The 92,998-nt window shown below is 40.9% G+C and carries 71 protein-coding genes, 2 tRNA genes, 2 pseudogenes and 1 CRISPR repeat array (1 of these 76 running past the window's edge); of the genes and pseudogenes, 42 read left to right on the forward strand and 33 right to left on the reverse strand.

All coding sequences use genetic code 11. The features are described from left to right. Window positions 1-326 carry the 5' portion of an ATP-binding protein gene (locus H6G69_RS10510; RefSeq protein WP_190685612.1) on the reverse strand. 2,425 nt of this gene lie to the left of the window's left edge, so the window shows 326 of its 2,751 coding nt (coding positions 1-326); it begins with the start codon at window positions 324-326; the stop codon falls past the left edge of the window. 978 nt (window positions 327-1,304) lie between these two features. Beyond that, complete coding sequence (locus tag H6G69_RS10515) at window positions 1,305-1,949, reverse strand: response regulator (RefSeq protein WP_190685614.1); 645 nt, start codon at window positions 1,947-1,949, stop codon at window positions 1,305-1,307. A gap of 409 nt (window positions 1,950-2,358) precedes the next feature. Here H6G69_RS10515 and lipA point away from each other — a divergent pair, with 409 nt between their 5' ends. Together lipA and H6G69_RS10525 are read left to right on the forward strand one after the other, a co-directional pair. Next, entirely contained in the window at window positions 2,359-3,282 is a 924-nt protein-coding gene (lipA, locus tag H6G69_RS10520) for a lipoyl synthase (protein ID WP_190685617.1), read from the forward strand. A 111-nt stretch (window positions 3,283-3,393) separates the two neighbouring features. Beyond that, window positions 3,394-3,531, forward strand: coding sequence for a photosystem I protein PsaX (locus tag H6G69_RS10525; protein ID WP_190685620.1), 138 nt, complete (start codon window positions 3,394-3,396; stop codon window positions 3,529-3,531). 20 nt (window positions 3,532-3,551) lie between these two features. On the opposite strand, the gene H6G69_RS10530 is transcribed toward H6G69_RS10525, so the two are convergent. Then, complete coding sequence (locus H6G69_RS10530; protein WP_190685622.1) at window positions 3,552-4,418, reverse strand: branched-chain amino acid ABC transporter permease; 867 nt, start codon at window positions 4,416-4,418, stop codon at window positions 3,552-3,554. A 190-nt stretch (window positions 4,419-4,608) separates the two neighbouring features. On the opposite strand from H6G69_RS10530, the gene hrmK reads away from it, so the two are divergent. After that, the gene (hrmK, locus tag H6G69_RS10535) at window positions 4,609-6,423 is read left to right on the forward strand and encodes a hybrid histidine kinase/response regulator HrmK (protein ID WP_190685625.1); all 1,815 of its coding nucleotides are present in this window, start codon (window positions 4,609-4,611) and stop codon (window positions 6,421-6,423) included. A gap of 89 nt (window positions 6,424-6,512) precedes the next feature. Next, complete coding sequence (larE, locus tag H6G69_RS10540; RefSeq protein ID WP_190685629.1) at window positions 6,513-7,340, forward strand: ATP-dependent sacrificial sulfur transferase LarE; 828 nt, start codon at window positions 6,513-6,515, stop codon at window positions 7,338-7,340. 124 nt (window positions 7,341-7,464) lie between these two features. Here larE and H6G69_RS10545 read toward each other — a convergent pair whose 3' ends face one another. After that, the gene (locus H6G69_RS10545) at window positions 7,465-7,827 is read right to left on the reverse strand and encodes a DUF4864 domain-containing protein (protein ID WP_190685631.1); all 363 of its coding nucleotides are present in this window, start codon (window positions 7,825-7,827) and stop codon (window positions 7,465-7,467) included. Window positions 7,828-7,832: 5 nt separating this feature from the next. Then, window positions 7,833-8,996 carry an SGNH/GDSL hydrolase family protein gene (locus H6G69_RS10550; RefSeq protein ID WP_190685804.1) on the reverse strand — a complete coding sequence of 388 codons (1,164 nt, stop codon included), beginning with the start codon at window positions 8,994-8,996 and terminating at the stop codon, window positions 7,833-7,835. 767 nt (window positions 8,997-9,763) lie between these two features. Between H6G69_RS10550 and H6G69_RS10555 the strand changes: the two genes are divergently transcribed. Further along, entirely contained in the window at window positions 9,764-9,958 is a 195-nt protein-coding gene (locus tag H6G69_RS10555; RefSeq protein WP_190685634.1) for a hypothetical protein, read from the forward strand. A gap of 44 nt (window positions 9,959-10,002) precedes the next feature. Here H6G69_RS10555 and H6G69_RS10560 read toward each other — a convergent pair whose 3' ends face one another. The 3 genes from H6G69_RS10560 to H6G69_RS10570 form a co-directional block, all read right to left on the reverse strand. Further along, entirely contained in the window at window positions 10,003-10,908 is a 906-nt protein-coding gene (locus H6G69_RS10560) for a site-specific DNA-methyltransferase (RefSeq protein WP_190685637.1), read from the reverse strand. A 156-nt stretch (window positions 10,909-11,064) separates the two neighbouring features. Beyond that, on the reverse strand, window positions 11,065-12,132 hold the full coding sequence (locus H6G69_RS10565) for a DUF6745 domain-containing protein (RefSeq protein ID WP_190685811.1): 1,068 nt from the start codon (window positions 12,130-12,132) through the stop codon (window positions 11,065-11,067). Continuing rightward, window positions 12,119-12,412, reverse strand: coding sequence for a hypothetical protein (locus H6G69_RS10570; protein WP_190685807.1), 294 nt, complete (start codon window positions 12,410-12,412; stop codon window positions 12,119-12,121). The genes H6G69_RS10565 and H6G69_RS10570 overlap by 14 nt, the downstream gene beginning before the upstream one ends. Window positions 12,413-12,912: 500 nt before the next feature. On the opposite strand from H6G69_RS10570, the gene topA reads away from it, so the two are divergent. The 5 genes from topA to H6G69_RS10595 all read left to right on the forward strand — a co-directional run bounded on the left by topA (window position 12,913) and on the right by H6G69_RS10595 (window position 20,367). Beyond that, window positions 12,913-15,567 (forward strand): type I DNA topoisomerase, encoded by a 2,655-nt coding sequence (topA, locus tag H6G69_RS10575; protein ID WP_190685640.1) that lies wholly within the window; start codon window positions 12,913-12,915, stop codon window positions 15,565-15,567. A 284-nt stretch (window positions 15,568-15,851) separates the two neighbouring features. Continuing rightward, the gene (locus H6G69_RS10580) at window positions 15,852-15,989 is read left to right on the forward strand and encodes a hypothetical protein (RefSeq protein ID WP_015113375.1); all 138 of its coding nucleotides are present in this window, start codon (window positions 15,852-15,854) and stop codon (window positions 15,987-15,989) included. A 23-nt stretch (window positions 15,990-16,012) separates the two neighbouring features. Continuing rightward, entirely contained in the window at window positions 16,013-16,465 is a 453-nt protein-coding gene (gene aroQ, locus H6G69_RS10585; protein ID WP_190685814.1) for a type II 3-dehydroquinate dehydratase, read from the forward strand. Window positions 16,466-16,584: 119 nt separating this feature from the next. After that, complete coding sequence (locus H6G69_RS10590; RefSeq protein ID WP_190685642.1) at window positions 16,585-17,511, forward strand: ADP-ribosylglycohydrolase family protein; 927 nt, start codon at window positions 16,585-16,587, stop codon at window positions 17,509-17,511. Between the two features lie 141 nt (window positions 17,512-17,652). Continuing rightward, a complete protein-coding gene (locus tag H6G69_RS10595) occupies window positions 17,653-20,367 on the forward strand; it encodes an HD family phosphohydrolase (protein WP_190685817.1) in 2,715 nt (904 codons plus the stop codon). Here the strand turns inward: H6G69_RS10595 and H6G69_RS10600 are convergent. Together H6G69_RS10600 and H6G69_RS10605 are read right to left on the reverse strand one after the other, a co-directional pair. Further along, window positions 20,360-21,229 carry a CPBP family intramembrane glutamic endopeptidase gene (locus H6G69_RS10600; RefSeq protein WP_313950557.1) on the reverse strand — a complete coding sequence of 290 codons (870 nt, stop codon included), beginning with the start codon at window positions 21,227-21,229 and terminating at the stop codon, window positions 20,360-20,362. The two genes, H6G69_RS10595 and H6G69_RS10600, sit on opposite strands and share 8 nt — an antisense overlap. A gap of 184 nt (window positions 21,230-21,413) precedes the next feature. After that, window positions 21,414-21,854: an AbrB family transcriptional regulator gene (locus H6G69_RS10605; protein WP_190685649.1), complete on the reverse strand. Its 441-nt coding sequence runs from the start codon at window positions 21,852-21,854 to the stop codon at window positions 21,414-21,416. Window positions 21,855-23,280: 1,426 nt separating this feature from the next. Here H6G69_RS10605 and H6G69_RS10610 point away from each other — a divergent pair. Beyond that, the gene (locus H6G69_RS10610) at window positions 23,281-24,282 is read left to right on the forward strand and encodes a succinate dehydrogenase/fumarate reductase iron-sulfur subunit (RefSeq protein WP_190685652.1); all 1,002 of its coding nucleotides are present in this window, start codon (window positions 23,281-23,283) and stop codon (window positions 24,280-24,282) included. Between the two features lie 44 nt (window positions 24,283-24,326). Here H6G69_RS10610 and H6G69_RS10615 read toward each other — a convergent pair whose 3' ends face one another. From H6G69_RS10615 to psbX, 4 genes are all read right to left on the reverse strand, one after another. Then, window positions 24,327-24,854: a PD40 domain-containing protein gene (locus tag H6G69_RS10615; RefSeq protein WP_190685655.1), complete on the reverse strand. Its 528-nt coding sequence runs from the start codon at window positions 24,852-24,854 to the stop codon at window positions 24,327-24,329. A 33-nt stretch (window positions 24,855-24,887) separates the two neighbouring features. Further along, window positions 24,888-25,451: a PD40 domain-containing protein gene (locus H6G69_RS10620; RefSeq protein WP_190685658.1), complete on the reverse strand. Its 564-nt coding sequence runs from the start codon at window positions 25,449-25,451 to the stop codon at window positions 24,888-24,890. Between the two features lie 51 nt (window positions 25,452-25,502). After that, complete coding sequence (locus tag H6G69_RS10625) at window positions 25,503-26,411, reverse strand: Ycf66 family protein (RefSeq protein ID WP_190685661.1); 909 nt, start codon at window positions 26,409-26,411, stop codon at window positions 25,503-25,505. A 255-nt stretch (window positions 26,412-26,666) separates the two neighbouring features. After that, window positions 26,667-26,786, reverse strand: a complete 120-nt coding sequence (psbX, locus tag H6G69_RS10630) for a photosystem II reaction center X protein (protein WP_190685664.1) — start codon at window positions 26,784-26,786, stop codon at window positions 26,667-26,669. Between the two features lie 325 nt (window positions 26,787-27,111). Between psbX and H6G69_RS10635 the strand changes: the two genes are divergently transcribed. Next, window positions 27,112-27,405 (forward strand): YggT family protein, encoded by a 294-nt coding sequence (locus H6G69_RS10635; protein WP_190685820.1) that lies wholly within the window; start codon window positions 27,112-27,114, stop codon window positions 27,403-27,405. Between the two features lie 486 nt (window positions 27,406-27,891). Here the strand turns inward: H6G69_RS10635 and H6G69_RS10640 are convergent, their stop codons facing one another. Next, the gene (locus tag H6G69_RS10640; RefSeq protein ID WP_190685667.1) at window positions 27,892-28,248 is read right to left on the reverse strand and encodes a hypothetical protein; all 357 of its coding nucleotides are present in this window, start codon (window positions 28,246-28,248) and stop codon (window positions 27,892-27,894) included. 176 nt (window positions 28,249-28,424) lie between these two features. Between H6G69_RS10640 and H6G69_RS10645 the strand changes: the two are divergent. Further along, window positions 28,425-28,652 (forward strand): annotated as a pseudogene (locus tag H6G69_RS10645) (tyrosine-type recombinase/integrase); the annotation flags it as partial. A 143-nt stretch (window positions 28,653-28,795) separates the two neighbouring features. Here the strand turns inward: H6G69_RS10645 and accC are convergent. Then, entirely contained in the window at window positions 28,796-30,139 is a 1,344-nt protein-coding gene (gene accC, locus H6G69_RS10650) for an acetyl-CoA carboxylase biotin carboxylase subunit (RefSeq protein WP_190685670.1), read from the reverse strand. 412 nt (window positions 30,140-30,551) lie between these two features. Between accC and H6G69_RS10655 the strand changes: the two genes are divergently transcribed. The 5 genes from H6G69_RS10655 (at window position 30,552) to tilS (ending at window position 36,012) form a co-directional block, all read left to right on the forward strand. Then, window positions 30,552-30,632, forward strand: a tRNA-Leu gene (locus H6G69_RS10655). Window positions 30,633-30,756: 124 nt separating this feature from the next. Next, window positions 30,757-31,386 (forward strand): chorismate lyase, encoded by a 630-nt coding sequence (locus H6G69_RS10660; RefSeq protein ID WP_190685673.1) that lies wholly within the window; start codon window positions 30,757-30,759, stop codon window positions 31,384-31,386. A gap of 397 nt (window positions 31,387-31,783) precedes the next feature. Beyond that, entirely contained in the window at window positions 31,784-33,511 is a 1,728-nt protein-coding gene (locus H6G69_RS10665) for a DUF3352 domain-containing protein (protein WP_190685676.1), read from the forward strand. Between the two features lie 179 nt (window positions 33,512-33,690). Beyond that, on the forward strand, window positions 33,691-34,752 hold the full coding sequence (gene ccsB / locus H6G69_RS10670; protein WP_190685679.1) for a c-type cytochrome biogenesis protein CcsB: 1,062 nt from the start codon (window positions 33,691-33,693) through the stop codon (window positions 34,750-34,752). 279 nt (window positions 34,753-35,031) lie between these two features. Continuing rightward, complete coding sequence (tilS, locus tag H6G69_RS10675; RefSeq protein WP_190685682.1) at window positions 35,032-36,012, forward strand: tRNA lysidine(34) synthetase TilS; 981 nt, start codon at window positions 35,032-35,034, stop codon at window positions 36,010-36,012. A 79-nt stretch (window positions 36,013-36,091) separates the two neighbouring features. Here the strand turns inward: tilS and hmpF are convergent, their stop codons facing one another. Beyond that, window positions 36,092-37,849 carry a pilus motility taxis protein HmpF gene (hmpF, locus tag H6G69_RS10680; protein ID WP_190685685.1) on the reverse strand — a complete coding sequence of 586 codons (1,758 nt, stop codon included), beginning with the start codon at window positions 37,847-37,849 and terminating at the stop codon, window positions 36,092-36,094. 392 nt (window positions 37,850-38,241) lie between these two features. Here hmpF and H6G69_RS10685 point away from each other — a divergent pair, with 392 nt between their 5' ends. The 5 genes from H6G69_RS10685 to H6G69_RS10705 all read left to right on the forward strand — a co-directional run bounded on the left by H6G69_RS10685 (window position 38,242) and on the right by H6G69_RS10705 (window position 48,794). Then, on the forward strand, window positions 38,242-39,462 hold the full coding sequence (locus H6G69_RS10685) for a response regulator (RefSeq protein WP_190685687.1): 1,221 nt from the start codon (window positions 38,242-38,244) through the stop codon (window positions 39,460-39,462). Between the two features lie 172 nt (window positions 39,463-39,634). Further along, complete coding sequence (locus tag H6G69_RS10690) at window positions 39,635-40,000, forward strand: response regulator transcription factor (protein WP_062297988.1); 366 nt, start codon at window positions 39,635-39,637, stop codon at window positions 39,998-40,000. A gap of 13 nt (window positions 40,001-40,013) precedes the next feature. Next, a complete protein-coding gene (locus H6G69_RS10695) occupies window positions 40,014-40,544 on the forward strand; it encodes a chemotaxis protein CheW (RefSeq protein WP_190685691.1) in 531 nt (176 codons plus the stop codon). Between the two features lie 16 nt (window positions 40,545-40,560). Further along, on the forward strand, window positions 40,561-43,455 hold the full coding sequence (locus tag H6G69_RS10700) for a methyl-accepting chemotaxis protein (RefSeq protein WP_190685694.1): 2,895 nt from the start codon (window positions 40,561-40,563) through the stop codon (window positions 43,453-43,455). 98 nt (window positions 43,456-43,553) lie between these two features. Then, window positions 43,554-48,794 (forward strand): response regulator, encoded by a 5,241-nt coding sequence (locus H6G69_RS10705; RefSeq protein WP_190685697.1) that lies wholly within the window; start codon window positions 43,554-43,556, stop codon window positions 48,792-48,794. A gap of 188 nt (window positions 48,795-48,982) precedes the next feature. On the opposite strand, the gene H6G69_RS10710 is transcribed toward H6G69_RS10705, so the two are convergent. The 3 genes from H6G69_RS10710 to H6G69_RS10720 all read right to left on the reverse strand — a co-directional run bounded on the left by H6G69_RS10710 (window position 48,983) and on the right by H6G69_RS10720 (window position 52,061). Continuing rightward, the gene (locus H6G69_RS10710) at window positions 48,983-50,218 is read right to left on the reverse strand and encodes a DUF445 family protein (protein WP_190685701.1); all 1,236 of its coding nucleotides are present in this window, start codon (window positions 50,216-50,218) and stop codon (window positions 48,983-48,985) included. Window positions 50,219-50,335: 117 nt separating this feature from the next. Beyond that, window positions 50,336-51,028 (reverse strand): bifunctional demethylmenaquinone methyltransferase/2-methoxy-6-polyprenyl-1,4-benzoquinol methylase UbiE, encoded by a 693-nt coding sequence (gene ubiE / locus H6G69_RS10715; RefSeq protein ID WP_190685703.1) that lies wholly within the window; start codon window positions 51,026-51,028, stop codon window positions 50,336-50,338. Between the two features lie 91 nt (window positions 51,029-51,119). Continuing rightward, complete coding sequence (locus H6G69_RS10720) at window positions 51,120-52,061, reverse strand: response regulator (protein WP_190685706.1); 942 nt, start codon at window positions 52,059-52,061, stop codon at window positions 51,120-51,122. Window positions 52,062-52,307: 246 nt separating this feature from the next. Between H6G69_RS10720 and H6G69_RS10725 the strand changes: the two genes are divergently transcribed. Then, complete coding sequence (locus tag H6G69_RS10725) at window positions 52,308-53,393, forward strand: RuBisCO accumulation factor 1 (RefSeq protein WP_190685709.1); 1,086 nt, start codon at window positions 52,308-52,310, stop codon at window positions 53,391-53,393. A gap of 58 nt (window positions 53,394-53,451) precedes the next feature. On the opposite strand, the gene H6G69_RS10730 is transcribed toward H6G69_RS10725, so the two are convergent. After that, window positions 53,452-55,164, reverse strand: a complete 1,713-nt coding sequence (locus tag H6G69_RS10730) for a glycosyltransferase family 39 protein (RefSeq protein ID WP_190685712.1) — start codon at window positions 55,162-55,164, stop codon at window positions 53,452-53,454. 209 nt (window positions 55,165-55,373) lie between these two features. Here H6G69_RS10730 and H6G69_RS10735 point away from each other — a divergent pair, with 209 nt between their 5' ends. From H6G69_RS10735 to H6G69_RS10770, 8 genes are all read left to right on the forward strand, one after another. Then, window positions 55,374-57,803: an ATP-dependent helicase gene (locus tag H6G69_RS10735; protein WP_190685715.1), complete on the forward strand. Its 2,430-nt coding sequence runs from the start codon at window positions 55,374-55,376 to the stop codon at window positions 57,801-57,803. Window positions 57,804-57,833: 30 nt separating this feature from the next. Beyond that, the gene (locus tag H6G69_RS10740; RefSeq protein ID WP_190685718.1) at window positions 57,834-58,412 is read left to right on the forward strand and encodes a Uma2 family endonuclease; all 579 of its coding nucleotides are present in this window, start codon (window positions 57,834-57,836) and stop codon (window positions 58,410-58,412) included. Between the two features lie 112 nt (window positions 58,413-58,524). Then, on the forward strand, window positions 58,525-59,550 hold the full coding sequence (locus tag H6G69_RS10745; protein WP_190685721.1) for a hypothetical protein: 1,026 nt from the start codon (window positions 58,525-58,527) through the stop codon (window positions 59,548-59,550). Window positions 59,551-59,689: 139 nt separating this feature from the next. Further along, entirely contained in the window at window positions 59,690-59,887 is a 198-nt protein-coding gene (gene rpmI / locus H6G69_RS10750) for a 50S ribosomal protein L35 (RefSeq protein WP_062289269.1), read from the forward strand. Between the two features lie 32 nt (window positions 59,888-59,919). Beyond that, the gene (gene rplT, locus H6G69_RS10755; protein WP_190685724.1) at window positions 59,920-60,276 is read left to right on the forward strand and encodes a 50S ribosomal protein L20; all 357 of its coding nucleotides are present in this window, start codon (window positions 59,920-59,922) and stop codon (window positions 60,274-60,276) included. A 119-nt stretch (window positions 60,277-60,395) separates the two neighbouring features. Continuing rightward, window positions 60,396-61,223 carry a transporter substrate-binding domain-containing protein gene (locus H6G69_RS10760; protein ID WP_190685823.1) on the forward strand — a complete coding sequence of 276 codons (828 nt, stop codon included), beginning with the start codon at window positions 60,396-60,398 and terminating at the stop codon, window positions 61,221-61,223. A gap of 125 nt (window positions 61,224-61,348) precedes the next feature. Further along, entirely contained in the window at window positions 61,349-61,873 is a 525-nt protein-coding gene (locus H6G69_RS10765) for a tetratricopeptide repeat protein (protein ID WP_190685727.1), read from the forward strand. 399 nt (window positions 61,874-62,272) lie between these two features. Continuing rightward, a CRISPR array of direct repeats spans window positions 62,273-65,632; the repeat unit is 37 nt; unit sequence GTTTCTAACCACTAATTCCCCTCACGGGGACTGAAAC. 137 nt (window positions 65,633-65,769) lie between these two features. Then, on the forward strand, window positions 65,770-67,749 hold the full coding sequence (locus tag H6G69_RS10770) for a primary-amine oxidase (RefSeq protein WP_190685729.1): 1,980 nt from the start codon (window positions 65,770-65,772) through the stop codon (window positions 67,747-67,749). A gap of 167 nt (window positions 67,750-67,916) precedes the next feature. Here the strand turns inward: H6G69_RS10770 and H6G69_RS10775 are convergent, their stop codons facing one another. Further along, entirely contained in the window at window positions 67,917-68,096 is a 180-nt protein-coding gene (locus H6G69_RS10775; RefSeq protein WP_190685732.1) for a hypothetical protein, read from the reverse strand. Between the two features lie 61 nt (window positions 68,097-68,157). On the opposite strand from H6G69_RS10775, the gene H6G69_RS10780 reads away from it, so the two are divergent. After that, a complete protein-coding gene (locus H6G69_RS10780) occupies window positions 68,158-69,372 on the forward strand; it encodes an RNA-guided endonuclease TnpB family protein (RefSeq protein WP_190685735.1) in 1,215 nt (404 codons plus the stop codon). A gap of 415 nt (window positions 69,373-69,787) precedes the next feature. On the opposite strand, the gene H6G69_RS10785 is transcribed toward H6G69_RS10780, so the two are convergent. The 5 genes from H6G69_RS10785 to H6G69_RS10805 all read right to left on the reverse strand — a co-directional run bounded on the left by H6G69_RS10785 (window position 69,788) and on the right by H6G69_RS10805 (window position 76,179). Beyond that, window positions 69,788-69,861: transfer RNA gene (locus H6G69_RS10785), tRNA-Met, on the reverse strand. 169 nt (window positions 69,862-70,030) lie between these two features. After that, on the reverse strand, window positions 70,031-72,304 hold the full coding sequence (locus tag H6G69_RS10790; protein WP_190685738.1) for a peptidoglycan DD-metalloendopeptidase family protein: 2,274 nt from the start codon (window positions 72,302-72,304) through the stop codon (window positions 70,031-70,033). 742 nt (window positions 72,305-73,046) lie between these two features. Continuing rightward, the gene (locus H6G69_RS10795) at window positions 73,047-73,508 is read right to left on the reverse strand and encodes a tRNA (cytidine(34)-2'-O)-methyltransferase (protein WP_190685740.1); all 462 of its coding nucleotides are present in this window, start codon (window positions 73,506-73,508) and stop codon (window positions 73,047-73,049) included. Between the two features lie 375 nt (window positions 73,509-73,883). Further along, window positions 73,884-75,023 carry a glutamate--cysteine ligase gene (gene gshA / locus H6G69_RS10800; RefSeq protein WP_190685743.1) on the reverse strand — a complete coding sequence of 380 codons (1,140 nt, stop codon included), beginning with the start codon at window positions 75,021-75,023 and terminating at the stop codon, window positions 73,884-73,886. A 238-nt stretch (window positions 75,024-75,261) separates the two neighbouring features. Then, on the reverse strand, window positions 75,262-76,179 hold the full coding sequence (locus H6G69_RS10805; protein WP_190685746.1) for a histone deacetylase: 918 nt from the start codon (window positions 76,177-76,179) through the stop codon (window positions 75,262-75,264). A 199-nt stretch (window positions 76,180-76,378) separates the two neighbouring features. Here H6G69_RS10805 and H6G69_RS10810 point away from each other — a divergent pair, with 199 nt between their 5' ends. The 4 genes from H6G69_RS10810 (at window position 76,379) to H6G69_RS10825 (ending at window position 78,937) form a co-directional block, all read left to right on the forward strand. Then, window positions 76,379-76,528 (forward strand): hypothetical protein, encoded by a 150-nt coding sequence (locus H6G69_RS10810; RefSeq protein ID WP_190685749.1) that lies wholly within the window; start codon window positions 76,379-76,381, stop codon window positions 76,526-76,528. A 104-nt stretch (window positions 76,529-76,632) separates the two neighbouring features. Then, window positions 76,633-76,824, forward strand: a complete 192-nt coding sequence (locus H6G69_RS10815; protein ID WP_190685752.1) for a hypothetical protein — start codon at window positions 76,633-76,635, stop codon at window positions 76,822-76,824. 47 nt (window positions 76,825-76,871) lie between these two features. Then, window positions 76,872-77,762, forward strand: coding sequence for an alpha/beta fold hydrolase (locus H6G69_RS10820; protein ID WP_190685755.1), 891 nt, complete (start codon window positions 76,872-76,874; stop codon window positions 77,760-77,762). Window positions 77,763-77,917: 155 nt separating this feature from the next. Continuing rightward, window positions 77,918-78,937, forward strand: coding sequence for a serine/threonine-protein kinase (locus H6G69_RS10825; protein WP_190685757.1), 1,020 nt, complete (start codon window positions 77,918-77,920; stop codon window positions 78,935-78,937). Here the strand turns inward: H6G69_RS10825 and rimM are convergent. After that, entirely contained in the window at window positions 78,920-79,564 is a 645-nt protein-coding gene (gene rimM / locus H6G69_RS10830; RefSeq protein WP_190685760.1) for a ribosome maturation factor RimM, read from the reverse strand. The genes H6G69_RS10825 and rimM overlap by 18 nt on opposite strands. An 88-nt stretch (window positions 79,565-79,652) precedes the next feature. Next, window positions 79,653-80,936 carry a valine--pyruvate transaminase gene (locus H6G69_RS10835; protein WP_190685763.1) on the reverse strand — a complete coding sequence of 428 codons (1,284 nt, stop codon included), beginning with the start codon at window positions 80,934-80,936 and terminating at the stop codon, window positions 79,653-79,655. Window positions 80,937-81,637: 701 nt separating this feature from the next. On the opposite strand from H6G69_RS10835, the gene H6G69_RS10840 reads away from it, so the two are divergent. The 3 genes from H6G69_RS10840 (at window position 81,638) to clpB (ending at window position 86,193) form a co-directional block, all read left to right on the forward strand. Then, on the forward strand, window positions 81,638-82,747 hold the full coding sequence (locus tag H6G69_RS10840; protein ID WP_190685766.1) for an S-(hydroxymethyl)glutathione dehydrogenase/class III alcohol dehydrogenase: 1,110 nt from the start codon (window positions 81,638-81,640) through the stop codon (window positions 82,745-82,747). A gap of 413 nt (window positions 82,748-83,160) precedes the next feature. After that, window positions 83,161-83,319, forward strand: coding sequence for a YqaE/Pmp3 family membrane protein (locus tag H6G69_RS10845; protein WP_190685769.1), 159 nt, complete (start codon window positions 83,161-83,163; stop codon window positions 83,317-83,319). Between the two features lie 255 nt (window positions 83,320-83,574). Beyond that, complete coding sequence (clpB, locus tag H6G69_RS10850; RefSeq protein WP_190685772.1) at window positions 83,575-86,193, forward strand: ATP-dependent chaperone ClpB; 2,619 nt, start codon at window positions 83,575-83,577, stop codon at window positions 86,191-86,193. A 236-nt stretch (window positions 86,194-86,429) separates the two neighbouring features. On the opposite strand, the gene H6G69_RS10855 is transcribed toward clpB, so the two are convergent. Then, window positions 86,430-86,669, reverse strand: a complete 240-nt coding sequence (locus H6G69_RS10855; RefSeq protein ID WP_190685774.1) for a DUF4351 domain-containing protein — start codon at window positions 86,667-86,669, stop codon at window positions 86,430-86,432. A gap of 225 nt (window positions 86,670-86,894) precedes the next feature. Here H6G69_RS10855 and menB point away from each other — a divergent pair, with 225 nt between their 5' ends. Further along, a complete protein-coding gene (gene menB, locus H6G69_RS10860; RefSeq protein WP_190685777.1) occupies window positions 86,895-87,728 on the forward strand; it encodes a 1,4-dihydroxy-2-naphthoyl-CoA synthase in 834 nt (277 codons plus the stop codon). 209 nt (window positions 87,729-87,937) lie between these two features. Here the strand turns inward: menB and H6G69_RS10865 are convergent, their stop codons facing one another. The 3 genes from H6G69_RS10865 to cofG form a co-directional block, all read right to left on the reverse strand. Further along, window positions 87,938-88,252, reverse strand: coding sequence for a hypothetical protein (locus tag H6G69_RS10865; protein WP_190685780.1), 315 nt, complete (start codon window positions 88,250-88,252; stop codon window positions 87,938-87,940). Between the two features lie 1,303 nt (window positions 88,253-89,555). Beyond that, a complete protein-coding gene (gene hflX, locus H6G69_RS10870; RefSeq protein WP_190685825.1) occupies window positions 89,556-91,292 on the reverse strand; it encodes a GTPase HflX in 1,737 nt (578 codons plus the stop codon). A 122-nt stretch (window positions 91,293-91,414) separates the two neighbouring features. Further along, window positions 91,415-92,368, reverse strand: a complete 954-nt coding sequence (gene cofG, locus H6G69_RS10875) for a 7,8-didemethyl-8-hydroxy-5-deazariboflavin synthase subunit CofG (RefSeq protein ID WP_190685784.1) — start codon at window positions 92,366-92,368, stop codon at window positions 91,415-91,417. 220 nt (window positions 92,369-92,588) lie between these two features. Here cofG and H6G69_RS10880 point away from each other — a divergent pair. Then, window positions 92,589-92,998 (forward strand): annotated as a pseudogene (locus H6G69_RS10880) (photosystem II q(b) protein); the annotation flags it as partial.

Consider the following 92,998-nt stretch of genomic DNA (forward strand, 5'->3'; position numbering starts at 1 on the left):
CCAATGTTAAATACCTGCATTTGTTTCCAAAAATAATTGCCAGTGACTTGAAAGTCCTGCAAATTCAGTATCTTCAGTTTAGTTGCATCTAAATTAATCCGATTAACTTGATGAGGTGTTGCTAGGTATGTATCAAGGTGCTGTTCTACCAGTGCATTTACTTTGCTAGTCAATTGATCAGCGAGATCGTTAACTGCTTTTTGACTATTTTTAAAAGATAAGTATCCTACTAAACTGACTGCGGCGAAGATTTGGATAACAAAGGGAACAATGAGAATTAGGCGCAAAGGCAACTTTGAAGAACGTAAAATACCAAGATGCTTCATATTCTCCAACCCTAAAGTGCTGAAAATGCTAATCTACATACCTGGCATTAGTTTTCCCATTCTCTGTGCTGTAATACCACCAATTGCAACTATCTCCAGATAGGTAAAAGTGTAAAGAGCAAGCGATCGCTATAATTATAATTAGTGTGTTTCTGAGCAATACTGCTCTCAAACTTGCTCAATTAACAATGGTATTTAACTTAGTTTACTGAATAAATATTAAATCTGGGCTGAGAGGAAATCAAAAATTATTAGGGGCAATAAAATAGGCTAAAAAAATCAAGCTTATACATTCTAAATAACTGCTTATATTGCACTTATCAAGTTAATACATATAAAAATCAGGTTTAATTATTGACATTAATTGCCTATAAAGGTAACAGATAATAGGCAAAAGTAAAAACAAAAGAAAGAATAAAGTTATATTGACTTTTTCCAAATCAGATATGAGTTCTATATTTGTAAGTCTTCAGGAGCCAGAATTCAGGATTCAGGAGGGTTAAAGCATGAAGAGGAATATTTGATAAATTAATTTACTTATTCTATTTATATACTTCTCAATTCTGACTGCTGACTCCTGGATGCTGAATTCTTACCTATATTTAAATAATAAAACTTTTGATTATTTGTCAATAACTAGCAAACGAAAACGGTCTTAATATCAATATTAAAGACCGTTTTTGTTTAACTTGGTCAACAAAATTCGTTCCAATCAATAGCGATAGTATTCGCTGAATACTTTTAAAACATCTTCTTATACCAATTGAAAGATGATGAAGATAGACAAATTAAACTGAAGGCACACACAAAGCCATTGCCAATTTAATAATCCCTAATCTAAAATTCAAAATGGTATGAGATAGTAAATGAAATTCTGGTCGTTTTGACTATTTCAATTTACTATTTAGAAGCAATATTGCATGAGTAATATCTGAAACAGAACTATTAAATACTACAGAAAAAAAGTATCTATTAAAACTACTTAATTTTCTGCTTAATAAAAGTTACTACTTGAGTTAATTGTTTTTTCAAGCCTTCTATTTCAGCTTGCATTTTAGCAATTTTCTCATTCAAAGCTTGAATCTCGGCAGCAGCAGAAGTGGTATCAGTATCAGTAGGTTTGGCAAATGCATGACTTTCTGTAGTGATTTTGACTACTTCAGTTGCGGTTGCTGTTGCTGTGGGACTTGTACTACTACTATTTTTAGCGGCTACAGCCCCTACCAAAGCTGGCTCTGGACGTGGCAGCTTGGCTTTAGACATTGCTAGCTTTATCGAGTCAATTAATTGCTTTTTATCAAATGGTTTGCCCAGAAACTCAAAATATTCAAAAGGTTCAGAAATTTTTTCGGTCACTTCTTCTTTGCGACCAGACATAATTACCAAGGGGATTTTTCTTAACTCAGGATGAGCTTGAATTTGTTGAAAAACTTCCCAGCCACTCATTTTCGGTAGCAGGAAATCCAACATAATCAAACTGAGCTTTTCTTGACGGATAAAATTCAGACCTTCTACCCCGTCTTTAGCTTCTAAAACATCGAAATTACCCGGAGGTAACATGTCCCGTACTTTTACCCTGACAACGGTAGTGTCATCGATAACTAAAATTTTGTTGCTGGCCACGACTGATTACTCTAACAGAAACTTTAAGTTTGAATCGCGGCTGATGCCGCTTGACCATACCAATTTTAGATTTTGGATTTTGGATTTTGGATTATTTTTACAACCGCTCCAGAAGAACGGAACAAGTCTCAAAGACGTGCCTAGGCTCGTACTTCACTGTATGCTCTTCAATCTAAAATCGCTAATCTATCATCCAGAATGGTTTGACCTTGAGAGTCATCCCACTATATCCAAATTTATTGTGAATTGGGGGATAGTATATTTCGGTATAAATAGACTGATGGGCTGTGTTACGTAAAACTTGTCTCCGTAGGCTGGCAATTTGTGTCATGGTGATAATTAAGGCTCAAATCTTGCTTGATGTAGCAAAACCTACTTCATACTGTTTTTGGATTTACCTGAGATACTTATGACTTCGCTACCACCAGCCCAACTCAAGTCAGAAATTATGGCTATGCCTAGCTGGTTACGCCGTCCAATTGGCAAAGCCAGCGAAATTTCTACGGTACAGCACATCATTAAACAACGACAAATTCACACTATTTGCGAAGAAGGGCGTTGTCCTAACCGGGGAGAGTGTTATTCCCAAAAAACAGCAACTTTTTTACTGATGGGGCCAACTTGCACCCGTGCTTGCGCTTTTTGTCAAGTTGATAAAGGTCATGCACCGATGCCTTTGGATTTAGAAGAACCGCAAAAGGTGGCAGAGGCTGTACAGCTTTTAGAATTGCGTTATGTAGTTTTAACTTCTGTGGCGCGAGATGACTTACCCGACCAAGGTGCAGGTCATTTTGTCAAAACAATGGCAGCTATCAGGCAATTAAACCCACAAACTCAAATTGAAGTTTTGACTCCAGATTTTTGGGGGGGTACTGGTGCAGGTGAAGCAGGACAACGCCAACGAATTGAGTTAATTGTTAATGCCCAGCCAGCTTGTTTTAATCACAATATTGAAACAGTGCAAAGGTTAACAGGGGTAGTACGTCGTGGAGCGAAATACGATCGCTCGCTGCGAGTCTTGGCTATAGTTAAAGAAATTGATCCGACTATTCCTACTAAATCTGGTTTAATGTTGGGACATGGAGAAACAGTAGCAGAAGTTCTCCAAACAATGGCCGATTTAAGGTCTGTAGGATGCGATCGCTTAACTATTGGTCAGTATATGCGTCCTTCCTTAGAGCATCTACCAGTACAAAAATACTGGACTCCAGCCGAATTTGAGGAGCTTGGCAGCCTAGCATGGGAAATGGGATTTAGTCATGTCCGTTCTGGGCCACTGGTTCGCAGTTCTTATCATGCAGGAGAAGAAGCAGGTGTGAAGGCTGAATCTTAACTCAGAACTCAGCACTTATCCCTCGCTAGACAAATATTTTTAACGAATGTGGGTAATTGGTGCAGCTATTTGGTATTTCTGAAAAAGTCATGACATTTAGGAGACCCCTCTATGGCTAATCAAAGCAAGAGTTCCGCAGTTGCAGATAGTGGAGCAAAACCCCCCTATCCATTTCGTACAGGTTGGGCTTTGTTTCTGTTAGCTATCAACTTTTTGGTAGCCGCTTACTATTTCCACATCATTGAATAGTTGAAGTGGAATGGTGCTGCTCAAATCGTACCTTTGAATAAACCTTTGGGACGAATGAGCAGCACCAAAATCATAATTAGCAAGGCAATACCTTGCTTGTATTGCGAACCCAACCAAATAGTGCTGAGTTCTTGCGCAATACCAATGATAAAAGCAGCCGCGATCGCTCCGTAAGGATTACCAATTCCGCCTAAAATTACAGAAGCAAACAAAGGCAAAATCAAAAACCATCCCATATTGGGGCGTACTCCAATTGTTAAACCGTACATACTCCCACCCAATGAGGTGAGCGTTCCCGCAATCAGCCAAGTCCAGAGGATAACTTGCTCAACATTGATACCAGAGACTCTCGCTAAATCTAAATCATCGGCTACTGCTCGCATCGCTTTACCGATTTTTGTGTTTTGCAGGAGATAGTGTAGCCCTACAATTGCTAAAACTGCTAAACCCAGCACTAAAATTTGATTTTGTGGGACTTTCACACCAAAAAATTCCCAAGCAGAAGTTACAGGCACATCGTACTTTTGGTTTTGTCCACCCCAGATCAAAATAATGCCATTACGAATAAATAATGCTAAACCAATTGAAATAATCATCAACGTTGTGGAGTTAGCACGAATTAAGCGCATTTTTGACCACAGAAGTTTTTCGGATAGTATCATCGCACCGACTGTGCCGACTGGTGCCAAAATCATTGCTAACCAGATGTTTACACCAACTGCATTGATCAATAAAGTCAAATAAGCACCTAATGTGAGGAAATCTCCATGAGCAAAATTAGATAACCGTAATATCCCGTAGGTCAAAGTTAGGCCAGCAGCTGGCAAAGCAATAATGCTACCTACCGCAATCCCAAAAACGATGAGTTGTATAACTTGTGTATCCATTGGTTTTACCTAAGTAAGAGCATCTCCAGAAATTTTGATTGAGTGTTTTTGTCTAAACCGATTGTTACGCCCTTTACCATTAATCATAAAAATTATGGTTTGTGAACAAAAAAGATTTGTGAGCTAATATACATAGAATCTTGTTCGCATTTTTGCGCCAGACTAACTTTGTTCAGCGGTCGAGTTGACCATGCAGCAGTATTCAAGCTTACCAGAACAAAACTCACAGGTAGATGCAACGCCAACAATGTTGGCAACAATTCAACAACTCCATGCGGAGTTGTGGTTGGAGCGCAGCTTGAACAAGTTGCAAAATCGCCTGAATGATTATTTACTTTCTGCTGGCGCCAATACTTTACAGGTAGAAGCAACAGAAGCAGAAATTTTTCAAACAGTGGTCAATGAACTCGATATTGCTTTGAACAATAGTAGAGTAGCGATCGCTTTGACTCAACCAGCCAACAAATTTGCTAAAGTTTGTTACATTTCTGCCGCAAAATCTCTAGCGATCGAAATCATGCCTAAACCAGGCAAAAAACGACGCTGGAAACTCGCAGAAGTAATTGCTATCGAAGATTTACAATATCTCGCCAATCAACAACCACCCAGTGTCTGCCCTATAGCTAGTAATTCGGAAATTATTGGCTGGCTAATTATTGCCAATACACCACAGGAGATACTGACAGTAGCCCAAGTACAACTTAAATCGCAATTATTAAGTAGATTTGCTCAACAGTGTGCGAGCGCTTTAACACAGCTTCAACAAATAAAATATTGGCAGCAGCAGTCTCAAAATCTAGGTAGCTGTAACCAAGAATTAGAAAGAACAAATCAACTCAAAAACCAATTTCTGGCTAACACTAGCCACGAAATTCGCACACCTTTAAGTTCTATTATTGGATTTACTCATCTGTTGTTAGCCCAAGGTTACGATCCAACCAGAGAACGCCATCAAGAATATTTAAATATTATTCAGTCTAGTAGTAAACATTTATTAGCACTAATCAATGACATTTTAGACCTCTCTAAAATTGAGGCTAATCAATTAGAAGTACAGCAAGAAGAAGTCGATGTTCCTGAACTGTGTCGGAATGTTTTGGCATTAGTGAAAGAAAAAGCTGCTAATAAAGGTTTGAAATTATCTATAGAATTAGACCCCACAGTTAAAACCTTAGTTGCTGACCCTTTACGGCTCAAGCAGATGTTATTAAATTTGCTATTTAATGCGGTTAAGTTTACCCAAAGTGGTTCGGTTGGTTTACAAGTTTTACCTCAAGATTCATTTGTATATTTCACAGTTTGGGATACGGGTATTGGTATTTCTCCCACAGACCAAACTCAGCTATTTCAACCTTATTTTCAGATTGCCAACTCTGTAACATCTCGGGAAGAAGGCACAGGTTTAGGTTTAGTTGTCACTCGCAAACTAGCAGAAATTCATGGCGGCTCTGTAACGGTAGAATCTGAAGCTAACAGTGGTTCGCGGTTTACAATTATTCTGCCGATGAAACCTGTCGAAGCCATCAAGGAAAATCAGGATAATGATGACGAAGATAGTACTTCTTTGACTTACACACCCATTACCCCGACTTCCAATTTGAGCATTTTGTTAGTGGAAGATGATTTACCTAATGGCCAGTTCATGCAAACTTATCTTGAGCGGTTGGGTTATCAAGTAACTTGGATCAAAAACGCTACGGAAATTTGGACAATTCTCTCACAGCAAAAGCCAGGACTAATTTTAATAGATGTACGATTGCCAGATGAAAATGGATTGAATGTTGTGCAGCAATTACGTCAAGAACCTGAATATCAAACGATTCCCGTCATTGCTCAAACGGCAATGGCAATGAAAGGAGATCGCGAAACTTGTTTAACCTCAGGCGTAAATGAATATATGTCTAAACCGATTGATTTACCATTGTTAGGCAATCTGGTAGCTAAGTATATTAAATTGCCAAAGCCAGAATCTGAGGCGAAAAATAGCCATAGCAGGGAACAGTAAACAAAAAATAAGTACCATCAACACGGGTTTGTATCAGACATCTAAAATGGGAGTTATGGGAACGGTAAAGTTTTAGCCAGGATGGGGAAATGACTCTAACAGAAAAACTTGAGCAACTAAAAGCCTTATTTGGCGAAATGGAACGTGCTTTGATTGCTTATTCAGGTGGTGTAGATAGCACTTTAGTTGCCAAGATTGCCTATGATATACTGGGCGATCGCGCTTTGGCGGTGACAGCTGTTTCGCCTTCGTTGTTACCAGAAGAGTTAGAAGACGCAAAAATTCAAGCTGCTACTATCGGGATTCCCCATCAAATTGTTCAAACCCATGAGATGGAAAATCCCAATTACACATCTAACCCTGTCAATCGTTGTTATTTTTGTAAAAGCGAATTACACGATACTCTCAAACCACTAGCTGTAGAGTTGGGCTACCCCTATGTAGTTGATGGGGTCAACGCTGATGATTTACATGATTACCGCCCAGGAATTCAAGCAGCCAAAGAACGAGGTGCGCTGTCGCCTCTAGCAGAAGTTGGCGTATCAAAATTAGAAGTCCGTCAACTTTCGCAACACCTTGGTTTACCTTGGTGGGATAAACCTGCTCAACCTTGTTTGAGTTCTCGCTTTCCTTATGGTGAGGAAATTACTGTCGCTAAATTACAAAGAGTCGGGAGAGCCGAAATTTATCTGCGAAAACTCGGTTGGGAGAATTTGCGTGTCCGCTCTGAAGGTGATACAGCACGCATTGAATTAGCACCAGATAAAATTAAAGATTTTGTTTTATCCGTGGATTTACCATCTGTAGTTGCCACATTCCAAGAATTTGGCTTTATTTACGTCACCCTTGATTTAGAAGGTTATCGTAGTGGCAAATTAAATCAAGTGTTACACCAAAATTTAAAAGTTACAAATTAGATTTCAGGACTTACGCAAAATTATGAAGAAACGAACCACAAAGGACGCAAAGAACACGAAGTTATAAGAGTTTGAGAGAGTTCTTGCGTAAGTCCTAGATTTAACTGATTAGTGTTGACTGACATTAAATAATTTCTGCTTCTACTGATACCAAAATACAACCGTTGATTTTCCAGCTATCATCGGGTTGTTTTTCCATAAAATATAATGCCCGCAAGGGAACTCCATGAGGACTCAGTAATAAAACAGGCTGAGTTACATTGCCTTGAATATTAGTAATTTTTTCAAACACAACTGAGCGAGGACGATAAACTGCTGGGTAATTCAGCATGACCATCCGCATAAAGTTTTCTGCATTTTGAAATTGCTCTTGAATTCCTGGACTAGCTACAGCAAAAGCAGCTTCAGCATCATCTTTTTGAAATGCTGCCAGTTGTCCTTCAATTACAGCACGAATAGTAACACAATCACTATCATTAACTTGCATACATTTTAAAATTGCGATCGCAATTTCTCTGGTTCACGCTGAGAAAGCTTGAACTCTATTTGTTCAAGTGCCGAACGCCAAACATCATAACCTTCACGAGATAGATGCAATCCATCTGTGGTTAATTCTGGGCGCAAATTACCTTCAAAATCTGTAAACCAACCATGAATATTTAAATAATTAGCTCCTTCTTGTTGAGCAATTAAAGCAAGTTGTAAATTAATTTTCCGAATTCGCTGATTAGAAATCGTTGGCAAGTTGGTCGGTAAAATTGACTGTACTATTATTTGAGTTTTGGGGTGAGCTTTTCTTAAGTTACGGATAATCTGGCGATGATTATTTAAAATTGTTTCATCACTAAGACCTTTACGTAAATCATTAATACCTGCCATTACATAAATCATTTCTGGCCTTGTGGCGGAAAATGCACTTAACCTTTTTAAAATTCCCCCAGAAGTATCACCAGAGATACCTTGATTTAACCAGAGTTTACCACTGGGCAATTTTTCTGGCGGGAACCACATACTTAAAGAGTCCCCAACCATAATACTTAGATAGTTTTTACCTTGTCCTTTAGTAACTGCTTTTGCTTCTAAAGCTAATAAACTTTTCCAATCTTCGTAAGTTAGCTGGTGCTTTTTATTTGCTTCAGCCGAAGATTTTCCATCCTCATAGGTACGCGTATATATCTGACCAGTTTTTAAAGCGGCTAATCTTTGATAATAAAGTTGATATCCTGAAACTAACGGCACATTCGGCGATTGATGGCTATGCTCCAAGAAAGATTCTATAGGTGCTAAAAAACCTTGTTCGCTAATTCCTGGAGAAGACGCTTCTGGGCGCGCAACTTTACTTTCCTCGACTATAGGCTGTGTATCTTCTACAGGCTGCAAAACTTGAGTGCCAAATTCTGATGAAGAAATCTCAACACTGGGAGTATATCTTGAGTTCAAATCTTTCCAAGATTGTAAAGATTGGTAGTCAAACTCAGGTAAAGGTTGATGGACATCCGCAGCGTTTTTGAGTTCTCCAGTAGATAAAGAATTATGTCTTGAATACAACAGGGAACTAGAATTTACTGCCAGAATACTCGACAGATGTGGAATAGTCGATGCTGGTATAACAAATCCTGTTAACAAGCTAAAAGTCAACAGATAATTGTGCCTCATCGCGTTATATTTCCTCATACTTAGTACTTTTCCTTATGACAGCATCAGTTACCTGCGTTCAGGATAAATTTTGGTAGTTAAGTTATTATTTTTATCTACTCTACGTAGTACTGTAAAGTAGTTTATCAAGTTTATATTGCTTTTTCATAATCTCTTTAAAACCTTGGTTCTGGCAATCAATTAGTCCAAATAATTATCATAGTTTTTCGTAACTACTGTTCAGGGTTGATAAATTAGTTAATTCAGCAGATTTAGCCAAATCTCAAACTGCAAAAAACTTAATTACTCAGGGTAATATAATTTAATTTCTCCCGATTTTTCTCTTTGCAGATACTTTATATTTTGACTTAACGTGTCAAAATATTTACGGAAGTCAGTGGTAATATTTTAGCAAGTTACTTAAAATACACAAGGGTTAGTATTGTACGTATGTGCAGGCTGAATATTTATCGGCAATATTTCCCCTAAGTCGATTGATACTCAGTAGTTGAGAATTAAGAGGATGGTAAAGTCAAGCAAGCGATCGCTGTTTTTGTACTGAGTTAAAAATTTATCTCAGAACAAGCTATGTCATCAAAAATTTATCAATCAAATCCTAAGCGACAAAACAGCTGAAAATCAGGGTAAAATTATCTAAAAAAACAAAAATTACGCTTACATAAGTAAATATTCTTTTTGATAAAGTTAAATTGAATGTAAGTTATTTACAACTATTTATAGGGAAGTGCTAAGATTTAGGCGGTGTCTTGAATGTTTATATTTGTTCTGTGGCTAGAGCTAGTACAGCAATCGGTGTTAGTCCGATTATTAAGGAGATTGTGCAGAAACAGGCACATTCAACTCGTTTAACTCTCAAAGAAGTCATCCTCATGGGGATGTTAGCGATCGATAAACTTGACGATCAGCACCGTCAAGACTTAGCAGATCAGGTTCATCAAATGCAAGTCAATGGAGAAATTTAAGTAAAAATTTCTCACCTTTACCTTTAAGTCTCAATTAGATTTGGCTACTCAACAAACCGACAACGACTCCCCACAACATAATTCTGATTAATTTCAAAAGAAATCCATTGGCGTTGTAACGTCTCAGCAACAAAACCAGTTGTGTTTGAACCAGCAAATGGATCTAATACCAAATCATCTCTATCAGTCAGAAACTTGATAAAAAATTCAGCAAACCCCTGAGGGAACCGTGCCGGATGGGGCTGAATTCCTAAGGTTTTGCAGCGGCGTAAATAAGCACTATTTGATTCGGTATTAGGGATTTCTAATAAATTTGGTGGAATTGCACCTTGATTATCTTTTTGGAATTTAGCTGAAATTTCATGCCCACTCGGACGCATTTTAGCTTCATAACCATTTTTGAGTAATCGCTGCATACTTTGGCTATAAGGCTTTAATACTTTTCTGTTGTCTGCTTTAGGGTTGGGCGTTTTAGACAACCACCAAACAACATTAACTGCATCTTTTACCCGCACTCGTCTAATAGTTACCCACTCAGCTGGGGTAGGTAAGCGTGCTGGGTTGTAATGATAAAATTCTTGCGCTAAAAAAAAGCCGACTTCCTTACATAATCTCAGCAATAATTCGTATTGATAAATACTCCGTACAGGATTACCAGGAAGATAAGCCCCACCTAAGTCTAAAATAAATGAGCCATTCTCCGTCAGCACTCTTTTAAACTCATAAGCAAAGGGCAGAAACCACTCAATATATTTTTCCGCGCTTTCATTGCCATATTCTTTTTTGCGCCTTAAAGCAAACGGAGGCGAGGTCAAAATCAAGTTAACGCTGCTTTCTTTAAGAAATTTAATTAATTGCAGACTATCGCCTAAATAAATTGAGCCGTAATTTTGAGTGTAGTAAGGCGTAAAATCAATAGGTTGTGGTTTATTCTCTGGTTCAGTTGCCAAAATTTATAAATATTAAAAACAAAATTACCCATCTTTAGATCCCCCTAAATTCCCCTTAAAAAAGGTGACTTTGAGATAAATTTCCTCCTTTTTAAGGGTGGCTAGGGGGTATCAACAAGTGCTTATAATCATAACAAAGCACTTTTAAAAAAACCTTCAAGTTTCTATTATAAAATCATCTGGCTCAAGCCCCCAATTGACCCAGCGAATTGCGTCACGGGCTGACACCATATTTGAAGGAACACGCAAAACATGAATAAAACCTGTACTGGGACAAGTCATTTTTAATAATAGAATCGGTTCAATATCAATAAAATCATTATCAATTCTTAACAGGGTATATCCAGCCCAATTATCTAATTCAATAGCTTGTAACTCTTGGCAAATGCGACTGTAACCTACGCCTTGAATTAACACGCGCCGTAGTTCAGCATTGGTTTCTGTTAATAGCCATTGAGCTTCCCATTGCTGTGGATGAAGTTTACCGTATCTTTCAGGTAAAGTGACACCATGATAAGAGTAAAGGCTATAGCCATCAGTATATTCTATTGCTGGTTCACCTTCTGCGTGCAGGCGGCTTTGGTTATCGAAGCGGATATGAATCGGGCGATCATATACAATTGCTATATGCTCATCAGGAAATATCCAACCACAATTTTTAATTAGATTTTGGTAAACAAACCATTCTTGCAGATGGGAATTACAATTCAACTCAGATATACAAAAATCAATATAACTAGCTTCAGCAACCCGTGATTCTGAGGCTATACAGTTTAAGTCAAAAACTTTAAATTCTTTATGATGAAGATTATAAATATCTTTATTCAATTTATCCAATATGAATACACTAAATATTGGACTTGTATTTATCTTTAAATAATTAATAATTTCTAGATAAAGTGAAAAAACTATTTTTTTATTTTCTATTTGAAAGTGTATCTGATTTCTGATTGAACGAAGTATTATGTTGTCTATTTTATAAGCTTTTTGGTTAAATGAAGATTTATATAATTGTAAAGAAAATTCTTTCAAAGCTGCATAAGGACTATCGAAAAACAAAATTTCAGGCTCATCGAAATCCATAAATTGATAGACAGCTTTCACAGCTTCAGCCGCTTTTCCTCTATCAATTCGCTCAGTGGAAAGCGCAATCTTTCGCCACTTCTCTCGATAAACCGGAATCAAAGCATTTTGCTCAGGCGTGAGTTTTTCAATCAGCGACATATCGCCAACCTTCCGGCTCATACTCACGCTGAATTTTAACTATCCAGTTACCTTGAGGGATAGGAATTGCCTGATGTTCTTCGTGGGTTAGCAATGCTATATCTGATAAAACGCGAAGATATAGCGTACTATCCTTTTCATATAACTCTGCTTGTCCCTCACTAATTTGATGCTTGTGTCCTGTAACTTCGCCCTCCGCCAAAATTAAATCACGTTTTTTTTGCCCATCAATTTGCTGCACAGGTAGTAAAATAACATCACCTTGACGAATTGCTTTCATCGTTTTATCTAGTTGTTGACTCGATTTTGATTCAATTTTGGCACAACCGAAAAAGTAGCCCAAGCAATTAGCGATCGCGGCTGCATAAATTAAGTTAGACTGCACAGACTAATCAAAAATCAAGCTATATCAATCGCACAGGCGAATTTTACCTATATGGCTGTAACTTCAGTCGCAGGCGTGCAAAATCTTTTGATTCCCTCACACCGCACACCCTTGCCCCCCAACATCCATATAAAAACCAGCATTTTGCTAACTGTAGTCGCCAATTTGCCCTAGATAAGTTAAAGATTGAAATAGTTGGCAATTCACAGCCAACGTTCTACTATCCTATGCTTTAGGAAAGGCTGTGCCTGAAGTTTGGCAATTTTCGCACTCCCAGGCAGTTTGTGTAAGGATGAAATCACAGCTTACTAGCTCGAAATTTTCTCTTGACATTTCACAGAACTTGCCTCAATTTGACTGTTTAGCTTAACAGCTATCTTTTTTTAAAAATTTCCATGTCAACTCTCGTCATCGTCGAATCTCCCACAAAAGCTCGTACCATTCGTAACTACCTGCCAAAAGACTATCGGGTAGAAGCATCTATGGGTCATGTCCGTGACCTACCCCAGTCAGCAAGTGAAATTCCCACGACTATTAAAGGGGAAAAATGGGCGCAGCTAGGGGTAAATGTAGATGCAGACTTTGAACCGGTATATGTTGTCCCCAAAGACAAAAAGAAAATTGTTACCCAACTCAAAGATGCTCTAAAAGAGGCAACTGAACTCATTCTGGCAACTGACGAAGACCGCGAAGGAGAAAGCATCAGTTGGCATTTATACCAGTTGCTCAAGCCTAAAGTCCCTACCAAGCGGATGGTGTTTCACGAAATCACCCAAGAAGCTATAAAAAAAGCGTTGAAAAATTGCCGCACTATTGATGAGCAGTTAGTACGCGCCCAAGAAACACGGCGAATTTTAGACCGCTTGGTAGGCTACACGCTCTCGCCTCTACTGTGGGAAAAAATCGCCTGGGGATTATCTGCTGGGCGAGTACAGTCGGTAGCAGTGCGGTTATTAGTCAGCAAAGAACGCCAACGCCGAGCTTTCCGTGAAGGGACATATTGGGATTTAAAAGCTTACCTAGAGCAAGGAAAAGCACCTTTTACATCGCAGCTAGTGACCTTGGGGGGCACAAAAGTAGCCAATGGTAGCGATTTTGACCCTAACACGGGACAAATTGCCTCTGGGCGGAATGTAGTGCTGCTGCAAGAAGCCGATGCTGTCGCCCTCAAAGAACGGCTAACAGGTAAGACCTGGAATGTCACCGAGATGGAGGAACGGCCAGTTACCCGTAAACCTGCGCCACCGTTCACTACCTCCACCTTGCAACAAGAATCAAACCGAAAACTGAGGCTTTCGGCACGGGATACGATGCGGATTGCTCAAAACTTGTACGAGCAAGGGTATATTACCTATATGCGTACAGACTCGGTGCATCTGTCAGAACAGGCGATCGCAGCTGCCCGTGATTGTGTAGAAAAGCTGTACGGTAAGCCATATCTCAGCCCCCAACCCCGGCAATACACCACCAAATCCAAAGGCGCGCAAGAAGCCCACGAAGCCATCCGCCCCGCCGGCAACACCTTCCGCACACCTCAAGAAACAGGTTTAAGCGGTCGAGAACTTTCTGTTTACGACTTAATTTGGAAGCGGACCGTCGCCTGTCAAATGGCCGACTCTCGCCAAACTCAAATTACCGTGCAGTTGCAAGTGGAAGATGCTGGTTTTCGTTCCTCTGGTAAGCGCATTGACTTTCCTGGTTACTTACGCGCCTACGTTGAAGGTTCCGACGACCCCGAAGCCGCGCTAGAAGACCAAGAAATTATCTTACCTAACCTGAAAGTTGGGGATCATCCAAATTGTCAAGAACTAGAAGCAGTTGGTCACGAAACTCAACCCCCCGCACGTTACACCGAAGCTACCTTAGTCAAAACCCTAGAAAGTGAAGGGATTGGTCGTCCCAGTACCTACGCCAGCATCATCGGCACAATCATCGATAAAGGTTATACCCAATTGGTGAATAATGCCTTAATTCCTACCTTCACCGCCTTTGCCGTCACCAGCTTATTAGAAAAACACTTCCCCGATATTGTTGACCCTAGCTTTACCTCCAAAATGGAGCAAACCTTAGATGATATTGCCGAAGGTGAAGTGAATTGGCTACCTTACCTCAAGGAATTTTATCTTGGTGACAAAGGCTTAGAAACCTTGGTCAAAGAGCAAAAAAGTCAAATTGATGCAACTAAAGCCAGAACCGTAGAACTCGAAAATTTAGAGGCGAAAGTCCGCATTGGCAAATACGGCCCTTATATCGAAGTCGAGAATGGTGATGGTGTGGTTACAGCTTCTATCCCCAAAGATTTAACCCCATCTGACCTCGACCCCAAACAAGTGGAAGTTTTGTTAAAGCAAAAAACCACAGGCCCAGACGAAGTTGGTCGTCATCCCGAAACCGGGGAACCAATTTATATCAAAATAGGCACTTACGGCCCTTACGTCCAATTGGGTGACAAAACAGAAGAAAATCCCAAACCAAAACAAGCCTCAATTCCGAAAAACTTGCCCAAAGAAAATGTCACGTTAGATATAGCGGTTGGGCTTTTAGCACTTCCCCGCAGCTTGGGAACCCACCCAGCAACAGGTGGCAGAATTCAAGCAAGTATTGGCCCTTACGGCCCTTATATTGTTCACGACCAAGGCAAGGAAGGTAAAGATTATCGCTCGCTTAAAGCTGCTGATAATGTCTTAACAATTTCTTTAGAACGGGCTTTAGAAATATTATCAGAACCTAAAAAAGGTCGCAGTTCTGGCAATAGCAAGTCTAAGGCGGCTCTGCGCGAATTAGGTTCTCATCCCGAAGACGATTCACCCATTAATATTTACGACGGCCCTTATGGCCCTTATATCAAGCATGGTAAGACCAACGTAAGTATTCCTGAAGGGCAATCGGTAGAAGATATGACTCTAGCTAAAGCCTTGGAGTTGTTAGCTAGTAAAGCATCAGCTTCTAAAGCTACGCGCAAGACAGCGAAGACCAGCAAAACAACTAGCTCACGCACTAAATCAACTGCAAAGTCTTCTAAGACGACAGCAAAAAAAAATGATGAGTAAAATGGGTTAAATTTGTTGTTCATTTGTCATTAGACTATTGACTAGTAACCATTGACTATTGACTATTGATACAACATACCCATCCATCGCTGGATGCAGTTCAATCGGTTGCTGATGTGATACTCTAAAAAGTAAGGGAAATCACAACATTAAACTTTCCGAAGGGCTAGCACCAAAATTTCCCAATTTTGGAATAGTCTGGTTAGCAGCCAAACGTGTAAGCTTAAGCCAATTTCCGTGTAGCTGTTAATTAAAAGAGGTAGTATCTCAGGAGCGGTCAGTTCATGGACTATATAGAAAAGGTACTGGAAAAGCTGAAGGAAATGGCGCGCAAGCTGATTGAGGCTCTGTTAGGGCCAGAAGCCGAGCCGGAACCGGAACTTATTCCGATTCCAGTCAATGAACGCTCCCGTCGTCGCTAAACCTAAAGGGACTAAATTTGACGGTGCAACCTTTAAGCATTTTGGTACTGCATGGGCCAAACTTGAATTTGCTGGGACAGCGAGAGCCTGGAATATATGGTGCTGTCACTTTGGCAGAAATTAATCGCTTGTTACAAGAAGCAGCGTCGAAGTTGCAAGCGAGTGTTTTGGGCATGCAGTCCAATCATGAAGGGGCTTTGGTAGATGCAATTCATGAAGCTTTGGGGAAGCACCAAGGCATTTTGATTAACGCTGGAGCCTATACCCATACTAGTGTGGCGTTACGAGATGCGATCGCTGGAGTTAATTTACCCACGGTCGAAGTACACTTAAGCAATATTTATCGTCGAGAAGATTTTCGTCATCACTCTTATATCGCTCCTGTAGTGATTGGGCAAATCAGTGGTTTTGGCGTGGAAAGTTATTTATTAGGTTTGCAAGCTTTAGTACATCATTTGAGAAAAGCTCAAGGATAAAAAGTGATAGGTGGCTGAAGTTGCGTTTAAACCAACTTACTTCAATAATATTAATTTTGCCTCAGTTGACGTAGCTGAACTAAATTGTGTAGTAACTAATTACTTTTTAGACTTCAGATATGCACTACTCACTTGTCAGCCGATTTCGAGGCACTTTATTAGGAGCTTTGCTAGGTGCAAATTTAGCTGCTACCAGAGAACAACCTGAAAATTTCTCTGACATGGGTGAATTAATGCTTTTGGGTGCTACCAGCCTGCTAGAGTTAGGCAAGTTAGATTTAAACGATTGGCAGCAGCGACAAGAACAAGCATTGCCTCATTTTAAAACCAGCAATAAAATTTATCCAAAAATAATTATTGCCACTTTACCAGTGGCACTTTTTTTTCAGGAAAATTTGCTGAAATTACGCCAACAACTACTGCATACTGGGGAAATTTGGAGTGACGATGCAGTTATACAAGATGGAATTTTAGCAATAGGATATGCTATTGCTCAGTCTTTAACAGAAAAACTAGATTCTCAAACTCTGATACCCCAAATAATTGCTTTCATTGGGGAAACACCCTCATCATTACCCAAAAAATTATTACAAGTTCATGATTTGTTAGCTAATTATGCTGGTTCAGATCAAGTAATAACCGCATTAGGCACTCAAGAACAAACTAGTACTGCGATCGCACTGGCGTTTTACTATTTTTTAAGTACCTTAGAAGACTTTCGCTTGACACTTTTGCGGGCAACTCAGCGTCAAAAATTATCACACTCTCTCATGATAAGTGCGATCGCAGGTGCTTTATCAGGAGCATACAATTCTACATCTGGAATTCCGCCGCAGTGGAAAGTATTACATTCATTAACCGATTCTCCACCGGAGAAACCAGTCTATTTTTCTCAAGTGCTAGAATTAGCTGATGCACTAGCAGCTATGTGGTCAGGAGTGTACAATCCAACGCTACATCCTAGGGAATTGCAGCCAAAAGGATGTATTATCCACAACCAAAAAATTTCTGTATTCGCAGCACCACGCGTTATTGGTTTCCGTTAATGCTGAGTACATATCAATATTTTTTGAGAACTTATTTCTGTAGGCAGATATTATAGTTAGCCGTTGTCAACTACTTATAACTAAAGCTTGACTTTTGAGGATTGTCTTGTTTTGAGCTATCAAAGTAAGCAACCAGAGGTGATGAAAAAGCAGCGATTTTGTCGGTCTTTAACTCAAAAATTTACTTACTGGCGACACTACATATTAGGCCGCTCAGAACATTTCTTGGCTAAAAAAATTCTCAGCAATTCACTGCTGTTTTTGTTCAAAAATCCTCACGACAGCAAACACCCCAAACGAGCAACGGTATCCAGATCAATGGCAAAATCGGTTAATACTCATGGTGGAGTTCATGCAGTCGTTTTAGGCTGGATATATAAGAAACGTTCCTCAGTGTTATTTGCGATCGCAATCGTATCTTTAACTGGGGTACTAGGGCATAAATTATATAATCAACCCCAACTGCAAACAGGAACTCGCGCCCCGCAAACTTTTAAAGCACCTTACGCTAGCAGTATTGAAGATAAAAAACAAACTGAAGCCCAACGTAAAGCTGTGAGCAAAAGTTCGGTCACAGTCTTAATGATCGATACTCAAACAACAGAGAAGATTAAACAAAGTTTGCAAAAAATTCTCGCCCAGGGTAATGAACTTCGTAATACTGCAGGGTCTTTTCCTTTTTTTGACATCTCAGTTTTATCGTTAAATACCCAGCAATATTTACGGGCTTGCTCTGATTTAGAATGGCAAGCCATATTATTAGCGTTAGAAAATAGTAGCAAACAAAAATTAGGACTTTTACCTAAAAGCAAAACAAATCTTCCTCAACAACAGGCTGTACAAGAAGAATTTAGAAAAAATCATACTTCTCAATACCTGCCGTTATTTCCCTTATCAAAGCATTCAACTATTCCCGAAAAAAATTCACCTTCACCGAACATCGATTCGGTAAATGTGATGTCACCTTGGTCATCAGGAGCAGTTCAATCTGTAGAAGTGCCGCAAACCAATAGTTTCAAACAAGCAGTAGCAGAACTCAATACTTACCGGATGAGTACCTCAGTAGAGAATTTAAGTTCTTTATTAGAGCAAATATCTCAAGTCCGCCAAGCTTATTCCCAAGCCAAAGCGCAACTTTTAGATTTAGAAAGTAATAATCCAGAAACAGTTTACAAAGAACCTGTAATTTTAGATTTATCAGATGATGATTGGGCAAAAACGCACACAGAAATTAGCCAAATTGCCGATCGCATCCTGACCCAAGGTATCCCAGAAGGATTACCGCCGGAGATTTTACAAAATGCTGTCAATCGCCATGTTCAAACAGTTGTGCCAAATGATGCAGAAGCGTTGGCAAATAAGCTGTTATTGGCAGTTCTACAACCGAATTTAAAAAAAGATCAAGCAAAAACTCAACAACAAGCAGAACAAGCAGAAAAAGGTGTTTCACCTGTGATGGTGTCAGTCAAACGAGGAGAGGTAATTGTTCAAAAAGGTCAAAAGATTACTGCTTGGCAGTTTGATGTACTAGAACATTATCAACTCATTCGGCGAGAAAATAACTGGCAAGCTTTAGGAAGGTTAGCAGTCTTAGTGACTGGCGCAATTGGGATTTTTATTTGGGTAGAAAAACGCATTAAGTACCCGTTGCGACAACGAGATCGCCTGTTAGTCTTACTGCTAGCACTGAGTACCCCCGGGGCGATCGCAATGGGGATAATTCACACTAGTTGGAGTGCTGTTGGTTTATTGTTAGGTAGCTTTTACGGGCCTACATTAGGTACAACAGTTGTAGGCTTGTTGTTACTCACCATACCCACAAGTTTAGAAATTAGTAAGATTGTCTTGATCGCTGGGACAGCCGGGGGGATATTAGCTAGCTGTACTGCCCAAAGACTGCGATCGCGTGAAGAATTAGCACTATTAGGTGTCGCTGTTGCCGCTACCCAAGGCAGTGTTTACTTGATTTTGAGTCTTTTAATGGGGGCAGCATTTGGCGGTAGTTGGTACATCGTCTTTCAAGAAGCAGGTGTATTTGCTCTATCAGGTTTGGCTTGGAGTATTGTTGCTTTGGGTATCAGTCCCTATCTCGAAAAATTATTTGATTTGGTTACGCCCATTCGATTAGCTGAACTAGCAAATCCCAATCGCCCTTTATTAAAAAAACTCGCCACACAAACCCCAGGAACATTCCAACACACTTTATTTGTGGCTACCCTGGCAGAGGCGGCGGCTAAAAAAATAGGGTGCAATGTGGAACTCGTCAGGGCTGGTACTCTTTACCACGATATTGGGAAAATGCACGATCCTTTGGGATTTATTGAAAATCAAATGGGTGGGCCAAATAAACACGAAACAGAAATTCAAGACCCTTGGAAGAGTGCAAAAATTATCAAAAGGCACGTCAGCGAAGGGTTAGTCATGGCTCGCAAACATTTATTACCGACAGCCATTCAAGCTTTTATTCCCGAACATCAAGGGACAATGCTGATTGCTTATTTTTATCATCAAGCGCAGCAGCAAGCCCAAGCCGACCCCAGTGTGAAAGTCGATGAAGCAGATTTTCGCTATGATGGCCCGATTCCCCAGTCAAGAGAAACGGGGATTGTGATGTTAGCAGATGCTTGCGAAGCTGCATTGCGCTCGCTTAAAGATGTTACACCCGAACAAGCTTTAACTACGTTGAATAATATTCTCCGCGCCAGATGGCAAGACAATCAACTCGTAGACTCCGGTTTAACACGAGATGAAATGTCGCAAATTGCAGAGATTTTTGTCGAAGTTTGGCAGCAATCTAATCACAAGCGCATCGCTTATCCCAAGTTAAAGACTAGTAACGAAAAAATCATTAAATAAATTGTGATAAGCCCCAAAGCATTAAGATTGTTCCTAAAACACAAATGATTCCGGCTACACCAGCCAGGGGTTTTTTATACTTACCAGTCACCCACTCGGAGACTTTACCTGTGTAAGTAATTAGTTGGGCTGTATCTATACTAGCGATCGTCCAAACTAAAGCTGCGTGTAAACCCCAAGCAATACCCAAATTGCCGTTGTCTGCGATTCTCGCCATCACTAGCATCATACCCATCAGCCATAGCCCTGGTAGCTGTGGTAAAGTTTCCTGCTGTTCCCACACCAAGTGCAACACAGCAAAAATCAAACTAGAAATTGTTGCAGCTACCCAAACTGGATAATCTCGCTCTAATTCAGATAAGAGAAAACCTCGAAAAATTAACTCTTCTACCCCACCGACTAATAACGCTACTAATAAAATCGGCAGTGAGATAGATGGCAGTAATTTGAGATTAGACCAAACAAAATCATACCAACCCAACCAAAATTGCACTGCCAACAACAAAGTTAGGCTCAACAACCCCAAACCAAAACCCCATCCTAAACCACTGAGTAGAGAAAGATTAGCTATTAAGCCATATTCACTCCAAGACCGTTGGCATAACAAAACAACCCCCCAAAGAACCAGGGGAGCTAATAAGTAAAGTGAAACAATTAAAGGTAACTTTTGTTCTGGTTGCAGAGATTTAGTTGGTTGCCAATGCAGTACAAAAGCCAATATTGCGGCTATAGGTATCCAACATCCTACCCAACTTATAAAAAATGCCATCAAGACAACTGAAACTGAAGCATTTTCTAGAAATGACAGCGATGTGTTGACTGATGGCTGAAAAAAATTTGTCCAAATAGATAAAAAAAACACGTTAGACTGCTTGCACAATAGATTTTTAAGTTTTTTGTCAAGACGTTGCTAAAACTTGTAACTTTAGCAACTTGATCTAATCGTATCTTTTTATTAATCAAGCATTTGGCTAAGAGTTCTTTGTTTTGTGAGTAGGGATAAGTAGTACAGGCTTTAACTGCAACTTTTCCCTACCAATTTTCAATTACTCTTCTTCTTCCTCGTCTAAATCTTCATCTATCTCATCTAGGTCATCTGGGGAAATGCCTTTTTTATCACTTTCACCTAGTTGAATTAGATGAATATGCTTGTATCCCAGTCTAATTTCAAACTCATCCCCAGGTTTTAAACCCATTGCCTTGGTGTAAGTTGCACCAATGACAATTTGACCATTTTGATGAACGCTAACCCTATATGTCGGTTCGCGGCCACGGCCATCTTTCGGTGCTTCTGGACTTAAAGGAATTCCTCTAGCCGATAGCAACGCGTCATAAAAATCGGTAAGATTGACGCGTACTTGATTATTTTTAGTAACGGTGTAATAGCCACACTGCTTTGCTCTTTCTCTTCTTGGTAAATTAGAAAGTTCTTTTACTTTAGCAAGCAGCGCTTTTCCAGTTAATGGTGCGGTTGCAGTTTCAGTCATTACGCTCAATTTTTCCTTACTCTCTCCAAACTGATAAACAATGTTGTCTGATGCCAGTATTTCAATTTTGAGTATCTACACCAAGGTACTCAAAATACTGGGTTCAAGGATGAATTCCTGCTAGTCGAGGAGCCACAAGCGCCTATATTAGGATTACCTGCAACAGATTAGAGTCAGGCTTGTCACAGGTATTTATTTTGGTGATTTTACGGCACTTTTAAGCGTGATTCGCCATTGAAAACGAAATTATTTTTTCTTTTGGCACTACTGTAGCGGTGTAACTTTAAGCCACCTTTACAAATGAGGTTGTTTCTACTCTCAATAATGTAGTAGACCCAAGAAATTGCAGGTTTTCCACTTTCAGTGCTAGCCTTTATTGCCCTTGAGTTGTAGGCTTTACCTACTCTTCCTCGTAAGCTGAAGACAGCATAGTATTTGAATATGGACTGAGAACTACATCCTTTTGTCCCAGTAGTAGAGACGTGAAATTTCTTGTCTCTACATTACGAAAATACAAAGCAATAGTAACCGCGCTTATACGGCGATCAAGATTGGTTTTGTTACTTCGTAATTGTATATTAAATACTAGCATGGACTAATAATAGCAAAATAGTTGTTTAATTTTGAATTTAACTTGCAAGCAAATTTTTATTTAAATCATCTAGCTCAATGACGCAAAAAGCAGTAAGGAAAATCCTTGCTGCTTTATTAGCTAGCTTGAGCATTGCTGGCTTGCTTTTATAAAAATTTATCTAAATTTAGAACGGCAGTTTTGAAGAATCAGAGATATTCTTTAATATTAGAGTTTGACCCCAGACAAAAATAGTGCGATGTTAAACCTAGCTGGTGATTGTCGCGTGCCATCACTAGACAACTAGTTTTTGAGTATATGTCTTTAGGAAGAATAAATATGTGACACTTCTGTAAGCTGGTTTATCCTCAGCGTTAGAAGTTTATTATCAGCTTAAACACATCCATATCAGCAAATGACTAACGTTTTATCAAGATTTCTGATATTTCTCCAATCAGGCAGTCTTGACTCTGGTGTATGTTGTTATAAAGATGTATTAAGCGTCTAAAGTATATTTACTGGGGATATTCTATCGAGACTAGAAATTAAGTTGAGTCTTTACCAGGAAAAATATTTTTATTTTCAGTCCTAAACAAGAAAATCGCCGACTCAGATGCGATCGCTTGTTATATAGTAAAGCTCAGAGCTTAACATAAATCTTGACCAAGTTGCTAATCCAACTAAAATTTTAATAGTTATCCTTGAACAAGAATCCGTAGCTCTTGGTTCATCAGCTTATTAACACCTAGCAGTGAATTAAGAGCCACAAAAGTATAGCTCAATTTTTAGACTTACCAGCCTTTACTCAAGATTTATCAGGCTGGTAAAGCAATTTTAAGACTTTGGTTAGTGGTCATGGAAATTATTTTTAAGGTGATTCGGCAGCAACAAAATTCTACTCCTGTAATCAAAACTTACAGTTTAGAGGTAGAACCAGGCAATACCATCCTCGACTGTCTCAACCGAATTAAATGGGAGCAAGATGGCACATTAGCATTTCGGAAAAATTGCCGCAATACTATTTGTGGCAGTTGTGCAGTCAGAATCAATGGGCGTTCGGCTTTAGCTTGTAAAGAAAATATTGGCAGCGAAATTGCCAGATTACAAGCAATACAATCTTCAACAAACACAGCAAATTCTCCTCCAGAAATCACAGTTGCACCTTTGGGTAATATGCCTGTGATTAAAGATTTAGTGGTAGATATGAGCAGTTTTTGGAATAATCTAGAGGCAGTTGCACCTTATGTCAGCACAGCAGCCAGGCAAGTTCCCGAACGAGAATTTTTACAAACACCACAAGAGCGATCGCTCCTCGATCAAACTGGTAATTGTATTATGTGCGGTGCTTGCTATTCAGAATGTAATGCCCGCGAAGTTAATCCAGATTTTGTCGGCCCCCATGCTTTAGCCAAAGCTTATCGAATGGTGGCAGATTCTCGTGATAGTAAGAAAGAAAATCGCTTAGAAAATTACAACGAAGGTACTAAGGGCGTGTGGGGTTGTACTCGTTGTTTATATTGCGATGCAGTTTGTCCAATGGAAGTCGCCCCTTTAGAACAGATTACTAAAATTAAACAAGAAATTCTGACTCACAAAGAAAAAACAGATTCTCGTTCAATTCGTCACCGCAAAGTTTTAGTCGAACTAGTCAAAGAAGGTGGTTGGATTGATGAACGCCAATTTGGTTTACAAGTTGTCGGTAATTATTTTCGTGATCTCAAAGGATTACTCAGCATCACACCTTTAGGCTTAAGAATGCTCGCCAGAGGTAAATTCCCCTTGTCTTTTGAACCTTCCGAAGGGACAGAACAAGTGCGATCTCTCATCGAATCTGTACAACAAACTAAAGAAGTATGAAGGCTAAAATTTCAGACTTCACACTTGAGACTTCATACTTTATTTCATCTGGGGTCTTGGGGTATATCTAAAGGTCGCCCAAAACGGTCGTAAACTAAAATATCCCACTGCCCGTTATTACTCGATTCAAACGCAATCCTACTACCATCAGCACTAATAGTAGGATTACGCACTTCTGCTGCTAAATTATTGGTTAAATTGCGTGATTGGCGGGTTTCTCGGTCATATAAAAAAATCGCCGAGCGCCCCTGACGACTCGCTGCAAACACAACATAACGGCCATCTTGGGAAACACTAGGGTGAGAGGCGATCGTATCTAGTGAATTTAAACCCGGTAAATCAATTAAATTACGTGTCAGGGTATCAAACATATAAACATCTTGACTACCTCGGCGATCGCTAGTAAACACAATATATCTCCCAGAAATTTGGGGATTTAATTCTGAAGCCAAACTATTAATACTTCGTCCTCCCGGATCGAAAGGATAACTCACCAATCGGGGATAACCAAAACAACCACTCAGCAAACTACAGCAAGCAAATATAGGAATAAAAATAGTGCGTTTGGTCATTTGTCAAAAGATTTCACACTTCATACTTCACACTTAATTAGGTGGCGCATCTACCGTTGCACCATTAGGAATATCTAATTCAACATTGGGGCCACGGTCTAAAACCTCAATATCCCATTGACCACGACTAGCAGTTTCAAACACAACATAACGTCCGTCAGGGCTAATACCAGGATTTCGCACCCAGCCGCGATAGACAGGCGTGAGAACTTGGGATGTTTGGGTAGCGCGATCGTAAAATGCGACTACTGGTCTGCCTTGGTCACTAGTTAAATAAACAATATAACGCCCGGTGTAGCTTAAACTTGGACTTTCGGCGATCGTCTCTGGTCTATTTAAACCTGGTATCCTCACAAATATTTGCTGTTGTAAGTCATACACCAATAATTGGTGACTACCGTTACGATTTGATACAAATGCTAAAAAGCGCCCATTTCCACTCAAAGCCGGTTGTTCTTCGGTGTAGCGGCTATTGAGAGAAGTAGGCCCAAAAGGAATATCACTCGAACCACAAGAAACAAGCAAGCCTGTTAAGCTAAAAACCAGGCTCCAATGAATTGGTCTTTGGAGCCAAAAAGTAGGGGTAAATTTTTTCACCTCAACTGCTGTTTTTTACATCGCCTCTAGCTTACATCTATCCCAACAATTTTATACATCATCAAAATTTGTCGAATTATTCGATTCATCATCAGAAGAATCAATTGGCTTATATGGGACATAATCAGCCGGAATTACATCATCATCCGCACTGTCTCTGCGAGAAGTTGTTTCTGCGGGAGGACGGCGTTTTCTCGGTCTGGGATTAACATCATCTTCACGGCTTTCAGGGCGCGGAGTACCATTACTACGACGAGAAGGTTTTCTTGTCTCATCACTAGAACTTTCCCAATCATCAACCTGCCTAGGAGATGAAGAACCCCAACTTCCTTCATCTTCATATTTTTCCACAGGACGGCTGGTTGAACGCCCAGAAGTGCGGCGACGATTTTTATCAGTAGTTTCTGTGCGTTCATTGCTAGTGCGGCGAGTTGAACGACGGGGTGGTTGATCCTCGTAGTAGTCATCACGAGTGGAGCGTTCATCTCTGCTACCCCGAATTCTGGGGCGTACAGGAGGTTCTTCTTCGTCATAAGGTAATGGCTCGTACTCGTCTTCTACTTCAGCCTCATAGTCTCTGCGTCTCTTATAGGAATAGTTATCGCTGACCTCTCGCTCCCGATCTACAATTGGCGTGTTACGTTTAGCTTGCTGAGTAGCAATACTCCGCAGACGAATACTCTCAACTGCAAAAAACACAGTTGTCCCCACCAAAAGTAACTGCCCAAATTGCAGAATGGGGTCTAAACGCCAGCCTTGGAAAATCAAAATAAAACCACAGAGTAGACCAACAGCAGCAAAAAAGATATCTTGATCTCGTGACAGTTCTGGGCGTACAGTCCGCAAAAAATACAGTGCTGCCCCAGCCACAGCCAGGAAAATTCCGAGAATACTGGCTGAGTTTGTCCCTACGTTGACCTGAGCCAGAACACTGGCTGAGTTCAGCCCTAAATTTAGCATTGTTCTTTATCCCAATATCACAATCTATGTTAGCGAGTCACAATTAAAATCACTACTTTAATTAATCACAATATATTGAAGCTTCCAAGCTTTTGGCAATGAAAACCTAAAGCTGTTTATTAATCACCAGCCAAAAAATTTATATCTGTCAGCTAAGTATACCTTATCCCCACTAGGAGGGTTGTTTGCTGTTATGCAATTAGGTAAATAGCTGACAGACAATCATTGTATGAGCCGTAATGACCCACCAAAGGATTATGAACGTTGAATTTTATCTTTTTGGCTAATGAAAATTAGGCCAACAGTAGCAGGGATAACGACAATCAATGTACCCCAAAGTAGGCTCCAAAGAAAATTTGCTAAAGATGGTGTCATTGTTCTCAACCTTTTTTTACATACTTCATCATAATTCTAATGGTGTAGCAGTTTCTTGAGAAGTATCTGAATATCAGATGTAAAGCCAGGGGATAGAGGCTAGAGACTGGAGGCTAGTATGTTAGTCGCCGTATTTCTTGAAACTAGGCGGATGTTTTTTCGCTAAAACCTTTAAATATCCTAATATTTACAAGCAATATTGCTTCTGTGTTATTCAGAACTGGCATTTGAAATAAAATATATATAGAGAAAGCTTTACAAAGCTTAAAATTTTCTCACTTTCGTCTGAAGAATTTTCTTTGTTTAAAGATAGTAGCTAAAAATGATGACTGGCGTTAACTTGGCCATTTGGATTCTCGGCCCTTTGTTGGGGCTAATGACATTTCTGTTTATTTTCCGCATTATTCTTACTTGGTATCCGCAAGTAGATTTAAATAAGTTGCCCTTTAATCTCATCGCTTGGCCGACTGAGCCATTTTTAATCCCTTTGCGTAAGCTAGTACCGCCAATTGGTGGCGTAGATATTACACCGATTATTTGGGTAGGTATTTTCAGTCTGTTGCGGGAAATCCTGCTAGGTCAGCAAGGGTTAATTACCATGATGTCTCATGTCAGCTAGAGAATAGCGTATGATGCGATCGCACTTCCGTCACCAACTTTATCATGCTTGGGGCGATCGCTCTCTGCACACAGAAGAACGGAACGGATTACGGTTGGAATATCGATAAAATCGATGCCGTGTTTACGAAGATTAGCAAGACGTTTTGCTTCATCCCATTCATATTCCATAACTGAACGACAGTTACAATAATCAATTGTAGTTACAAATTGTCGTTACAGCTACCATACCAAGTAATTTTGATTGTGATTACCCCGCAAGTAACTTCCAACTACTGTCCCAACTGCTGACACGAGTTAGCTAGGGAATAGGGCATGATGCGATCGCATAATTATCAATCGTATAGGAAGGGCGATCGCTACAAAGCCGAGTGTAGCCTATACACATCCGTGATTACGGAATTAGCGATAACACTAAAAAATTTTGCTGCAACCGAAGTTTTGTACCGCTGTCAACGTTACCAATCTTCAAGTTTTACGTATAGCTTCACTCCTCCCAGAGATTGGGATCAGGAATACTATCTAAATCGTGATTACCTAATGAAGGTCTGCGATGTACCTGCTGACCTTGCGATTTTAGATAGTCGCCATATTCCTGAGTTACTTGCTTTCTCAGGGCAATGCAAAACTCAATCTCATTTTTAATCTCAATATATTTTGACAATTTCTTCTTAACAATATCTTTTCTTGAGGAAAAACTCTCAAGATCAAATAGTTCTTCTGATGTTGCCTCTATGACATTCTCTTGTAAGTAATCTTGCTCAAGACTCTCAATTCTGCCTTTGAGCCAATCTAACAGGGATTCAAACCTTTCATCGATACTTTGCTTACTTTTTTGCGACATTTGTAAACCTCACTCCAAAAATCAACATTGATTTATGCTTCCTGCCAGTCAGTATTCCCTAACTTTTGGAGAGGCTACCAGCTTAATCCTGAACTATTCTCCTAATGATGCCTCTAGATTGTTTACCTAATACCAATAGACCGTGAAATTGAAAAAACTCTGAAATTAACAGATAACAAAGTAGTTTGCAAAAAGCTTTAGAACAGGCGGTTTGTCAAGCTGGTGTTCAAAAAAAGGTGAGTTGTCATACGTTTCGCCACAGTTTTGCTACCCATTTATTACAAAATGGCTATGACATCCGCACAGTACAGGAATTACTTGGACACAAGGATGTGAAAACTACAATGATTTATATCCATGTACTTCACCGTGGTGGTAAGGCTGTTCGTAGTCCCCTTGATTAACCAGGATTCTTTATTTAATGGGATTTACGATTAATTTAAATTAACCTAAGTACAGGCTCAGGAAAGGGACAGGTATTTAGCTGAAAATTCAAATATTTCTCAGCCTTTTACGCTTTCCCTTTACCGTTCTACTTCCTGATTCCTTAAAGTTTCATCTCTTGAATGAAATTGGTGTAAACATTCCCTTGTAAGAACTGTGGGTTTTCCATAATTCTTTGATGAAAACCAATAGTTGTAGGTAGCCCTGTAATAGCACACTCCCTGAGAGCGCGCTTCATCCGGTTAATAGCAGTGGCACGGTCTGGCCCCCAAACAATTAATTTGCCGATTAAAGAATCGTAGTAGGGTGGAATTTGGTAATCGGTGTAAACGTGGGAATCAATTCGCACACCAGGGCCGCCAGGGGGAAGATAACCACTAATCCGTCCTGGGGCTGGACGAAAATCATGATCAGGGTCTTCGGCGTTGATGCGGCACTCTATAGCATGACCACGCAAAACTACTTGGTCTTGAGTCAGCTTTAACCTTTCGCCTTGAGCCACCCGAATTTGTTCAGCTACTAAATCCACGCCAGTAATCATCTCGGTTACAGGATGTTCTACTTGAATGCGGGTATTCATTTCCATAAAGTAGAACTTACCAGACCGATCTAAGAGAAACTCAATTGTCCCTGCCCCTGTAAAGTTAATAAATTGGGCAGCTTTGACAGCAGCTTGTCCCATTTTCTCGCGTAGGTCAGGGTCAAGTGCCGGGCTAGGAGCTTCTTCTAATAATTTTTGGTTACGGCGTTGAATTGAACAATCCCGTTCGCCTAAGTGGATAACATTACCGTAGTTATCTGCCAAAATTTGAAATTCGATATGGCGGGGACGTTCAATAAATTTTTCGATATAAACACCAGAATTCCCAAAGGCTGCGCCTGCTTCCCCTTGGGCGGCCAAGAAAAGTTTAGTAAATTCATCTTCTGAACGAACCAAACGCATCCCACGCCCACCACCCCCAGCAGTAGCTTTAATCATTACTGGGTAGCCAATTTCTTTAGCTAGTGCTAGTCCTTCCTGGTCTGACTCTACCAAACCATCGCTACCAGGTACTGTGGGTACTCCAGCTTTTTGCATTGTTTCTTTGGCTGTGGATTTATCTCCCATCAAGCGAATTGCTTCTGGAGTTGGGCCAATAAAAGCAATATGATGGTCGGCACAGATTTCGGCGAACTTAGCATTTTCTGATAAAAAGCCATAACCAGGATGAATGGCTGTAGCATTACGCGTTAAAGCGGCAGCAATAATATTGGGAATATTTAAATAGCTTTTACTGCTGGCGGATTCACCAATGCAAACTGCTTCATCAGCGAGTTGAACATGGAGAGCGTTCCGGTCAACGGTGGAGTGAACTGCAACTGTCGCAATTCCCATTTCTTCACAGGCGCGGAGAATACGCAGAGCAATTTCTCCCCGATTAGCAATTAATATTTTGTCAAACTTCATGTTCTAGCGTCGATATTTTAGTACCAGTAGATTGACATTTTCTCTTATCTAACTTGCACCAGAGCTTTTACTTGTGACAAATTAAGATGAGACTTTCCCCAAAACCAATAGTGAGCCGTGCATATACGCTCTTTGCTGGAGCCTCTACGGGTCTTTACTGGACTAACAACATCACATTTGCCTGTCTTTTGTCAGTTTCCCGTCCTAGGCTTGATTGAGTGCAGAGCATCCTTAATAGTAGCTATACCCTTTTAATATCACTTGTGGCGCTATTACATTTCTGTTAGTCTGATATCCACCTTCGGGAAATTTGTGAATATGTTCATCTAAATTTTTGGTAAATTTTGCAAAATTAAATATTACCTTACTATAATCACTTTTTTGTGCTATATTAGTCATTCAGTGAACTCTCGCGGATGTGGCGGAATTGGTATACGCGCACGCTTGAGGTGCGTGTGGCTTTGCCTTGCGAGTTCGAGTCTCGCCATCCGCATTTTTTTGTGAATAGTCAATTGTCAATAGTCAACAGTTGAAGGTACAAAGCCCAAAACGGTTGACTATTAACTTTTGACTTTTTTTTTGCTTTTATAGAGATAGATGAACTTTTGTAAAGAACATTGACTGTAACTTTTACTCTGACAAACAACTCAAAAACGCCATCAGCTTGGCATCGCCTCAATCCGATTTGGCAAGGGGGAGAGGAAATTGTGCAACAAAGTTTGCCACACACGCAGTTAGCACCAGCTTGGCAATTGCTAATGTTAGGTGACGGTTCTCCAACTAGGCATTTAGAATTGCTGACGGGTGAGCGAACTGAAGTGGATGTGATAGATATGTCATTGATTGGGATGGATTCAGATGATGCACCCGATTTAATTCAAGCAGTACCTGGCCCCAGATTGCGGCGGCAAGTGTGGTTGCGGACTGCTTCGGGTCAGAGATTGGCTTATGCTACATCGTGGTGGGAAGCTAGCCATGTAGATGAGTATTTACAAAATCGTTCATTGCCAATTTGGGCAAGTTTGGCGCGTTTACGTACTGAATTGTATCGGGATGTGCGCGGAATTTACTATGGCAATTCAGTAGCCTTAGAATCGGGCTTTGATGTGTCTGGGCCATTTTGGGGTCGTCACTACTTGTTTTGGCATCATGGTCAGCCTCTAACTTTGATTTATGAGGTTTTTTCACCTTATTTAACTAAATATTTGGGGCCGATGCAGCTAAGTTCTGCTAATGGCAAAGTATAAAATTAAGCTGCGATCGCTAATCCTAATTCTATGAATTATTGATTTTGCTATTTAAAGCTAAATTTTCGAGAATTTAATTCAACAAATCTAACATTATATCAGTAATTAAAGTTACAGATTACTGATGACTTGCAGCTTTTTGCAGTTAGTTATATCCTCAGAATGCTTGGAAAGATTTATCTCTGATGCCAAAACTTTCCTGCCAAATAAAACAAAGCGTGCTAAAAAGGTTAACTAACAAAAGCACTACTTTTATATAGCTAAACTCGATCGTCGTAGGATTATCAAAAGTTTAGAGTAGAGAAATATATTGCCGCACTGCCCACAAGAATGGGACAAGCTTGAGTTGACTTAACCAAGCAAGTAATGAATTAGCAAGTATGAGGTATTGGTTTCAATGGCGCTGCCTATTGTGTCTGTTCCAATGAAAAGAAGAAAACAGAAACCGTCTCTGGCATTGACGCTCTCAGCTACTGGGTTATTAATTGTTGGTGGGGGTGTTGCCTATCGGTTGTTAAACCAAGGACACTTATTTTCGCAAAATTTGTTAGTAGGGGCAAATATTATTCCCGATGATGCTTTATTTGCAGTTTCTTTAACCACAGATACCCAACAATGGCAAAAATTACAGCAGTTTGGTACTAAAGCATCCCAAGCAGAATTACAGAAAAATTTATTACAGTTACGCGATCGCTTTCTTACTAGTAATGGTTATAACTTTGAGCAAGATATTAAACCTTGGGTAGATGAAAAAATCACCTTTGCTATTTTAGCTCCAGAACCTAATCAAACTACCAAGCCAGTTGCCACTGATAACACTCAACAATCAGTGGTGATGGTTTTACCAGTCAAAAACCAGGAAATGGCGCAGAAAGTCTTAGCTCAACCCAAAAGTTTAAAAACAGGCCAGTGGATTGACCGCACCTATCAGGGAATTACGATCAAACAAACCCAAGGACAAGTCGGAACAAAGCTTTCAGCCACCTTACTAGATGGTCGTTTTTTAGTAATTACTGATAATCCTCAAGCCACAGAACGAGCGATCAATGCTTATAAAAATAAAACATCTCTAGCAACAGTTGGGGGTTTTGCGGATAATTTTCCGAAAATATCGGAAAATCAACCTTTTGCTCAGTTTTATGTGAATGTACCCACAGCTGCCAAAATTGCTACTACTGCTCCTAATCGCCGCTTACCAGCGCAAGTATTAACACAACTGCAAAACAATCAAGGTTTAGCAGGAACCATTACTTTAGAGGCAGAAGGCATACGTTTAAAAGGTATTTCTTGGCTCAAGCCGCAAAGCCAACGCCTACTATCACTAGATAGCACAAGCGAAGATATGCAAGAACGGATGCCAGCAGAAACCTTGATGATGTTATCTGGTAGTAATTTGCAAAGGCTTTGGGGAGACTATGTTTTAACATCCCAAGGAAATCCACTTTCACCTGTATCACCAGATCAACTGCGGAGTAGCGTCAAGTCCCTGACAAATCTGGACATGGAAAGAGATTTGCTCAGTTGGATGAAAGGAGAATTTGCTGTTTCTTTGATTCCCAACACACCAAAAAACAACACCTCAGGAGATTTTAGAGCCGGGTTAGTGTTTATGGTGAAGGTAAGCGATCGCAAATTAGCTGAATCCTCCCTTCAAAGGCTGGATGATGTCATCAAAACTCAATATCAATTCCAAATTCAACCAGGAACCGTTGCCGGACAACCTGTGGTGAATTGGATTGGGCCTTTTGGGACTTTAACAGCCAGTCACGGCTGGTTAGATAATGATGTCGCTTTTTTAGTCTTAGGCGCGCCTGTCACCGACAAAATTGTTCCCAAACCTAGTAAAACTCTGGCAAGTAATCTTTCATATCAACAAACAGTTGCAACTCAAACCAATTCCACCAATGGTCAATTTTTCATAGATGTGGAACGGATGGTTAATAACTTTACACTAAATACTCTGTTTCCAAAACAAAAAACTTTTCTCGAAGCAACTCGTTCAATTGGTGTAACAACAGCTGTGAGTGATAGTCACAGTACGCGCTATGATATTTTTCTCTCCCTTAAAAAAGCAAGCGAATCAAATGCTTTAAATAATTCAACTACCAATCCCAACATTAAGTAGTTCAAACCGCTAACTTTACACAAATTTAATTGCAATGGAGAAAAATGTTTATTTTTCTCCGTGTTATTGTGTCTATTTTTATATACCTTTGATTTATCTATTTATCCTTAACCTATAAACAGATAGGATCAAAACAGTCAAAATCAAAATTTTCAAGAATCAACTTGGGAGAACGTTTTATGAATCTGGTTTTACTCCAGAATTGGCTCGACAATGCCTCCTTTGCTGTCCTATTTGTCACCCTATTGGTTTATTGGGTAGGAGCAGCTTTTCCAAGTCTCCCAGCGATGGCTGCTTTAGGAACAGCAGGAATGGCGATCGCCAATCTTTGCATTGCCACTCTTCTCGGTGCAAGATGGATAGAAGCAGGTTATTTTCCCCTCAGTAACTTGTATGAATCTTTATTCTTCTTAGCTTGGGGAATTACAGCCGTGCATTTAATTGCTGAAAATGGTAGCCGTAGCCGTTTGGTGGGAGTGTTTACGACTCCGGTGGCAATGGGGATTACGGCTTTTGCTGCTTTGACTTTACCATCAGATATGCAAGCAGCAGAACCACTAGTACCTGCCTTAAAATCTAACTGGCTGATGATGCACGTCAGCGTGATGATGTTGAGCTATTCAGCTTTAATGGTAGGTTCAGTATTAGCGATCGCTTTTTTGGTTGTAACTCGCGGTCAAAATATTCAACTTCAAGGTAGTTCTGTCGGAACTGGTGGCTATCGCAGTAATGGCTACCGCTTACACAAAGCAGGCGAACTAGTTACACAACCAGCAACACCACCTGTAGAAAATAATGGTTTTGCTCACCGTTTTGAAACCAACCCTAGCAATGGTAATGGTAGTACTGCGGTTTTAAATTTAGTAACCAACCCACAACCAGAAACCTCCACCCAAGCCGAACCCCTATCTCCTCAACGCTTGGGTCTTGCCGAAACTTTAGATAACATCAGCTACCGCATCATTGGCTTAGGTTTTCCCTTGCTGACAATTGGCATTATTGCCGGTGCAGTTTGGGCAAATGAAGCTTGGGGTTCTTATTGGAGTTGGGACCCAAAAGAAACCTGGGCATTAATTACATGGTTAGTTTTTGCCGCTTACCTCCACGCTAGAATTACTCGCGGTTGGCAAGGTCGCCGCCCCGCAATTTTAGCCGCCAGTGGTTTTGTAGTAGTTTGGATTTGTTATCTGGGTGTAAATCTTTTAGGTAAAGGTTTACATTCTTACGGTTGGTTTTTTTAATAGCGTGATCCCCTCTTCAGTCAACAATAGGGTGTGGGGGGTTGGGTGTGGGGTGTAGGGGAAAATCAATGGGGGCTTGAACCTAGTTGGCTACGAGGCAGGGTGTACAAACCATAGCTTTCTCTTCCCCCCACACCCTACACCAAGCACCAATAACACAGTTTTGCTCAAGGAGAGGGGTATCTTGAAATTGATTTTGAATTATGAAACTGACTGAACAGTCTGGATTTAGGTACTGTTCTTTGCGTTTTAGCATAAGAAAAAAAATATTTATGCAAAATGGTATGGACTCCTCTACACGCAAAAATCCATCGCACTATTAGAGCGCGCCAATTATTTAAACATAACCAACGCCTATTAGTTGCTGTTTCTGGTGGACAAGACTCTCTATGTTTAATTAAATTACTATTAGATTTACAAGCCAAATGGTCATGGCATTTAAGTATTGCTCACTGCGATCATTGCTGGCGAGATGACTCCCAAGCTAACGCTTATCATGTAGAAAAGTTAGCAAAAAATTGGGGTGTAGATTTTTATTTAGAAACTGCCAAAGAACCTGTAAATAGTGAAGAGAAAGCGAGAAATTGGCGATATCAGGCTTTAAATGCGATCGCACAACAGTATAACTATCAATATATAGTTACTGGACACACAGCCAGCGATCGCGCCGAAACTCTACTTTATAACTTAATGCGTGGGACTGGTGCTGACGGTTTACAAGCTTTAACTTGGCAACGTCCTCTATCTGAAAAAACTACGTTAGTGCGTCCACTTTTAGAAATTACTCGTCAAGAAACTGGGCAATTTTGCCAAGATTTTCAATTACCTATTTGGGAAGATGCTACCAATCAAGATATCAAATATGCCCGCAACCGCATCCGTCAAGAAGTAATTCCCTATTTGCAAACCAACTTTAACCCCAAAGTAGAATCAACTTTAGCCCAAACAGCAGAACTTTTGCAAGCTGATGTGGAATATTTGGAACAAGCAGCCCAGCAATTGCGAGCAGAAGCAATGATGGGAAATCAAGATTTTGTTAAATTAAATCGTCAGATATTAAAAAAAGCACCGTTAGCTTTACAACGGCGGGTAATGCGACAGGTGCTGCTAGAAATTTTGCCAGATGCACCTAATTTTGATCACATTGAAAAATTAACGGCTCTAATTATAGCTCCAAATCGTTCGCAAACCGATCCCTTTCCTGGTGGTGCGATCGCTCAAGTCCAAGAGGATTGGATTTTAATCATAGATAAAGTATGAAGCCTAAAATATTTTCCCACTTCAGACTTCAGACTTCATACTTCAGACTTCAGACTTCATACTTCAGACTTCATACTTCCTAAGATGCTACTAATTCAGGTTGAGCTATCAAATGTTGCAGAGCTTGGCGCATCTCACTAATAGTTTGCAATTGATAATCACTAACTTCTTGCACTTGAGCTAAAGATTCACCTACTCCTTGCAACTTGTGTCGCAAACCATCCAAACAATCTTGAATCGGTTGTAGAGCTTCTTGATATAAATTCACGCGGCTCCAACATTCAGCAGTGGCTATTCGCAAAGACTGTAAATTAGCTTCCAAATCTTTAATTTCTTGCTGCTTTTGTTCTAAATCATGTTTTTGGTTATCAATCATCCCCTGATCTAGGTCATGTGCAGAGCGCAACTGCTCAATTTCTTGCTCAAGTTTTTGTAATTCCTGAGATTGTTGTTGTCGCTGACTATCAATTTGGAGCAAAATCGGAGCAAAATCAATTTGATTTTCTTCTTCTGGATGAGGAACAGAGTGTCCTTGTCTGCGAAGCAATATATTTTGATGCTGCTTTAAAACCTTCTCACGCTGTAACAAACTACGGCGTTGACCTTCTAAAGTTTTATTGAGCATTTGATAATGGTCTTTCTCATCTGCCAGTTCCATTTCTAAATTGATATGATCCTGGTCAGAAGCTTGACTAAGTTTTTTGTGTAATTCTTCTATAGCTTCTTGTTTATATTGCAGTTCTTGTTCCTGCTCGTCAACAAAACTAGAGTCGATTTCTAATTTTTTTGCTAAGTCTTGAACTATTTTATTTAGTTCTTCTAGCGGCATTTTTTCTAAAGCTTCTAAATCAATTTTCTGGATGGTAAAATTACCAGAACCAGGTGCTAAAGAATTAATTTTATGATATAAATCTTCTTGATATTGCAACTGTTCTTTAACTAGCCGAAAATACTCTTGCTTAGTAGTAAGAGTTGCCAGATTGATTTTTAATTGAGCAGTTTGCTGTTCTAAAAAATTATGTGCTTGTTGCCATTCATTTTGGCGATCGCTTAAAGTTTGAGCTAGACTTTCAACCTCTTGTTGTTGTTGCGCTGCTAAAGTTTTTTGCTGTTCTAACTTCTCCCAATGGGGATTCAACTTTGCTTGCTGCTGTTCAACTAATTCCAAAGCAAAATGTAAATTTTCTCTCACGGTTTCCGTCGGTGCAACTCTGCTAGACAAGCGATTTAACAATTCGCTCATCACTCGACTTTGCTCTTCATCTAAAACATTGCCTTGTTTTAACTCGGTTTGACGCTCCTCTAAGCGACGCTGCTCACCGCGCAAATGCTCCCAAGCACCTTCTAATTCTTGGCGGTTACGCTCAATTTCAGCTTGTAACTTTTCAATATCCTCACGGGATGTATCAACTTCCTGTTTTTGCTCCTCTAAGCGTTGACATTCATCTTCCAATTGTTGTAACTGTTCTAAGCGTGCTTCCATTTCCATTTCCCGGCGATTCATCTCTTGCGCCTGAAATGTTAGCGACTGCTTCCACTGATCAATTTCATCTTCCTTCAGCTTGAATTTTTCTAGTTGTCTAGAAAAATTTTGCAGTATATTTACGAGCGGCCGTCCGGCTTCTTGAATCCGCTGCACTTGACGATTGGGATTCAGTTCTACTAGCACTAGCGCGCCATCATTTAATTTACTTGCTTCCTCAGCTGCGATTACCTCTTCCGACACAGTACTCCAATTCTGGTCGGTTCGCTGACAAGCTAGCAGTTTCAGTTCGGTTTTAGAACCACCACTAAGTAAGCCGCCTTTCTGCTTTTGTACTTCTGCTAAATACAGCACACCGTTCGTCCTTTTGCGTACTTAATGTCCGTGTTTTAAGATATACCTATGATAATTCTGTAGCTTGTCTGATTTTCAATTTAGTGTAGAAAAAAAGACAAACAAAACTACTTATAGACGTGAAGTTTCACGCCTTAACATTTATAGAAGCTATTTGCTCACGCCTTTATATTCTGTACTGGTAACAGTGATGATGACTTCCGTGTTATCACTAACTTTATCAAGCTCTATTACGAAGATTTACGGTTTGTAGCTAAATGTATCTCCTGATAGACATTATTTGTAGGAGAAATGATATTGCGATGACAAGTAACTAATAATTTAGCTTACCAAATGAAAAAATCAACTAACAAACTAAGCCCAGAATACAACAAGGAGTAAAGTTGAGTTAAATGCAGGGAAATTTAAATGAAATTGATATTCGCAGTATTTTGCAATTGATTGAGTTAGGCCAAAGAACTGGGCAACTTTTAGTCGAAGCGAGCTTTTCTAAGCAAGATGATCTGACACAAGACGAGTCTATCAGATATCGCCATAGCAAAAATAGCAGAAAACAATCTTGGTTTGTCTTTTTTTTAAATGGTCAAATTATTTATTGCCAAGCAGGTGAGAGTAATTTATCAAGAGTTGATGACTATTTACGCTATTACCAAGTCGAGACAAAACTCGATCAAAAGCAAAATATTTCCTTAGCCACCCAGAATGTCCCAGAGTATGGCTATCTTTGGACACTGTTAGAACGAAATATTATTAGCCCCAAGATAGCTCATAGTATTATTCAGCGTTTAGTGCATGAAACTCTGTTTGATTTACTGAGTTTACATCAAGGCAGTTTCATTTTTCGGCAAGGAGCAGCCCTCGCCCCACAACTAATTAGTTTTGAAATTGGGCCTTTAATAGCTCAAATTACCCAACAAGTCCAAGAATGGAAGCGACTATATCCGCAAATTCAATCACCAGAACAAATACCAATCCTCGTAGACACAGCAGAATTAAGTTCCTCACTCTCACTAGCAACGCTGCAAAAGTTACAGCATTGGGCTGATGGCAAAACTACCCTACGTCAACTTGCACGCTATTTAAACCGAGACTTATTAACCTTGGCTAAAGCCATATCTCCTTACGTACAGCAAGGCTGGTTGCAGTTAGTAGATTCAGCAACTACTTCTTTGGCATTAACACCAGACTCAGCAGGGCAAGATCATGATCATCCACGAATAGTTTGTATTGACGATACCACAACGATTTGTGAGGCTGTAGAGTCAATTTTAAAATTACACGGCTACGAAGCGATCGCCTTAACTAATCCCCTAGAAGCACTAGGTTTAATGTTTCAACTGCGACCCGATTTAATTTTGTGCGACATTGCCATGCCAGAATTAGACGGATACGAAATTTGTAATATGTTGCGGCATTCTACAGCATTTCGGCTAGTGCCAATTATTATGCTCACTGGTAAAGATGGCTTCATCGATCGCGTCAGAGCCAGAATGGTGGGAGCTACAGATTATCTGACCAAACCCTTTGATGATTCAGAATTAGTGATGCTTGTGGAGAAATATGTTAATTATAAGTCTTTTATGGGTACACCAAAGAAATACAAGACTTGTTGATTCCATAAAAGATGGGGTAAAAAATGTTATCACAGAATCAACTAACCCCAGTGCCAAATTATTATCTAGTCAATTAGTTAAATAATAGCATAAATTTATACAAGTAATTTTAACGGGGAGTCAGGGAATGTTCCAAAGAGGAACGTCTACATCAGGAGGTAGATAGGCATTTATGAGTACAGTTCTGATTGTGGAAGACAGTCTCGCACAGAGGGAAATGATTATTGACCTCCTGAAAGCCACTGGTTTGACAGTCACCTATGCCAGTGACGGAGTAGAAGCACTGGAGGCAATTCAAACTGCTCCTCCAGACTTAGTGGTATTGGATATTGTCATGCCACGGATGAACGGCTACGAAGTGTGTCGTCGGTTAAAATCTGACCCAAAAACCCAAAATGTCCCCGTAGTTATGTGTTCTTCTAAAGGAGAAGAATTTGACCGTTACTGGGGGATGAAACAGGGCGCAGATGCTTATATAGCCAAACCATTTCAACCAACTGAGTTGGTAGGAACCGTCAAACAACTGCTGCGAGGATGAGGATGAAAACAACATGGTAAGTAAACCGGACTTTTTGAGTGGCAGTGGTCAAGACCACTTCCGTCCAGAATTACAAGTAGAAAGTCCTGAAGGTGAGTTACACTTGCGGTTTTATATTCCCTCGCATCAGGAGTTTGCATTACCAGCCACAGGTATTCGTGAAGTCATGGAATTAAGTCCTGACAGAATTACACCAATACCTAATGCTTCTCCTTTACTTTTGGGTACTCTAAATTTACGAGGTCGAGTTATTTGGGTGGCTGATTTGGGTCAATTTCTTGGCGAGGCAACTGCGCTAAATACTGATAGAGCAGAAATTCCTGTGATTGCGATTGAGGAGCAAGAAACAATAGTTGGTTTGGCAGTAGAAGAAGTTGGCGGTATGGATTGGCTAGATGTCCAACATCTGATGCCACCAACAAATCTACCAGATACAATGGCTCCCTTTTTGCGTGGCGAGTGGTTATTAGGTGCTAAAAACAACCAGTGTCTTCGACTGCTCGATCAAACGGCAATTGTGCGGAGTGCGAGATGGGCAGGATGATATTGGGAGGGAGCAAATGGCAGCTAGTATAGAAGATTACCTGGAAACATATCAGCAGGCTTGTACAGCCTACGCACAACAAGACTATGAATTTGCCGCTACTTTAGTCGATCAGGTAGTGCAGAATGTCCCAGATGACCCCAACTGCCATTTGTTGAGGGGTCACGTCTACTATGTTTTGCAGCAGTACGATGTCGCAAAAGCAGAATACCAAAAGGTCTTGCAGTTAACTGATGACCCCGAAATTACCAGTTTTGCCGAAAATGGTCTGGAAACTATCAGTCAATACCTACAACCCCTGGCAGGCCCAACTAATGCTGTTGAGCTAAATGGTGCAATCAATTTTGCTGATCATGATTCAGAACTAGATACATCAGATTTACAAGATTTAAGTACATTTGCTAATCTAGATAACCCCAGCTTTGACTTAAATGGTTTGCAACAAGAGTCTGTTTCATCTTTAAATCCGTTTGATATTCCTACAGACAGCATTGCCATTAAGCAAATGACTGAGGGAACATCATCTTTTATTGATGATCCCTTTGCAATAAATCACAATGAAGATAACCAAGAATTAAGTACTAACACTGATGCAGCCGAGCAAATAGCATTAGATTTACCTGCTTTTTGGCAAGAAGACATATCATCTTTAAATTTAGAAGAGTCAGAGATTTCTAGTAGCTCCTTTGAAAGTAACGCCCATTCAAGCTACGAAAGTGCAAATTTGGATAGTAACAGTGCCGATTCTCCTTTTGCATCAGCCAACTTAGCATCAAGTCAAAGTTTAGATTCGGCATCAGAGTTTGTAGAAGAAAAATATTCCGAGCCAGATATGGCAGATTTGGGATTGAAAGTGGGTATTCTGGAGGAAACTTTACCGCCATCCCTAGAGGATATCCAGAATGTGACAGCCCAAACAAATGAATTGAACAGCCAACAAGAAACATTATTTGCCGCCAAACCAAGCAATTGGTTAGAACAAATAGACTTTCCCGAAAATTCATCAGCAGGAAATGGCACTGCGTCTTTTCATGAGGATTTTGCATTACAAAATCCGCTCAAAGCTGGCACTACCTTAGATACCAACTCCTTTGAGGGAGACGACATTGACTTTGAAGCCTTTGAGTCTGCCTTCGGCTCAGATGAGTTTAGAGCCGATGAAGAGACAAACGGGATGCTCAGTAATGCCAATTCCAAGAGCAATATCGAATTTTTAGATGATTTTGATGAATTTGACGATTTAGGGAATATTCCTGGATTTGATTTAGCCGATGCAGATGCTAGCTTTGGAGACGTAGTTTTATCAGGGCCTTTGGAAACTGGTAGCAGTCCCCGGAGTAAATTTACAGAAACTAGTGATAATACCGCAAGCGATCGCGATGAGGAACTATTCACCATCACAGGTTCTCAAGAAGCTGTCCCCATATTTACGCAAACTGATGTATCAAAACTAGAACCAGTAGCTAGTGTGGAGCAAGGTTTACTCGCACCCTTGGAAAATGCTTCTTTAGATATGAAGCCTTTATTGGTGGCTGGTACTGTTGGTGTTTGTTCAGCTTTGGTTGTAGCCGTTGTTAGTTTTGGGGCTGCCTCTTTTTCACCTCCACAACAGCGAGAATCTATTCGCAATACAGGTTGGGCAATGTCTCTAGCTGCGGGAATTTCGGGATTTGCCACCGCCGCTTTTATGGGCAATCTTACCCTCAAGCAAATTCGCCGCACTACAAAGGATCTGCAAAATCAATTTGATGCTGTCCGTCAAGGCAATCTCAATGTTCAAGCTACCGTATATTCCGAAGACGAATTGGGGCTATTAGCTACTGGCTTTAATGAAATGGCACGGGTAATTTTTACAACCACCAATGAAGCCCAACGCAAAGCCGATGAACAAGAAGAAGCCAAGGAAAACTTACAACGTCAAGTGATTCGCTTGCTGGACGATGTAGAAGGTGCAGCCAGAGGTGATTTGACAGTCCAAGCTGAGGTGACAGCTGACGTACTCGGAGCCGTTGCCGATGCTTTTAACCTGACAATTCAAAACCTGCGCGATATTGTCCAACAGGTAAAAGTAGCCGCACGGGAAGTAACCAAAGGTGCAACAAATTCTGAGACCTTTGCTAGAGCATTATCTAGTGATGCTTTGCGACAAGCCGAAGAGTTGGCTGTTACCTTAAATTCTGTGCAGGTAATGACCGACTCGATTCAACGGGTGGCGGAAGCAGCGCGGGAAGCTGAAGCTGTGGCGCGTGATGCCAGTAGCATCGCTCTTAAAGGTGGGGAAGCAGTAGAAAACACCGTGGCTGGGATTTTAGAAATCCGGGAAACTGTAGCAGAAACTACCCGTAAGGTGAAACGACTCGCAGAATCTTCGCAAGAAATTTCTAAGATTGTGGCGTTAATTTCGCAAATCGCCTCACGTACCAACTTACTCGCCCTTAATGCCAGTATTGAGGCAGCACGGGCAGGTGAGGCGGGAAGAGGATTTGCCATCGTTGCTGATGAAGTCCGCCAGTTAGCTGACAAATCTGCGAAATCTTTAAAAGAAATTGAACAGATTGTGATGCAAATTCAAAGTGAAACTGGCTCAGTCATGACTGCAATGGAAGAAGGCACACAACAGGTAATTAAAGGCACAAAACTTGCAGAAGAAGCCAAGCGATCGCTCGAAAATATTATTCAAGTAGCAAATCGCATTGATATTCTGGTGCGTTCAATTACCAGCGACACCGTAGAACAAACGGAAACCTCCCGTGCTGTCGCCCAGGTAATGCAATCTGTAGAACTCACAGCCCAAGAAACCTCCCAGGAAGCACAAAGAGTTTCTGGCGCACTCCAAAATCTCGTAGGTGTATCCCGTGACTTAATCGCTTCCGTTGAGCGTTTCCGCGTAGATACCTTGGAATCAAAGTAGTCATTAGTCATTAGTCATTAGCAAAGACAAAAGACAACGGACAACGGACAAAAAACATCAGACTCAGCACTTAGCACTCAGCACTCAGAACTTTAATTATGCTGCCGGAACAACAACAGCGGATTTTGGGTTATTTTATCGAAGAAGCGCGAGACCACCTGAACACTATTGAGCAGGGGTTATTGAATCTTCAAAGCACATTGAACGACCCGGAAATGCTCAACGAAGTTTTCCGGGCAGCACACTCTATCAAAGGCGGAGCCGCGATGCTGGGGCTGAGTAGCATTCAGCACACAGCACATCGTCTAGAAGATTGCTTCAAAGTCCTCAAAGAGCATCCAGTCAGAGTTGATGAAAAGTTAGAGTCTCTGTTTTTGGGTGTAGCAGACACTCTCAAAGCTTTATTAGAACATTTAAGTGGGCCTTTTGGGCTATCAGAAGAAGCCGCCAGTACTTTGATGTCGGAAGCTGAACCAGTGTTTAAATGGCTAAATGAGCATTTAGAATTGCTGGTACAACAAGGACATCATGGTGCAACCGATGAAGGTGAGAAGACAATATTACAACCCCCAACAACAGAGCGCGTCGGTTCGCTGACAGAAATTTTCTGGCGGGGGGACACTGCTGCACCACCAGAGAGTTCCCAAAACCCAGCACCATTACCAGTATCAGCTGCTGCGCCAGTAACACCTGCCGATAATTGGAGCGAGTTTCAAAATCAGGTTCTACAAGTTCTGCGAGAGATGTTGCAACTTTTCAAGCAACAAGCAACATCAGAATCAAGGCAAAGTCTTCAAAAGTGTTGTCGTCAATTGGAAAAGTTAGGACAGCAATGGAATCTTCCCCATTGGTGTGATTTATGTCAAGCAGCCGCTAATGCAATCGGCAATTATGAAAATACCTATCTCACCTTAGCCAAGATAGTTATTACGGAAATTAAACAGGCCCAAGAATTAATTCTTCAAGGTAGAGAGGCTGAGATTGCAGTTAGTCAGCAGCTAGAAGCACTGCTAACTTTACCAGAACTAGATTTATTTGACTTAACTTTGGGTTTATTTGATTATGAACAACCATCTGTAACAGCAGAAGCTCCAGCTACCAGAGTTAGCACACCAGAGGAAGATGAAGTACTGGCTTTAATTGAGACTGTACAACCAGCTGACAGCGTTACTAGCTTAAGCGATCTCACCGAGCAACTTAATCAACAGCCAGATGCGATCGCCAGCGATAATATTGATAACGCAGCTAATTCCTTCATCAGTGGAGAAGATATACCACTGACAGTTAGCCGAATTGACCATCATGGCCCAGAAGTTGGATTAGCAGAATTAAATACTTTAGCTGATTTATTTGAAGGCGAAACCCAAGAATTAGATGAAACTTGGGAGCAAGTAGAAATTCTTGATATTAGTGCTGTCAATGAATTAGAAATTGATCTCACCGAGATTCCTACAGAAGATAGCGATAGTGATTTAGCAGATTTTCTCTCGCTCGATGAAGCAGCCACAAACGATCAAACAGCAACTAACTTCAACCAAACAGAAGACCTGGGATTGTTATTTGGCGATCATTTCTTAGAAAAAGAAAACATCGCGGCAGAAACTACCATAAACGCAGCCGAAGACTTACCGCAATTTGCTATACAATCTAGCACGCAAGAATCAGTAGAAGATTTATTCACACTGGATCAGCAAAAATTAGATTCAAGAGAAAGTGAGAGTGCTGCTGTTAATCATATATCAGCTACTCAACAAAGTATTTTAGATGAATTATTCCTAGAAAATCCAGAGACAAATTTACCTGGAGAAAGTCATCCTCAAGAAGATATTGAAGATTGGCAGCAAACAGTTTTTCAGCCTTATACTTTCGAGAACTTGTTTACTGATAGTGAAGAAAATGTCTTAATCCCCACAGATAACTTAGAAATTGGAGATTTATTTGACACACCGACTGAATTAACTACAGATTTTGCTCAAGCAGATGAAGATTTGAGTAGCTTCTGGAATTCTTCAGAGGAAGGGGAAGCACAACCAGAATTAGATGTTGTATTGCCAGAAGATGTTGCTAAGGCTTTAGAAGAAAGCTTATTTGCAGCAGCCGCATCAGGAGAGATTTTTGTGGAGTTACAAGAATCTAATTCTTCTATCAGTGAAGATTATAGAGATGATTTTGAACTGACTTTTCTCCAACCTGATATTGAATTTAATTCGGAGAGTCAAGATGATTTATTTGGGGAATTAATGGCTCCAAATTTCGGTAAAGAAAGCAATTTACCTTTACCAGAAATGCCTAATTTAACTCAACCAGAAGCCTTGGAATTGGCTCCAGAATTCACTACACCAGAAGCTTCAATAGAAGAGCTAGAACTAAAAGTTGCAGAAAAGCAACAAATTCCATTGAATGAATTGGAGATGCCGATTCATGGAACATATATTCAGTTAGACAGTTTTGATAATCCATCTTTAGATTTCTTAGCAAATGTTGGTTTTGAAGAGGGAAATGTACTATCAACAGAACCAGAAATAGAAGCAGTATCAGTTAATGAAATCGCCGCATTAGAAAATATAGATATTGTTTCGTTAGATGAATTATTGTCTACAGATATTAACCAACAAGATGTAGATTTGGAACAGTTAATTGCCGAAACAGAAATTATTGATTTTTCGCAACTATTACTACCGGAAGATGATACCCCAGCTTTATTTGATAATTTGTTATTAATAGACAATAGTCAAGTTAATGAAACTGTAGAGTCAAAAGTTGACGATAACTTTGAATTATTTTTAACAGAATTCACTCCGCCGCCAGATGCTAGTTTGGCAGAATTAATAGCAGAAAATAATACAGAAGACCAAGGAATCAAACTGGAAATTTATGAAAATATTAATGAAACTATTGCGGTTGATGTCTTAAGAGAAACAGCAGATTCACCAGAAATATTATTAGAAACTTCAGATATACCAAAAGCTCAAGAAGAACAAGCTAATAGCATCTTGGCAGAATTAGCAGTATCAGAGCCAGAAGATATACATCAAATATCTGAGGAATCAGAAAATCAAGATGAATTTGCTGATTTAGAAGCATTGTTAAGTGATGCACCGCCACTAAGTAATAGTGGGGCGATCGCATCTGAAGATTTCGCAGCCTTGGAAGCATTATTAGGTGGTGCTAATCATAATTTACCTCAGCAACCATCGCCAGAAATTCACAACACTTACATCCAAGAATTTCCCACACCCACAATTAATCCTCTTCCTGCCAAAAATACTAATTCATTACCAAAAGTAGAAGATGAATTTAGTGATTTAGAAAAATTATTGGCAGATGCCGATCAAAATATATCTCCCACATCACCAGTTAAACCTAACGCCAATAAATCGCCCCGTCCGGCAAATCGCCGCAACGCTAGATTTGAAGAGACAATGAAAGTTCCAGTCAAACAACTGGACGATATGAGCAATTTAGTAGGGGAATTGGTAGTCAATCGCAACACCTTAGAACAGGATCACGAAAGATTGCGACAGTCCCTAGATAACTTATTAATTCAAGTGCAGCAGCTTTCAGATGTGGGAGCAAGAATGCAAGAATTGTATGAGCGATCGCTATTGGAAGCATCTTTGTTAGCTAGTCGCAAAACTCGGGAAGCTTTTGTTCACAGCAATGATTCTCATACTGACAGGGGTTTTAGTCCAGAAGAAATGGATCGGTTTACACCTTTCCACACCCTATCCCAAGAAATGATTGAATTAATTGTGCGAGTTAGGGAGTCAGCGAGTGACATTGACTTTGTAACGGAAGAAACCGAGCGTGTAGCCAGACAATTCCGCCAAGTGACAACCCAACTCCAAGAAGGACTGACAAGGGCGCGCATGGTTCCGTTCTCGCAGGCGATTGACCGCTTGCGACGTGGTGTTCGAGATAACGCTATTAAGTGCGGTAAACAAATAGAATTGGTGATTGAAGGTGGCGATACTTTAATCGATAAGATGATTTTGGATCATCTCACTGATCCTCTAACGCATATGCTGAATAATGCGATCGCTCATGGTATTGAAACACCAGAAGAACGCCAACTAAAAGGAAAACCACCTGTAGGAGAAATTACAATTCGTGCCTTCCACCAAGGGAACCAAACAGTAATTTCTGTAGGTGACAATGGGGCAGGTATTGACTCAGAAAAGGTCAAAGTCAAGGCTGTGAAGGTTGGGATGATTACACCAGAACAGGCCAAAACCATCTCCAGGATGGAAGTTTATGATTTGCTGTTCCAGCCTGGCTTTAGTATCAAAGATAAAGCCGACGAAATTTCTGGTCGTGGTGTGGGGATGGATGTTGTTCGTTCCGAGATTAGCGAAATTCGCGGTACGGTCAATACAGATTCAGTCCTTGGTAAGGGAACGACATTTACCATTCGTCTCCCGCTCACCTTGAGTATTTGTAAGGCTCTTTGCTGTGTTTCTGATAAAGCGCGGATTGCCTTCCCGATGGATGGTGTGGAAGATACTTTAGATGTTCCCGCCAAAAATATTCAACATAATACTGACGGACAATCATTTATTTCTTGGCGTGATACAGTACTACCATTCCGACCTTTGAAAGAACTTTTATCGTTTAATCGTCAGTTGAGTCGTGGTAACGTTTATGGTGGTACGCGCGATGACGATACGGTTTCTGTTGTAGTGGTGCGATCGGGAAATACTTTAATTGCTTTACAAATTGACTTAGTACTTAGCGAACAGGAAATAGTCATCAAGCAATTTGAAGGGCCAGCACCTAAACCAATTGGTGTAGCAGGAGCTACAGTCTTGGGGGATGGTCGCATTATGCCAATTGCAGATGTACTAGAAATTATCGACATCTTCCAAGGACGGATATCTAAGAATACTGCTGGCTCTCCTTGGCAGCAAAAAGTTCCACCTACTATTACAGAAACACCAGCAGAGAAAATTGATCCAACTGTGCTGATTGTTGATGACTCGATTACAGTTCGAGAATTATTATCGCTGACCTTCAACAAGGCGGGCTATCGTGTAGAACAAGCTCGTGATGGTCAAGAAGCTTGGGATAAACTGCGTTCTGGACTGCCTTGTGATATCGTCTTCTGTGATATTGAAATGCCTCGTTGTGATGGACTGGAGCTACTTTCCCGCATCCAAAAAGATACCAGCCTAAATCATCTACCAATAGCGATGCTGACATCTCGCGGTGCTGATAAACACAGACAAATGGCGATTCAGTTAGGTGCTAGTGGCTACTTTACTAAACCTTATTTAGAAGAAGCTTTACTAGAAGCGGCTGTCAGAATGCTCAAGGGAGAAAAACTAGTCAGCAGCATTTAGTCAATTTAATTGATTAGACTTCTTGCACGAATGTTATAAAACACGAATTTTCAACCTCACGCAGAGGCGCAAAGGCGCAAAGAGTTATGGAAAATTAACTTTTTTAATAGGCACAATCTGATTCATGCAAGAGGTCTATTGATCAACCAAATTTAGAAGATGGTTTTCAATCCAACATTCACTATATTTTACTGTTGGCTGAATATTAAAAAGGCTGTCTGGAATAAACCAACAATCACACCTAAAACGCCTCCTAAGGTGACGATCGCCTGTAATTCATTTTTGACAATCCCTTCAATTGCTGCTTCTAAATCAGCAGGTGAAGTTGATTTTACTCTGTCAACAATTACCTGATCGATAGACAAAATAGGAATAGCTTGAGCTACGATTTCTTCTAAATCTTTTTCTAGATAACGCTCTAAAATTAAAGCTAATTCTTGACTGACTACCTCTAAAGAAGAGTTAACTACAGGAGAAGTACTGAGTCGATTTAAGAGCAATGTGGCAATATGCTCCCAATTCACGGATTCAGTTAATCCTTGTAACAAATCACTGCCACTAGTTTGAATATAGTGTCGGACAGTTTCGCGGGTTGTTTTACGTAACTGCCGGACTGTACCTATAGGTAAGTTTTGTAATGATAAATTTTGGAATATCTTTCTCAGGCGATCGCGCAATTGTAAATCTTGGGTTAATTCTTGTAAACGGGCATTTGTCGCTTCTTTTTCGTCTAAACAAAAGGTTCTTAGTCTTGTGAGAGTATTGCGTAAACCAAACAGATTCGCCACGACCCAATAAGTACCACTGGTTTTTTCCCGAAAGCTTTCATCGATAATTTGAATAGTATTATCGGTTAAAAAATCTATGATTGCCTGACGCAATATATCTGGTGGTAATACTATTTGTAATAACCAGTCAGCTAATCGATTAGCTTGTTCATCACTAAGTTGGATTTCCAAGAGTACTTGGTCGAATACTTGATTGATTTGCGCTTCTAAAAAGTCGTCTCTTCTCGCTAAAACTTTTAGCAAGCGTGGCAATGATTCTCCTAATAAATCACGCAAGATGCTCGCCACAATTTTTGCACTTTTTTGGTTTTGATCTGCTTTGATTTGTTCAATAGCCAAGCGTAATAACCAGAGAATCGCCCCTTGCACTCGTTCTGTTTGCAACAAACGCCGCGCCAGATTTTGTAATTCTTCTGGCGTGAGCAGCGACCCCATAATTGTATGAGAAATATTTTTTGCCAGACGTTCCTGGTTGCGAGGTATCAAACCAGGAGTAAAGGGTATTCTTCGTCCCCCAATGTATATGGCTCGGTAGGGACGAAATAACATTTTGATGGCTATATCATTTGTGAAATAGCCGATTACTCCACCTAAGATGGGAGGAGATACATAAAGCCAAAGGTGAGACCAATCCACGAGATTTTGGACTTGCCAATTTTGAGTTTGGAAATTTCGACTCAGATGTTATTTTCTGGATGAAAAAGCTCCTGCTGTTTTACCAAGAGATTTAATCCAAAATCTAAAATCTCAAATCTAAAATTTACTGACTACCAGCACTCCCATCATACCGTTCGCAATGGGGTAGTGTGTAACCGATGCAAAACCAGCTTGCATCGCTAATTGTTTTTGCTCGTCTCCTGTGGGGAAACGATCTAAACTGGGGCTGATGTAGGCATACTCTTCCTTTAAGCCCATACCCTCAGCCATTGGGACAACTATAGAATTTAAGTACCACTGCTGAAAAGCGCGTAATTGCTGATTATTTGGGCGATGAAAGTCTAAAATTGCTGCTTTCGCGCCAGGCTTGAGAACTCGGTAAATTTCTTTGAGGCTACGAGGAATATCTTTAACGTTTCTTAATCCATAACCCATTGTGGCGGCATCAAATTGATGATCTTCAAAGGGTAAATCAAGCACATCAGCTTCTATCCAAGATACTGGAGGTTGGGGATATTGTTGTTGAGAGCGTGCTTGAGCCGCAGCAAGTAAGTTAGGTGAAAAATCTACACCATACACCTGTCCTGTTTTACCTACCTGTCGTGCCAAGCGCAAGGCTAAATCACCGCTACCACAACAGAGATCAATACAAGTGTCTCCGAATTTAGCACCACTCCATTTGATAGTCATTTCTTTCCAGATGTGGTGTTGTCCTAAACTGAGCCAATTATTTAGCTGGTCATATACTGGAGCAATCCGGTTAAAAATAGCACGAACATCTTGATTCATTGGTTGCAAGTCAAAAGTCAAAGCCTATAGTAAAGAGTCAATTTAACTTCACTCTAAACTATAGACTATGGATACTTGACTAAATTTTTGCTCAATGGCAACGACTACTGTTAAGAGCGATGGCTACTAATTGGGCCGATAAATTGATCAAGTTAAGTTCATCTTCCCGTAAAGAGCAAGGATGCTTCCATTGGAGTGACAATAATCCTGAAATCCGATGGCGGTAGGTAATGGGAATCACTAGATGTGCTTGTACGCCTGTGTCTTGATAGTGTGACAAACCAGCTAGTCGAGGATCTTTAGCGATATTTAAAGCTACCTGCATTTTGCCAGTGGCGAGTGCTTCAGTCGCCAAAGTGTCTTTTTCTAGCCAGTTGACTAAGGTTCCGACACGGCTATGAGTACCTTGAGAGGCAATTAATTGATTATTTTCAACTAATTGCAAAATACAGCCATCAGCGGCAAAGCTATCACTAAAGGCTGTAGCTATAGGTTCTAGAATCGATTCTAAGGTATCTGCGGCTTGCGTCACTTGAACTAAAACCGCAACCAAAGCCATTTGTGCATTGGCGCGGCGTAGCTCCTCTGTACGCTGCTTTAACAAGTCATAGGTTTCGGCTGCTCTTTGGACTACTGCCTTGAGTTCGCCGGGATCCCAGGGCTTGGTAATGTATTTGTAGACTTGTCCGGCATTAATCGCTTCCACCAAATCTTCAATATCTGTAAACCCAGTCAAGATGATTCTGACTGTATCGGGAAACTGAGGTACAGTTTTACTGAGAAACTCAGTTCCTTTCATTTCTGGCATTCGTTGATCCGAGATAATGACTGCTACTTCACCTTCGGTTGCCAAAACTTCTAGGGCATTGATCCCACTATCAGCTTTTAAAACTTGAAAGTCACGCCGAAAAGTACGATACAGTAAATCAAGATTATCTGGCTCATCGTCAACTACTAGTATTTTCAGTTTTTTTGCTCGTTCTAAAGTAGCCACTTGACGACTTGTATTTGTTTCATGTGTGGGATTATCCATGAGATAATGCTTGTAAATATTTACTATAGTTTTATACTCCAACCAAACTAAGCTTAGTTGATATATAGTTACTAAGCCTTGCGTGAAGCTACTGATATAGTTCAAAGCAAAACTTGTGTGTATTATTCATAACCTATAATTTAGTTTGGCGGTAGAGTGTAGAGTGATTTTGCTGTTAAAGATTACAATAAGACTTGCTAATCAACTATCAGTAGTTTTATCAACTTGAAGTTGTCACTTTAAATTATGACTGACTTACCACCTAACACACAAAATCCTCAATCTGTGGACAACAATCATGCACAAGAATTACTTCGCAAGCTGAGGCAAAAACAAGGTAATTGGGTGGAGTGGGGAGTCGCTATCGCTACTTTGCAAAAATCTGGTTACAATCCCCAAGAAATTTTTGAAGCCACTGGATTTGAACCGATTCAACAAAATCAGGTGGTGGTTGGTTCTCAAGTTTTTAATTCTATGGAAAAAGCAGGGGTATCGGAGGCGACGCGATCGCATTACAGCACCAGAGGTAGTGATGTATTGTATGAATTACGTTCCTTGACTCAAGAAGAACGAGCCGCCACAGCAGAATTATGTTTTATTCACAAACTGGATTTAGATGGCGCCAGAGAAATTGCCAAAGCCATTAAGGATTACTCTTGGTTGCGTAATTTACCAGAAGGATTTTCGGCTCATGTCGGGGATGCTGTGGCTTACCAAGCCTGGAAATTAGCTCGACAAAATTCTGATTTGGCAGAACGTTCGCGTTTGATTGCCAAAGGATTGCGTTTTGCTCACACCGATTCTGCCAGGAAACAACTAGAACAACTTTTGGTAGATTTTACGGTGGTTCCGAAGCGTCCGGCTCCCCTGTTGCCTTTCTACCGCCTAGATTCGGAAGAAGAACTACCGCGTATTCTCCCTGTAGTTGGGAAGTTTCCTTTGACAGCGCAAGACTTACAAGCTGTACCACTGATTACACCAATAGAACCATTTCAGATGGTGAAGTTTGCAGGCGAACAAGCTTGGGTTCCCTTACCTGGTTGGCAAGTATTGTTAAATGCAGAAGATCCGGTGGTAATTTTAGCAAATAGCGATCGCTTGCCTAATCAAACACAATCAACTAAACAAGAAGTATTAATAGTTGTTGATCGCGCTCAAAGACAATGGGATGCTCTGAGTTATTTTGTTGTCGATCAAGGTGGGGAATTAGGTATTCAATGGTTGGAGACTGAATCAGATATTTCAATACTCGCAAAATTGATTGTAATTGTCCGTCCAAAGAGAATTTTGGATGAAGAAGTCACAAAAGAACCTTGGCTAATAGATGAATAGTTGGAAGAGGGAACAGGTAACAAGTGACAAAGTAAAAAATTTTATACTCATATAGTTTTTAACCCTGTTTCCTCTTCCCTATTCCCTCTTGCCTCGTAGATATTTGACTACAGCGATAAAGTTGATAGGGAATGCCTAAACGGTAATGTTGTGTTGGGTCTATATTACAAACAGTTTGCCCAGATAGTTTGATTTTAGGTTGATAATCTCGTCTTCTCATACCAGGGCCAACTATCCATAAATTCAACTTAGGTGTAGCGGGAATAGTTAATTGTGAAAGCTGATGCCAAAAAGCAGATAAATTTGGTTTGTTGTCAATAAAAGCCAAGCTATCTGATTGGCTAACTAAATTATCTGTATTTCGCAATGGTTTTAATGCTAAAGCAAAACTTAATCCTAATGCTACATCTTGATAACTGCCATAACCTGTAACTAGCATCAAGGGAGTAGCAGGTTCTAAATTCATCTTTTGAGCAACGTTGTCTGGTTGAAATGGTTTTTGGAAAGCTAAGTTAGCTACAACAAAAATACAACTAATAATACTAATAATTATAATCTTTGAGACTAGCTTTTGATGTTTAAAAGTTTGTTTGATGCTAATAATAGCTGCTAAAAGCGTGCAAAAGCTAGGATAATAAATAAAGTGATATCTGGGAACAACAGTAATATCTTTATTAAATAGATAAGTGATAATAAAAAATTCTAAAATTACTAAACTAGTAAATATTAAAAGTGTTTTTGTAGATAAGTTAGTTTTATTTCTTTTTTGTAATATTTTGAGTCCTGTAAATATTATAGGGACTAACCAAATCAAGCAGAGTATCATTAAACACACACTAATTATGGCGATGATTAACTGCTGATTTTCTACAGGTAAGACAATTAGCATTAACACCAAGTTAATAACAGTTTGATATATGGGTGAAATAATTGTAGGGGTAGGCAACCAATTTGTTTCTGAACGTTGAACATGATTAAAAGTGATGATTAACCAAGGAGTAAAGCTAATTACAACAGTACTGATAGAAATAAGTAAAGAAAGATAGATTTTTTTAGTAATAAATATATCGATTTTTTGTTGATGAATGACTAAAATTAATGTAACAACTTCAGCAATCAAAGCTAGCGCAAAAAAGTAGTGTATATAAAGAGCAATACTATTAATAATTGTCCATAAAAACCAAATGGGTAAACTGATACGCGATCGCTCTAAGATATCCCGTTGAATTTGCATTAAGCCTATCAACGATAAAGTGATGAAAAACATTGGTGCGGTGTAGTGTCGCGCTTCTTGGGATAGGTAAACTGCGAAAGGAGAAGTAGCCATAATCAAGGCGGCTATAATTCCAGTTGACTTGGAAAAGGAAATGCGAGTTAACCAATAAATTGCGGGAATTGTAGCGACACCAAATAAAGCCGGAAGCGATCGCAATTTAGCTACCCACTCTGTTCCTAAAGGACTCATCCAACTTAACCATCCATACATTGCACAAAAAAATAATGGTGGATGGGTAGACTGGGTACTAATATTTGTGGCAATCTCTGAACAACTTACTCCTTGATTGAAGGTAAAAATTTCTTGCACCTTTTTTAAAGGAAACACCACATCTAATGGCAAATCATGATAATTTTTACCTAAACTAAATATAGAAGTAATTACTTCATCCATCCATAACGGTTTTAAATCTAAATGCCAAAAGCGCAAGATAGTTCCTAGTGCGATCGCTCCTGCTAACCCCAGATAATGTAGAGAAATTCTATTGTTTGTCATTATTGAGTTATGAAAATTTTTTTTCTAAAATACAGATGAATCCAAACACTAATTCGGATCTATCGCTGAAAAAATCTAGATAAATTAGTCAAGATAAATACCTAATTTTTTGTGAGATACGATACAAGAAGAAAAAAATTTTTATCCTTTATTTTTCTTAACATAATTCGCTGGTTATTTGTCTATCAGCCCAAAGTATAAAGTTCACCATGTCAGATACAAACTTTACTGCTACTGTTCCTTTGCAATCGGTATCATCAGAAATCACACAACCATCATCCATATTGTCCTTACAAGCCAAAATATTAGCGATACGTAACGGCTTGCGCCAAGGACAACAACAAATGGCAGACTGGATATCTGGGCCTTTGGCGGTTTCTGCTGTTCCAGGCGCGGGTAAGTCTACAGGGATGGCGGCAGCGGCGGCAATCGCGATCGCGCGTCAGTATGAAAGTTTAGCCCTTTCGCGTTCGGCTGTTCATCGGCAGTTAGTAGTTGTGACTTTTACTCGTTCTGCGGCTGCTAATATTAAAGCGAAAATTCGTAAATATTTACGGGAAGATTTATCTTTACCACAAACAGGTTTTGCTGTCTATACATTACATGGACTGGCATTAAATATAGCAAGTCGTTACCCTGATTTGTCGGGTTTAGAGTTAGAAAATCTCACATTAATTACACCTAGCCAAAGCCATCGCTTAATTCGGACAGCCGTAGAACAATGGATTAATAACAATCCTGAAAAATATTTTCGTTTATTAGAAGGACAACAATTTGATGGTGAAGAAACCGAAAGATTGCGCCGTCAATCTGTGTTACGGACAGAAGTATTACCAGACTTAGCAACTACAGTAATTCACGAAGCAAAAAGTTCTGGTTTATCACCAGAACAATTGCAAAAATGGAGTCAACAAACTGCCGATGAATATGCAATTTTAAGTATTGCCGCCGGATTATACGAACAATATCAAAACTTAATGCGATCGCGCGACTTTATCGACTACGACGATATGATTCTTGCCGCCTTGCGCGTCTTAGAAAATAACAGCGCGCGCCGCATAGAACAAAACCAAGTATTCGCCGTTTTTGAAGACGAAGCCCAAGACTCTAGCCCACTCCAGACAAGACTTTTAGAAATTTTAGCTTCTGATTCGGTAGAAGAAGCAGGGGAGCAGGGAAAGAATATATTATTAAGCACTCAGCACGCTGCTCAACTCCCGCTACCGCTAACAGCACTCAATCTCGTGAGAGTTGGCGATCCTAACCAAGCAATTAACTCTACTTTTACACCGGCCGACCCAATTTATTTTCGGCAATTTTGTGAGGAGTGCGATCGCAGTGAAAAATTAGCCACAATGAATCAAGCTGGTCGCAGTACAAGAATTATTATCGCTGCGGCTAACTTTGCTTTGGAATGGGTAAATAGCTTTTATGGAGCGAAAAACCAAAAATCTGCTCATCTGGTTTCTTCTCCCTTCCGTTCGCAGACAATTTACCCAGTGAGTAGCAACGACCCACAAAAAAATGCCAACCCCGCACCAGAAGGTAAAGGGCTAGAACTCTACACACCCCGAGATATTCATCACACAGTCGAATTGCTAAGTAAAAGAATAGTTGAGTTATTTGCACCAGACCCTACAAATACTCGTGCGGCGGTGTTAGTCAGAGAAAATCGCCAAGGTCGATGGCTAGCAGAAATGCTGGCTCCTGTATGCAAAGAGCATAAAATTACACTTTACGATGTGGGGGAACGCGATCGCCGTTCTCATGTACCGCAAGAAATTTTGGCATTATTGCAATTTTGCGATCGACCCCACTCACCAGATTACTTAAAAGCTGCCTTAGAAGTATTGGTACAACGGCAATTAGTTCCTACCCAAGACCTCAACGCCTTGGCTAGTTTACCCGAAGAATTTTTATACCCAGGCCCTTTAGCAGCAGCCCAAGCAGAACCCGTAGAAAAAGCCGCTCACCTTTGTCGTAGCCTGTTGCGCGCTCGGCTAGAACTCCCGCTTTATCAGTTAATATCCTTTCTAGCTTTGACATTGAATTATGACCAAGCCGAATTAGCAACTGCTGACAAACTTGCAGAACGAGTCAATCAGCAAATAGCTGGTAATAGTTCAATGGGTGCAATGCTGTCAGCTTTAAGCGAAATTGTCAGTTCTGAACGCTTTGAGCCTGTAGAAACAGAAGATTTAGAAGCGCACTACACCCGTACTAATCAACTCACCATTATTACCATGCACAAAGCTAAAGGCTTAGATTGGGACTATGTTTTTATTCCCTTTCTGCATGAAAATTTGATTCCTGGGCGGTTTTGGGTTCCGCCACAAAGCCAGTTTGTGGGAGACTTCACCTTATCAGAAGTGGCACGCGCTCAAATTCGCGCCGCACTGCATGGAGAATTGGGCATACCTGATGTGACGCAAGCTTGGGAACAAGCCAAACACTTAAAAACGGCTGAAGAGTATCGTTTACTTTATGTGGCGATGACAAGAGCCAAGCGTTTGTTATGGATGTCTGCGGCACAAAAAGCACCGTTTACTTGGAGTAAGCCAGATAATTTACAAGAACAAGCTCCTTGTCCGGTGTTTCCGGCGTTAAAGCGGCAGTTTCCAGAATCAGTTGAAGTATGAAGTGTGAAATTAAACTATACGGTATGTCTTATGTCACTGACAATCAAAGACTTAGAACAATTACAGTCACAAAATCCTGATTTGCGGATGGAGCTTGTAGAGGGGAACATTGTTGTTATTGGGCCATCCGATTATGAGTCAGACGAAATAGGTTCTCGTCTGCTGACATTTTTGAATGTTTGGGTTATGCCACGCAAATTAGGCAGAGTTACGGGTTCTAGTGCTGGTTTTATCTTGCCAAGTATGGAAACTGATGAAACTTCTGGCGACACTGAAAAAAGAAACTTACGCGCTCCTGATGTTTCCTTTGTGCGAGCCGAACGACTCAAGAAAACTAAGCGTGACTTTGTGGAGTTAGTACCCGACTTGATGGTTGAGGTAAAATCCAAAAGCGATCGTCTCAAACCATTAGAAGAAAAGATTAAATTATTTTTAGAACTTGGAGCTACTGTAGGTATTCTTATTGATCCCGACAAACTTTTAGTCAAAGTTTATCGTCCTCACCTAGAACCAGTCGTTTTAACAGATAACGATAAATTGACAATACCAGAACTAATTCCAGGTTGGGAAATAGCGATCGCCGAACTTTGGCCCCCAGAGTTTGATTAACTTAACTTTAGCTATCTGTGCAATTTAGCAACAATCAAACTGTTTCATCCGTCAACCTACTTAGTCAAAAAGACTGACATATTGATTTTTATAATTTTTGAGGTATGACGGTATGAAATCAAATATTCATTCTTCAATAACTAATATTACTAGCAAGCCTTCAACAAAGGTGGCTTTAACTCTGGCTTTAGCAAGCTTGCTATCTGTTGGACAAGGATTTATTGGTGATTACTCGGTTGAAGCTGCTCCTCGTGGCGAATCACTACAACTGTCGCAGCGCTTACCAGACCACTTTCGCAATCGTACCACTCGCCTACCAAGGGGAATTGCTAACAGTATCATTAGCGATGCCGCGAACCGTGCAGGAGTAGCGAACAGTCAAGCGAGAATTACCCGAGCGACACGCAGAACTTTTAGCAATCCTTGTAACTTTAACTTTGGCGAAGTTTGTACAAGGGAATACAACCCTATCCAAGGTTGGGAAGTAATTGCCCAGGTACGCGGCCAATCTTGGACTTATCATGTTGATGAGTCTGGGTCGCAGATTGTTTTAGATCCGCAAATTGACGACTCAGGTACAGTCACAAACGATACTCTCCCAACCGCGATCTCTAATAAAATTTTACGGGATGCCGCTCGCCGTTCTAACACAGACACTAGTGATTTAAGAATTACCAAAACTACACGCCGAACTTTTAGCAATCCTTGTAACTTTAACTTTGGCGAAGTTTGCACTAGAGAATACAACCCAATTGAAGGATGGGAGGTAATTGTGAGAGTTAATCGAGAGTCTTGGACTTATCATGTTGATGAGTCTGGGTCGCGCATTGTTTTAGATCCGCAAATTGACGACTCTGGTATAGTGACAAACGATACCCTTCCAACCGCGATCGCTAATAAAATTTTACGGGATGCGGCTCGTCGTTCTGATGAAGATGAGAGTGATTTAAGAATTAACCAAGCTACCCGCAAAACTTTTAGTAATCGTTGTAACTTCAACTTTGGCGAAGTTTGCACCAGAGAATACAACCCAATTGAAGGATGGGAAGTTGAGGTGAGGGTGCGCCGTCAAACTTGGACTTATCACGTTAATGAATCTGGTTCTCAAATCATTTTAGACCCGGATATTGAACGGTAAATTTGGTTATTAGAGACGTGGCAATGCTACGTCTCTACGTTTTGGCAAAAATCAAATCTGAGAACCATATTGGCAATTCAAGAAATTAAATAGTATATAATGATGGATCGTGTCGAATTGTCAAATTTAAAGCCAGCCAATGCCTAAATTAAAGACCCGTAAAGCAGCAGCGAAACGGTTCCGCGCTACTGGTAGCGGTAAAATCGTCCGCCGCAAAGCTTTCAAGAACCACTTGCTAGAACACAAAACCACCAATAAAAAGCGTAAATTTTCTAAAATGGCGATTGTCAACGAGCGTGACGAAGAAAACGTACGCTTGATGCTTCCTTATTTGTAATGTCAACTTTTCAGGTTTTCAGGAATTAAAATATGACTCGCGTAAAACGCGGTAACGTAGCTCGTAAACGCCGCAACAAAATTCTCAAATTAGCTAAAGGTTTCCGTGGTTCTCACTCTACTTTGTTTAGAACCGCTAACCAGCAAGTAATGAAAGCACTCCGCAGTGCATACCGAGATCGCAAAAAACGCAAACGCGATTTTCGCCGTCTGTGGATTACTCGGATTAACGCTGCTGCTAGACAACATGGTTTAAGCTACAGCCAGTTGATTGGTAATTTGAAAAAAGCTGATATCCAACTCAACCGCAAAATGTTGGCACAGTTGGCAGTTTTAGATCCTGCTAGCTTCAGCAAAGTAGCCGAGTTGGCCAGCCAAGCTAAAGCATAAAGGTGGTAACGGATGAATAACCTTTGAAGGATGAAGTTTAAAGTATGAAGGCTGAAGTTTACCCCAACGATAAATCTAGGGGTTTAGAGAAAAATGCCTCGTGGCTGAAAAAGTCGGCAATGCAACAAATCTCTGTTTCATCCTTTATCCTTTATCCTTTGTCCTTTATTCGGTTACGTTTGGTATTATCCGTTACCATTGCTCTTTTGCTCTTTTTGACGTTAGTCACAGGATTACCTGCATCTGCCGCAGAAATGCCTGAAATTGAGCGGCGGGGTTATTTTAATATCGCTGTTAAAGATAACTTGCGTCCCTTAGGTTTTAGGGATGCTAACGGCAATCTCCAAGGCTTAGAAATTGAATTGGCGCAACGCTTGGCAGCCGACTTGCTGGGTAAAGCAAATGCTGTCAAGTTACAACCTGTAGCCAACCGCGATCGCTTATTGGTAGTCTTAAATCACAAAGTTGATTTTGCGATCGCTAGAGTCACGGCAACTGAATCACGCGCCCGTTTAGTTAGTTTCAGTGTGCCTTATTATTTTGATGGCACTTATTTAATTACCAAAGATGCCAGCATACAGCAGCTGCGAGATTTAGCCAAACGAAAAATTGCTGTACTCAACCACTCCAATACAATTGCTCAAGTACGTTATTACATTCCTAATGCTGGGTTAGTAGGTGTAAATTCTTACCAGGAAGCACAAGAGCAATTAGAAAATAATCAAGTTACGGCTTTTGCTGCCGATGCCAGCGTTTTAAGCGGTTGGCTGCAACAATACCCACAATATCGACTGTTGCCAACCAAGCTATCGACAGAACCTTTATCTGTAGTCATGCCCAAGGGATTGCAATACGACGAACTGCGACGTAATGTAAATGAAGCGATCGCACGTTACACAGTTCAAGGTTGGTTAAAGCAACGCGCCCAATATTGGGGATTACCATAAGGCAAAATGCAAACGGTAAAAGTTAAAAGAGTTATTGTACTTTTGCCTTTTAACTTTTAACTTTTAACTTCTCTAAGGTTGATAATAGATAGAGAAATTAGTTTTAATCTTTGTCTTAGCAGGCGATGAATGATAATTTAGCTGTTGTTTACCTCTCGATTGTAGTAGCAATTCTGACATTTGCTGTTGTGAGTATTTTCCGCCAAATTCTCAAAACTCGGAAGTTAGAAAGCGCGTTTTCTAAACTGCAAAAAAAATTGGAGAAAGAAAAAGGTACAACTCAGGAATATTACGAGTTAGCCTGTATCTATTCTGAAAAAAAATTGTATACCCAGGCGATCGCGCTATTTCAAAAAGCTCTCAAAGCAGCAGAAGAAGAAGGCGAACAAGAAATTGCTCCTATTTATAATGGGCTAGGTTATACTTACTTTGCCCAAGAGCAATATGATCTAGCAATTCGTCAATACAAAGAAGCACTGAAACTTAAGCCAGATTATGTAGTTGCCTTGAATAATATTGGTCATGCCTATGAGCGCAAAAAATTAAATTCTCAAGCACTACAAAGTTACGAAGAAGCTCTCAAATTAGCTCCTAATAATTCCACCGCTAAACGTCGTGCTGAATCTTTGCGCCGTTTGGTTTCTGTATAGTTCAGGACTGATACCAATAGGTTAAGGTTCCTATCTTGTTTAGATCCCCGCAACCCACCCTTAAAAAAGGAGCTAATAACCCTCTTTTACCTCCTTTTTAAGGGAGTCGCCGCAGGCGGGGGGATCTAAATTTAGGTTCTCTAATGAGTACTCGACAAACCGGACTGGTCGCTATATCATGGTTATATTAACTTGATGATTGACAAATCAAAGCGGGGTTCAAAAACCCGGGGTATTCGTCAAAATCACCAGAACCTTGACAACAAAATACTTACAGCGTTTCATAGATTGGGAAAGTTGAGAATTAGTCGCAATTATGACGGCTGAAATTGACCTATTTTTGAGATTCGTCAAATCGCTTCCCAGGAAGCTTGCTCTGTAACAGTTTCAGAACAGCGCAGTTTCTAACCACTAATTCCCCTCACGGGGACTGAAACGTAACCAGATTAGAACTATCACAGCTAGGACAATCTAAGTTTCTAACCACTAATTCCCCTCACGGGGACTGAAACTTTGTGAGTCTTTCCAGGGTTAAAGTGATGTCTAGTAAGTTTCTAACCACTAATTCCCCTCACGGGGACTGAAACATGGATTCCGACGGATCAGCAATGGACACCGAAAAGTTTCTAACCACTAATTCCCCTCACGGGGACTGAAACGCTCCTGATTCTTCTAAATCAATCAGCACTTTATTAGAGTTTCTAACCACTAATTCCCCTCACGGGGACTGAAACAAAATAATTTTGCTTCTTGAGTATAATCAAATAAGTGTTTCTAACCACTAATTCCCCTCACGGGGACTGAAACTCATTTTCTCTTTGATTCTTGATAGGGAGTTACCCATATTTCCTAGTTTCTAACCACTAATTCCCCTCACGGGGACTGAAACCCGCAAGTCTAAGTCTGGTTCTAAATTTTCAATTACGTTTCTAACCACTAATTCCCCTCACGGGGACTGAAACTTATCGTCACTCCAACATCGGAGGTTAATTCACAGTTAAGTTTCTAACCACTAATTCCCCTCACGGGGACTGAAACGTTACTCATGTTTAGCGGCAACGCGTCTCATACGTTTCTAACCACTAATTCCCCTCACGGGGACTGAAACTCGGAAACCTTGTTGCGTACCCACTTGTTGTTTTTGGTAGAGTTTCTAACCACTAATTCCCCTCACGGGGACTGAAACCTAAAAATTCACTTCCGACATCGGAACAGTTATGAAAGTTTCTAACCACTAATTCCCCTCACGGGGACTGAAACATGAAGATTACCGGGCTAAAGCGTGGAGAGTTGGATGTTTCTAACCACTAATTCCCCTCACGGGGACTGAAACATTGAGGTAGGAGAGAATTCCAAAGAGGACTTATATGCGTTTCTAACCACTAATTCCCCTCACGGGGACTGAAACTGGCACTCCTCCAGAATCCTTCCCTGAAAGACGCTGTTTCTAACCACTAATTCCCCTCACGGGGACTGAAACCGCATTACCCCAAATAATCACAGTGGAACCTCAAACAGTTTCTAACCACTAATTCCCCTCACGGGGACTGAAACACGCCACCAGATAAAAGTCTTCCGCGAATACTACGGATTGGTTTCTAACCACTAATTCCCCTCACGGGGACTGAAACAGCGATTATTTATCGTCAATACAATGGTTTATCAAGAGTTTCTAACCACTAATTCCCCTCACGGGGACTGAAACTTACGATCCTGAGACTGGGGAGTGGAGCGATCGCCCGTTTCTAACCACTAATTCCCCTCACGGGGACTGAAACTCAAGAAACTGGAGGTTAGTTAATGGATGAAATCTCTGTTTCTAACCACTAATTCCCCTCACGGGGACTGAAACATAGCATCAGACAATCTATCTAGCAAGTCTTGAGGGTTTCTAACCACTAATTCCCCTCACGGGGACTGAAACATAGTTATATGCAACCATGCCGTTGTCAGCAAGAGCGAGTTTCTAACCACTAATTCCCCTCACGGGGACTGAAACCAGTGAATTCGAGATATAAAATTATTGCCTGTAATGTTTCTAACCACTAATTCCCCTCACGGGGACTGAAACAGGAATCACAGAAACTTAACCTCAAGCTGGCGGCAATGTTTCTAACCACTAATTCCCCTCACGGGGACTGAAACCAGAAGAAGAATTATTTATCAATAAGCGATCGCTAGTTTCTAACCACTAATTCCCCTCACGGGGACTGAAACACCTTACCGAATGCGTTCCTTAAAGACACGCTTGGGAGGTTTCTAACCACTAATTCCCCTCACGGGGACTGAAACCTGACGGTAGCGCAGTTTACCAGACAGTTGAAGTTAGGTTTCTAACCACTAATTCCCCTCACGGGGACTGAAACACCTCTCGTGCCATATATAACCACGTTCATTATTAAGTTTCTAACCACTAATTCCCCTCACGGGGACTGAAACTTTTGCGTCGTATCTCTACGGTCGTACTCGCAAGAGTTTCTAACCACTAATTCCCCTCACGGGGACTGAAACACACGAACATGTGGTTAACACTTCCACTACTAGTATTGTTTCTAACCACTAATTCCCCTCACGGGGACTGAAACTACCTAGTGTGATATATGATGGGTGTTCTTTGATAAGTTTCTAACCACTAATTCCCCTCACGGGGACTGAAACACGCCATTAACAAAGAACTGACCATACAAAGAAACGTTTCTAACCACTAATTCCCCTCACGGGGACTGAAACGATGATATTTGCCTTAGCAAAGTTTTGAGACAGAGTTTCTAACCACTAATTCCCCTCACGGGGACTGAAACAATCCTAACCATTCGCTCATTAAACTATTAGCGGGTTTCTAACCACTAATTCCCCTCACGGGGACTGAAACTACTTCTCAACTTTTATCAAGATGCCCGACGCTGACAGTTTCTAACCACTAATTCCCCTCACGGGGACTGAAACAGGTTAGGGGGAACTAAAAGCTATTAAACAATAAGTTTCTAACCACTAATTCCCCTCACGGGGACTGAAACAACCAATGATGTGGCAGCTTTGGGTTATCCGTGGCGTATTTGGTTTCTAACCACTAATTCCCCTCACGGGGACTGAAACAATGTCTGACGTGCATATTCAACTGCTTAGATTATTTTGTTTCTAACCACTAATTCCCCTCACGGGGACTGAAACCTCAACTTCAGCGAATTGTCATCTACCGCAGTAAGGTTTCTAACCACTAATTCCCCTCACGGGGACTGAAACTCGACATCAGCCAGAATTCGCCAAACGTCACCGCTAGTTTCTAACCACTAATTCCCCTCACGGGGACTGAAACTACGAAGATACCCACTGCCAACAGTCACGCTGAGTTTCTAACCACTAATTCCCCTCACGGGGACTGAAACATCTTTTTCATTTATCCACACGATGCCGAGCGATTCAGTTTCTAACCACTAATTCCCCTCACGGGGACTGAAACTTTATGAGTTGTGCCAATAACGCTTGACCTTGAAGGTTTCTAACCACTAATTCCCCTCACGGGGACTGAAACCAACACAGAAATAGGTGTCTCTTGGCTATTTGAAGCGTTTCTAACCACTAATTCCCCTCACGGGGACTGAAACTCTCATAAACCCCCTTTCGGAATTCATCGACATCATATAAGGTTTCTAACCACTAATTCCCCTCACGGGGACTGAAACCTTACCAGTCCCAGGCACATCTTCAAAAGGTAGAACTCGGTTTCTAACCACTAATTCCCCTCACGGGGACTAAAAGAAATTGTCCGATGGCAAAATCTATGGGTTTTTTATAAAACTAACATTTGTGCATACACAACTACATTCGGAAATAAAACCGGATTTATATAGTTAATACTGAGAAATAAATAGAAGTTATTTGTTTACTAGTGACAGATGATGAAGAAACTGCGGTTTGCTGTTTTAGCCATTAATATTATTATCTGCCTGAGTATATTTTTTGGAATAATAAGTAAAATCTCTGCTCAACAACCGCAGATTTTACACCCTTTAACGCCCTTAACAGAAACAGAACTTACTACAGCCGTGGAGGTAGTTAAAAAAGCAAAATCGTTAAGCGATATGGCTATTTTTTCGATTGTGGCTTTAAAAGAACCAGATAAACAGGAAGTTTTAAATTTTACCCCCAATCAAGAATTTCAACGGCAAGCTTTTTTAGTAGTATACGAGCGCCTACAAAACAAAACCTACGAAGGGATAGTAGACTTAAAAAAGCAATCGCTGAATTCTTGGCAAGAAATAGCCAATGCTCAAGCCGCTTTAGGTTATACAGAATGTGCGTTAACATCTCAAATTGTTAAAGCTGATGAACGATGGCAAAAAGCCATGCAAAGAAGGGGAATTAAAGATTTTGATGATGTTAAAGTTAGTTGTTGGGCGGCGGGAATCTTAAGTAAACAGGAAGAATCAACAGGCGATCGCCTAGCTCGTGGATTATCTTATTATCGAGGCAATAACTGGAATTATTACGGTAGTCCTATTGAAGGTGTATTAGCGACAGTTAATTTAAATACAGCTAAAGTCGTCAGTCTAATAGATAAAGGAATTGTACCATTCTCCAAAGAAAACTGGGACTATGATCTAAAATCTTTGGGTAAATTACTCACACCACCAAAACCGTTAAGATTTTTTCAGCCTTATGGTAAAACCTTCCAAATTAACGGTAATGAAATTAGTTGGCAAGGTTGGAAATTTCGCTATTTAATGCACCCGCGTGATGGCTTAGTGTTGTATTTAGTAAATTATCAAGATGGAGAAAATCTACGACGAGTTTTATATCGTGGTAGCCTATCAGAAATGGTAGTACCTTATGGTGATCCTGATCCTACTTGGTCATTTCGCAATGCTTTTGATGTTGGTGAATATAACTTTGGTGTGTTAGCGAATGCGCTGGAGTTGGGTAAAGATATCCCCAGCAACGGAGTTTTATTAGATGCGATATTTGCCAACGAACAAGGCGAACCTGTGACTATGCCGCGAGTTGTTGGTATTTATGAGCGTGATAATGGTATTCTTTGGAAACATTATGGATATGATACTCAACGTAATGATGTCCGCCGCAATCGGGAGTTAGTGTTAACTATAACGGCGACAATTGACAATTATGATTACAGCCTCAATTGGATTTTTCACCAAGACGGCACTTTAGAAGTGCAAAACGAGTTAAGCGGAATTGTTCTAGCCCAAGGGACAAATTCAGTAACAGAATCTTTTGATAATTCCTATGGACGGCTATTAGCTAAAAATATTTTTGGCGTAAACCATCAACACTTTTTTAATTACCGCCTAGACATGGATGTAGACGGACAGGCAAATTCTGTCACAGAAATGAATGTTAATTCTGTACCAATTAGTGGTAAAAATCCTATAGGAAATGCGATCGCAGTAGAAAACACAGAATTAACAACAGAAAAAGCTGCCATCCGTGATGTTGATACCAAACATAGCCGAGAATGGATGATTAGCAGCACCGATAAAAAGAATACTCTCGGTGTGGGAACTGCATATATGTTAATGCCAACTGGCAATACAATCTTTTTCCCAACCGAAGGTGCAGAAATTCGCAAACGAGCCGAATTTGCTACACATCACTTTTGGGTAACAAAATATAAACCAGATGAACTTTATGCAGCTGGTAATTATCCTAATCAAAGCCAACCAAAAGAAGGTTTACCAAAATATATTGCTGACAATGAATCATTAACAAATCAAGACATTGTAGTTTGGTACACAATGGGAATGACACACGTACCCCGTCCTGAAGATTGGCCTGTAATGCCTGTTCATCGCGTTGGTTTCAAGTTATTGCCTCGTGGTTTCTTTAGCCGCAATCCTGTGATAAATTTACCCGAATAACTATCATGTCCCCGCAGATCCCCGACTGATTTAGGACTTAAGCATTGACAAAAAAGACAAAAAGTGTGTAAGGAAAATTCAGCTAAAACAGCAAGGAGCCTCTCACCTACCCGAAGGGAGGTGATGAGAGGAATGGTGAGATAAACACGAAACGTCCCTTGACCACATCAATCCGCAGGATTGAGCGGGAGAGGGACAGTTGAGTTGTTATCAATATCTGGAATTTTTAACGAGTCTACAAAATTCTCAATAATGTGCGTCATAGTTGTATCTTTCATTTGAGCATACAAACGTAATTTATCCATCCTGCGTTTGCTCATCCGTATTCTTAAATAATCTTCTTTCATAAAATGCCCTCAATGTATCCTCGGTTATGCTATCATATCCATAGCCAGAGGTAACAAATAGGTGAGAACGGCATACCAATACAAACTACGTCCAACAAAACAGCAAGCGCAAGAAATAGATCGATGGTTGTCTATGTGCTGCGCTCAATATAACTATTTGTTGGCGGATAGATTTAATTGGTATGAGCAAAATCGTTGTCCTGTCAACGCTTGCCCTCTTGTTTGTCATCTTCCAGAATTGCGGGATAATCCTGAATATTTGGGACAAAAAAGAACTCTTCCTAAGCTTAAAAAGACACATCCACATTACAAGGATGTTTACTCGGATGTTTTGCAAGATGTAGTTAAGCGAGTCAAATTTACATTTGACCGATTTTTAAAAGGTGATAGCAACGGCAAGCGTAGCGGTAAACCAAGGTTTAAATCACGCAATCGTTATCGAACTTTCTTGTATCCAAGGGTCAAGCCTGATTGCGTTTCTAATGGTAAAATCTCTCTACCTAAGCTGGGAAATATTAAAGTCGTTTTGCATCGTCATATCCCAGACGGACTTAAAATAAAAACCGCATCTGTTACCAAAAAAGCCGATGGATACTATGTAACCCTAAGCCTGGAAGATTCAACCGTTCCAACGATTAAGCCTGATTTCAACGCTGATTCAATAACCGGGGTTGATGTTGGTCTAAAGGAATTTTTGACAACATCTGAAGGTGAAACTGTTGCAATTCCTCAACATTATCGCAAAGCGCAGAAACGGTTAAGAGTTACTCAAAAACGTGTTTCTCGTCGCAAGAAAGGTAGTAACCGAAGATTAAAGGCAGTTAAACAGTTAGGAAAACAGCACAAAAAAGTTGCTGACAAACGCAAAGATTTTCATTTCAAAACTGCTAACAACTTATTAAAAAAATATGATGTTGTAGTGGTTGAAGATTTGAATGTTAAGGGACTTTCACGATCTAAACTAGCAAAGTCTGTACTTGATGCTGGGTGGTCAAGTTTTCTGTCAATTCTGACAAACAAAGCCGAAAACGCTGGTTTGTTGGTTATCCCAGTTAAAGCGTCCAGCACTAGTCAAGATTGTTCTAATTGTGGTGTCAAAGTTCCTAAGAAGTTGCATGAACGCTGGCACGATTGCCCCAATTGTGGATGCAGTCTTGACCGTGACCATAATGCGGCTATAAATATAAAAAATAGAGCGGTGGGGCATCCCGTTCTGAAAGCCAAGAGTCTCCTAAGCGATAGCCGGATTGTCTTGGAAGCCTACACTGTATGCTAAGCATCAGTGTAGGAGTATGTCACAAAAAACCAGCTATCGCCAATTACTAGAGACGTGAAAAACAGATAATTTACTTGACTGTGTTTAGGGTTCGGATAATCAGAGCAATAAACATTTCTAGAGAGCAAGGCTCACAAACGATTCGAGGTAGCTTTCAAGAAAAAGCGAGAGATTTAGCGATCTCACCTTCCTATTGCTTAAGTATCTGAACCTTGACAATAAAATAAGTAATAGCGCCGCAGTTTATGTTTTTTTTAACCACTGAACTGTGAAAAATCCAGGGTAGTTTGACTATTGGAAGATAGTCTTGCTTTCTGCCCCTAGTAGCTGCGCACCCTGATGCTAACGACATCCAGTTTGTGAATGTACATAATGACTAAAGGCTGAAACATTTATATAGTAAGATTTTCAAATATGGCTCAGGTCGGATTTGAACCAACGACCCCAGGCTTATGAGTCCCGTGCTCTAACCAACTGAGCTACTGAGCCTAACGCTTTTGCATTAATTCTTAATATAGCATACACATTTGGTCATGACTAGTCTATTTGGCAATTCATTTTTGTAGATAAATATAAATAACCCCAACAAAGCAAAAGAGGGAGTAAACTCCCTCTAGATAACAAGGCAATTACTAAGTTGGATACAGCCAAGGATTGATTATATACGGTTCTGTTGTGGTAGGAAGGCAATGGGGTTAACTGCACCCTTACCGGAGGGATGGATTTCAAAGTGGCTGTGTGGCCCAGTGCTGAAACCTGTACTACCCATCAGTGCAATAGTTTCGCCTTGACGCACTTGCTGACCTACTCGGACTAAAATTTTGCTGTTATGACCATAGCGAGTCATACTGCCGTCAGGATGGCGAATATCGACAAGATTACCGTAGCCACCTTTATTCCAGCCAGCTTTCTCAATTACACCGTCTGCCGATGCGTAAACTGGTGTTCCAGTAGCGTTAGCAACGTCAATGCCTTTGTGCATTCTTCCCCAACGCCAGCCATAACCAGAAGTAAAGACTCCTTTTGCTGGCCAAATGTAGGCTACAGATGAACTAGAAGGTGGTGGTACAGCCTCATCAACGGGTTTTGGTAGATATTGCTCTACTGCTGCTAAAGGTGGTAACTGAGGAGATACCTTAGTTCCCCGCATTCTACCTAAAGAGTCAGCAGCGTTAACACCAATGGGTGGTGTTGCTACACGACTACCAGAGGTATTCTGGTAAGGAGAAAATGTACGTGCTGCTTGATTGGGTAGAAATTCTGGGTTGATTGGCTCGTCAGTGGTGCGAGTAGCACGAAATTCAGGCTTAACTGGTTGGGCTGTGTAGCTTGGCAAAACTGGTGTAGGAACAGGAATTGGAACTGCAAAATCCTTAGTTCCCGACACTGGCTTGGTGACAGACAAGTTACTGGGACTAGCTACAGGAATGGGTATAGCAGCTCGATTATTTTCAATTGCCGGAGTGGGAGTAGCAGCTACTACACTGCCTGATTCTTGGGCGCGGTATTTCTGCTGTAATTTTTGAATTTCTGCTTGTAAACTACGCAAGCGGGCATTATCTCTGTTGAGTGCAGCGTTTTGTGCAATTTGTTTTGCTGGCTGTAGTTCGGCAAAAACTTTGGGTACTGGAGTATCACCACCCACACCATAAGCGTCAGCACTAGCAGAAGGTGTGACTATATCAATTTTCTGCGGGTTAGGTGTGGTAGTAGGGTTGGGTGAAACTGGCGCTAACGATAAATTTGGCTCAGTGCTAGCTGTGCTAACAGGTACAGATGCTACTTTAAAATTATTGTTAGACTGGGCAACAGCTGGATTCATAACTACTGGAATGGGAATTCCAGCATTGCCATTTGTTTTAGCAGCAGGAAGAATTAGTTTTTGACTGATCCGCAGCTGATTTGGGTTGCTGATATTGTTGAGTTTTGCTAGTTCTGCAACTGTGGTGTTATATCTGTTAGCGATCGCAGCTAGCGTGTCTCCTGGTTTAACTTCGTAAGCTGTATCAGTATCTACTGGGGCTTTAATTTGTGGTGTCCCAAGGTTAGATGTGGTTGCTACTGGTTGTGCCTGCTCACTAGGAGACTTTGTTTGTTTAGCCTCAGGAAAGAATTTTGTCTTGTCTTCATCGACAAGAGCGGGTAACTGTGGGGTTGCTTGTTCTGCACTGGTCTGCGGCAATGTCTCTTTTGCTGTTGTTTGCTGCGCCGATGCAATCGTTTTAGCTGAATTTTTGGACTCCCCAGACCGCAACTCCGCCAGACTTGCTCTTAAACGATTCGATTTTTCCTGTAAGCGATATAGGGCAAACTCTTGTTGCGCTTTTAGTTGCGCGTTCACATCTTCGCTGTTGACTGTATTTTCATTCACCGTCGTGGGTAGTTGATCTGCCCCCAAAGCGGTTTGCGTACCAGCATTAAGAGTTTGCTGTAATGCTTGTTTATCCTTAGCTAGTTGCGGTGGCTGATTAATAGAATTTTGGTCTACTGCTGTGCTGGCAATATTCTCTGGTGCTGGAACTGGCACAGACATCCCACTTGCCGCAACTTGTAATTTAGCTTCAAGCCCAGGCAACTGTGAAATTGCTGTTGGTTCCACAATGACAGGATTCTCAGGTATGGTCGCTGAGGATACTAGTTTGGTCTCTAACTTTGTGGGAACAAATTTCATCTCAGTATCAGAAGCGGCAGATATTGTAGAGGCTGCTTTTTGGCTGCCTACGGGGGCCGCTGCTTGGGCTTGATCGCTTTGTCGAGTCACTAGAAGGCTGGTTGCCCCCATTGAGATAGCTAAACCTATCATGGCCGCTTGCGTAGTAACCCGACGATGGGTTTTAGCACTGACCATACTTAACGTTTCGATCGGGGTAGCATCACTGCTGGGGGTATTTTTCAGCACAGCCTTTACTCTTTTTTTCAATGCTCGTTTCAAAGACGACCTCCTATGATCACTAGCGCTTAACTGACCTCGATTTTGCAGTCGGATACTAGTCAATGATTCAGATCACATCGAATGATAGATCGTGATCACATTCATCAGAGATACTTACGCAAGATTAACCTGCTTCTCTGATTTAGACAAGTTCACACCTGTTAGCAAAACATAAAGTTGCTGTGCTTACTTGTCCGCTCCACTCCTCACACCCTAGAACTTTTGCTTTTTATGTGTGTTAGCAACTGTTTCGCGTGTCAGCAATTTAGTTGCTATTGACTTTTTAAAAAGCGATGCTCTCTGCTGTAGATATCTTCAAGGTTTTTATCCCCGATCCGTCTTCCCAACACGAGACTTTACGTTGATTCTTCCCTAAAAGACAACCGTACAAATTCTCAACTACTTTTGTCCTCCTGAAATATACTTATTCGGTGAAAATATTATAAATGCTTGTGATGTAAGGTTTTGCAGCTTTTTATTCTTTATGAGCAGATATGACAAATTCACCAAAATATATCATTCAATTCTGGTGGATGCTCAAAAATCCTATATAAATTTCTTATATGAAATGTCAGCTATCTGATGACATTCCACTGTGTTTACACTGAAAAATATCTTAATATCGTATAAAAATGATAAAAATTTTGCGTAAGAATATATTTACTGATTGCCGTAAGCCTTTAAATAATTAGGCTTTTTAGTTTTTATCAGTATTTGCACTTGTATGATTTTTAGCGAATAGCTAAGATAAGTAACCTAGTTGGCGACGCGATTCAAACAAGCCGACAGCAACACTTACAGAAAGATTTAAGCTACGCACCCCAGGTTCAAACATGGGAATGTATAAGGTTTGATCACAAGCTGATAAGGCTTCTGGTGATAAGCCAGTAGTTTCACTACCAAATAGCAGCCAATCATCAGGTTGATATTGAAACTGTACATAATTAAAACTCCCTCTGACAGAGAAACCCAAGCATCTACCTCCCCGTTGCTGATGCAGGCTTTTAAATGCTGCCAGTGATTCGTGATAGTGCAGTTTTACATAAGGCCAGTAATCTAAACCTGCCCTTTTGAGGTAGCGATCGCTAATTTCAAATCCCAATGGCCCTACTAGATGTAATTCTGTACCTGTTGCTGCACAAGTACGAGCAATGTTTCCTGTATTGGGGGGAATTTGGGGATTAACTAAAACTACCTGAGGCATTGTCTGTTGCACTGAGTAACTGTATAAAAAGTTATCTTGATAAATAAAAATCTATCAAAAGGTATAGCCTATTCATAGGTTTTGTTAATAATTATCACGCAATTTCCATAGATTAGTTTTTTAAAACAAAAAATTAGCCAATTTTCCCATAAAAGCTTGAGGGAATATATTGAACTCTTGGCAAAATTACTTTGTTTTACCTGAACCAGTAATAGATTAATTGCGCATAAGGCAAAAACTTTTAATTAACTTGCCACATTTCCTCTTAATCTATGTCTTAACTACCTAAGCTACTTTTAACACTACTAGACTACTTGTTGTTATCAATATCGCTATAAATGGGTCAGGTTCTAGATAGTTAGAACCTAAACCCAATTAAGCTAATAAAGAAGAACACAATTTATTTTCTAATTCGATTTCTCGTTCTTGGGTGGCTACAATTGCTTGAGTAATGACGCGTTGAGAGTCAAAACCCACGCTGTGTAATTGAAGCCATTGTTGGGCTTCGTTACCTTCACGGAGAATTTTATGTAAGGGAGAAAGAAAACAGCTAAAGCCTTGTTGTTTAGCGATCGCCCACACTTGATGATATAGTTCAGCAATCCAGTCTCTGGCTAAGATAGTTCTGCCATCTTGCCAATGCTTGAGTTGGGCATCAAGACTAGCACTAGCAGCTGCTATTTCGTTGTTAGTGGTTAAAGATATAAGTTCTTCAGGGGAGAAGGTGCTTTGAGTAAGCGGATCTAAATCGGGATGCTCTATTATCTGCAATAAACGCGCTTCTAACAATGCGGTAATTGCTAGTAATGCGATGGGATCTGTTACTAAATCACAAATTCGTAGTTCTAAGCGATTGAGATCGTAAGGGCGGCGATCTCCATTTGGTCTGACTGATACCCATAAATGCCGGACATTTTGCATTGTCCCAGCAACTAATTGCTCTTCTACCCATTGAATATGATGGGCATGACTTTCAAACAAAGGCACATATTTAGGCGTTTGAGGAAAGACACCCCAACGAGTAGAGTGATAGCCTGTAGCTTTGCCATTAAAAAAGGGCGATGAAGCACTCAGGGCTAAAAATAAAGGGGCTTCTAGGCGAATGACGCGACACGCCCGCATTAACACTTCTGGGTCGCTAATCCCTATATTGATATGAACGCTAGCGGTAACTACGTTAGTGCCGTAGGTTTGCTCAATATAGTCATGATAAGGGTTAGTAGGATCAGAACGATAGAAGCGATCGCCCCCACTCAAAGATAGGGTACTGCCAGGAATTAATGTGTAGTTACCTAAACGCTGGAGGTACTTTCTCAAGTCACGGCGGGGACGAAGTAACGCACACAAAAGCTTTTCGTAACTTGTGAATGGACTAGTTACGTATTCTACATTGCGGCTGTCTGGTTCCCGCATAAACCCATCTAAGTCTGCGACAATTTTATCGGAGAGACCAACAATTTCACCTTGAGGTGTGCCAGTATACATCTCGATTTCAAAGCCTTTTGATAGCACCACTGAGTTCTCCTTGGCTCTCCTAGCCTATTAATTGTATCGAATTAGACGATTTTCTGTGTCTTTTTGCCTGTTATTAAACGTTAAGAATCATTGATTAGGCAATTTCAAAGACGGTTTTTTAGCCTGATTTCTTAGTTATCACTTAATCGTAAAAGTATAAATTTTCTTTCTCTCTTAATAGGGAGATTTAGATATAACATTAGGTTGAAAAATAAGAGTGATGGTTCTAAGCTGTTGTTTAAAGTCGAAATTGCTGATATGTCTGGCTAGCAGCACGATGTAATAGAGAATGTCGCCAAACTAGCGAATTCATATCGTCGGCATAACCACCACCAATGACGCAGGCGACTGGATAACCTGCACTGACACAGGTAGTTAAAACCTGCATTTCTCGACGGAAAAGCCCAGTATCTGTTAAGGCTAATTTTCCCAAGCGATCGCCTATATGCGGATCAACACCTGCATCGTAAAATACTAGATCAGGCTTGACATCTGTTAACAAATCTGGCAAGTAACTCGCCAAAATTTGCAAATAGGCATCATCTTCTATCCCTACAGGTAAGGGAACATCTAGATCGCTTTTTTGCTTTGTACCAGGAAAATTGACTTCACAGTGCATTGAGAAAGTGAAAACACTTTCATCATTTTCAAATATGAAGGCTGTACCGTCTCCTTGATGGACATCCAAATCTACAATCAGGATTTTTTGGACAAGCCCCTGCTTTTGCAAAACACGGGATGCGATCGCTAAATCATTGAAAATACAATAACCAGACCCATAACTGGGAAAGGCATGATGAGTACCGCCAGCCGTATTGCAAGCTAAACCCTGACTTAAAGCCAGCTGCGCAGTAAGTATTGTACCACCAACTGCTACACAGGTACGATTCACTAAAGCAGGACTCCAAGGCAAGCCAATCCGACGCTGCACTTTAGGGTCTAGAGTTCCTTCGCAATAGGCGCTAACGTACTCTGGGGTATGTATTAGCTCAATTAACTCTTGAGGCGGACGCGTTGGAGTGTGAAACTGTTGGGCTTGTGCCACACCATCATCTACTAGTAATTGGTACAGTTTACGAAACTTAACCATCGGGAAACTATGTCCTTCAGGTAGTGGTGCAACATAATCTGGATGATAAATAATTGGCAAGTCCATTTTAAATAATATTTTTCTCGGGACTAGTACAAAAAGGCAAAAGTAAAAAGAAAGAATAACGATACCACAAGCCTTTTAGCAATTCTAGATAGTCTGTTTATTTACGCCGACCTGTACTAGATATCAATTAAATAAAAACTATGTTTTAAATGGAAAATTTACGTCGTGTTATTTACATAAACTAATATCAAAAGTAGTTATGATGCAATGGATTTTACCAATCACATTTATTCTGGCTGGGTTATTAGCTGGATTAATTTGTGAAAAATTTCTGTTTCCGAAAATCAAAAAATTTACGGTTCAAAAACATATACCGGGAACCAGGATTATTTTTCAAGCATTACTATAGACTACCTTTTATTTGGTTAGCCTTGGCTGGGATTGCTGCTGCTTTAGTTGTTGCGCCAACAACAGGGTGTAGGGTGTAGGGTGTGGCTGAGTGTGAAGACGGTGATGTCAGGTTCTTGTATCCTCTACCAACACAATTGCCCTCAAGGGCAGGGCTTGTACGAGCGTGGTTGTTGGGGCTGTATTTTCCCTACACCCCTACACCCCACACCCCGCCCCAACGGGGCTTGGTCAAACTTATCTGCGGATTTAGCTATTAACTTCTCAAAAGAGTTTAAAAATCGCATTCTGCCCTAAATTCTCTAGACTTTAGTATATAAGGCAATAGTTTAGGAATCTTAATAATGACGTTAACAACCCAGCAGTTACCTTCAGTGACTTTAGAAAAACTAATTTGGACTTGGCAGGGACACAAAATTCAATACACTGTGATGGGTACGGGAAAGCCTTTAGTGTTAGTTCATGGCTTTGGGGCTTCTATTGGTCACTGGCGAAAAAATATTCCTGTATTAGCTGATGCTGGCTACCGAGTTTTTGCGGTGGATCTTTTGGGCTTTGGTGGTTCAGATAAACCACCTCTGAATTACTGTGTAGAAATTTGGGTAGAACTGCTGAAAGATTTTTGGACGAAGCATATTCAAGAACCTGCGGTATTTATTGGGAACTCGATTGGCGCGCTGATAAGTTTGATAGTGTTAACAGAACATCCAGAGATTTCTGCTGGTGGGGTTTTGATTAATTCTGCGGGTGGTTTGAGTCATCGTCCCCACGAATTGAACCCGCCGCTACGCATTGTGATGGCGACTTTTAACCGAGTTGTACGATCGCCTCTTACTGGTAAATTTGTCTTTAACCGCATTCGCCAAAAACATCAAATTCGCCGCACACTCTACCAAGTTTACCGCGATCGCACTGCCGTTACAGATGAATTAGTTGATTTACTTTATACACCATCCTGTGATCCAGGCGCGCAACAAGTTTTTGCATCAATTCTGACTGCACCGCCTGGCCCCAGTCCCGAGGAACTTTTACCTAAAGTAGAACGTCCATTATTGGTAGTTTGGGGTGCTGCTGATCCTTGGACACCCATTACTGGGGCAAAGATTTACCAAGAGGCGCGTGATAATGGCAAAGATATCAAAATTGTTCCTATCCCAAATGCCGGTCATTGTCCTCACGATGAGGTTCCAGGTATTGTCAACGCCCAAATTCTTGATTGGTTAGCACAAGTCTGAAGTATGAAGTATGTAGACGCGTAGCGGCTTGCCGCAGGCGAGTGTGAAGTATGAAGTAATCATTTCAGACTTCATACTTCATAATTCATCCTTCATTTACCGGGTGAGTACCTTTTGAATTGCACCTTGACAAAATCAAACTCAGGTGGTGTTTAATGGAGCTTGATGTGCGGAATAAAGGGACAATTCCCGTCAGTCAACATCCCGATTTCTCGACGCAAGGCTATCAAGTTGTGCGAGAACTAGGGCAAAACCAGGAAGGCGGACGTATTACTTACCTGGCTAGTGTTTGTCATTCTCAAAAACTAGTAGTAATTAAAGAATTCAGCTTTGATAATGCCGCTACAGACTGGTCAGATTTCAAAGCGTATGAACAAGAAATTGCTATCTTGCAGCAACTTAATCATCCGCGCATTCCTCGCTACGTTGATTGTTTTGTCACTGCGGCAAGTTTTTGTTTAGTCCAAGAGTATAAAAATGCTTCTTCTTTAGGGACAAAACGTGATTTTTCACCAGCAGAAGTTAAGCAGATAGCAATATCAATTTTAGAAATTTTGGTGTATCTGCAATCACAAATTGACCCCATTATCCATCGAGATATTAAACCAGAAAATATTTTAGTGGATGAGCAATTCAATGCTTATTTGGTTGATTTTGGTTTGGCTAGTAGACAGAGTACAGAAGTTGCTTTTAGTACTTTATCTACAGGCACACCTGGTTTTTTACCACCAGAAGAACAGTTTGGTTATGTACTCACCCAGGCTGCTGACTTGTATAGTTTAGGGGCTACATTGATTTGCTTACTTACTAATACCCGCGCGAGCGATATTAGTAAGTTAATGGCGAATGGCGATCGCTGGCAATTCCCTAAATTATCACAGCAATTAAATCCCCGTTTTCGGTCGTGGTTGTTGACAATGGTGCAACCTAACCCCAAAGACCGCTACCCTAACGCAGCTGTCGCTTTAGCAGCCCTGGAACCCATTCCAGTGATAGGGAATGCTACTTTGTTTGAGATTTTACTTGCTACTATCCAATTAAAAAAACGAGCAGCAATGCTAGGGTTAGCAGTTTTTGGGATGTTAGCAGTAGCAGGTGCAACTTTAGTCTTTTCTCAACAGGGTGGGGCAGCCCAGCAATTTAAAGAAAGCAAAGCTTTAATTGATTTCCAATAGTCCTGGAGGCGGTGTAATTTCAATCCGCTTAGTTTGTAAGTCTACCACTGGGGCAATTTCTCGCACAAAGGGAATTAAAACTGTTTTTTGTTTTTTCTCACTGGCAATTAACTGCACTTCTAATAAATCATTGCCAGCAGGGATAACATCTACCACATTACCCAACAATTCCCCCGACTCTTGAAGAAAAACTTCCAAGCCAATCAAATCGACCACATGATATTCATCTTCACCTAATTCGGGGCGATCGCTTGCAGGCACATATAATTGACAATCACGTAATTCTTCAGCTTGGTTGCGATTGTCTACACCAGCTATTCTAATTACATACAAATTTTTGCCATCTAAATAACGACCACTCAATAATTCTATTGGTTGCGGTTCTGTCTCTCCCGGACGCAACATCCATCGTTTTCCCGGTTCTTCAAAGCGTTCGGGAAAATCAGTCTCAGGATAAACCCGCAATTCCCCCGCCAAACCTTGAGGTGCAACAATTTTTCCAATTGTTAACCAATCATCTAAGTTTAAATTTTGGATTTGAGATTTTGGATTCTCCGGGGATTGAGTCTTCACTTTTCCACCAGCTTTCTTCCTTCCCTGCTGTTGACTTATTTGTTCACGATTCATAATCTTTGATTCAAGTTATTAAACCACAGCAGAATTAGCAGAGTAATTCATAATTACGAATTACGAATTATGAATTACGAATTATCAACTAAGCACTCACAACCGCACGCTGATAAGCTTGTTCTACGGCTTTGGCTAGTCGTTGCATACCAGATACGATTTCATCATCGCTACCAGTCAAACTAATGCGGAGACATTGGTGTTTGTGTTGCCATTCTTCTTTCAAACCGGGGAAGAAGGTACTACCAGGAACAACAATGACACCAACTTTTTTCAGTTCTTGATAAAATTCCCAGTCAGTCATGGGTAAATCTTTCAACCATAACCAAGCAAAGATCGCACCTTCTCCACGGTGGAGGAACCAAGGTAAATCTTTAGGCATGGCAGATTCTAGGGTGCTTTCGAGAACTGTAAATTTCTGCTGGTAGAAAGGACGAATAACTTGTTCCGAGATTTGTACCAGACTACCAGAATTGATAGCACGAGAAGCGATCGCCTGTCCATACCGCGAGGGATGAATGCACATATTTGTCTGGAAGCACTCTAGAACTTGAATCAACTTCTCATCACCGATAGCTACACCGATGCGTTCTCCTGGTAAGCCAGCTTTTGACAAACTCATACAATGAATGATGTTGTCGCCAAACACTGGCTGCATATCTGTAAAGTTTAATGCCGGGAAAGGAGGCGCGTAAGCCGAATCAATCAACACAGGTACATTGTAAGCCGCAGCTAAAGCAGCAATTTTCTTCACTTCATCCTCAGTCATCACGTTACCTGTAGGGTTGCAAGGACGAGAGAAGATAATACAGCCAGTATTTTCTGTCACCGACAACTGGCTAAAGTCAGGGCGATATTTAAACTTGTGGTTAGCTGCATCAATATCGAGAGTTGGTTTGTAGGCGACTAAAGCCTCTGGATGTAAGCACACACCACCATAGCCTGTGTAGTCGGGACTTAAAGGTAAAACAATTTGTCTGAGTTCACCGTTGACTGTGTAACCACCAAAAGCGTTAGCAGCGTAGAAGTAGAGAGTTTGGCTACCGGGAGTAATTAAGATATTGCGTGGGGTTAAGTTTAAACCATAGCGTTTGTTGAAGTCATTTGCGATCGCTTCAATTAAAGGCGCGTAACCTTGACTTGAACCATAACGACAAACTACTTCCCCATATTCAGAACTCGCCAACAGTTCGGCTGTTGCATCTCGCCACAGCTGTTCCACCTCTGGCAAAATCAACGGATTTCCCGCACTCAAATTAATTAATTCCTGCCCTTGACTTGCTTGCAACGTTTCTACAATGTCCTTCATAATCGCGCGCACACCAGTAAGGTTGGACATTTGAGCGCCAATTTTCGTTAGGGCAGGGTTCATAAGCTTTGTAAAATAAGGAATAACTCAGGGGTTGACAAAATTTAGAAATTCATGCGGCGGATAGATATCATCTTCCTGCTTTGCCGCCTGTAACTAATGTACCAATCTCACAAGAAAATGCAATTTTAGTTCATATCCAGTAGTGTATCTGTCAACCCTCGAAATTACTTAATAGTCTTTTTCAAAATTCTAAATTTAGATCCCCCCGCCTACGGCGACCCTCTTAAAAAGGGGGTAAAAGAAAGTTATTAGCCGCCCCTTTTTAAGGGGGGTTGAATGTTTTGCTGCCAACGAGAGGACTTTTAAAACATCCTCTAACACACCCTAATGGTTAGACTAAAATAGTGCGTTCAAGGTAGGTTGGGTGAAACGCAGTGAAACTCAACACTTTCAGAATTTTGTTGGGTTACGCTTCGCTTCACCCAACCTACAATTTTTTTGCTGCTTCGGCTTTAACTTGCGCTTTCTTTGAAGTAACTTCTGTTTTAACATTTGCGTGTTTCGCGCAAGCTGTAGCAACTTCTGTTTTGATGTTATGCCAATTTGTAATTGCGAATTGGGGCGTTGGATAATTGCAGGATAATTTTTGTTGTATCATGCTGAGTGCAGTAACGCAGAACGTAGATGCGATCGCCTCTACCCTACACTTTGTTACGCTCAGAATGATAATTTATTCCCAATTTATATAGGAGGGCTAACGCGTGGAAGTTAAAGCCGCAGTAGCTTACGGCGCGGGTAAGCCGCTAACTATTGAAACTGTGCAATTATCAGGGCCACAAGCTGGAGAAGTTTTAGTAGAAATTAAAGCTTCTGGAGTTTGCCACACCGATGCTTATACCCTTTCGGGTGCTGACCCTGAAGGTTTGTTTCCGGCAATTTTAGGGCATGAAGGTGCTGGTGTGGTAGTTGAGGTGGGTGCTGGTGTCACCAGCGTTAAACCTGGAGACCATGTAATTCCCTTATACACCCCAGAATGCCGCCAATGTGAATATTGTCTCAGCTTAAAAACCAATCTTTGTCAAGCAATTCGTTCTACCCAAGGGCGCGGTGTCATGCCAGATGGTACTAGCCGTTTTAGGATTGGTGGAGAGATGATTCACCATTATATGGGGACATCTACATTTGCTAACTATACAGTGCTACCAGAAATTGCCGTTGCCAAAATTCGAGAAGATGCCCCCTTTGACAAAGTTTGTTACATCGGCTGCGGCGTAACCACAGGTATTGGTGCAGTTATTTATACAGCTAAAGTCGAACCAGGGGCAAAAGTTATAGTTTTCGGTTTAGGTGGTATTGGCTTAAACGTCATCCAAGGCGCGCGAATGGTAGGAGCCGATATGATTGTGGGAGTAGATATAAATCCCAGCAAGCGCGCCTTAGCCGAAAAGTTTGGCATGACACACTTTGTTAACCCCAAAGAAGTTGAAGGTGATTTAGTTAGTTACTTAGTTGATTTAACTAAAGGCGGTGCTGACTACACTTTTGAATGTATTGGTAACGTCAAAGTCATGCGTCAAGCCCTAGAATGCTGTCATAAAGGTTGGGGTGTGAGCGTCATTATTGGTGTAGCTGGTGCAGGACAAGAAATCAGCACTCGTCCATTTCAACTAGTTACTGGTAGAGTGTGGAAAGGTTCAGCCTTTGGTGGTGCTAGAGGGCGGACAGATGTACCGAAAATCGTTGATTGGTACATGGATGGCAAAATCAACATCGATGATTTAATCACCCATGTTATGCCAATTGAGCAAATTAACGATGCCTTAGACTTGATGCACAAAGGCGAATCGATTCGCACTGTTGTGACATTTTAGGCTTAGAGTGAATGAATTCGCGGCTATACAAGCACGCATCCGCCTGCGCGGACTAATTAAAATTAACAGTTTACTAACCCGCGCAGGCGGGTTTTGTCTGTGTATATGCGGTTTCTAACCGCCCAATTCTGTGGCGTAATTACCGAAAGACCGATGAAATTTGTAAATAGTTAAGGTGATGCTACTGGATAAAGACGTGAAGACCGATCCAAACAGTTGCATTTTTCTTCATATAATAACGATATAAAAACAAAACTGACTCTTCTGTAAATCACTATCACTAACAGCTTGTTGCAAGCGATCGCACTCAAGATAAACAACGCAGAGAAAGCCCTATAGTTAGCATAAGATTGACTACATTCTGGCAATGCTATCTTTGAGGAGTATAAATCATAGTCTGATAGGAGGCTTACATGGACTTATTGAGAATTCTAGCGGCGATTTTTCTACCGCCTTTGGGAGTATTTTTACAAGTAGGTTTAGGGAAAGATTTTTGGATTAATATCCTGTTGACATTTTTTGGGTATATTCCGGGGATTGTACACGCAGTTTGGATAATTGCTAGGAAATAATCGCGATCGCTTGATGATCACCAATTGCAGATAGTACGTAAACAATAGTGGTTTTCATCAAGCATTGTGACAATTTTGGCAAAACCTGAAGGTTGCGCCTCGATGTGTTGGCAAAATATTCATTGTTCAGGTAATAATACTACTTCTCCAAGACGTGAAGACCGATCCAGTTAGTTGCGCTCCGCTTCATACAATAACCATATAAGAATTTGTTTTCTCTGCGCTTCATATTTGGAGTGGTTATTCAAACGGCCTATGCAACCTACTAACCCTAACCAATTTACCGAAAAAGCTTGGGAAGCGATCGCCCACACACCAGATATTGCTAAACAATATCACCAACAACAAATCGAAAGCGAACATCTGCTAAAAGCACTGCTAGAACAAGAAGGGCTAACCAGCAGTATTTTAACCAAGGCGGGTGTGAATCTGCAAAAAATCCGCGATCGCACCGATCAATTTCTCCAACGTCAGCCAAAGGTATCGGGTAGCAGCAGTTCTGTCTTTTTAGGACGCAGCTTAGACACACTGCTAGACCGGGCTGATAATTATCGCAAAGAATTTAAAGACGAATATATTTCCATTGAACACTTATTGCTTGGTTATGCCAAAGATGACCGTTTTGGTAAGGGTCTACTGCAAGAATTCGGTTTAGACGAAGGCAAGCTGAAAAATATTATTAAACAAATTCGAGGGAACCAGAAAGTGACCGACCAAAATCCAGAAGGTAAATACGAAGCACTGGAAAAATATGGACGCGACCTCACAGAAGCGGCGCGTAAAGGTCAACTCGATCCAGTGATAGGCCGGGATGATGAGATTCGCCGTACTGTGCAGATTCTCTCGCGCCGTACCAAAAATAACCCCGTATTAATTGGCGAACCTGGTGTAGGTAAAACTGCGATCGCAGAAGGACTCGCCCAACGCATCGTCGCTGGTGATGTGCCTCAATCCCTCAAAGACCGCAAACTCATTGCCTTGGATATGGGAGCTTTGATTGCTGGGGCAAAATTCCGTGGTGAATTTGAAGAACGCCTAAAAGCAGTCTTAAAAGAAGTTACCGAATCTGGCGGCAATATAGTTCTATTTATTGATGAAATTCATACTGTTGTTGGTGCGGGTGCAACCCAAGGGGCGATGGATGCGGGTAACTTATTAAAACCAATGTTGGCGCGGGGTGAATTGCGTTGTATTGGGGCGACAACCTTAGATGAATATCGCAAATATATCGAAAAAGATGCCGCCTTAGAAAGACGTTTCCAACAAGTTTACGTCGATCAGCCCAGCGTTGAAGATACAATTTCGATTTTGCGTGGCTTGCGGGAACGCTATGAAAACCACCACGGGGTGAAAATTTCCGATAGTGCTTTAGTAGCTGCCGCTACATTGTCTGGGAGATATATTAGCGATCGCTTTTTGCCAGATAAAGCCATCGACTTAGTAGACGAAGCCGCCGCCCGGTTGAAAATGGAGATTACCTCCAAACCAGAAGAACTCGACGAAATCGACCGCAAGATTCTCCAATTAGAAATGGAGAAATTATCTTTGCAAAAAGAAAGCGATGCGGCTTCCCGTGAACGCTTGGGAAGATTAGAAAAAGAAATTGCCGACCTCAAAGAAGAACAAAGAACTCTCAGTGCCCAATGGCAGTCTGAAAAAGACATTATCAACAAAATTCAGTCCATTAAGAAAGAAATTGAACGGGTAAATTTAGAAATTCAGCAAGCAGAACGCAACTACGACCTCAACCGCGCTGCTGAATTAAAATACGGCAACTTAACTGATTTGCATCGCAAACTCGAAATCGCCGAAAGTGAATTAGCCAACGCCCAAAGAAGTGGTAAATCATTACTGCGCGAAGAAGTCACCGAATCTGATATTGCCGAAGTTATTTCTAAATGGACAGGAATTCCTATCAGCAAGTTAGTAGAATCGGAAAAAGAAAAACTGCTGCATTTAGAAGATGAATTACACCGCCGGGTAATTGGGCAAAATGAAGCCGTCACCGCCGTTGCTGATGCGATTCAGCGATCGCGTGCTGGACTTGCTGACCCCAATCGTCCCATTGCTAGCTTTGTTTTCTTGGGGCCGACTGGTGTAGGTAAAACCGAGTTAGCGAAAGCCTTGGCGACATATATGTTCGACACCGAAGATGCACTGGTGCGGATTGATATGTCCGAGTATATGGAAAAACACGCAGTTTCTCGCTTAATCGGTGCGCCTCCTGGCTACGTCGGTTACGAAGAAGGCGGACAACTCACCGAATCAATCCGCCGTCGCCCTTATGCAGTGATTCTGTTTGACGAAATCGAAAAAGCCCACCCCGATGTCTTCAACATCTTCCTGCAAATTCTCGATGATGGACGCGTCACTGATGCCCAAGGTCACACCGTGGACTTCAAGAACACAATTATCATTATGACCAGTAACATCGGTTCACAGTACATTCTCGATATTGCTGGGGATAATTCTCGCTACGACGAAATGCGCCATCGTGTCATGGAAGCCATGCGCAATAGCTTCCGGCCAGAATTCCTCAACCGAATTGATGAACTGATCATCTTCCACAGCTTGGATAAAAAAGAACTGCGGCACATTGTCCAGTTGCAAGTGGGAAGATTAAGAGAAAGGTTGAGCGATCGCAAGATTTCCCTCAAACTCGCCGATGTTGCCCTTGACTTCTTAGCAGAGGTAGGCTACGACCCAGTATTTGGGGCGCGTCCACTAAAGCGGGCGATTCAACGCGAGTTAGAAACCCAAATTGCCAAAGCCATCTTACGCGGCGAATTTAATGATGGCGACACGATTTTTGTCGATGTACAAAATGAACGTCTGGCTTTTAGCCGTTTGCCTGTTGAAGTATTCAGCAGCTAATTTCAGATTGTTTCACTAAAAAACGCAGAGATGTGTCTTTGCGTTTTTTTATGGGTTGTTATCGGGTTCTGTTGCCAAGAAAGCTGGATTTCGTTGTCTTGGTGAGTAATCCGCAACCAATTCTGCCCCATAACTACCTCTATCACTGGTTAGCTAATCTGATGCTAACTTAAGTCAGTAATTTACCTAGACAGTGGCTGACGTTGATTTGCGTTGAAGTCACAAAGCTATGACTTTTATACTTGAGAGTTTAACCATGTTTCCAAATCTGCGATCGCAGAAAAATCTAGCAAAGCTTCAGCTAAAGCTTCTATTTGTTCTAGCGACAAAGCCTGAATTTGGGACAGCAATACATCAGAAATCTTACCCAATTTACGATTCAACAGTCGAAGAACAAGTGTTTGCCCTTCTTCTTGCCTTGCTTCTTCCTTAGCTTCCCGAATAGCCCGTGGTTCTTCTTTAATTAGTCCCAACATTGCGGCAATCTCCTCTCGGCTTAGATTAGAAAACTTGTAAAGTATTATCAAGGCTGAAGTCTGAAGTATGAAGTCTGAAAACTAATATAGACAACCTATCCTCCATCATTCCTTTTTTACACTTCAGACTTTTTTCATCCTTGATTGTACTTGAGAGACTAAATTTTAGCGATCGCTTCCCAGTCCGCGATAAAATTCTCAAGCACAATAGCGCAATTCATTCTCATGCAAGTCAACTGGCAACCTGTTAAAACTTACGAAGACATTCTTTATCACAAAACTGATGGCATTGCCAAAATTACCATCAACCGCCCTCACAAACGTAATGCTTTCCGTCCAAAAACTGTCTTTGAACTGTATGATGCGTTTTGTGATGCCCGTGAAGATACAAATATTGGCGTAGTTTTATTTACGGGTGCAGGCCCCCACACTGATGGCAAATACGCCTTTTGTTCTGGCGGCGACCAAAGTGTGCGCGGACAAGCTGGTTATGTAGATGATGCTGGTATACCTCGCTTAAATGTGCTGGATTTGCAACGCTTGATTCGGTCAATGCCAAAGGTGGTGATTGCCTTAGTTGCGGGATATGCTATTGGTGGCGGTCACGTTTTACACTTGATTTGCGACCTGACTATTGCTGCTGATAACGCGATTTTTGGACAGACTGGGCCGAAAGTTGGGAGTTTTGATGGTGGGTTTGGTGCTAGTTATCTCGCCCGCATTGTTGGACAGAAAAAAGCCCGAGAAATTTGGTTTCTCTGCCGCCAATACAACGCCCAGCAAGCCCTAGAAATGGGTTTAGTTAATTGTGTTGTGCCAATTGAACAATTAGAAACCGAAGGTATTCAATGGGCGCAGGAAATATTACAAAAAAGTCCGATCGCAATTCGCTGTCTTAAGGCTGCATTCAACGCTGATTGTGATGGCCAAGCGGGTTTACAAGAACTCGCTGGTAATGCAACTTTACTTTATTACATGACCGAAGAAGGTGCGGAAGGAAAACAAGCATTTTTAGAAAAGCGATCGCCCGATTTTCGCTCTTTTCCTTGGTTGCCTTAAAATGGCAAAAATCGCACCTTTAAGCAGCACCAATTTTTGCTGAGATAATCTTGTTTAAGTGATTTGGCAAAATCTTGTCACGCAGATTGTCTATTAGCAATCACACAGTTGGGATGAGGTGCGATTTTTCAAGATGTCAATTGGATAGCACTGAAAATTTCCAGCCAAATTTTTTTTAAACAACTAACTAAATACACTAAAAATAACAGTTAAATTAGGACTGTTTTAACCTCAGTTTCTTCAGAAATCAGATTCACAGTTTCCTCAACAGGTAAAACAGCAATATTTTCCGTCCCAGAAACCAAAGAATGAGAAGTTCCTAAAACAGGGGTTGCATCTGGCAAACTCCAAGAATCCTCCAATGTTTCCCAAGAAGGCGCAAAAGGTGGAAGTGCTAAAGAACAAGCTTTCCATGTTGCTTGTACTGGCGCGCCTAACTGTTGACACATTCCGCCACGACGACCCTCTGGCTTGTAGTGACGGCAATATCTACAGGCAGATGTTAAAAAATTAATCGGTTTCATTTGGGTTCATCTTTAGTGCCGTTTCGGGCTAATTTGCATCTTTATATTTTGCGTCTAGATACAAATACGGATTATTGCCAACAAATGATTATTTGATATGTGTTCTAGCGATCCCAACAGAAAAATAAACTTTAGGATGTTTTTATAATTTCGTCATATTTATCAAAGATTGGTAGAGCAAATACCTACAGATTTTTGCCTTTAACTGGCTAGGGATCAAGGGGAAAGATAAAGTTTTAGATGCAGCCGACAATTTACTTTATTAGTTTATATAAGCTCAGTATAGCTATTTAACGATAAAATACTGTATATAATTTAGCTATTATTACCTAATAAATACCCTAAATATTACTGATACATCAAAGGCAAAAATTTATTTATATCCAAATATGGAGTTATAATAAACACCAAAAATTCAGCAACTCAAAAGCTCAGTAAGGCTGAATAATTTTTGAGCATGAAAAGAACTTATACCAATTCTTGATTAAGACTTATAGAGAAAACTCTACTGTCTGCCTCACCTACCCTTGCTAAGGGGAGGTTGGGAGGAGTGAAAATAATGTGCAATTTCACGGAGAATTGGTATTAAAATCATGGCCACAAAGGAAATTTCTGACTCAGGCAAAGTTATTAGATGTTAAACAGCCCTCAACCAGCAAAATTATATATATCCTCTATTCTGATATGTCTGTATCATAAGTATGATTTGTGCTTAATTATGTAGTTATGCCCGTTAGTAGGTAAATCATCAATCTCTCAAAAAAGCACTTTGTTTATACGTAGTGTTTAGGCAAATCTTGATTTTTAGGCAAAAATACTTTTACATCCTTATTTATTAATTCCTAACTATTTTTTGAGAACTGAGAATTTAACCCTATATTTCTGAATAATCTTGTAAATATCATCATAAAATGCCCCAATAATTTAAACATCACCGAAATTATTCTCTTTTCATGAAATAAATTGATATTTATTTAACAATGGCAACGTCGTAGACAGCAAACGAAAAAATGCTGATCTGAACTATATTGCAATACAGTTCAGTTAAGGCAACAACTTAGACTGGTGTAGGTTGGGTGGAGGAACGGAACCCAACATTGACGCATACTTTGTTGGGTTACGCTATCGCTACACCCAACCTTGTATCTTAACTGAACCGTATTGCTCTAAAGTTGAGTAAATAATTGTGATTCTTACACAGAGTAATCTAGAAATTGTTTTCAGGAGAAATATCGAAAAATTAAAGCCGCAGTTTATATAACCACGGCATTTTTCACCAAATATTCAAAATTATTTTCGGTATTTACTGAGAGTCAACAGCGTAATCAATTAACTGGCTAAGACGCAAACGCAAGGTTTCTAGCCCTAAACGTTCACTAGCTGAAATAAACACAGCTAAAGGAAACTCTTCTTGCGCTATGGCTAGTCTCTCGCTGTCTACTTGATCTATTTTGTTAAAGGCAACTAGCGCAGGGCCGGGAGTTACAGGCATGGCTGCGAGAATTTCCCGAACTGAGCGAATGTGCATCAACCAAGCAGGATGAGACAAATCGACTAAATGCAGTAAAGCATCAGCTTCTGTGACTTCTTCCAAGGTGGCGCGAAAGGCATCCATTAAAGATGCAGGTAATTCGTGGATGAACCCTACAGTATCTGTAATGAGAATTTCTTGGGGTTCATTAGTGTCAGCATGGGGAATTACCAAGCGGCGCGTCGTGGGGTCGAGAGTCGCAAACAGCTGGTCGGCTGTATATACTTCGGCATTGGTCAAGGCATTTAGCAAGGTGGACTTGCCTGCGTTGGTGTAACCTACCAAAGCGACTGAAGGAACTTCTTGATGTTGTCGCCGTTGGCGTAGGCGCGAACGATGGGCTTGCAACTGGTTGACTTCTTGTTGCAGTCGAGAAATGCGTCTTTGAATAGCCCGGCGTTCTGTTTCTAGTTTGGTTTCACCAGGGCCACGAGTACCAATACCACCCCCCAACCGAGACATTGCCTGCCCTCTACCAGTTAGTCGCGGCAGCATATATTCTAGCTGCGCTAGTTCTACCTGTAATTTACCAGCACGAGACTGGGCGCGTTGGGCGAAGATATCTAATATTACTTCTGTGCGGTCAACTACCCGAACACCAATTTGCGCTTCTAAGTTGCGGACTTGGGCGGGTGAGAGGTCACGGTCAAAGACAACGAGGTTACATCCCAGGGTTTGGGCAGTTAAGGCGACTTCTTGCACCTTACCTTCACCAATCACTGTTTGCGGATGAATACGCGATCGCTTTTGTTGTACTGTTTGTAGTACATCACCGCCAGCAGTATCTACCAACCGTCCCAACTCTGCTAGAGTGTCGTGGAATTGTTGGAGAGTCAACCCATCAGTCATTACTCCGACAATTAGCACGCGGTCATGATCTGCATCTACTTCTTGGGCGACGAATTCCCGACGGAATTCTTCTTCTAGTCCTTCGACTAAATCGATAAAGTCTTGTTCGGCTAGCATATCTAAGCTCATCGGCGGCGATATGCTGGAGTAGATTGCTGAATCTTGAGCCTTGAGCGCTAAATTTTGGGCTGCTACTAGCTGTTTATTACGCGATACTAAATGAGCTAAATAAACTTCTTTGACGTATCCTGTAGCACCACCACCACGCCGAGTAAATCCTGTCCCAGTAATATTTAGCATCACCAATGCGTCTAAGCGTTGCATTGCCATAGCTGTCAGGGCCACTTCATTTGGTGGTTCTGATTTCAGATGTGTGGCAATACAGCGAATACCGCTAAGACGTTCTGCACCGTAACGGGGCAGTTCTAGCGGGGGAATTTGGGTCTGACGCGGTGTGCCTACCCCAACACGAATCACTTGTCCGCGACGGTTGAGATAGGCACACACAGGTTGATTGATTTCTGTGCTAATTGCTGCCAGACGCTGGGAGAATTCAGGCGTTGTGATGCGATCGCCTGGTATACGCTGGTGGTACAGCCGCTGTAGTTGTTTCAGCTGGCTGGACTTTAAACCTTGGAGATTTCCGAAGATAGTCTCTATAGGCGTTTATGACCAGATAACTGGCCCTCCGAATCCATCTATTGTTTATTTTACAACAGTTTCTAGGGTGTAAGCTCTGTCTTGTGGTAGGTGCATTCTCAAATGAGCTTGGAGAATTTAATTTATCTCCACCGTTGCACAGCCCCTTGCAATTCCTTTGATAACCAACCATCGAATTGCGGATAAACAGGCAACCGAGGCAATAATTTCCATCCTGCAGGTTCTAAAATATTTCTCAATTCTTGCTCTTGAAGATGAGGATAATCGGGATTTACTTCATCTTTTGGCCCAATTCCACCTAAATCTCTTGCACCAGCTTCGATACAAGCAAGTAACCATTGCTCATCTTTCACTAAATTTGGTGGAATTTGAATTATTATATCTGGTGGTAAAATCTGACGTGCTTTGGCTATGACTTTTGGTAACTGATTAGGGTCAAAAGCTTCTGCATCAAAGGTTTGCTGATTACCTGGGCTGTGGGGTTGCAAAATAACTTCTTGAATATGATGATAGCGTTCGTGAATATTAGATATCGCTTCTAATGTTTCCCAGCAATCATCAAAAGTTTCGCCAATTCCTAACAGTAACCCTGTGGTAAAAGGAATTTGTAACTCTCCCGCCCACTTTAATTGTTGTAGCCTGAGTTCTGGTAATTTACTCGGTGCATAGCGATGAACAGTTTCTAATAATTTTGGTGTTAACTGTTCTAGCATCAAACCCATTGATACATTGACGCTTTTTAGTTGTTCCATCTCTGCAAAACTCAAAGGCCCAGCATTGGTATGGGGGAGAAATCCCAGAGTTAGAGCTAATTTACATAAATCGTAGATTCTTTGAAACCATGCTTGACGCTGTGGCGAGTGAGGGTGTACTTCTCCACTGAGAATGAGGATTTCGCAGACTTTTTTCGTTTGCAGCCGTTTTAATAGTGTTTCTGCTGCTAATAAACTCATCCAAGGGCTTTCGCCAGGGTTGGTACGAAAGTTGCAGTAGGTACAGCGGTTGAAGCACTCATAGGTGGGAACGATTGTGTAAGCAGGGCTGTAAGTCACGCTAAAAGTGTTGGCAACTGACATAAGATCAAGATTTTGAAGAATTGTAAATAACAGCTACTTATTAAAAATGCGGCACTCTGTATTGTGAAACCTTCGCTGTAGCTCAGTATTAGAGCTTTCCCCAGGACAGGTAAAAAATTTTTTTCTCAGAATGCTTTACAAATTGCAATGTTATTGTTTAAGATATGTAACAACAGGTAAAAACACCTGGAACATACATAACCAAAGCAATCATAAAGACATGACAGCAACCTTACAACAGCGCAAAAGCGCCAACGTATGGGAGCAGTTCTGCAACTGGATTACCAGCACCAACAACCGCCTGTATATTGGCTGGTTCGGCGTGTTAATGATCCCCACCTTGCTAGCTGCAACCACCTGCTTCGTAATCGCCTTCATCGCTGCACCCCCCGTAGACATCGATGGTATCCGTGAACCTGTAGCAGGTTCCTTACTGTACGGAAACAACATCATCTCCGGCGCAGTAGTACCTTCCTCTAACGCAATTGGTTTGCACTTCTACCCAATTTGGGAAGCAGCTTCTTTAGATGAATGGCTGTACAACGGTGGCCCATACCAATTGGTAATCTTCCACTTCCTGATTGGCGTATTCTGCTACTTAGGACGTGAGTGGGAACTATCCTACCGCTT

It is taken from the genome of Nostoc sp. FACHB-110, assembly GCF_014697425.1.
Taxonomy (GTDB): Bacteria; Cyanobacteriota; Cyanobacteriia; order Cyanobacteriales; family Nostocaceae; genus Nostoc_B.

What these genes read in the sequence shown, in the direction of transcription:
- H6G69_RS10740 (WP_190685718.1), top strand. Translation starts at nt 57,834, where the DNA reads ATGTCACTGACAATCAAAGACTTAGAACAATTACAGTCACAAAATCCT.
- H6G69_RS10795 (WP_190685740.1), bottom strand. Translation starts at nt 73,508, where the DNA reads ATGCCTCAGGTAGTTTTAGTTAATCCCCAAATTCCCCCCAATACAGGA.
- H6G69_RS10615 (WP_190685655.1), bottom strand. Translation starts at nt 24,854, where the DNA reads ATGACCAAACGCACTATTTTTATTCCTATATTTGCTTGCTGTAGTTTG.
- H6G69_RS10770 (WP_190685729.1), top strand. Translation starts at nt 65,770, where the DNA reads ATGATGAAGAAACTGCGGTTTGCTGTTTTAGCCATTAATATTATTATC.
- H6G69_RS10825 (WP_190685757.1), top strand. Translation starts at nt 77,918, where the DNA reads ATGGAGCTTGATGTGCGGAATAAAGGGACAATTCCCGTCAGTCAACAT.
- H6G69_RS10705 (WP_190685697.1), top strand. Translation starts at nt 43,554, where the DNA reads ATGCTGCCGGAACAACAACAGCGGATTTTGGGTTATTTTATCGAAGAA.
- H6G69_RS10605 (WP_190685649.1), bottom strand. Translation starts at nt 21,854, where the DNA reads ATGACTGAAACTGCAACCGCACCATTAACTGGAAAAGCGCTGCTTGCT.
- psbX (WP_190685664.1), bottom strand. Translation starts at nt 26,786, where the DNA reads ATGACACCATCTTTAGCAAATTTTCTTTGGAGCCTACTTTGGGGTACA.
- H6G69_RS10690 (WP_062297988.1), top strand. Translation starts at nt 39,635, where the DNA reads ATGAGTACAGTTCTGATTGTGGAAGACAGTCTCGCACAGAGGGAAATG.
- larE (WP_190685629.1), top strand. Translation starts at nt 6,513, where the DNA reads ATGACTCTAACAGAAAAACTTGAGCAACTAAAAGCCTTATTTGGCGAA.
- rpmI (WP_062289269.1), top strand. Translation starts at nt 59,690, where the DNA reads ATGCCTAAATTAAAGACCCGTAAAGCAGCAGCGAAACGGTTCCGCGCT.
- ccsB (WP_190685679.1), top strand. Translation starts at nt 33,691, where the DNA reads ATGAATCTGGTTTTACTCCAGAATTGGCTCGACAATGCCTCCTTTGCT.
- accC (WP_190685670.1), bottom strand. Translation starts at nt 30,139, where the DNA reads ATGAAGTTTGACAAAATATTAATTGCTAATCGGGGAGAAATTGCTCTG.
- H6G69_RS10565 (WP_190685811.1), bottom strand. Translation starts at nt 12,132, where the DNA reads ATGTCGCTGATTGAAAAACTCACGCCTGAGCAAAATGCTTTGATTCCG.
- H6G69_RS10530 (WP_190685622.1), bottom strand. Translation starts at nt 4,418, where the DNA reads ATGGATACACAAGTTATACAACTCATCGTTTTTGGGATTGCGGTAGGT.
- H6G69_RS10735 (WP_190685715.1), top strand. Translation starts at nt 55,374, where the DNA reads ATGTCAGATACAAACTTTACTGCTACTGTTCCTTTGCAATCGGTATCA.
- topA (WP_190685640.1), top strand. Translation starts at nt 12,913, where the DNA reads ATGTCAACTCTCGTCATCGTCGAATCTCCCACAAAAGCTCGTACCATT.
- menB (WP_190685777.1), top strand. Translation starts at nt 86,895, where the DNA reads ATGCAAGTCAACTGGCAACCTGTTAAAACTTACGAAGACATTCTTTAT.
- H6G69_RS10805 (WP_190685746.1), bottom strand. Translation starts at nt 76,179, where the DNA reads ATGGACTTGCCAATTATTTATCATCCAGATTATGTTGCACCACTACCT.
- cofG (WP_190685784.1), bottom strand. Translation starts at nt 92,368, where the DNA reads ATGTCAGTTGCCAACACTTTTAGCGTGACTTACAGCCCTGCTTACACA.
- H6G69_RS10775 (WP_190685732.1), bottom strand. Translation starts at nt 68,096, where the DNA reads ATGAAAGAAGATTATTTAAGAATACGGATGAGCAAACGCAGGATGGAT.
- H6G69_RS10765 (WP_190685727.1), top strand. Translation starts at nt 61,349, where the DNA reads ATGAATGATAATTTAGCTGTTGTTTACCTCTCGATTGTAGTAGCAATT.
- H6G69_RS10580 (WP_015113375.1), top strand. Translation starts at nt 15,852, where the DNA reads ATGGACTATATAGAAAAGGTACTGGAAAAGCTGAAGGAAATGGCGCGC.
- H6G69_RS10595 (WP_190685817.1), top strand. Translation starts at nt 17,653, where the DNA reads ATGAAAAAGCAGCGATTTTGTCGGTCTTTAACTCAAAAATTTACTTAC.
- H6G69_RS10590 (WP_190685642.1), top strand. Translation starts at nt 16,585, where the DNA reads ATGCACTACTCACTTGTCAGCCGATTTCGAGGCACTTTATTAGGAGCT.
- H6G69_RS10835 (WP_190685763.1), bottom strand. Translation starts at nt 80,936, where the DNA reads ATGAACCCTGCCCTAACGAAAATTGGCGCTCAAATGTCCAACCTTACT.
- rplT (WP_190685724.1), top strand. Translation starts at nt 59,920, where the DNA reads ATGACTCGCGTAAAACGCGGTAACGTAGCTCGTAAACGCCGCAACAAA.
- H6G69_RS10725 (WP_190685709.1), top strand. Translation starts at nt 52,308, where the DNA reads ATGACTGACTTACCACCTAACACACAAAATCCTCAATCTGTGGACAAC.
- H6G69_RS10570 (WP_190685807.1), bottom strand. Translation starts at nt 12,412, where the DNA reads ATGAAAGCAATTCGTCAAGGTGATGTTATTTTACTACCTGTGCAGCAA.
- H6G69_RS10845 (WP_190685769.1), top strand. Translation starts at nt 83,161, where the DNA reads ATGGACTTATTGAGAATTCTAGCGGCGATTTTTCTACCGCCTTTGGGA.
- H6G69_RS10625 (WP_190685661.1), bottom strand. Translation starts at nt 26,411, where the DNA reads ATGCTAAATTTAGGGCTGAACTCAGCCAGTGTTCTGGCTCAGGTCAAC.
- H6G69_RS10545 (WP_190685631.1), bottom strand. Translation starts at nt 7,827, where the DNA reads ATGCAAGTTAATGATAGTGATTGTGTTACTATTCGTGCTGTAATTGAA.
- H6G69_RS10550 (WP_190685804.1), bottom strand. Translation starts at nt 8,996, where the DNA reads ATGAGGCACAATTATCTGTTGACTTTTAGCTTGTTAACAGGATTTGTT.
- H6G69_RS10635 (WP_190685820.1), top strand. Translation starts at nt 27,112, where the DNA reads ATGACTGGCGTTAACTTGGCCATTTGGATTCTCGGCCCTTTGTTGGGG.
- H6G69_RS10640 (WP_190685667.1), bottom strand. Translation starts at nt 28,248, where the DNA reads ATGTCGCAAAAAAGTAAGCAAAGTATCGATGAAAGGTTTGAATCCCTG.
- lipA (WP_190685617.1), top strand. Translation starts at nt 2,359, where the DNA reads ATGACTTCGCTACCACCAGCCCAACTCAAGTCAGAAATTATGGCTATG.
- H6G69_RS10865 (WP_190685780.1), bottom strand. Translation starts at nt 88,252, where the DNA reads ATGAAACCGATTAATTTTTTAACATCTGCCTGTAGATATTGCCGTCAC.
- tilS (WP_190685682.1), top strand. Translation starts at nt 35,032, where the DNA reads ATGGTATGGACTCCTCTACACGCAAAAATCCATCGCACTATTAGAGCG.
- H6G69_RS10525 (WP_190685620.1), top strand. Translation starts at nt 3,394, where the DNA reads ATGGCTAATCAAAGCAAGAGTTCCGCAGTTGCAGATAGTGGAGCAAAA.
- H6G69_RS10820 (WP_190685755.1), top strand. Translation starts at nt 76,872, where the DNA reads ATGACGTTAACAACCCAGCAGTTACCTTCAGTGACTTTAGAAAAACTA.
- H6G69_RS10700 (WP_190685694.1), top strand. Translation starts at nt 40,561, where the DNA reads ATGGCAGCTAGTATAGAAGATTACCTGGAAACATATCAGCAGGCTTGT.
- H6G69_RS10810 (WP_190685749.1), top strand. Translation starts at nt 76,379, where the DNA reads ATGATGCAATGGATTTTACCAATCACATTTATTCTGGCTGGGTTATTA.
- H6G69_RS10685 (WP_190685687.1), top strand. Translation starts at nt 38,242, where the DNA reads ATGCAGGGAAATTTAAATGAAATTGATATTCGCAGTATTTTGCAATTG.
- H6G69_RS10730 (WP_190685712.1), bottom strand. Translation starts at nt 55,164, where the DNA reads ATGACAAACAATAGAATTTCTCTACATTATCTGGGGTTAGCAGGAGCG.
- H6G69_RS10610 (WP_190685652.1), top strand. Translation starts at nt 23,281, where the DNA reads ATGGAAATTATTTTTAAGGTGATTCGGCAGCAACAAAATTCTACTCCT.
- H6G69_RS10815 (WP_190685752.1), top strand. Translation starts at nt 76,633, where the DNA reads ATGTCAGGTTCTTGTATCCTCTACCAACACAATTGCCCTCAAGGGCAG.
- H6G69_RS10695 (WP_190685691.1), top strand. Translation starts at nt 40,014, where the DNA reads ATGGTAAGTAAACCGGACTTTTTGAGTGGCAGTGGTCAAGACCACTTC.
- H6G69_RS10745 (WP_190685721.1), top strand. Translation starts at nt 58,525, where the DNA reads ATGAAATCAAATATTCATTCTTCAATAACTAATATTACTAGCAAGCCT.
- H6G69_RS10665 (WP_190685676.1), top strand. Translation starts at nt 31,784, where the DNA reads ATGGCGCTGCCTATTGTGTCTGTTCCAATGAAAAGAAGAAAACAGAAA.
- H6G69_RS10855 (WP_190685774.1), bottom strand. Translation starts at nt 86,669, where the DNA reads ATGTTGGGACTAATTAAAGAAGAACCACGGGCTATTCGGGAAGCTAAG.
- rimM (WP_190685760.1), bottom strand. Translation starts at nt 79,564, where the DNA reads ATGAATCGTGAACAAATAAGTCAACAGCAGGGAAGGAAGAAAGCTGGT.
- ubiE (WP_190685703.1), bottom strand. Translation starts at nt 51,028, where the DNA reads ATGAATCAAGATGTTCGTGCTATTTTTAACCGGATTGCTCCAGTATAT.
- clpB (WP_190685772.1), top strand. Translation starts at nt 83,575, where the DNA reads ATGCAACCTACTAACCCTAACCAATTTACCGAAAAAGCTTGGGAAGCG.
- hrmK (WP_190685625.1), top strand. Translation starts at nt 4,609, where the DNA reads ATGCAGCAGTATTCAAGCTTACCAGAACAAAACTCACAGGTAGATGCA.
- H6G69_RS10760 (WP_190685823.1), top strand. Translation starts at nt 60,396, where the DNA reads ATGCAACAAATCTCTGTTTCATCCTTTATCCTTTATCCTTTGTCCTTT.
- H6G69_RS10720 (WP_190685706.1), bottom strand. Translation starts at nt 52,061, where the DNA reads ATGGATAATCCCACACATGAAACAAATACAAGTCGTCAAGTGGCTACT.